Source organism: Rhizobium sp. 3T7 (genome assembly GCF_020166565.1).
Taxonomy (GTDB): Bacteria; Pseudomonadota; Alphaproteobacteria; order Rhizobiales; family Rhizobiaceae; genus Rhizobium.
Window position 1 is genome coordinate 1 of record NZ_JAIQXS010000007.1, and the last position, 111,668, is coordinate 111,668.

The following is a 111,668-nucleotide window of genomic DNA, read 5'->3' on the forward strand; positions in this document are numbered from 1 at the left end:
CATGTCGGCGTGAAGGCTTTTGTCGACTGGTATCTGGAAGCACGTAGCGAACTCGATCGCCAAGTGGAGGTCGTCCGATGAACTATCGCGCAGAGATTGACGGGTTAAGAGCAATTGCCGTTGTTCCGGTTCTCTTCTTTCATGCCGCGATCTATCCCTTTAGCGGGGGTTATGTCGGTGTTGACATCTTCTTCGTGATCAGCGGATACCTCATCACCGGTATTTTGCTGAAGGAGATCGAGCAAGGCAGCCTTTCGGTCGTCGGCTTCTATAATCGTCGCATTCGACGCATTTATCCCGCACTTTTTGCCACTATCATCGTCTCGGCGATCGCCGCTGCGTTTGTCCTTTACGCTGACGACCTTAAGGACTTCGGACAAAGTGTCATTGCAACGCTCACCTTCATGTCGAACGTCTTGTTCTGGCATGAGACCAATTACTTTGCGCCAAATGCAGAATTCAAACCGCTGCTGCACACCTGGTCGCTCGCGGTGGAAGAGCAGTTCTACGTCCTCTTTCCTCTGCTTCTGGCTGTTCTTGCCAAGCGGGGCCGACGAAGCCAGTTTGCCGTCATCGCCTTTTTGACCGCCGCAAGCTTTGCGGCAGCCGAGATTGCTTCCTTGCGTTTTCCAGCAAGCGCCTTCTTCCTTCTGCCCTTTCGAGCATGGGAACTGTCAGCAGGTGCGCTCCTTGCGCTTTATGAAACAGGACGCGCGCGCCCGGCCGGACGTGTTGCGTCGACAGGCGCGGCCGTTGGTCTTTTGCTGATTGCTTATGCCATCGTCGGTCTCGATCTCGAGACTCCGTTTCCGGGGCGATGGGCATTGCTTCCGGTTTGCGGGGCCGTTCTGGTCATTCGTTTCGCACAGCCCTCTCATTTGATCGGCAGGGTCCTCGGCTCGCCGGTTGCGGTCGCGGTCGGCCTGATCAGCTACAGTCTCTATCTGGTCCACCAGCCCATATTTGCTCTGTACAGATATGCCCGCGTCGTTGAGCCATCTCGCCTCGAGATGGTGGGACTGATCGCGCTGAGCTTTGTGTTGGCAGCAATTTCCTGGAAGCTTGTCGAGCAACCATTCCGAAGAGCCCGCTATCGGGCACGCACGGTCTTTGCTTCAGCCGCATGTGGCAGTCTTATTCTGATATCATTTGGCGCAGTGGCGCACCTGAACGCAGGCTTCCCGTCATGGACGCTTGCACGGCTTTCGCCTCAGCAGGCGATGGTCTATCGAAATCTGCTGGAGGAACGCGGTCGCATCGATAAGGTCGCCGACAGCAACAAGTTCACTGAATGCGTGTTTCGCACGGGTAAGCTTGACGAGATCTTCCGTCGCCAATTTGCCGATTGTGCCGAAGAGCATGGCACCGCAACCATAATTGTCGGTGATTCGCATGCCGGCAACCTGTTCGACGCAATCGCGCCGCTATCAGGTCGGCCGTTTGTCATAGGGATAAACAAAGGCTTTTGCCGAGCGGTCGAATCCAATCCCCAATGCTTCTATGGTGAATTGTTGGACTTCGTCACAACCAACGCTGACTCGATAGATAGAGTCATTTACATGCAGGCAGGTTTTTATCTTCTCGATGCCCCGGACGGTGCCATCGGCAGTCGGGACATGTTCCAACGCTACACCGACCGACAGTTCCCCGTCAGCCAATCTCGTATCGATCTGACGCTGACTTATCTTGGCAAGCTTGCGCGTCACGTGAATGTCGTTTGGTCAGGTCCGTGGATAGATCCGCACGTCACACATAACCAGCTTGTTGCAAACGGCTGCGACGGCTCGACTGATCTGCCCAATTCCTTTGTGATCCCGTCCTATACGCGCCTTGACCAAACAGTCCACGAGTTGGCCCGCGAAAGGCAAATATCCTACGTGTCGACGATCAACGCGCTGAATTTCAACGCGCGACTGGATCTTGTCGACTGCCAGAATGTCTACTTCATCGATGCCGACCACTGGAGCGTCGCAGGCGAACAGAGGTTTGGGCCGAAGGTCCTGGGGGCACTGAACATGACGATGTGAAGGGGCTGCTGCTAGGCAGGGCTCCTTGATCAAAGGCAAGCTTTCGGCGTGTGATCCATCAGGGGGATTTGTTATGACAACGAAAACACCGCGATATCATGCCCTCGACGGTGCACGCGGCGTTGCCGCCTTTGTGGTAGTGCTGTGCCACGGCCTGTCCAGGGCATATCGCCACTATGACCTGTCGCCTCTGCAGTTGAACGCGTTGAAGGCTTTCCTTACGCTCGGTCACCTAAGCGTCATCTTCTTTTTTGTCCTCAGTGGGTTTGCTCTCGGCATTCGCTACACCCTGGGAAAGAACAATTCATACTGGCGGTTTCAGCTGGGCCGGCTGGTGCGTCTCGTGCCGTGCGTGGCAGCCGTCGTCGCCACCGCAACCGTGCTTCGCGTGGTGACGCCGGACCTGCCCGTCGAGATGCTCTCCGGCGCGTTTGTCGACTTATGGAAGCTTCCGATCAACGTCGAACTGTTGGCGCGACACATCTTGCTCATCGGCGTCAGTCGAACGGACACGGACCTGGATCCTCCATTGTGGAGCCTCGTATACGAAATGCGGGCCGGGCTCTTCATCCCCTTGTTCATGTATTCGCTCAAGCGATATTCGCTTCACAGCAATATCATCCTGATTTTTCTGCTCTACGCTTTTTCGTCGATCTCACTGTCCCTGTTCGGGCTACCAAACCCAGTTTTCTATGGGGAGACGCCGCTTGGTTCGCTACTGGCGACACTCCACTATCTGGGGTCGTTTCTTTTCGGGTGCGTGATCTGCCATTGCCTGCATCAAAGCGAAGGGAGTTGGTCGGTAAACGGAGCTCGGCGCTTCACATCATTCATTGTGTTAGCCCTCCTCGCGTTCTGGCTTGGAGGCATTCTTACCCATAGCGACCTGCTCCTAAGTCTGGCGGCGGGTTGCGCGATCTACTGCATTTTGCGCATCGAGCCGTTGAAGCAAGGGCTAGAGTTGGCACCGATCCAGTTTCTGGGAAAAATATCCTATTCACTGTATCTCGTTCACATGCCTGTTTCGCTGGCGGTATTGCGACTGGCGGGAGGCGAAATAGGCGACGGCTACTTCCTTATCATTGCCCCGACGCTCAGTCTCATTGCCGCAACGATCTTATTCGTGATCGTCGAACGTCCGTCGATAGCTCTTTCGAGAATAGTCGGGCGACAAAGCACGACGAGGCCGGGCGGCCAAAGCGGACATGACGAGGAACGTCCAGCCGGGACGAAAAAAGCGTCGGTTGGAGAGCCTGAAGACCTGCAAGTTCAATCCCTGCGATCATGAAGGAGAAAATTGATGAATACCAATGACCTAGACTGCCCCAAGAGTGTCGATGAAATGGCGCTGTTCGCTGCTTTGATCCTGAGCTCGGCCACGTCGTCATCGGTTGAAATCTCCAGTGCAAGGAGTGTTCTGGTCGAAGTTAAGCGCGCATCGTACCGCCTTGCCACCGACGAGGACGTTAAAGCCCAATACCAGCGACTTGCGCTGGCATGTGCTGCCCGTGGCCAGACGTCAGGGCGCTGAAAACAGCGAAGTGCTCTTCGCCGGACATCAGATCGTGCTCGTGAAAACTCAAATCCATTAGGTGGCAGTTGGGAAAGTTAGATAGGAACGCCATTACGATCCTCATCGTGGACGACGAGTTGTCGGTGCGCATGGCACTGCGCGCGGAACTTGAGGATGCCGCGATGACTGTGATCGAAGCGCGTAACGCTACCGAGGCGCTGCGGGAGCTCGAAGCAAATATGAACATCGAAGCCGTATTGAGCGATATTCGAATGCCTGGAGGATTTGATGGGGTCGCTCTTGCAAGACTGGTGGAACGTCGATGGCCGTTTGTGAGAATTCTGCTAACGTCGGGAGAGCATGCGGTTTCGGACAGGGACCTGCCTTCGGGCACGCGCTATATCGCCAAACCGTACGAAAGCCGACAAGTGGTGGCAACCATTCGCGGGATGGTGCGAGGTTACGCCTGATCACGATCCAGCACCGACAATGCGAGCACTGGCAATCTCGATCAGGTTTTGATTGGAGCACCACTTCTAGAGACTGACGAAATCATCGATAACCAGCTGAGATATACATCGTTTCATGTTTGTCTGTTTTAGTGGTGTCGAATACGCTTTGTGTCGGAGTTGTCCTCCTGTTAGCCACCTGCTCCCTGGCCCGCCTTGTAACCGTCCGGCGAAGGCCACAGGTTAGGCAGCCTGAATTTGGCGGCGACTTCGATGACTGCCAGTGCTAGTTCAAATTAAACGGTTACAACGCCCTCGATACACGTCGTCACGTCGCCGCCGATCCAAACCTGGTTCTCGGCCTGCTTCACATGAACACGTCCTTTCCTTCCAAGGACGGTACCCTGGCTGGCAATGTACGACGAGGGCGCGATGCCATTTCCTATCAACCATTGCGCAATGCCAGCGTTTAGGCTGCCGGTTACAGGATCTTCAAAACCGGCCGCGGTAAAGGCGCGCACCTCGAAATCCGCATCCCGCCCATCCTTGATAGGGTCCCAGGGAGCAACAACACCGACCCGCAATCCAGACAGCACGGCAAAATCCGGGCGCAGTGCCAAGACGTCGGCCCTGGAGCGTAGCAGGACAGCAAGCCAACCTGGGCCATTGTCCACCCAGTTGGCGTCGACGATAACATCAGAGGTTAATCGCAGACCTTCGATGGCTCGCGTTAGCGTGTCGAGTTCCACCGGGCCTGAGCGGCGTAGCTCGGGGGCTTCGAAAGAAAGCCGCTCATTGTCACGCCGAATGCGGATAAGTCCTACTTCGCACTCTTGGATAATGTCACCACTCTTTGGCCGCCCACCGGAAGACAGCCAGACGTGACAACTCCCTAAGGTAGGGTGGCCCGCGAAGGGCAATTCAGCAACAGGCGTAAAGATGCGAACGCGGTAGTCAGCATCCGCCGACTTCGGCTGTAAAAGGAAGGTCGTTTCGCTGAGGTTCGTCCAACTCGCGAAGGCAGCCATCTCAGACGCGGTCAAGGAATCTGCTCCGATGACAACCGCCAACGGATTGCCTAGCAAAGCTCGGGAAGAGAAAACATCAACCTGCTGGAATGAAAATTTTGTTGTTCCGTGTCTCACTATGACATCCTGACGTTCTGAATTTATGCGGCCTTTCCGCATTTGACGCAACTTTGGGTGACGGCCAATTCCACGGAAGCAACTCCTCAAGCCGTGTGACAGGCATGTTAGCGATGCGAGCGAGGACATTGGCAAGCCACGCCTGCGGATCGACGCCATTGAGCTTGGCGCTCATAATTAGCGTCGCCATGAAGGCGTCGCGATCGGCACCACGATCGGAACCGGCGAAGAGCCAGGACCGCCTGCCGAGGGCAAAGCCACGCAGCGCCCGTTCGGCGGCATTGTTGGTCAGGCAGATCCGTCCGTCACCGAGGAAGGAGGTGAATCCGTCCCAGCGCTTCAGCATGTAGTCGATCGGCTCGGCAACCGGAGAGCTGCGCGACAGCCTAGCCCACTCGGTGCGCAGCCATTCCTCGAGCGCATCGACGATCGATTGGCTTTCCTGTCGGCGGCGCTGCAGCCGCTCATCGGCGGCAAGTCCGTTGACCTCGCGCTCGATGTCGAACAGAGCATCGATGCGCTTGACCGCCTCGAGCGCGACAGGCGTGGCGTTCTTTCCGCGCTGGGCATTGGTGGCGATGTCGGCAAGCACAAAGAACTTGCGGCGCGAATGTGCCCAGCACAGCGCCTGCGTCAACGGACCGGGATCGCGATCCGCCTTGAACGGTGGGTTATAGCCGCCATAGGCGTCCGCCTGCAGAGTGCCGGCGAAGCTCTTCAAATGACGCTCGGGATGCTCCTGCCGCCGATCGCGCGAGGCATAATAGAGCGCCTCCGGCGGCGATTGCCCGCCAAACGGCCGGTCATCTCTGACGTAGGTCCAGATGCGACCGGTATCGGTCTTGCCCTTCGCCAGAATGGGGACGGTGGTGTCATCGCCATGCAGCCGCTCGGCGGCAAGGACATGCGCCTCGATCAGTCCATGCAACGGCTTCAGCGCCGCGGAGCAGGCCCCGACCTGGTCGGCCAGTGTCGACAGGCTGAGGTCGATGCCCTCGCGGGCACAGCGTTCGCTCTGCCGGTTCAGCGGCTGATGCTGACCGAACTTCTCGAACAGGATCATCGCCAAGAGATTCGGTCCGGCGAAGCCGCGCGGCGTCACATGGAAGGGCGCGGGCGGCTGGGTGATCTTCTCGCATTCGCGGTAGGAGAACTTCTCGCGCACCGTCTGGATCACCTTCCACTGACGCGGAATCACCTCCAACGTCTCGGTGATGTCCTCGCCAAGCTTTGCTAGCTTGCCAGAACCGCAACAGGGGCAGCTCGCCGGCGCGGCGATGACGACGCGCTCGCACGGCAGATGCTCGGGAAACGGCTTCCTGGACGGACGCTTGCGCTTAAACGCCCTGACCGCCGGGGACCGTGCCGCCATCTCCGCCGACAGCTCGTCTTCGCTGGCGTCGGCTTCCAGTTCTTCGAGCTGCAATTCCATCTGTTCGAGCAGGCGCGCCTTGCGCTCGGAACGGCTGCCGTGGATATCGCGCTTGAGCTTCTCAATCTTCAGTCTCAGCCGCGCGATCAGCGCATCGGAATGCGAGTTTACCGCCTGAGCTCGGGCGGCAATGGCCTCAGCTTCACGACGCGCCGCACGCTCGGCGAGGATCATCGCATGCGCACTGGCAAGGTCGTCGGGAAGCTGATCGGCCGTATCGGTCATGGCCAGATGGAATCATATTCGCTCCCGCCTTTCCAGCCATTTCCGCTGTCCCGCGGAGCTTGGACGCCAGGTTTTTTGCGGCATTCGCCAGTCGATGCCTTCGAGCAAATAGCCGAGCTGCGAGGGCGTGATAACCACCGTCCCGTCGGCCGCCGATGGCCAGATAAAACGGCCGCGCTCGAGCTTCTTCGAACTACTCCTAGTGTTTGCACTAGGACTTGCAGCCTTCAGCCTGCCTCAGCAAGGCGGCCGTCACCGGAGGGTACCGCGCCTTTCGAGCGGGCCATTTTTTATCGTCGCTTACGTCACTGGCCTTGACGAGTGTCGGACCTCGGCCCGCGGTTAACGTTACAGCCGGTGGAGCGACATTGCACACTTTGAGATCCCGTGATGAAGGCGCAGGAACGCCGGGCTCCAAAACGCCGGCGCTAAGCGACAATCCCATTGCCTCTTTGCGTCAACGCCTGAAGCGTGCCTTTAACCTGCTATCGGCATGAGGATCGAAATAGTGGTAGAGAGCCGTTGCGCGCACGGTGTCGGGATCGCATGGTTCGTTTGCGTGGATGCTTCGGTAGCCCCAGAACAGATAGAGATTTCCTGGAACCATTTTGATCCTCGTGAATGACGCGGGATCGTTCAGGGCTCGGGTTCTCAATGACTTTTGCCGGATCTTGTCCACTATTATTTTGTCGACAAGATTTCCCGCATAGGTTTCGCGGACGGGTCTGGTATTCGGCACGAGGAGGAGATCGCCGGCCCGACCGGTCGTGGGGATAACAATGGGAATCAATGCGGTGACGAGGTAGGAATCATAGTGGAAGTTGAGAGAATGCTGCATCATTCCCTTGCCGGTCAGGCATCTCAGCAACTGATAGAATTCGACAGCAGGAGCCGGTTTGTTGCGGCTTGCTACATAAAGCCGCGAAAAGATCGACTGGAACCGCGTGGATTGTGCCAGTTCATCAAGTCCGGATCCCTTTACGGCTTCGCTGCCTCTAAAAGCCACATACTCGTTCTGGGAACCGCGCACGGATGATGCGACAAACTCCTGCATCGTCATCAAACTGGCAGGTGTTAGGAAATCCGGTACGCAGCAATACCCATCCCGCTCCATAGCGGAGAAAAGCGATTGCAGCCGGTCGTCGGAGATTTCGGGTGTGGTTGCATCAAGCGCATTTACGGTATCCATGGCGGACCTCGAAGCGTTTGAACCTCCCGACCAAACAATAGGAGTCGTATCCAGGGTTGTCTACACGAAAGATCGAAGCAACGAGGCGTCACACGGTATTGAGTGGACATCGGAGGTGTTCGGCGGCCGTGCCTGCGCCGAGCTATCGCAACTCATAAGCAGGGATTACAGGACGGCAAGTGTATTCTCCAGGCAAGCGACATCTCACCCGACATAGGGTAGGGGGAGTAACCGCTATAGCAGGCGACATCGCACCAGCAAGTAAGACGAGTACCCTGCCAAACGTCACGTGATACACGGGGTCACTCGGTGCGATCGTTTCATGTCCATGTCCGGCTGCTGCCGGGGCGCGACATGCCTGCCGCACAAGCCTGGATGACGAACTGCTTGGAACGGATCGAAGCTTGAGTTTCTGCGGCTGTTACGCATCTGATTGCCGACCGTGAGGGATTGACCGCCGATGTGATGAACTGGTGAACGATAAAGAACGCAAGATCACGTATCAGCGAACGCAATGAACGATGTAGCGCGCTTAAAACTCTATGTTTGACCAACGTTCATCGTTCTAGGCACAAACCCGACCGCGAATCCAAATAACCTGCCAATCTTTTCCAAGGTCTCAAGCGTGGGGTTTGCCGTACCTGTTTCTATTTCCGCAATCTGGCGCCTTGTGAGCGCTAGTGTCTTGGCAAATTCCTCCTGTGTCATACCAAAGCCTTTGCGGATCTCTGCTACAGCGCCAGGCAGCCTTAGATCGCCGTTTCGAGCACGCTCCGCCAGATCGCGTCGGTTTTGCAGGATTTCTTCTCTGGTCGGCTTTTTCCAGCGGGGCATCAGCGGTCTCTATTCTGCGTCAGGTTAGCGACGCCAAAACGCTCTCGGCAATTTCCGCGCAGCGCCCCATGCCTCGCTCTATGATCTCGCGTGGGGCGCTCATATCCTCCGCAATCTGGGGAGCCTGACGCAGGCGTTCCGCAAATGCGGAAAGCTTACCTGCAAGACTTTTTTGCATATCGGGTTCAGGGAAGAGCTCGCCGCAAATCTGCTTCCAATCGGGGAAATGATCGCGGCCGGCATCCCGCATCATACTCCACCGCGTGGAACGGACAATTCCTTCCTTGGCGAGCCGCATCGGGGCGAAGTCGAAGAGTGGAGATAGGCGAATTGTGCCATCTTGATGTTTGCTTAGAGCCGAGTTTCGGCCGTGATTGTCGGGATTGCCAAGGGCCAGGTTTGCGATGTCGCGTTTCAGGTATTCGACGATGTCCGCGAAGGGATCAGCCGAAAATTGCCGCAAGATATCGATGTAAGCTTCATGCGTGCCGACATGCCCGAAATCAGCAACGCCGATCGCAGAGACCAGGCTTTCTTGCCCAAGACGTATTGCTTCGCCGCGTTCTCCCTTCTTTCTGTCGAAGCGGGGGATGATGAGCACGCCTTCAGCATAGATTGATGGTTCGCTGACGTTCAGCCCGATATCATGAGCTATGCGAGAGTAGAGGGCTTCACCTTCGAGAATGAGGCGATCCACGGGCTCGGTGCTGCGAACCAGCTTGACGATGACATGGCGTAGCGCCTCATCATCGGTGACGAAGCTGTCGGGATAATATTGCCCGTCGCCCGCTTGGGTCATGGACACCTTCGGCCATTCACCTTGCAGGGCACTTGAGCCAGAGGCGAGCATTCCGAAGCGATCGGCAACTTCCATGAAGCGATCCGACCGCTCAAGGATCTCCGCTTCGGTCACGCCTTTGCGCTGCACACCGTGCAGCCGTTCAATTTCGGCGTCAGCGGCTTCCTTGATACGGATATTACCTATACCGCCGGTGGCTGATCGGAGTAGCAGCGGGAGATCGGAGGTGCGCTGTCCTTCAGCAAGCCCGAGATGTTCGGCAAGCTTCCGCCTTGCGTGTCCTTGGGGCATCAGATCCAATAGGAACGGTGGCCAACTGCGGCTATATCGGTTCTCCAGGTCAACGGGATAACCTACGGACAAGGCGCGATTGTCGTGGACCGTTTTTCCCGCCGCGAATTCTGCTGACGCCACGGTGACGAAATAGTTGAGATCATAGTCGACGATTGACGCGCCACGGAAGCCGGCCGCTTCGTCCTTTATCTCCAAGGTAGCGGCGGGATGCCACTCGCAGTTAAAATGGGTTTGAAGCGTAAGTCGCATTAATTGACCCTTTCAATGGGTTGTTTAATGCATTTGTCCTAATTATTCAACCCATCAAGATGGGTCAAATATCGGGGTTAGGCCGGCTGTGTGCTCGTTGATGAATGCAATGAATGGGGTGTTGACGAGCATCTATTCCGGCGAGGTGTTCCCCACCGAGGTCCCGGGCGTCGGCACCGGCTTTGCCACCAGAGACAGATGACGCAAGTGCATGTCGGATGGTTGACTTGCGAAGCGGGTAGACGACTTCCTCTTCGCATTTTCCTCATGGCATTACTGGCAGCGATGAGTGGCAGTAGTTGAAGTGTAGCAAGGCCCATCCTCCTCATTGTTCGCATGCTTCGCTGTCAACGGTCCGCAACTCTTCTGTAGTTTCATAAATGGGGTGCGCAGCAGAACCTTCATCAACCGCTCGGCGAGCGCTCGAAGTCGAAAATTCTCTGCGTCGCAAGCGCGGCAGCGCACCGTGCCCATGAACTTGGACCCAATCGGTGACGAGTTCATCGTGAGCGGGCCGCGACTTGCGTCCCCGTTCCCTGGGTAGGAACGGCTCGACTACGCGCCATTCCTCGTTGCTCAAATCGCCTCGCGCTAATACTGCCTCCTAAAAAGCAGTCTTGAATCACGCTTCAGCCGACTTGGGAATCCACTTTGTCAACAGAGCCTAGCCATCGGTTGCCCGAGCGATCCTATAGATCGATCAATCGCTGAGCGGTGAACTTGTCGGTCACCAGCATACCGATGACCCCAAGTCGCAGCGCGCCGGCGATAGCGGCCGTCTTTTTCGAGCCGCCAGCCAATGCGATGACACGATCCACTCGCGCAAGATCCTCAAGGGGGATCCCGATAACGCGGTCATCCAAGGGCGTCTTCACCGCTTTGCCGTTTTTGTCAAAGAAGCGAAGCGAGATGTCGCCGACTGCACCTGCATCCGCGAGATCAGCAAGCTCCCGCGACGAAAAGATGTTCCCCGACCGCGCGAGAAGTTCTGAGGGTTCGACCGCTCCGATGCCTACAATTGCAAGCGTGATGCTGCCGAATAGGTCCATCGTCTCGCGGACAAATGGATCGGACTGCATGAGGAGCTTGGCCTCTCGCGAGGTGGTCACTCCCTGCACAGGAAGAAGTTTGGGCTCTGCACCGGTCAGCCGCGCAAGTCGTGTCGTAAGTTGGGTCGCGTGGGTCTGCACCGATGGATCGCCCATGCCGCCGAGGGTCTGAACGACGTATTTCGCCTGCGCGCTCTTCTGAGGGTGGATGTTTTCCACCATCTTGAAGATGGTTTGACTCCAACTCGAAACCCCGATGATCTCTCCGGGGGCAAGTGTGACCTCCAGGAGATGAGCTGCCGCTTCGCCGATCCGGGCCATGATGGCTCCGTCGCGGTCTTCCGTACACTCCACGACAACTGCCTCGGGCAGGTCGTACCTCTCACGCAGGCCCGCCTCGAGTTCGCTATAGGTCCCAACAGGAGGGATGACGCTCGTTCGGACGATATCCTCCGCCTCAGCGCGCTTCAGCATCCGGGAGACGGTTGCCTGCGACAGCCGAAGATGCTGTGCGATCTCCGCCTGTCGCCGCCCCTCGATGTGATACATCTGGGCGACTCTTGAAATGAGGCGGAGTTCGTTTAGGCGAGACATCGCTGATCCCGGTGTGAATTTTTATTCACCTTTAGCCGGTGTTTGGCGCGACGTCGAGCGGGCGAGAGCATCATTCCAGGTATTCAGGAGCACTTCCCGATCCACGCGTTGCGGGGCAATGACCTGCTTGCTTCGAGGCAGTCCCGCGATGACCCCGAGATCGCTCCACAGGCCGAGTGACAGTCCCGCCAGATATGCGGCGCCGAGCGCCGAGGCCTCGGGGGCCTCGCATTGGATGACGGCATGTTCGACAAGGTTCGAGACGCACTGCATCAGGAAGCGGTTCTGGCTTGGTCCACCGTCGACATAAAGGGCGCCGAGTTCGCCGCTGCTCTGTGCGCGCATGGCAGCGATCACGTCGTGGACCTGGAAGGCGATCGAGTCCGTCACTGAGCGCGCCATTTGAGCACGCGTCGTGCTGAAGTTGATCTGCGAGAAGAGGGCGCGTGCGTCGGAGTTCCAGTAGGGTGCGCCCAGTCCTACGAAGGCGGGCACGAAGCCTGGTCCTCCTGGCTCAGCGGTCGCCGCCAGATCGACCAAGGCGGCCACATCAGGGAGGCCGAGAATGCCCGCCATCCAGGGGAGGCTTGCGGCGGAAACGAGAATATTGCCTTCGAAGGCGAAAGTCGGCTTTCCACCGATGCGCCATGCGACAGTGGTCGTGATGCCGTTGGACGGGGCGATGAACCGAGGAAGTGTCGTCATCACCGAGGAGCCCGTTCCGAAGGTTATCTTGCCATCGCCCGGTTTGAATGCTCCATGACCGAACAGGGCGGCATGGCTATCGCCGATCGCGGCCCTGATAGGTGTGCCGTCCGGTACGCCTGGAAGCCCCTCAGTCGCGCCGAAATCCGCAGCGCTGTCGAGCACCTCCGGGAGGAGTGCGGTATCGACGCCGAAAATCTCTCCGAGTTCCTCACTCCATCTCTGCTCCTGGAGGTCGAACAACTGGCTTCTGGCGGCGTTCGAGGCATCGCAGACGTGCCGGCCCCCGCCGGTCAGGCAGTGCACGAGCCAGCTGTCGATCGTTCCAAGTCGGACCGATCGGCCTGTCGGCACACGGTCGAGCAGCCATCGGAATTTTAAACCGGGGAACATCGGGTCCAAGGGAAGGCCGGTGAGAGCCTGCACACGGTCAAGACGACCTTCGGCGACTAGACGCTCGCAATCTCGCGCCGTGCGTCGGCACTGCCAGCTCAGCACCGGGCCTAATGCTTGTCCCGTGTCGGAGTCCCAGGCGGTGACCGACTCGCGTTGATTGGAAATCGCCACCGCTTCGATGGTCACATCGGCGACGGCCTTCAGGCAGGCGTCGATTGCTTCGCAGACAGAGGCGTAGAGCCGGCGTGGATCTTGTTCGACCCAGCCGGGCCTCGGATAGGAGATGCCGACAGGAGCCGAGCCTCTGGCGACGACTTCTCCCTTTTCGCAAACGAGAACTGCCTTGGAATTGGTCGTGCCCTGGTCGATCGCCAGAATAGCCCGCATCGTATCCTCCCAGATCATACGGCCGGGGCGGTGCAGTGCCCCCCGGCTTGATTAGGTGCTACCAGTTTACTTGCGCTTGATCAGCGACTGCGCGGCGTCGGCGATTGCCGACGGTGCCATGCCGAACTCGTCGAGCAAGAACTCCGCCGATCCGGTCGGAGCGTAGATGCCGGGAACACCCAGACGCTTCATCGGGACTGGAGCATTGTCGACCACGACTTCAGCTACCGCAGAGCCAAGCCCGCCAAAGATCGAGTGCTCTTCGGCCGTGACGATCGCGCCGGTTTCCTTCGCCGCGGCGATAATGGCTTCCTCGTCGATCGGGCGAACCGTTGCAAGGTTGAGCACCCTGGCGCTGATGCCATGTTTTGCAAGGATTTCGGCTGCTTTCACCATGCGATGGGTCAGAGTGCCGTTGGCAATGAGCGTGACGTGCGAACCGTCGCGCAGGAGATTTGCCTTGCCAAGCTCGAACCTGTGACCTTGTGGAAGAAGGTCGGGCACACCCACGCGCGAAAGGCGCAGGAAGCATGGCCCGTGGTAGGTCGCCGCCCACTCGACGGCTGCGGCAGTCTCGATGCGGTCGCATGGCGCAATCACAGGAAGATTGGGCAGGACGCGCGTCCAGGCGAAGTCTTCGATCGAATGGTGGGTCGGCCCCAGCTCGCCATAGGCCATTCCAGAGGAAATGCCCACGAGCTTGACGTTGGCATTCGAGTAGGAAATGTCGGCCTTGATCTGCTCCAGCGATCGCCCCGTTAGAAAGGGCGAGGCGCCGCAGACGTATGGAAGGTGCCCGCCGTTGGCGAGGCCTGCTCCAACGCCGACCATGTTCTGTTCGGCGATGCCGACATTGACCAGGCGCTCGGGAAACTTCGACTTGAAGCCGCCGAGCTTGGAGGAGCCTACGGAGTCATTGCAGACCGCGACGATCGTTTCGTTCTCGGCTGCCAGGCGCTCGAGCGTTGCTGCGAACGCGTCGCGGCAATCGTGGAGCTTGGGTGGGTTTACTGGCGCGTTCATCACAGTGCCTCCGACAGTTCTGCCAATGCGATTTCGTACTGTTCCTTGCTCGGGACCTTGTGGTGCCAGTCGACGCGGTCCTGCATGAACGAGATTCCATGACCCTTGTTGGTGTGGGCCACGATGCAATGCGGCCGCGATCCCCGGTGTTCGAGGGCCGGCACGACCTCGCTCATATTGTTTCCGTTGATCTCGGTGACTTCCCAGTCGAAGGCTTCGAGCTTCGGGCGGAGCGGGGCGAGATCGTTGGTGTCGGCCAGAGCGGCACCCTGCTGGAACCTGTTGTGGTCAATGACCAGCGTCAGGTTATCCAGCTTGAATTGGGCCGCGGCCATGATCGCCTCCCAGTTGGAACCCTCCTGCATCTCTCCGTCGCCGGTGACGACGTATGTATGATACTTTGCCCCGGAGAGCTTGGCGGCCTTCGCCATACCTACCGAAACGGGCAGACCATGGCCAAGCGGCCCGGTGTTCGTCTCGACACCCGGAACCTTATTACAGTTGGGATGCCCGTTCAGTCGCGAGTGCGGCTGCAGGAAGGTGGAAATCTCCTCTTCCGGAATGAAGCCGCGCTTTGCAAGGGTCACGTATAGGGCACACGCCGTATGGCCCTTCGAAAGAACGAACCTGTCGCGAGCGGGGTGCTTTGGTTGGTCCGGCCAAACGTTCAGCACGCGGAAATAAAGGGCCGTCAGGATATCGATGACCGACATCTCCCCGCCGATATGGCCGGCACCTGCTTCGAAGACTGCCTGAAGATCGCGCAATCGGATCTCGCGAGCGAGGCGCTCGAGTTCTGTCGTATCCATGGATTCCTCTTGTGCATAAATATTCACTAGGCAATATTTTTGCACACGAACACGTTTAGTCAACCCCCTCAGACAAACATCCTGCCGGGATGGCGCGGACAAATCCTGTTGACAGCCCTAAAGCAACTTGTTAATGAATTTTCCAGCAGGTGTGAATAAATATTCTGCATTGAACAGATATTGACTACCTACGAGATCTAGGGAGGAACGATGGTGGCGCTCGACATCAATGAACAGAGGCTCTCGTCCGGCGCCTGGCTTACCAAGCTCAAGGGTGCCACCGGCCCACTCGTGGGGCTGCTTGCGCTTTGCGTCTTTCTAAGCTTCAGCACCGACGCGTTTCTGTCCGTTCGAAACGGCCTCAACATCCTCGATCAGATCACCGTCCTTGGCATCATGGCGGTCGGAATGACCTTCGTCATCCTGATCGGCGGCATCGACCTCTCGGTTGGTTCGGTGCTTGCCCTTGCTATGATGGTCATGGGCTGGACGGCCAACGTTGCCGGCCTTCCGCTGCCGGTCGGGATCGCCTTCGGGCTGGTCGCATCCGCCGTCTCCGGTTTGATTGTCGGACTCCTGGTGACGCAATTCCGAGTGCCGGCGTTCATCGCCACTTTGGCCATGATGTCCGCAGCTCGTGGCGTCGCAAACATGATCACGGATGGCCAGCAGATTGTTGGATTCCCCGACTGGTTCATGATGCTCGCGATCGATCGCCATTTCGGGGTGCTGACTGCCACCGTATTTCTCATGCTTGCCGTCGTGCTTGCAGCCTGGCTCTTCCTGCGCTTCCGGTCCGAAGGCCGCATGCTTTACGCTGTCGGCGGAAACCCGGAAGTCGCTCGCTTGGCCGGTATCAACGTCCAGCTGGTGACGATCGGTGTCTATGTCGTGAGTGCGGTCCTCGCCGGACTGGCCGGCATCGTACTCGCCGCCCGCCTGGACTCTGTCCAGCCTTCCAGCGGCCTGGGCTATGAGCTGGATACCATTGCTGCGGTCGTCATCGGCGGGACGTCGCTTTCCGGCGGCGCCGGAGGGATCGGTGGAACGCTGATCGGCGTTCTTATCATCGGCGTCCTTCGCAACGGTCTCAACCTACTCAATGTTTCGCCGTTCCTTCAGCAAGTGATCATCGGGATCGTCATCGTACTTGCGGTTGGCGCGGAGACTATTCGTCGGCGTCGCGCCTGACGAGTGGGTCCGCCGCGTCGGCGGGCTCCTGGAATTCCGCCCCAAGTCTTGGAGCGGATCAATACCCCGAGGGGGAGGAAATACCCGAGGGTTCCATCAAACAACGGAGGAAAATACAATGAAAATTGCGCGCACCATGCTCGCGTCTGCCGCACTGCTCGGTCTCACGCTCGGACCCGTACACGCAGCGGAGCTGAAGAAGCTCGGTCTGGCCGTTGCCAATCTTCAGGCCAACTTCTTCAACCAGATCAAGCAGTCGGTCGAGGCGGAAGCTAAAAAGCACGGCATCGAAGTTGTCACCGTCGACGCGAAAGGTGACGGACCGACGCAGGTCAACCAGATCCAGGACCTTCTGACCCAGAACATCGACGCGCTGATCTACATTCCGGCAGGTGCGGCCGCTGCGACCGTTCCGGTCAAACTTGCCAAGAGCGCCGGCATTCCGGTGGTAAACGTCGACCGCAATGCCGACGGCGCACCCGGCGACACCTTCCTTGCGACGGACTCCGTCGCATCCGCAAAGTCCGTGTGCGACTTCATTTTGAAGCAGGCCGGCGGCAAGGGCAAAATGGTCATCATCCATGGCCAGAAGGGTACGACGCCCGAAGTTGACCGTTCCAAGGGCTGCGCTGAATCTCTCAAGGCAAACCCGGACGTCAAGGTCGTGGCCGAGCAGTACTCGAACATCTGGAGCCAGGATGAAGGATTCCAGATCATGCAGAACATGCTCCAGGCAAATCCGGACGTGTCGATTGTCTTCGCCCAGGCAGACGCACTCGCACTTGGTGCTGCACAGGCGATCAAGGTTGCCAATCCTTCTCAGAAGATCGTGGTTGGCGGCTTTGACGGTGACACCGCCGCCCTCGAAGCGCTCAGCAAGGGTGTCTTCGACGTGACTGCAACGCAGCAGACGCAGAAGATGGGCCGCGACGCGGTCGAAAACGCCGCCAAGCTTGTCGCCGGCAAGAAGGTGCCGCCGGTACAACTCCTGGACGCCACGCTGACGACCAAGGAAAACGTCGCAGGCTTCATCGCCAACCATCCGTAATGAAGTCGAGGTCTTGAGGAGGTGTGCCGTGACTGATCCGGTTCTTTCGCTGAGGGGCATATCGAAGCGGTATGGACCGCTCCAGGTTCTGAAGAATGTCAGCTTGGACGTCCATCCGGGCGAAGTGGTCGCACTTCTCGGTGAAAACGGAGCGGGCAAGTCGACGCTTTCCGGCATTATCGCCGGGTCACGCACGCCATCCGAAGGTTCCATGACATGGCTGGGGCAGCCTTATGCCCCAGCCACCCCAAGAGAGGCGATCGACAAGGGCGTCGTCCTGATCCATCAGGAGCTGCAGCTTCTGCCGCAGCTCTCGATCGCGGAGAACGTCTTCATCGGTCGCTGGCCTATGAAGAACGGCGTGGTCGACCGTCAGCAGATGGTTCGTCGCGCCCAGGAGCAGCTCGCGAGACTGAACCTGCACATACCAGCGATGCGGAAGGTCGCCGGCCTTTCGACCGCAAATCAGCAGCTCATCGAGATCGCGAAGGCGCTGGCTTTGAACGCCAAGCTCCTCATCCTCGACGAGCCGACCGCGGCCCTCGGTGGCGCGGAGACGGAAGCACTCTTCGAACAGGTCCGGAAGCTTCGTTCCGAAGGGGTCGGCATCATCTACATCTCTCACCGCATGGAAGAGATCAAGCAGATCACCGACCGGATCGTCGTGCTTCGCGACGGCGAGCGCGTGCAGGAATTCACGGACAGCTCGACGCCCGTGCGCACGATCGTCGAGAGCATGGTCGGACGCTCGCTCGACCGCATGTTCCCGACACTGCCCGATCCGACGGATCGCCCCGTACTTCAGGTGTCCGGTCTCAGCTCTTTGGACAACTCGTTCCGTGACGTCACCTTCGACGTCAAGGCAGGCGAGATCCTCGGAATTGCCGGACTGGTCGGTGCCGGTCGCACAGAGCTTGTCCGGGCGATTTCGGGCGCCGATCCGATCAGCGCGGGCTCGATCAAGCTGGAAGGCGAGGAGCTTCGACTGCGCGATCCTGCCGACGCGATCGCCAAGGGCATCGTAATGGTCCCCGAAGACCGCAAGGAGCAAGGCCTGATCGTCGGGCACCTTATTGGGGAAAACATCATCTATGCCAACCTCGACAAGCTGGGCGGGCGCTGGATCACACCGCGCGTCAAGCGCTCATTCGCGGAGAAGGCGGTGGCCAAGTTCGGCGTCAAGGGTCGTGCGGAGCAGTATGCCTCCGATTTGTCCGGCGGCAACCAGCAGAAGGTCGTGATCGCCAAGTGGCTGATGCGCGATCCCAAGGTGGTTGTGCTCGACGAACCCACCCGCGGCATCGACGTCGGCGCCCGCGCCGGCATCTACGACATCATCGTCAACCTTGCCAAGCAGGGCGTTGCGGTCATCGTCGTAAGCTCCGACCTCGAGGAAGTTCTCGGCGTCTCAAATCGCATTCTCGTTCTTGCCCAGGGCAAGCAGGCAGGCATTCTCAATCGTGACGAGGCAAACGACGTCTCTGTCATGGAGCTAGCTACGATCTAAACAGACAGAGAAAGGAAGAGCGGTGTCCGACATCACTCTCAACGCCCCGAAGCTTTTCGATCTCAGCGGCCAGGTTGCCATCGTGACCGGCGCTGGGAGCGGGATTGGGCAGCGTATTGCCATCGGCCTAGCACAGTGCGGCGCCGACGTCGCACTGCTCGACCGTCGCACCGACGACGGATTGGCCACAACCGCCAAGCACATCCAGGCCGCCGGCCGTCGTTCTATCGAGATCGCAGCTGACGTCACCAGCAAGTCTTCCCTGGGAGACGCGGTGGCTCGCACGGAGGCCAAGCTAGGCGCGCTGACACTTGCCGTTAACGCCGCGGGCATTGCCAACGCCAACCCGGCAGAGGAGATGGAGGAGGACCAGTATCAGGCGTTGATGGACATCAACCTGAAAGGAGTCTTCCTTTCCTGCCAGGCCGAGGCTCGCGCTATGTTGAAAAACGGGCGCGGCTCCATCGTCAACATCGCTTCCATGTCCGGCGTGATCGTCAATCGGGGACTGAGCCAGGCGCATTACAACGCCTCCAAGGCCGGCGTGATCCACATGTCGAAATCCTTGGCGATGGAATGGGTCGACCGCGGCATCCGCGTCAACACTATCTCGCCCGGATACACCGCGACGCCGATGAACACGCGTCCGGAGATGATCCATCAGACCAAGCTCTTCGAAGAGCAGACGCCAATGCAGCGCATGGCAACGGTCGACGAAATGGTCGGTCCGGCCGTGTTCCTGCTGTCGAATGCGGCAAGCTTTGTGACGGGCGTTGATCTGCTTGTCGACGGCGGTTTCTGCTGCTGGTGATGCGATGAGAAAGCTGATTGCCGGCAACTGGAAAATGAACGGTCTCGCTTCCTCCCTGGCTGAGATCGAGGCGCTGAAGGGGCTAACGGGCGAGGCGACGTGCGATATCGTCGTCTGCCCGCCCTTCACGCTGTTAGAAAAGGCCGCCGAACGCGCAAAGGATTCTGTCGTCATTATTGGCGCCCAGGACTGCCATCCGCAGATATCAGGCGCCTACACCGGAGACGTATCAGCGCAAATGCTCGTCGAGGCGGGTGCGCGCTTCGTCATTCTCGGTCATTCCGAACGTCGCGTATTCCATAACGAGAGCGATGCCGTCGTTTCGACCAAGGTCGCCGCCGCTCATGAGGCGGGACTGACCGCAATCATTTGCGTGGGCGAGACCCGCGCTGAACGCGATGACGGCAAGGTGATCGAAGTCGTCGGTGGACAGCTACGCGGTTCAATTCCAGCGGGTGCCACCAGTTCGAACGTGGCCATCGCATACGAACCGGTCTGGGCTATCGGAACTGGTCTGGTCCCGACCATAGATCAGATCGAGGAGATCCATTCTTCGATAAGACAAACGCTCGAAGAACGGCTTGGCGAAGACGGGCGCAGGGTGAGGATTCTTTACGGTGGCTCCGTGAAGGCCTCGAATGCCGCCGACATCTTCGGGGCGACAAATGTGGATGGAGCCTTGGTTGGAGGCGCATCGCTGAAGGCGGTAGAGTTCGCCGGGATCATTTCTGCAGCCGCTTGAAAAGGGGCACGACGCGCTTGGGTTGCTTTGCGGCCGCCCGATATCAGGCACCGTGAAAGGAAGAAACTATGAAACGCTTCGAAAACAAGACCGTCGTCATCACCGGAGGCAGCCGCGGCATCGGCGCGGGGATCGCCAAGCGCTTCGCAAGGGAAGGGGCCAACCTAGTGGTCTGCGCCAATGAAGAGACGGTCCATGCAGTCGCCGAGCAGATCAAGGTGGAGGGCGGCAATGCCATTTCCTTCGTTGGCGACGTCACTGACAAGACCAGCGTAAAGGCACTCTATGATGCGGCGGAGAAGGCTTTCGGTACCGTCGACGTGTCGATCCAGAACGCCGGGGTCATCACCATCGCCCGCATCGAGGACATGACGGAAGGCGAGTGGGACAAAGTCATGGCGGTCAACACAAAGGGCGTATTCTTGTGCGCACAAGAAGCAATTCTGCGTATGCGCAAGCATGGACGCGGCGGCCGCATCATCAACACCGCCTCCGGTCAAGCGCGCGACGGCTTCATCTATACGCCACACTACGCCGCATCGAAGATGGGCGTCGTCGGTATTACCCAGAGCCTTGCAAAGGAAGTCGCGACCGAAAGTATCACCGTCAACGCGTTCTGCCCTGGCATCATCGAGACTGACATGTGGGCCTATAACGACCAGGCGTGGGGCAAGCTCCTGGGCAACTATGGCCCTGGGGAGCTGATGAAGGAGTGGGTCGAAGGTATTCCGATGAAGCGGGCCGGATCCGGCGAGGACGTCGCCGGTCTGGTCACCTTCCTTGCTAGCGACGACGCCGCCTACATCACCGGCCAAACCATCAATGTCGATGGCGGTTTGATCATGTCGTAACGTCATTCGACAATGGGGAACGGTGCGTTCACCAGGAGAACCGGTTCCCGATGGTTGAACTGCTGGAAGCCTCTTGCAGAACCAGGCATCGATTGCTTATGTTAAAAACGTTCTCAGGGCGGGGCGAAAATCCCCACCGGCGGTATCGAGGCAACTCGGAGCCCGCGAGCGCCTTCGCTGAAGCGAAGGGTCAGCAGATCCGGTGAGATGCCGGAGCCGACGGTCATAGTCCGGATGGAAGAGAGCAACGCAGCGGAACCGCGTGATGAGCGGCGTTTCCGATGCTTGTTCGCCCAAGGGAAAAACGGTGGCTCTAACAGGCCATGCTCGCCGCCAAAAGCGGCTAACCCTTGAAAGGCAAGAAGAAGATGGCAATTTCCAAGATCGACGAAGCGGTGGCCGCAATTGCACGTGGCGAGATCGTGGTCGTCGTCGATGATCGCGACCGGGAAAATGAAGGCGATTTGGTGATCGCTTCGCAAGCAGTTACGCCGGAATCGATCGCGTTCATGATGAACTACGCCCGCGGCCTTATCTGCGTCGCGATGGAAGGCGAGAGACTCGATGCACTCGACATTCCATTGATGGTGCCGCGCAATACCGAAGTTCTCAAGACCGCATTCACCGTCTCGGTGGACTACATCCCTGAAACGACGACAGGCATATCCGCTGCCGATCGAGCTGCAACCGTGCGAGCTCTTGTCACGGACGGCTCACGTCCAGAGGATTTTGCACGGCCGGGGCATATCTTCCCGCTTAGAGCCCATCCGCATGGCGTACTTTCCCGCCCTGGGCACACGGAAGCGGCCGTTGACCTTGCAAGGCTTGCTGGGCTGTTTCCATCAGGTGTGATTTGCGAGGTTGCCAACGACGACGGAACAATGGCTCGGTTGCCAGAGCTTGAAGCGTTTGCCGAACGGCACGGTCTTCATCTGATTACGATCGAAGACCTCATCGCATACAGGGCGGAGAGCCTACCCGTCAAGGCAGCCTGATCGACCCTGCTCGGAGTGCCAGCTGGTACTCGTGGCCTCAGCATGGTGGCGCCCCGGAGGGCGGTCGTTTTTCTAGCGCCACCAACACAACGTTCGCGGTCGAGTAAGCTTGTTTCCGGTCTGGCAATATAGCCTGACGCAAACGTGAAGGATGTCGCGAACGTCCTAAGGCCAAGACCAGCGATTTCGGTAGGGCAGCACATAAAGATTCTATCTGCAAACTTTTGCAGTTGCTTATCGATCTTCGCCCGTTGAGCGTCGGATCGTCCGGTTTTTCACGTCCTTCTATGCCATATCCTTGCGCAGCCGCAACCGGCCCTCTATGCGGATGCCTATCCGGCCGCGGCCGAGGCGAACCAGCCGTATCGGAAGCTGCTTTTCGTCCAATCGGCGACGCAGAAGAAGCAGCCTCGTTTCCAGGTTGTCCTTGAACTCCGGCAGCTTCAGTGCCGCATCGAGCCGGATCTCGCGGTTGGTGAATTCGAGCGTGCCGTTTGCCAGATGCTGTTCGAGCATGGAGACAAGAAGCCGGCCCGCGATTCCCTTGATAACATAGTCGCCGTCGACGAAAACGCTGTCGTCAAAGCTGTGATGAACGACCCGAATGATCTGTTCCGAAGCCGAGTGTTCGGCCGGAGCGACTCGGTGAGAGCCGGTCTCCAGTGAGAGCTTTTCGCCCAGCGCCAGAGCCACCGCCGCTTGTCTGGCGACGATGGAAAGCGCGACCTCGTCCTCGGCGGTGAAAGCCCGCCGTTCCCGGCTTTCGAGAAAGAGAACGCCGCGAACCGTGCCTCCGGCGACAAGCGGCACGGCAATCTGGCTCATCGCATCCGGCATGCCTGGGAGCGGGATCGAGCGGGTGCGGTTCTCGCTGAGAGCGGAATCGCGTATGGCCGCCCCGAAGCGGCGGACGCGGCTCATGTCGCTCACCTTCACCAGCCGCCCGCTTGCGGCAGCCGCGCCGATCACGCCCTCGCCAAGCGGTACATCCGAGCCGATGCCTGACGGTTGAAAGCCAAGGCTGCCAATGGTGACGAGCTGGTTGCGCTCTTCATAAAACTGCAGGATCAGCGCGTGTTCGAAACAGAATTCTGTCCGGATGCTCTCCAGCATGACATCGACAATGCGGTCCGCCTCGGTCTCCGCGGCGATCGCGTCGACGATCCTGGCGACGCCGGGGAGCCGGTCGTGTTTCGGTGCCAATGATTCCGTCGTCTCCACCGGGGAGCGGATCGGTTCGATTTTCGTTACGCGGAAAACATCGAGATTGCGCAGTTTCATGATCCCAGTCATGCCGACCTGGGCGCTGCTCGCGTCAAGCTGCAACGAGGTATGCTCGAAGAGCGGCCCGTCTTCCAGCGCGTAGGCGAAGACCAGCGCCAGCCGGAACTGCAAGCCATTCCTTCCGTCTACCAGAAGCAGGGTCGCTTGCGGGTTGAGCCGGATATTCGCCGCCGTCTTAGCAAAGAACTGGTTGGAGAGTGCCACATGGCGGTCGTCGACCATCACCACATGCGAAAGATAGGAGATGTTCGGAATGCCGTCCGCATCCGCCGTCGAAATGATCGAGGGGACGACGCCTTCGAAACAGGCCTCCAGGTCGGTGAGCTCGAGCGTCATTGTGCGGCGTTCCAGATGCGCGTGCCGGCGGTGGGGCCTGGCGTCTGCACGAAAATCGATGAGGGCTCGATGCTCACCAGCATTGCCTCCCGCTTCGACAACCACGGCGTAATCATCTCGGGCATTAGGCCGAGCCGCATCAAGGTCGAGACGATCGCGACCATGTACCGCGACGAACGCTCGATCTCGGCAGCCACCGCCTCGCGCACGGTCGCCATGCCTTTGATTTGGTAGGAGACGTAGTCGGTCGGCCGCGCGAAGGTGACGGCGACTTGAGCATTGTCGCGAAGATTGGCGACGGTCTGCGGCCATTGCCAGGCGGACACGACGACATGGACTGTCTTCAGGTCGTCGCACCAGGCACCGGCGCCCCGACCGATCTCCGGTTTCAGGGAAAGGCCGCTCGTGCCGATGATCTGCATCACCGGGCTTTCGATGAAAGCCGCAAGATTTTTGTCCAATCGCCACCTCGTTTCGGCATCTTCCGCATTTCATAGCGCACTTAGGGAGATTTTAGGATTCCGCTGGCTCAACTTAGTGAGCTTTTAGGAAACGAGTTCGGCAAATATCGCTAGAGCGTTCTTCATCGAACAAGGAGCACGCCGATGTCACCTCAAACTCATACAAAACTGCCTGAAAACAAGGTTGCCGTGATAGGCGCCGGCCCCGCGGGACTTGTCGCCGCCCGCTGGCTTATCGGCCGTGGGCTGGAGCCAGTGATCTTCGAAGGCTCATTTCGTCTCGGTGGCCAATGGAATTCGGCATCCGCCACCAGCGCCACGTGGCCAGGCATGCGCACCAACACCAGCCGCATCATGACCGCCTTTTCCGACCTTGATCACACTCAGGGTACCGCCACGTATCCGACGCAGGAGGAGATGCTCGACTATCTCGAGCGGTATGCCTTTGCATTCGGCCTCCTGCCACACCTGAGGTTGAAGACCGAGGTCGAGCGGTTGGAGCGCGCCCCGGACGGCTGGCTGATTCTTTCGACATCGGACAGTGAACACCGGGCGGAAACCTTCTCGCGTGTCATCGTTGCGACCGGCCGGCAGAATCGGCCAGACGTGCCGGAGATTCCCGGCCTGGCAAGCTTTGCGGGCTCGCTTGGGGTTGCTCATACGGCGCAGTACAACGGGCCGGAGCGCTATCGGGGCCGTAAAGTTCTCGTCGCCGGCTGCTCGATCAGTGCGCTGGAAATTGCCTCCGACATCGCGCACGGCGCAGCGCAGGTGATTTCAACACACCGCCGCCAGCGCTACATCCTGCCGAAGCTGATCGCCGGTGTGCCGACGGACCATGTGATGTTCAATCGCGCAGCGGCGCTTGTCGAGGGTGTATTGCCGCCGGATATTGTGGCGGAAGGATTGACGGCTAAAGTGCTGAAGGTTGCCGGTTCGCCCGACCAATTCGGTGCCCGCAAACCCATCGGCAACGCTTTTGCAGCCGGTATTTCCCAATCGCAGGGTTTCCTGCCGGCAGTTGCCGAAGGCCGTATCGACGTAAGGCCATGGATCGAACGCGTGGATGGTTCCACTGTCTGGTTCCGCGACGGGACCAGCGCGAATGTGGACGCAATCCTCCTCGGCACCGGCTATCGGTTATCGTTGCCGTGGCTTTCGGAAGACATCGCTCGCACGATCCGGCTCGATAGCTACGGCGCCGATCTCCACGACCACACCTTCCATCCGGACCTGCCGGGACTGGCATTCCTCGGCCTGTTCGATCTGGTCGGTCCGGTCTTGCCCGTATTGGAGCTGCAGGCGCGCTGGATTTCGCACTGCTTCGGCGGTGTACAGCCGCTTCCAAGCCGGGCGGCGATGCTCGCCGGTGTCGAACGCAGCCAAGCGATACGGTCGGGGCCGATCAGCCTTCCCATGCATGTCGCGGCACTCACCTTTGCTCGCAATGCCGGGGTGGAACCGGACCTGACGATCTGGCCGGACCTCGAGCGGGCGCTGCTGTTCGGGCCGCTCTCGCCAATCTCCTTCCGGCTGCAGGGGCCGGACGCGCTGCCGCATGCCGCAAAAAAGGTAGCGAAATTCGCCGCGGCGTTCGGAGCGATCTCGACGGAGGACTTCACGCCGGAAGAGGAAGGCGTTCGCCAACTCCTCAAACTGCACCCTGTTCAAAGCGCGGCGTGATCATTCCACCGTCCTCGCACTCGGTCTCCTCGTGGGCTACCCCTTCCGTGGCGGCGTGCAATGCGCCGCTACGAGCGCTGCAAAAGTCCGTTAAGAGCAAGGTCGATTGTGCCTCGATGAAGGCAGCCCATGAATTGGTTTGTCCCACAGCCTCAGACGCCGGCATCGTCCAGGCGTTCGGTCCGTGACAGGGGTGAAGTCGCCGGTCCAAGAAGCTCGCAGGCAGTGTTTGCAGCGGCGAGCTCGGCGACGAACCAGTCGAGCACTTTGATAAGCGCCGGAAGGCCATCGCTTCGGCTATCCGCGCAACGGGTTAAGTCGTTTAACAGAGTCTGTCGGAATATGTTAAATTATTACATTAAGATAGCGCCATAAGTTGCCACGCAACATCAAATTCATGCGGCCATCTTCAATTTCTTTTGGAGAGCATCGCACGGCACGAGCTTTGCCTATTGTGTCGGAGCCACCGCCAATTGGCGTACGCAAGGGTTTCCGCGATTTTCTGGCTGCGCTTCTGGCTACTTGGTTCGTTTTGTGCGCCACAGACGATTAAGGTCGCAGCTTTCCGCGAAATGCTTTTTGACCAAGTCGAACCAGTCTTCGGGCAATGCGCCGAGCACACACGTGTCTTCTACAATAGGTCGCTGAGATATCCACTTTGCCCAACGTAGGTCGGGGCCTGGCGGCCGAACGCCGTTCAGTCAGGCGCCACGCTGCGACCGTCGCGGATTTCATTCTCAATGGATGGTCTGTGCGATGACCTGGTCATCAAGCAAAGCATGGTATGTCCTGATGAGACGAACCGTGCCCGCGATAATCTCGTCGGAGTATACCGCATCTGCTTGAGAAATTTCATCCGTCAAATCGCGGAGAACTTCGTTTATTTCCAGCATCAGCGGCACACGTTCCAAATATCCGTCAGCCGCAAGCCCATGCGCAAGGTTTGCAATCACCGCCCTAAGATGATCGATGAGAGCACGCCTTTCAGCTACCGTTAATGCTGAGGGCTTCATCAGTGTCGCTTCACCGCTGAACTGCATGATGAGCACCTCCTATCCCTCAAGATGAGGTGGTCTGCGGCCTTATCATCGTTAACAATAACATACCAAATGAATAGGAATTCCAATTATTATTGTGTTCTTTCTAATGCGTTGATTTTGAATAATACTATTTGTTTTCTGATTAGTAGGAGAGGGTGTCGCGACGTTATTTTGTTTCCTCAGGTTATAATATTCGGCGCGCCAAATCAAAATGACAGCTGACCCACTGCAAGTGAGGTGTCTTCTAAACTTCCTTTCGGGAGGCCGGCATGCCTGCTTTGCCATCCTAATCGCGCCTCAATCAGGGCGTAATGATAATCGGTCGTCGTTTGGCCGTTATGGCTTTCCGCGGTGTCAGAGACCCTTGACCCGCCATCCTCCCGAATTCCGATGGGCAACGCCCGGTGCTGCTGGCCGGATGAAGCGGTTAACCTGCTTTCCGTCAACCAGCGGTGAGACCGCCTCCATTCGGAGATTATCGCCATGTCAACGCGCACAACGGATACCATCATTCACGTCTCTGCACCTTTTGAACTGCCGGATATCGATGGAATCCATCCGGCAGGTGATTACAAGATTGTACAGGATGAGGAGCTGATCGAAGGGCTTTCACGACTGGCCTATCAGCGTGTCGCAACGTTCATTCACCTGCCGTCGATTTCTGCCGGCAGCCGGATGCGGCGATTCGTCAAAATAGATCCTGTTCTTCTCGAGCATTTGTTGAGCGCGACGCCGTCACACCAGGAGCACGCATCATGAACGCGTTGGACAAGAACTCATTGGAAAAGCGGGAAAGAGCGCTGGAGGAAAAGTACTTCCTGGATGCCGAAATGGCGTTCAAGGCGAAATCTCGTCGTGACCGGCTTCTGGCCCAATGGGTGTCCGAAATGATCGGCATTACCGATATCGAAGCCTATGTCGCCGAAATCATCGACATTCGCTTCACAGGAGCGGGAGACGAGGGCGTGGTAGCAAAAATCCTCGCGGATGTCAGATCTGGAGGTAAGGTTTTGGACGAGAAGGAGCTTCGAGGCCGTATCGACAAGCTGATGGCGAGTGCAATAGAAGCAAGCGCCGTTCGCCCTTGAGATGCCTGGTTCCTAAGCCGCTGATGCGTGCGTGCTAGCTGCGCGGCTTGAGCAATCGTGCGCGAACCTGCCGCAGGGGGCAACTTCAAGATCCGTATGGCGCGCGGGCCTTGTTTAAAACCCATTGCGGGCGCATGGTGTCGTATCGGCAGCATTTGAAGCGGGCGCTGCCGCAAAAGGGTTTTGCCCTTCGCCCCAATCTAAAGGAGGACGTGATGTCTTCCATTTTCACTCATCTTCGCGACTACGGCCACGACACCGCGATCAGAACCTTGGTCGTGCTAAGCTTCGCCGTCGTTCTATATGTGATCCTGGAGGGCTGGTTGTGGTGACGATCCCCCCGGTTGGTGTGGCGCGCACCACAAGCAGCAATCGCCCGACACTTCGGCGCGTTCTCAAGCGCGCCGATTATGCCACATCCAAGATGCAGGCCGCAGAGGGGCCAGATCAGGACGAGGAAATGATGATCATTCGCCGCATCAAGGCAGGCACGATCTCGTTGAATGACTACCCCGACTCGCGATCGCACCAGAAACGGGCCGATCGGGACGCACTTGCATCCTGGGAGAATGAGGGGGGAGCAACAGGTTCGGCTGGGAAAGTTCCAAAAACGACGGAGAGCCACAATGATTGGCGTAGCGACCTTGCCCGCACGGATCAATTCTACAGAAGCGCCTCCGATCCAGACCAGACCACTATTCGCTCCAAGGCCATCACCGAGGAAGAGAAATCTGATCGGACCGAAAAGACGTCCCGGCTTCGCCGCGAACGATTGTTGTGTCAAGGTTCGGTATTGCCGAGCCGGCCATGAGAACCATTGATCGGGCCTCGTTGAGATAATCCATTTTGAAGTAAGCTCTGGCCCATTGGCGAATACGCAGCACGGCCCGCCGGCTTCACGCTCCCGCTTCCTGGCGATACGCCCTCTTCTGAGGCCGGCCCGCCCATTTGGTATCCAACGGCAAGGGCTCAGTCTGACGTCATCGCTGAAGCCGGTTCCTTCGCTCCAACAGGAGCTCGTGCTCGACCAGCCGCTTACCTGCGGCACTGAGGCCTGTTTCGCCGACCATCTCCTCGGTTATGCCGAGCTCCTTGAATCTCCGGCCCTGATCGGTCGCAAGGGCAGCGTGCTCGCGCCTGTAAAGCCGCAAGAGGCTGCTCCATTCGGCGTAAGTGAAGTCTCTCCGGGCGATCATGATAAGTGCCTCTCTGTCCAGATCAACGATAGCACGATTTCTCTTTTGAAGGCAGTGCACAGCCTGTCATCGAATAGGTGCTCAATTACTGCCCTCTAGGCAACGGTCGCGGCAAACCGAGGGCGATGGCGCAGTTCATGCAGTTGCAGCTGTCGAAGAGGACGACCTGACCGCATGGTCGCAGCGAAGAGCTGCGGGGTAGGATCCTCAAACAAAGCGCCGTCGTCAAGAGGCGGCAAAGCACTCGAACGAGTACGACGTAAAACGGCACAATTCGATCGTTTTGGTGGCATGGCAGTGGAATGTCGCAGGGCGACACTCGGCGAGGGCGGCATTGCCGTCGCTCATTCTGGCGATCTGGGAAAGCTAAGGGAGGCCAGCGAGTTCTATTGAGCTTTGATCCGCGCCTCGATTAATCTCAATTCGAAGCGGTGATAGCGTTGCCGCGCAAAATATCCGTTCAACTCCTGCAGAGCCAGCGACGTGGGTTCGCCTCGAAGCGATGCACCTGAAATCCGCGCTTCTTGAGCCGCGATTTCGATATCATCGTGTTTCAGGTACTTTCGCGTTTGCACCAAGTCGGCTTGTAATTGATCATTCTCTGAAGAGACAGTCTCCTGGGACGCCACAGCTTGCGAGGCGGAGCCTGCGTATGTCTCGTTTGCAGCAGGAATTCTGGTCACTTGAATACCCTGAATAGCTTGGCGATTTTTGTTGATGGGTTTGTACAGCACCGTTTCCACCGGAACATGGCCGAAGTGCTTTCTAAGTTCGCCGGTCAGAACACCACGGTCCGTGATGCCTTGCCTGACCAACTTCACCAACAGTTGCGCGGCCGGGTCGAGCTGGTGACCGTCCGTGGGTGTGACCTGTCCGGTGTATCCGGCTTCTTCCAACACGCTTTGAACAAGCGTTTTCTCTTCGTTTGTTTGGCCGGATATCTTTTGATCGTAAGGCATGCTGCCTCCTGTTCCGCGGGTCCGATATGCCGCTGCGTTGAGTCGACTTATTTTCTCGAGCTTGGCTGCCTGCTGACCTGAAAGGCGGCGAGGGCCGATATGGCTCGATGGACGATCTGAGCCAAGTCGATCGCGTTATTGCCAGCAACATGGCTGCAATGCGCCTGTACGACACGCTCGATTTCATCCAATCTCAGTCGCATGATGCTATCGCCAGCCGCGGCGGATTTCTTCGACCCAAATCTCAGGTCCGACGACAGTTGTTGAAGGACTGCAATGCGCTCGTCTACATTCATCTCAGTAATTTTGGGTAGATCATCCATCGTATTGTCTCCAGCTTCGGAAGGGAGATGTCCGATGGGCGATCCAGATGAAATGTTTTGAATTATCCGTCGGGTACAGACCTATCTTAATAAATGGCGTTGATCCAGCAGCAATACAATAGAGGTGCCAGAAATATGCCGCCGGGCCGGGGCCAACTATTGCAAAATTCACCGGCGCAAGACCCCTTACGCTCGGGTGCGGGCGACTCTACTTGCAGAGATCCAGTAGTATCACCGCCTCGGCGTATGACGGAAAAGGGTTACGTTTCCCAGCAGAGGCTTCGGCGATAAGGAAATACTCAGTCTGGGCCTGAGGGCGAGTTTGAATTTGCCGGTAAGAAGTGCAGCCGAACGGGCGAGGCCAGATAAAGGACATATCGCTCGGCAGCATCCGCCAGCGCCAGCGCTGCCTCCCCCTCCCGCCATCCTGCATTTATTGCTGAAATCACGATGGTCCGGGCGATCTTATCAAATAAACGACAGCACTCTGCCTCGCGGCGCAAATCATCTACAGTGAAATGAGGTGATGTAATCTTTTGCATATTTTGTCTCCGAGCGTCAGGAGCGGTATTGCAGCGCCACGCCGCAAATAGCGACCGGGCCTATCATGACCGCCAGATAAACCTTGACCAATATTTTGCGGCTATGTTTGAGGATAGAAGTCGGAAGACATGGTGTCCTCCTTTCGATCGGGGCAATGGTGGGGACCCTAAACAGCAGAGCCCTGATCTGCCGAGGTCGAGAAGATGCGCCTTCGAAGGAAGTGAAGCAAGTTTATTAATGCGAGTTGTCTCATATGCCCTTGAACGTTCGATTCGCCGAAGCGCATTCTTTTTGATTGCCCTAGAGTATGGGCGCACAGGCCTAACTTCATGAAGCTGCTGGTGTACGCGGTATGCGAGTGAATCCCGAAGGGTAAAGCATAAGTACCCGTCGCTCTGAAACTGCCAGCGCGGAAGGCTTCCTAAGTGCTGATCCAGTGGTGAACGCCATAGCCCAGGCTCCTGTTACACCTCCAATGGGCTCTGGGGTCGTCTCATCAACCCGTGATGCCCGAATGAGGTTGCGATGGGCTTGCAAAGAGCGCATGGTTAGTGATTGGTTGGCGCGATACCGACAAAGCCATAGAGGATTAAAATCCTAGTCCCAACAAGGAGGACCCGATGTCTTCCGAACCTAATCAATTCTTCGACGTCGCAAATCTGAGGATGCCGGATCGTTTCTTGACGAAAGCTGGCTTTCAAGGTGAGCAAATCTATGCTGTCGCCGACAAAGAAATCAGCGCGACAAGCTTGCTGGCCCAATGTTTCCAGAGAGGCGTCGTTGATGAAGCCACGCTGAAATCCGCGCTTAGAATGTATCTCGCAACAACAAATCCGATTGAGCGACCTCTATTGGAGGGCGACGGTTCGCTGGCGCGGTGGCTGGACGACGGCGACGCTCCGGTGAGAATTCACACGCACACGCGGTTATGGCTGCAAGCCGAACCAGCTCGCCACGGCGACCCGGTCGCTGTCGCTTTCCTGGCCGGTCGCAAACCTGGTGCGGGCCGCCGTGTTGCCAAGTATGCTGGAGGTCGATGGACGCCATGGAAAACGATCACTGGATCGTCGACGATTTCGGAATGCATTGCGAAATGCGCGACGGAACGTTCGAAATTGAAGCGCACAGACTTGCCGAACTGACGTCTGTTGATGACCGCGATATTCTTTACTGGCCCGTCTATGTCGCCAGCGAAACTCGGTTCGACATAGAGCGCTTTCTCGAAGCTTATGAGGAGGCGCTTGCAAAACACGCAGGCAGATACGCAGCGGTCATGAATCCGTCCCTTCTGGCCGAGAGCGCGGAGGCGGCTCGCGGTATCTGGGGAGAACGTCCGGTTTGCGGGTAGGCGCGACCATGACCATCTTCACCGTTCGTCACGTCACCTCCTATCGCTATTTCCGCGAAGTTGCTTTCGGCGAGCACCGGGTGATGTTTCGGCCCCGCGACAGCTTTGATCAACGGCTTATCGACACATCCCTGGCGACCGACCCGGAGCCGCATCGTGTGCGATGGATTCATGATGCTTTCGGCAACTGTGTCGCGCTGGTCGATATTGCATCTTCGGCCCGCGAGCTGCGTTTCGAAACCCGGATCACGCTCGATCACACGCCTCAACTCGCACTCGATTTCCAGATCGATCGTGCCGCCTTGACCTACCCGTTTTCGTACGATGCGGACGAGGTTCCCGATCTTACGCCGGCAATCCAGCGTCACTACCGCGATTCTAGCGACGAGATCGGACGTTGGGCCCGCCAGTTTGTCCGTTGCGGCCAGCCGACCGAAACCGGCCATCTGCTGATGACACTGTGTTACGCCATCAGCGAGAGCTTTTCCTATCGCCGGCGCCTTGAACACGGAACACAGACGCCGGTTCAGACCCTCTCGCTGCGTTCAGGATCCTGTCGCGATTTTTCATTGCTGATGATGGAGGCGGTCCGCTCGCTGGGACTCGCCGCGCGCTTCGTCACCGGCTACATCTACGTCGCCGACCGCGATGGCAGCCTAACGCTTGGAGGAGGCTCCACACATGCGTGGTGCCAGGTTTATCTTCCCGGCGCAGGCTGGACCGAGTTCGATCCGACGAACGGCATCGTGGGCAATCGCGACCTTATTCGCGTGGCAGTCGCACGTGACCCCCGCCAGGCGGTTCCGTTGAGCGGCAGCTATGATGGCAGCCGTGCCGACTTCGACGGCATGACGGTGCAGGTCAACGTTACGACCCAATGAACTGAAAGGGCAAACTCGCGGGAACTGCGCAGTACCGTCGAACGTTCCGCAATTGCGTTCCGTGCATGACCGATCTCTCCAATAAGGAATGTAGGATGAAAATACGTGCCGGATTTCATATAGGCTACGAGTGTACACAGCCGACCCCGATGCTTATGGCGCTGAACATTCATCCCTCCCGCCGTGTCGATCTTCTCAGCGATCAGATACTGACCTTCGACAGGCAAATCGAGGCCTGGAACTATACCGATGTGTTCGGCAATGCCTGCAGTCGCATTGTCGCGCCACCGGGCCTGACGACGATTTCCACGGAGTTTCAGATTTATGACAGCGGGCAGCCGGATATCATCCCGGAAGGTGCGGTTCAGCATGCGATCAACGACTTGCCGAACGAGGTGCTGATCTTCCTGCTCGGCAGCCGCTATTGCGAAACCGACAGGCTCGCCGATTTCGCCTGGGCACGGTTCTCGTCGACGCCACTCGGATGGCCGCGCGTGCAGGCCATCTGCGACTTCGTCCATAATCACATCACCTTCAATTACCTGGAGGCCGATCCACTACGAACGGCATATGGCGGCTTTACCCACAAGACTGGCGTTTGCCGGGATTTTGCGCATCTTGCCATTACGCTGTGCCGTTGCATGAATATCCCGGCGCGATATTGTACAGGCTATCTCGGAGATATCGGCGTGCCGGCCGATCCCAATCCTATGGACTTCAGCGCCTGGTTCCAGGTCTATCTCGGCGGTCACTGGCAGACGGTGGACGCCCGGCATAATACGCCGCGCATCGGGCGAATTCTGATGGCAACCGGTCGCGACGCGACGGATGTTGCCCTGTCGACAGCGTTCGGGCCCGCAACGCTTTCCCGTTTCGAAGTGATAACCGAGGAAATGCAGCAAGGCTGAACTGCTGACCGGCGCAAACGCAGGAGACGCACATCACACTTCCGATGAGTCGTCACCGAGTTCGTCACGGCGACGAATCGTTTGACTGGGCAGTTTGCCGGCGATCCAGCGAAGGGCCAGCGGCAAGTCGTAATGCGATGCGCGATGAAGGCAGCATACGGAAACTGGCGTTTCCGATATTTTGACCAATGTGCTGGCAGGTGAAAGACACAACCCGGCTCGAAAGTCGACCGTGAGCGATTTCGCTCGCACTCTATCGAAGCGCCGTTCAAGGACGGCGCGCGTCGGCGTCTGCTCCATTGGTCATCAGCGTCGCCATGTAGGCTCGAAGCTCCATCTCGCAAAGGACCCGATCCGCTCTCGAACGTCTGCGAGGATCTTTGCTATAACGCCCTCATCGCCCGCTGCTGTCGTCCGAACATCGATGATCTCTGCAACATAGGCTTGGACATCGGTAGCGCCGACCGGCTCCGCGACCCATTGAGCCAAAACCCGGTCTCGTCGGGACTGCACCGTGAAGGCTATTTCGGATGCGCCGCAGCCATGTGGCCAACCGCCTGGCTCACGCTACGTTCAAATTAAGTGATAACGAGGGCGAAATGACACAAAAGAAAATATAAAGCTAGAATCCATAGCAAATAATCAAAATATGATATGAATAGGTTCAAATAGAATAAAATAATAAAAAATATAAAATCCGTACGTTGTTTATTGTGTTATTATCCTGTTGCGCAATATTGCGTGCTTTCACTCAGATTGGATATGGACATGCAAGACATGACCTGGCTTCGCCCCGGCCTATGGGGAGCAGTATGCGGCGCGGCCGCGCTTGCGATCGTCGGCTTCACATGGGGCGGGTGGATGACCAATGGCAGTGCTCAAAAAGCAGCCGGGATCGAGCGAACCTCGGCCATCGCGGCTGCGCTCACGCCCTATTGCCTCGAGAGGGCCAAAACGGATCCGGCTTCGGCAGAGATCATGGCCGCACTCAAAGCAGCCGGCACATACGGGCGTAGCGACGTTATCAAGAAGGCAGGCTGGGCGACGCCGCTTGGCAGCAGCGAGCCAAATGCAGACCTTGCGCAGGCATGCCAGATTGCGCTTGGAAGCGCGGGCTAATTTCATGGCCTTGGATGGATCGCGGAGCCTGAATGGAACGAGCCATGCCATGAGCGCAAAACTATCCGATAGCGATCAGTCTAACAGAGATCGATGGATGAGCGATGCTCAAGGATAAAATCACCAAACCGGCCTCTCTCGCCAGAAGCAGGAATGGCAGCGCTAACGAAAACCGCCCGATAGCGAGCCCATCGGCTGAGGAATTGATCGTTCAGGCTTCAGACGCTCGCGCCACGCTGTGCAGCGGACACGGCGATCCACCAGGAAATGTCGCTGCAGAGGTTCAATTGCCAACCGAAGAGCTTGGAGGTTTCAAGGTGGCAAGCAAGACCTCGTTTTTCGAAAAGCTCCCCACGATGAAAGAGCTTGAACTGGCGCGGGATCGTCATAACAGAAAGGTTGCCCCCAAGGACGCCGATCGGCGATAATTCAACGCCGCGTTCAGCTTGGAACCCTAACTATGGACCCGCGCAGGCCCACCGCGTCGAGCGCCCTCCGATAGGTCTTTCCGCGGATCGGCGCAATGAATGCAGCCTCGCGTGGCCCCCGGTTGCCACAGCCAGGTGCGAGCGCGTCGCGCCTCATGGCGTGCCGATTCGAAACAGCCATCGACCTGCACGATCGCACCTCACGACGAAATCATGTAGCGGCCATCACCTGGCATCGAATGTCCGTGAGTTCAGCAGATCTACCGACAGGGATACGGCTAAGCATTACCGAAGCCTTCTTGGGATCGCTCCATGCCTTCACCGCCCGGATCACTTCTCCTGACGTGATGGTCTCGATCGTTCAGAACACGGACAACGACTGTCCTTCAGGCTTGGCCGTGCGCAATTCGTGACGGGCGAGCTTGCGTCGCATGGGGAGGGGTAGGCTGCCAACGCTTGTCCCCATACGGTGTATCGCCCAGACGAACCATGCAAGTTCCAGAAAATAACGCTCTGCCAGTGGATGTCGTCAGGACGCCGCGGGTTCGATTCTTGTCAAGGCGGCTATCTTGGATATTGCTCCACAGCCAATAATATCATAAATGTAGGTATGTTCCTACATGGAGGCATTCCATGAGCATCACAAGTTTGTCTAGCCGGGAGTTGAACCACGACGTCAGTCGGGCAAAGAAGGCTGCCAAAAAAGGACCTGTAGTTATTACAGATCGCGGGACGCCGTCCCATGTGTTGATGACGTACAGCGAATTCGTCCGCCTGACCGGCAAGCGCCGGACTCTCGTCGATGCGCTTTCAATGCCTGGTTTGTCGACGATCGAATTGGAGCCACTGAGAGCCGAAATTGCACCTCGCGAGGTCGATCTGTCTTGAAGTACCTGCTGGATACAAACGTCGTCTCCGAGCTGCGCAAAGTTGGAGACGGTAAAGCAGATGCCAATGTGACGAAGTGGGTCGGCGCGCAAGATTCCAATGACTTGTTCATTTCCGCGATTACGATCCTGGAAATTGAGCGCTGGATATTAACCATCCAGCGTCGCGACGCCGCCCAGAGTTCTCGCTTGCGGGGATGGATGGATAGCCGTGTTCGCCCTGAATTCGCCGAGCGGGTTCTGCCAATCGATGACGCGATAGCGACGCGTTGTGCCCACTTACGTATTCCAGACCGCCGCAACGAGGCCGATGCTTTGATCGCCGCTACCGCGCTGGTTCACGGTTTAACTGTAGTCACGCGTAATGTTCAGGATTTCGGTGATACCGGCGTGATCGTAATCGACCCGTGGCAAGGCTGAAATCGGGCGCGGGCACCCGCTAGGGATGTCCTTTTTGCAAAATTACTCAGATCAACCCAGAACCCTTTTTGGGATCGTAGGGTCGCGGTTGGTATCCGTTCAAGAGCCTTGTGTGCCGCGATCGCGCCTTGCTCAACGAGCCTCCTCTTTGGATGATCGATGGCCTCCGGTTTGTCCGAAGAGGGCGGCTACGACGGCCGCAGGTTCCCCCAGAGGGCCGCCCAACGTCTTACTGCTGATTTACGGTTCGACATCCAGCGACGCCGACTGTCCCAGCCAAGAAATACCTGGTCGCCGGTTCGATCCCCATCACCTGCGCCGCACGCCGGTGTGTCTGAATGCGGACGTTCCGTCGGCGCGGGATCATCCTCGAAGAGACCGGTCGAAGTCGCGGACTGGCAACTCCACTCGGCTGAACAACAGCAGCAGATGAATGACGGCCTCGCGCGCCTCAACGCAGAAGGTAAGGACGTCATCATAACCTGACACGATCGAGGCCGCCGGCGATTGCCGGCGGCCTCATATCCAGAGCGCCAAGAGCGCTACTCGGCCGCGGCATGCGCCGCCCAGCTGGTGCCTTACAGATGCACCACCATCGTCAGTCCGATTGGGCCTGGTTGCTCAACCCGGCAGCGAAGATCAGCTGTGCGGTTGCGTCAGCGCCAAAGCGACGGTCGATGCTGCCAGGGCGGAGGTAAGGGTCAAGGGCCCAACGGCGCCGTAATGATCGACGACATAGCCGCCGAAAACCGCGCCGATACTAATGGCAACCTGAAAAGAGACGACCATCAGGCTCCCCGCTGCCTCCAGAGCGTCGGGTGCCCCGCGGGAAAGATTGGTAGGCAGCACCACCGGCGCCATGCCGAAGGCGAAGCCCCAAAGCGTAACGAATCCGAAGGCAGCGCCGATGTGGACGCCCCAAAGCACCAGCGCGAGCGCCGCAAATGCCATCAATCCTGCCGTCATAGCGAGTGCCATGCGGATATTGACGTCGGCCACTCGGCCGCCCGCAATATTTCCCATCACCGCGGCGATACCAAACCCGAGCAGCGCCATGGCAATCGGCCCGGTTTCCAGGAGCGTCACTTTTTCGAGGAAGGGACGCACATAAACAGAACCAGCAAAATGCCCCGTCATAAGCAATAGGATGGCAAGCATTCCGAGTTGAACGCCACGCCGCCCGGTCAGCCGAAAAACATCGGCAAGGCTGTTGCCTGTGCTTGCGGGCAGCGTCGGCAAGCTGAGTACCTGCAGCAGCATGGCAAGCGCCGCAAGCCCTGCTGTCATAGCCATGGCGCTACGCCAGCCCAGCCAGTCGCTGATCAAAGCGCCCACCGACGGTGCAGCTATGGTGGCGAGCGAGACCCCGAGGGTGACGATAGCCATCCCTCGACCCGTCGCATTCGCACCCACCAGCCTCGCCACGACGGCAACCGAAAGCGCCCAGAACCCGCTAAGCGCGATGCCTAATCCGGCTCGACCCAACAACAATAACCAAAAATCAGTCGCTAGCGCCGCAAGTATGTTAGAGCCAATTGCCAATGCACTGAGACCAACGAGTACGGTCTTGCGGTTCATTTTGCCGATGAGAACATTGCTCAACAAGGCGGTCACCGCGCCGATGGCAGCGGTCGCGGTCACGACCTGCCCGGCTGTTCCCTCACTAATGCCGAGATCGCGCGCCATTGGCGTCAACAGGCCTGCCGGCAAAAACTCAGCTGACACCAGCGCAAAGCTGGTGGCCGCCATCGAAAGAACGGCGAACCAAGTAGCCACGCTCCACGCGGCTGGCTCGGCGATATGAAAGTCTATCGCGGCGTCGTCTAGTTGTGATCTCGTGTCCGTCATTGAGTCATCTCCTACGTTCGGAGATTTCATAGACGAACTTGTTGGGATGATATGTGTCTTAAGATCCGAAATCCATGTCTATTCGTCCGGAACTTGTGCGGCGCACAACGCCGGGCGAGACACTGGTGATGCGCTTGAAGGCGCGCGCGAAGGATGCCTCGGATTCGTAACCTAACCGGGAGGCAACTTCGGCAACCGACATGCCGCTTTGACCCAGCAATTCGCGGGCAAGCTGCATGCGCAGACGGGCAAGATAGTGTGCCGCGCCCTCTCCTAAGATAGCGCTGAAGCGCTCGGCAAAGATCGAGCGCGACTGGCCTGCCACACTGGCGAGGCTTTCTAGGGTCCAGTTATGGCCTGGGTCTCGGTGCATAGCTGCCAACACACGACCGAGGTGGGGGTCGCGGATGGCGGCGAGCCAGCCGGTGGTCGAGGCTCCGCTGCAATTAACCCAGCAGCGGATAAGCCGCGCTGCGAGCAAGTCCGCCATGCGGGACAGGACAGTGGCGCTGCCCATCTGAGGCTGTGAAGCCTCTGCCGTCATGGCCGCCAGTAGCGGACCAACGATCGGGTCATTGCCGGCTACATCGCAGCCCTTGATGATTGGCGGCATCAAGGCGATCAAAGGGTTGAGGGCATATGCGCTCAAAGCCATGGAGCCGCAGAAGAGCGTGCTGGTCGTACCCGTTCCTTCCCGCAACACTTCGCAAACGTTGCTGCCCAACCTTGTTATGTGACAGCTTTCGAGCGAGTCGCCCTCAACATCTGGCGCGCTGGACAATCGATGTGCGATACCTTGCGGCAGTAGCACCAGATCACCATCGTTCAACTCCTGCCATCCTTGGGCTTCGGTATGGATCCAGCACGGACCTTTGCTAACGAAGTGAAAGCGAAGCAGTTGTTGGTGCGAAAAGGCGATGCTCCATGGATGTTGGAGTTCGCACCGCCCATAGTTGACTCCATTCAAGCGAAAGTCTTGTAGGACTTCGCTTAGCGCATCCATTGGGATATTTGACGGCGACAGATGTCGAGACGAATGATCAAGCATTTCGTCAATTTAGGTCTCGAGCGTCTGGCACGCAAGCACGATGGTGTCGCGAGGCGATTCCCTTCTGCAGCACTATTGTTTTCGCGAATTGGAGCGCGATCTCTGCCAGCAATGGTCTCTGTCATGCCTGTCAGCCGATGGATGAAGTCAAGTCCGAAAGGCATGGGGTGCGCCGATTCGATTCCCATCAAGGCGAGGGGATAGGAGTCGATATTCAGGACTGGGCGGTATGTTGCCGACGTCCGATCGTCTCTCTATTGAACCTCGCCTTGCCGCCATTGATCTGAACGTGCAGGCAACCGACAAAACGGGTTTCGCCAAGGCGGTCGCAAATGGCGTTTTTGGGGCCGACAGCCGACCGTCCGCCAGGGGCACACTAACACTAAGAAGCGGACATAAAGAGCTCTGGCCACCATGGTCAGGGCGGCAGCCAAGCCTGAGGTTTTCGCAAGCCGCCAGCGCTTGTTCCGGCGGGGGTTCGATGTCAACATAGCCCTGGCTCGTGGCTACGAAAGCCCGCATCCGCGGCTTTTATCGATGGGGTTCATATGACAACAGAAGCCGCCCAGATTAGTGCAACCCTGCTGTTGTTTGCCGCCATGATCGTGCCGTGGATCACGCGAAGATGGCCGCTCTGGGCGAGAGCCGCGTGGCGGGTGGCTGTGTTCATCGCTCTCACATATACGGTGCTGCAAATGGGAGGCTCGCCGCTTGCGCCGCAATTTGATACCGCCCAGCCTGGTGACCGAGTGTGGCAGCAACTCATTGAGATCGGATGGTGGCTCGCTGCCGCCCAATGCGCGATCGGCATTGTCCGGTTGTTGGTGGTCTTCGAGACTAAGCCGCGAGAAACTCGGATCGTTTCCGATTTGATGGCTGGTGTCATCCATCTTCTGACGCTCTTCGCCGTTATCAATTTCGTCTTTGCCGTGCCGGTAGGTGGCCTTCTTGCCACCTCCGGCGTCATCGCGATCGTCTTGGGCCTGGCACTTCAGAGCAGCTTGTCGGACGTATTCTCCGGGATCGCCGTTGGGATAGAGCGCCCGTATAGTCCCGGCGATCTGGTCTGGGTGGAAGGCGGGATCGAAGGCCGCGTCGTGCAGGTAAACTGGCGTTCCACACATATTGCCACGCTGAACGGGGACGTAGCGATCGTCCCTAATAGCGTGATGGCGAAGGCCCGTCTGGTAAACCACAGTTTGCCGACGAAAGTTCGCCGCGTGTCGATAACAGTGAAGGTCGCAGCAAACGAACGGCCCGATCGTTGCATGGCGGTTCTGAACGCGGCAGTCAAAACCTGCGTGTTGCTATCGGCGACGCCGCCTCCAAGCGTCGCCCGCAGCGAGCTTCAGGGCGACGGCGTTGCCTACGACATCAGCTTTACGATTCCCAGCATCGAAGTGTTCGTCGAGGCCCGCACCGAACTGCTAGGCCACATCCAATCCCATCTTCGCCACGCAGGCATTGCGCTCGCCGTTCCGGGCGTCCCGATCCAAGGGCGCTTGCAAGTTCCAACCGCAGTAACCCTCCTCGAGGAGTCAGATTGGTTCGGAGTCCTCGCCGATGCTGATCGAAGTCTCTTAGCGGACCAACTGGTCGAAGTGTGGTTCGCCGCTGGGGACCAGCTTATGAAGCGGGGTGACGATCCGAAAGTGCTCTTCATCGTGGCATCGGGCACCGTCGAGATCACCGATGGTCTGCCCGGTTCGACCGAAGTAATCTTCCGACTGGGTCCTGGCGGCAGCCTCGGGGCAATCGGCATGATCACAGGTACACCCTACGCAGCAACGGCTACTGCATTGACGCCCGTGACCGCTTACCGCCTCGACAGAAAGGGGGTAGGGGACGCTATTGCGGCGCGCCCGGATCTGGTCAAGAGCCTAGAAGTATTGGCTCGCAGAGGGCAGGAACTGAACCGCAGGGACGTGGTTGCGCGCCAGGCAGACTATGCTGAACCGCCCGAGATGTTTTTGTCGAAGCTTCGTAGTTTTCTGCGAAAAATTTCTGAGAGCCCGCGCGACGAAGACCAACGGCGACACCGCTCGTAACCTCGCCAGAGCATCCTCAGCGCCGTCCCGACCTTGGTGGTGGGTCGATACCCGAAATTCGAGCTCGCTATGTCGCCCGCCACCCGGAACGCGTCGCGAAGGCGGTACTGGTCGCTTCCCTGACGCCGAACATGTACCGGAGCGAGGAAAACCCGTCCGGTCAGCCGCCGGAGTGGTTCGAAGCGATCCGCGCGGGCGTGCTGGGCAACCGGTCGCAGTTCTTCCGGTTCGTCCCTGAGAACCCGTTCTACGGTTACAACCTCGACGGGGCCGAGCCTTCGGAGGCGATCATTGCGAACTGGTGGCGCCAGGGCATGGCCGGTGGTGCCCTGGCTCACTAGGCGACTGTCGACCCTTGGCTGGAAGATTATACCGAAGACCTCAAGAAGATCACCGTGCCGGTGCTGGTGATGCATGGCGAGGCCGACCAAGTCGTCCCCTTTGCAAGTTCCGTGCCGCGTGCGGTCGACCTGCTCAAGAACGGGTCGCTGAAGACCTATCCGGGCTACCCCCATGGCATGCTGACCACACATGCAGATGTCCTCAACCCCGACCTGCTCTCGTTCATCAGGTCTTGATGCCATCGACCGGACCGCGGCCTTCACCCAACGTCGGCCGGACGATCTGTCACCCGGCAGTGCCGGGTGACACCTGTTGGTGCTGGTACGTGGAGCGTTCCCGGAGGGTGCTTCCGACAGGGGCAATTTGTTTGGTGCGGAGTGAAAGATGCAACTTGTCGCGCTTAAATTTTTCGTTGCGGTGGCCGATTACTCCACCGGCCGAAATGGCTCGGCGTCTCGGCTTCAACATCTAGGAATTAAGAGCGGCGGGATGTCCGTCGATTTAATGTCGGAAGCACCACCAGCTTCCGAAGTGCTCACTATAGGCTCGTTTTTCGGCTTCCGGCCTTTAGGTAAATTCAGGCTGGCGTTGCTGTCGTCTTTGAGTTTTATGGCGCTCAGCTCGACGGCAGCTTTTGGGACACTGACCATAGTGTCTGAACGGCTGAAATGGAGGCGCGAAGCTGCCGTTTCAGCGTTGAGTCAGAATGCCGAAACGACCATCAGGAAACATTGCGGACTTAAGAGGACTGGCACAGGCTGCAGATCTTCAAAGAGCATATATTCGAGCGGCTCGGATATCGTCGTGACCTGACCTTGAGCGGGCTTCTGCAACGACAGCGTCGATCGGCCGGGAGCCTGAAGAGCAGTCATTGCGTAGGGCTACAACGTCGGCTGCGTCCAGCTCGATCGCAACCGAGAGCGCTCTGAGCAGCGGCTGAAAGTTCTTTCTTGCCCCCTGTCTCCCTGATATCCTGAAAGTGAGGAGACGGCGCCATGAGCGAGATCCGAAAGCTGGCTGCAATCCTGGCTGCGGACGTGGTTGGGTACAGCCGGCTTGCCGGCGCCGACGAGGAACGCATCCTGGCGAGGCTACGGGCACTGCGCAGCGATCTCATCGATCCGACGATCGCCGTTCACCATGGCAGGGTGGTGAAGCGAACTGGCGATGGTGCGCTGGTCGAGTTCCGCAGCGTGGTGGACGCCGTGCGTTGCGCCATTGAGGTGCAGAACGGTATGGTTGAACGCAATGACGGCGTGCCGCAGGACCGTCGCATCGAGTTCCGGATCGGTATCCATTTGGGCGATGTCGTCGAGGAAAGCGACGGCGATCTGATGGGCGACGGCGTCAACATCGCCTCGCGATTGGAGGGCGTCGCCGCGGCGGGCGCGATCTGCCTATCCGAGGATGCCTATCGCCAAGTCAAGGCGAGGCTGGACCTCTCGGTCAGCGATCTCGGCAACACGCAACTCAAGAACATCGCCGAACCAATCCGGGTCTATTTGCTGCAAGTCGGCAGCGCCGGGACCAAGGCAGCCGCGGCCTCGGAAACCGTGACGAGCCAACCGGCGACGGCAACGTCGCCAAAGCTGTCGATCGCCGTCCTGCCCTTCGCCAACATGAGTGGTGACGCCGAACAGGACTACTTCGCCGACGGCATCTCGGAAGACATCATCACGGCGCTATCGAAGTTGAGGCAGCTCTTCGTCATCGCCCGCCATTCGTCGTTTACCTTCAAGGGCAAGAACGTCCATGTGCAGGAGGTGGGCACGAATCTCGGCGTGCGGTATGTTCTTGAGGGCAGTGTACGCAAATCGGGGAACAGGGTACGCATTACGGCGCAGCTTATCGACGCGACCACCGGCGGGCATCTATGGGCGGAGCGGTTCGATCGCGACCTGACCGACATATTCGCTGTTCAGGACGATGTAACGCAGCAGATCGTCGACGCGCTGGCGGTCAACCTGACAGAGGGCGACCGGAAAAGGCTGGTGCCGGGGCAGACCGGGCATCCCGAGGCGTATGACTGCTTCCTGCGCGGCCGGGAGCTGTGGCATCGCCTGACCAAGCAAACGAACAGCGACGCCCGCGACCTTTTGCAACATGCCGTCGAACTGGACCCGAACTTCGCCTCGGCGCACGCCTTTCTCGCCCTGACCCACGGGCTCGACTATTTGAACCGGTGGAGCGCGTCGCCGCAGCGCTCGATTCAGCAGGCCGAAGAGGCTGCGACGCTGGCGGTGGCACGGGATGATAGCGATCCCGTGGCCCACTGGGCACTGAGTGTGGTCAGGCTTTACTCACGACAGCACGATAGAGCTATCAGCGAGGCCGAGCGTGCAATAAGTCTCAATCCGAACTTCGCCGAAGGGCAGGTCAGCCTCGGGGAGGCACTTCTCTATTCAGGCAGATCCGAGGAGGCACTCGCCTGTTTCGATCGGGCCAGGATCTTGAACCCGTACTTTCCGGATGTCGTTCTCCACTTTCAGGCCTGGGCCTGGTTTCAACTGAGAAGGTACGAAGAGGCCGTTAAATTGTTGGTGCAGCGCGTGAGTCGCAATCCCGTCACCGACGTCTCGCGCGCGCTTCTGGCCGCCTGTTACGGACACCTCGGCCGTTTCGAAGAGGCTCGGGCGACGTGGCAAGAGGTGCTGCGCGTCAATCCCGACTACTCCTTGGAATACCGCCGCAAAGTCTTGCCCTTCAAGAACCCCGCCGATTTCGAGCTCGTCATGGAAGGGCTACGCAAGGCGGGTGTCGTATAATGATGGGTGATAAATGTCCGATCTTGAACCTGTTCGCCATTTCCACAGAAGATGAGCAATAGCCGATGCCGGCTTAACCACCACCTCAAGCGTAATCGCTAGCAAGGTCTGCTTCGAGGAGTCTGCAAAGCCTCTCTTTACGGCCGGCATGAAGGCGCAAAGCGGCGCGGCAGCAATCTCCAAGAAGAGCACACCTAAGTTGACACGTGCGGCCCCGCTGTGCGCGAGGCCGCACACTCTCAGATCTCAGTATGTTCCGCTAGTTCCAACGCATCCTCAATGTCCACTCCTAGATACCTGACGGTATTTTCGATCTTAGTGTGGCCGAGGAGGATTTGGATCGCGCGAAGATTTCCTGTTGCCTTGTAAATCATTGCGGCTTTGGTGCGCCGAAGCGAGTGCGTGCCGTAGCCTTCGCGTCGTAGACCGATTGCGGTCACCCACTCATGCCCGAGACTGGTGAACGGCAGCTTTGGGGCCGGCATCAGCCTTAACGGAGATGTTGACGTCGCTACGCCCATCGATCCGACCCTGCCTCTACCTATGCGCTTGAATCCTTAAGTCCTTGGTGATATCTGGCCGACAGGGTCCGCAGTTCACCCAGGCATCGCCGTTCCTCGGAACAAGCTAAACCTGCTCATATCGAGATATGGACACCCATCCCGTGCCATGTCGGAAGGGCGATCACCGATGTTCCGTTTGGAACGGCGCGACCGAAGGATAGGTCATGTCCAGAATTCTTATACCGCTCCAGGTGAGCGATACATCTACATTTGCGAAATCCCTCCGAGCGCTGTTGGCCGCGCAACAGGGGCTGCCTACTCATCTTGAGATGCTCAACATCGTCGCGAAAGCTGCAGGGCATGGAAACTTCCAGGCATTACGTGCTGCGACGGATCCTTCATCAAATGTCAGCCGCGTAGACGAGGAAAAGGCGCCACCTCCTTTTTCAGAGAACGTTGAAGAGAAACTCGTCGATCGGGTTGTCCGTTGCTTCGATGTAGACCGAATCTTGCTTCGCTGGCCATCAAAACGCTCCGACCAGATACTGGCTCTCTGGATCCTCTGGTCGCAGATCCCCGCGTCGATGGATTTGTCCGAGCGTGACGTCAACGACCTACTTCATCGAAAGCACCTTTTCGGAGACCACGCACTTCTCCGACGCGAGCTGATTGATCTCGGTTTGATGACCCGAACGCGTGACGGGCGGGTGTACCGACGCGTCGAGCAACCAGTTCCCGTGAACTTCGAACCGGCTATCCGCCGGCTCGCCGCGCGCTAACCCGAACACATCGAATGCATCTCAGGAGCGGCCGGACGATCCCGGCTGTGAGCAGCATGTCTAAAATCAAAACAGGAAAATTCCTAGACCGCGTTCCCTTCGCCCGAGTTGGAGAAGGCGTCGAAGCGATCCTCATCATCAACGGTGGCCAGGGATTCATGATGCGTCCCGAGACGTCGCGTCTCCGCAGGGACGCAAGCCGTCTGGGGCGGATTCTACCCGATGGAAGAAGCTTCGTCCTTCTCGGTTACGATCCCAAGCCAGGCGATGTTTCCGTCTCTTCCATCGCGGACGATATCGCGGACATCATCGACAACGAGTTTGGCGGGCGGTGCCAACTGGTTGGCGTTTCATACGGAGCCGTCGTCGCCGCGAACGTCGCCTCACGGTTCCAGCATCGGGTTTCGAGACTAGCCCTCGTTGCCGGGGGATATGACTTCTCACCAGAAGGAAGACATCGGTTGCGTCGGCAAGCCGAACTTGCACGCTCGGGTCAATCTGCACGGTTGCTGCAAGAGTTCTCGTCTGTCTTTCGACGCCCTTGGTTCAACTTTCTGCTGAAACTGCGTATCCGCCTCAATGCTCGGAAAATCACAGATCGGCTTTCATCGCCCGCGACCGTCTGTCGCTATCTAGACGCCATGCTGGCGTACCGGGCTGGGGATCATCAGCCTGAAGCTGAGGGACTGGATGTATTGGTGGTCCTCGGAAGTCGGGACCAGTTCTTTTCCCGCCCGTCAGTCCTGTATCCCCGTGTGAAAATAGCGGTTCTCGAAGGAGAAACGCACATGGCCCCGGTCGAGCGGCCGGCCGACGTCAAGGCAATCCTCTCGTCATTTCTGGATAGCCGACCATAACGCTTATCCTCGACGAGCCCTTTCATCTGTTCCCTGCGCCAAAAGAAGGGCCGCTTCCAAATCTGGCGCTGCTTCAGGGGCTTCTTTACGCCGACCTTCGGGCCGGCGTTCCATGCCGGTCGACCGAGTGCAGCAGGATCGTATTGCGCGGTACCCATTTGAGTTCTCCTTCGGCCACCATTGGCCGTCGGAAAAACGTGCGAACGCAAGGAGCGACGGGGCCGTAGCCGGCGGACTGCTTTCCGGGAACAGGCGCTGAAAGCTGACATTCGTTCATTAGCGGCTCGAAGGTCCAGTTGACCCGCAGCAGACGATTTTGCTGCCCGCCGCGGTGCATGACCTCGGATGACCGTTCTACGGCATGGAAAGTTCGGAACGCTTGCGCTTCCTGCGCGAGTAGGTTATACACTGAACTAGATGGTTCAGTATGCAAGTCCTCCCCTCGATCTCTCGTTTGCGGCGCTGTCCGATGCGACCCGCCGCGGGATCATCGATCAGCTTGGGCGAGGGGATGCGTCGATCACCAGTCTCGCGGATAAGTTCCAGATGACGCTCACTGGCATGAAGAAGCACGTCCAGGTTCTCGAGCGTGCGGGGCTCGTCGTCACGCAGAAGGTCGGACGGGTGAGGACCTGCAAGCTTGGGAAACGCGGCCTCAAGGCGGAGGCCGAGTGGATCGAGGCGCATCGCAAGCTCTTCGAGGCTCGCTTCGAAGCATTGGATGAAATCATCAGCGAAATGAAACAGGAGGGAAGCGATGACTCGGCAAGTTAACAGTGCAGGTGGCGCGCAGAACCGCACGTCAGTCGAGCGCAGAGGGGATCGCGAACTCGTCGTAACGCGGACGTTCAATGCGCCGCCGAGCACGGTTTACAGGGCGTGGAGCCAGCCCGAGCTGTTCCAGCGCTGGTGGGTGCCAAAATCGGCAACCGGCGTTTCGCTCGTATCGTGCGATATGGACGTCCGTACCGGCGGCAAATATCGGCTGGAATTCGCCGCCGCCGGTTCGGACACCATGGCCTTCTATGGCAAGTATCTCGAGGTGGTGCCGAACGAGCGCATCGTCTGGACCAACGACGAGGGCGAAGAGGGCGCGATCACGACCGTGACCTTCGAGGCCCAAGGCGGGAGGACACTAGTGAATTTCCACGAAGTCTATCCGTCCAAGGAGGCGCTTGAGGAAGCACTGCAGGGCTCGGCGGCCGCATTGCCGGAGCAGTTGGATCAGCTCGACGAGTTGCTTTCCAGCATAGGCGACTAGCGCGGGTCGGGAAACTCGCCTCGAGGGGACGTCTGCTCTTGGGAAGTGACCCCACCGGCCTTTCTGGCCGGAGCGAGGCGCATTACGGTCTGGCAGTTTCAGGGGCGCATACCTGACTGGCGATTCGGGCGGCCGATTCCGGAACGTCCAGTTCCGGGAAGTGCATGTGGTGAAGCTGCCGTTGCCGCCAGTTGACCGCTGCCGACGACCATGCAGCCCGCGGAAGTCACGCGTATTCCGATCGCTAGCTAGAGCACCCCGATACAGCGGAGCAGCGATGCGCCCCTCCCGGTCAAGGAAGAAGCGTATTGCCCAAATCTGGCGCTGCTTCAGCTGCTTCTTGACGCCGACCTTCCGGCGGCGTTCCATACGGGACGGCCCAGTGCAGTTGGATCGTTTTGAATTCTCCTTCGGTCAAGGATTGGCCGCTTGGAAAACGTATGTGAGCAGTGAGAGGGGCCGTCATTCGTTGGCGAAGCGTTCCACAGCTAGAGTGTCTTCTCACCGGATCGAAGGCCATGATAAGCGGCGCCTATGGGAATCAAGAACTATCTGATCGAAGGCGGTTCCGGCACTGGGAAAACGTCTGTCGCTACCGAACTGGAGCGGCGGGGCTACCATGTCGTCCATGGTGACCGGGTCTTGGCCTATGTCGGCGACCCCGAGACGGGCCAGGCACTCGCAGGACCACCCGAAGGCGCGGACCGCGTCGTTTGGGGATACGCGCACTGGATCTGGCCTGTCGACAAGGTCCACGCTATTGCTGCCGACACTACCCATCCTGCCACCTTCTTCTGTGGTGGCTCGCGCAATTTCCACAAATTCCTGGACCTATTCGACAAGGTTTTCGTACTCGACATCGACGTAAAGACGTTGAACCGACGATTAGATGGGCGGCCGAATGAGCCGGGCTTCGAGCCGGCCGAGCGGGCGCTGGTACTCCGCTACCATCATACCCGGGAATATCTTCCCGTCGGCATCAATATCGACACGGCGGGTACCGTCCCAAGTGTCGTCGACGATATCCTCGCTCAACTCACCTGAAACCTTGAAAGTGTTGTGAATGGGATGGGAAGCACTCGATTATTGCGGGAAAGACGCTAGCCGCCTGAACAGCTCACTGGCGGCATTGTCGCTTTCGTAGCCGACCGGCAGCTCTCAGAACGACAAACCGGGTGTCTTAACGACCGTCTTGGGGGCGCAAAGCAGTCTGACCCGTTGCGACCCAATGCGGACCTTCGTCGAGGCAAGCCCAAGCGCAAGTCATGAGCCCAAAGGGACAATCGACTGGCGGGATCACCCCATGTAGCCTGCTGGCGGTCGAACCTCGAAGTCCCTGATAGACTTTTGAAATAGTCATCATACAATCCGATCTCTGCGTTCTACGAAGGCAATGTGAAATGTCCGAAGAACGGGCCCAGCGCCGTCTTGCCGCCATATTGGCTGCCGACGTGGTGGGCTACAGTCGACTTCTGGACCAGGACGAGCAAGGAACATTGGCCGCGTTAAGGGGGCGGCCCAATCTGCCTTGGCGAGTGGCCGCTCTCCACCCCAGATCGGATGTTGAGACGGCCGGAGCCCAACGTCTGCTTTCGGGGATTCGGCATAGCCGCCAACGGCTGACTAGAGGAGCGCACAGCGGTCGTTCATGAACCGTGGCTCGAAGGTCGTTTTCTGCGCGGAGGGAGCCGTTCTTCACGAGGCCCGTGCACTGGCTTGTTGCGAGGATGTTCACTTTCTGGGCTGAAAAGATCGCATAATGTATCGGCTGGAATGTGCCGTACCGGGGCGGCGTCCGGCTATGCTGCTCTATCGATTTCCGGGATCAACTCCAGTTCGCCATGAAGCGCTATTTCCTCTGTCTTAAGGTTGAAGCTGGTTTGCATGTTCATCCAAAATTCCGGCGTTGTGCGGAAATACTTGGCGAGGCGCAGAGCGGTATCCGTGGTTATCGGTGTTTGCTCCGCCGCTATACGTTCGATACGGGTGCGAGGAACATTGAGCTTTTTCGCCAGTGCACCGGCGCTCATGTTCAGAGGAAGTAGGTACTCCTCGCGGAGGATTTCGCCCGGATGGACCGGCGGAAGGATATGGGTCATCTCAAGCTCCCTGTGTGCCACGACTGGCCTTCAATGGTAGTCAACTATTTCGACGTCTTCGATACCGGCATCTGTCCATACGAAGCATATGCGCCACTGGCCATTGATCCGGATCGAATGTTGGCCTTCTCTATCGCCCTTAAGGGCTTCAAGTCGATTTCCCGGAGGGGAACGCAAGTCGTCGAGAGCAGTAGCGCTGTTCAGGATTGTCAATTTACGGACGGCCGACCTCACGATGTCTGAAGGAAAGCCTTTCGGGGCTTTGCCGCGCGAACCAATATGTATTATCGTACGATACAGATTCGCAATCGCGATCCCGTTTACGCATCCGAAGGTGGCCGACCCTCGGTTCGATTCCCCTCAAGACCTACGCTTCTAAGTCGGACCATGACCGCGGCGCTTTTGCTCGCCGCAGTCAGAAGCAAAGCCCATCAAGGATAGGCCGTTGCGCCATCAGGTTTGCGGGTGATCCTCCGCTCCCAGTGAATATAGTCTTCGGTCTGAAGCGCTTTCTCGTCAATTTCCAGACCCCAGCCGGGCCGGTCAGGGCGCAGCTCCATATGGCCGTCGACAGGCATGTAGGGATCGGCCGCCCAAGGCGCGTGAACGTGCGGCTTGAATTCCAGCACCTTGAAATTCGGCTGCACTGCACAGAAGTGGATGTTGACCGCGGTTGCGAGCGGCCCCATCGGGTTGTGCGGCGCGACCGTCACATAGTGTGCCTCGGCGATGGCTGCGATGCGTCGCATTTCGCTGATGCCACCGACGACGCAGATGTCCGGCTGGATGATATCGGCGCCGCGGGCAGACAGGAGCGACAGGAATTCGAAGCGCGAATAGAGCGATTCACCGGTTGCCAGCGGAACGGTGACCTTCGACTTCAACTCCGCCCAGGCCGGGATGTGTTCCGGCCGGATCGGCTCCTCGTAGAACAACGGATCGTTCGGCGCGATGGCGGCGGCGAGCTGGACGGCTTGGTAAGGTTCGAAGATCTTCGCATGCGCGTCGAAGGCATAGTCGAAATGCGATGGCGTGATCTCGCGGATCTTGCCGAACCAGTCGCCCGTCTCCTTGACAAGTTCGCCCCAGCGGCCGGTATGAAGATCACGCCGATAAGGGCTAAGCTTGAAGGCGGTGTAGCCGTATTTCTCGTTGAGTTCGAGCGATTGGTCGCGCGCGGCTTCCGGATCCGGTGCGGTATAGACGCCGCAATAGACCTTGACCCGATCACGCACATTTCCGCCGAGCAGCATATAGACGGGCAGACCGGCAGCTTTACCGGCGATGTCCCAGAGCGCGTGATCGATTGCCGAGATGGCCGCAAGGCCTAGCGCGCCCGGCGGAAAGCGGCATTGCTGGTTGAGTTTGAGCACGAGGAATTCGACACGGCGCGGGTCTTCGCCCTCGATCTGATGAAAGAGGTAGTCGAAGAGTGGCGGCAGCGCCCAGTCGGGGCCGTGATTGTAGCATTCACCCCAACCGGAAATGCCTTCACTGGTTTCGATTTTCAGAAGCAGGCGCGGCCGGTCGTCCACGCGCTGCATGTAGGTCTTGAAGCCTGTGATATGCATGGGAATCTTCCTTAAGCTGCGCGGCTCTTTTCGGCGACGTTGTCGACGATCGCACGCAGATCGGCGCGTTCGGCTTCGGTCAGGCTTTCAACCCCGGGCACGCGCACTGGGCCTACATCGGTTCCAAGCATGCCGAGCGCTTCCTTGACGACAGTGACATTGGCGCCATTCAGGTATTTGGTGCGCAGTGCCTCGAACCCCGCGATGTCATCGATAAGCGCGCGGGCCGCGGCGTAATCACCCTTTTCCAGAGCCTGATGGATGGCGTGGGAGCGTTCCGGGAAGACATTGACGAGACCGGAAGTGAAACCGTGAGCGCCCATGGCGTAGAAGGCGGGTGCCCAGCCCTCGGCAAGACCACAAACCCAGATCGCCGGCGCATCCCTGGTTGCGCGGATCACCTCGGCGAGCAGCATCAGGTTGCCGGAGGCAAACTTGATGCCGGCGATATTGGGATGCAGCGCGAGCTTGCGGAAGTCGGCCACGGAGAAGGTGTCGCTGCGCACATAGGCGATAACAGGGACGGTGCTGGCTTCCGCAAGCTCCAGGAAATACCTTGCCTGGAAGCTGGGGCCAGCAAAGGGATCCATCGGGTGATGACCCATGATCGCATCGGCGCCTTCGGCTATGGCATCGCGGGCGAGCGCCTTGGCTTCCGTCAGCGAGCGGCCGACGGCTGCGCTGACCAGCGCCTTGCCGGCGGCGGCCTTGATCGTCGCGGCATGGACGGCGCGCACTTCGTCCATGGTCAAGGTAAAGAACTCGCCGGTATTGCCGGCGGCCATCAGATTGTGAACCCGCGCATTGGCGAGGCGGGTGATCAGAGCCGAGAGTTTTGCTGTATCGACGCTGCCATCCGCTTTGTAAGGGGTCACAGGCACGCCCGATATGCCCGTCAGGGCCTTGCGGATCTTTTCCATTGCCTCGGTCACGTCAGATATCCTCTTTCTTCTTGAACACGATGTTGAGGTAAGTTTTGCCGGAACGGACGACGTGGTCGCGCATCACGCGTTCGGCCTTGTCGCTGTCGTTGGATATGATCGCGGCGGCGATCGCGGCATGCTCGGCCAGCGCCTTGCCGCGCTCGAGTGGATCGGAATGGATGACGCGGCGGATGCTGCCGTCGTAAAACTGCTGCCGCTCAATCATGCGCGAGAGATATTGGCACCGCGAAGCGATGTGAATCTGCTCGTGAAACGTCTCGTTCAGCGAAATCAGATCGTCGGCCACGCCATCTTCCGTCGCCTTGCGCATCAGAGCGACGATGTCTTCCAGCTTGCCGGCCTCGGCCTTTTCGATGCGCTTGGCGGCCAGGTGCGCGATCATCGATTCCAATGCGGCGCGCGCCAAAATCATCTCCTCGGCCCAGCCCGCATTGAAACGGATAAGCACTCCGCGGCGTGGCAAAGTCTCCACCAGCCCCTCCGTCTCAAGCTGCCGCAAGGCTTCCTTGATGGGCGTGGTGCTGACGCCAAGCTGCTCGGCGAGCTGACGTTCGTTTACCCGCTCGTCCGGCGCAAAGCGACCAGAAAGGATCGCCGTTCGCAGCGCCTTGTGCACATGGTCGCGCAGGGTCGTCAAAAACCGCGGGTCGATTTTTTCGATGCGGTCTGCGTTGAGCTCTGTCGATGCCTCTTTTTGCATGTCCCGAAAATTCCCCCGTTGACGGCAAAATCGTTTTGTGAGATCTGATATACCAGATTTCAGATCGATGTCGATATGAAAATTCGCGCTTGGGGCGAGGTCCGGCGCACCAGGGAGGAGAATAGAACTATGAAAAGATGTAGTTTTCTAATTGCGTCGGCTATGGCGGCAGCGACCCTTGCCATGCCAATTGCTGCGCAGGCGGCAACGCCTAAGGACCAGCTGGTGATCGCCACCAACATGTCGTCGATGCGCGGTTTGGATCCCAATGAACTGAACCAGTTGGAATCGGCCGAAATCGTCGCCAACCTCTATGAGAGGCTGATCGTCCTTTCCGCCGAAGACATCACCAAGCCGCAGCCGGGCATCGCCGAAAGCTGGACGGTGTCGGATGACGGCAAGACCTTCACGTTCAAGATTCGTTCCGGCGTCACGTTCCATTCCGGCAATAAGCTGACTGCCAAGGATGTCGAGTGGTCGCTGCGCCGTCTGGTGAAGCTCGGCCTCGCGCCCTCAGTCGACCTTCGCCAGTGGGGCATCACCGACAAGAATGCCGACGACCTGATCAAGGCGACGGACGATGCGACCGTCGTGCTGCAGACGCCCGAGGTCTGGAACCCGAACCTGATTTTATTCTCGATCGCTAGCTTCTCGACCTCGATCCTGGACAGCAAGCTTCTCGCCGAAAATGAGAAGAGCGGGGATATGGGCCGCGAATACCTTCAGACCAATGATGCCGGATCCGGCCCCTATTCACTCAAAACCTGGCGTGTCAACGACCTGCTGATTTCAGACGCCTTCAAGGATTACTGGCAAGGCGCGCCTAAGATGCGCCGCGTCATCCTTCGCCATATGCCGGAGTCTTCGGGCCAGCGTCTCCAGCTGGAAGCCGGCGACGTCGATGTTGCGACGCGCCTTTCCTCAACCGACCTGGCCGCAATCGAAGCCGGTGGCAAGGCGGACATCCAGAAGACGCCGGGCTTTGGCTTCTACTATCTGGCGCTCAACCAGAGGGACGAGATTCTCTCCAATCCCAAGGTTCGCGAGGCCTTCCGCTATCTCATCGACTACGACGGTCTCGCCAATACCGTGATGAAATATTACGGTATCAAGCAGCAGACGATTATCCCCGGTGGCCTGCCGGGCGCCAGCACCGACAACCCCTACAAGCTCGATATCGACAAAGCCAAACAGCTGCTGACGGAAGCCGGCTATCCGAACGGCTTCTCCAAGGTCTATTACGCAACGCCCGTCACGCCGGAATATGAAGTGGCACAGTCGCTGCAGGCTAATGCAGTCAAGGCCGGCATCAAACTTGATCTGCAGGGCGGCGACCATATCGGCAAGTTCCGCAACCGCGAATTCGAGATCTTTTCGGCGCGCACCGGCGAACGTTTGCCCGATCCGCATGCCGTTCTGGCATCCTATGCCACGAACCCGAACAATGCCGACGATGCCAAGCTTTCAGGCCTTATTGCCTGGCGCTCCGCCTGGAACGTTCCGAAGGACATCCAGGACATGGTCGCGGCGGCCGCGCATGAAACCGACCAGCAGAAGCGCGCCGATCTCTACGCCAAGATCAACAAGGCCTATCTGGACGCTTCGCCGGCTCTCATCACCTCCTTCCAGCGTACGGATGCGAAGGCGGTGCGTAAGGAAGTCAAGGGCTATGTCGGTCATTCGACCTGGCTCACCCGTTGGGACACCGTCTCGAAGGGCGAATAAGCCCTTCCTGTCGAGGAGAATGACGTGAGTATCTCACAGACATCCGGAAACGCGCCGGCAAGCGGCATTGCAGCGCTGCTTGGCGCACTGCGCAAGGTGACGGCATCCTTTGCCGTCATCCTGACGACGCTGCTCGGCCTGCTCGTGATCACCTTCGTCGTCGGCCGCATGGTGCCGGCGGATCCTGTTATCGCCGTCATCGGCGATCAGGCCGATCACGAGACCTATGAGCGCGTCTACAAAGAGATGGGGCTCGATCAGCCGCTCTATGTGCAGTTCGCCACCTATCTCGGCAATGTTGCGCATCTGGATTTCGGTCAGTCGCATGTGACGAAGAATCCCGTCGCCAGCGATCTCGCCCGCGTCTTTCCGGCGACGCTGGAGCTCGCCACGCTGGCGACGATCATCGGCGGCGGCCTCGGTATTCCTCTCGGCATCATATCCGCTGTTCGAAAGGGCAAATGGGTCGATCATCTCGCCCGCATCGTTGGCCTGCTCGGCCATTCGACGCCGATCTTCTGGCTGGGCACGATCGTCATTCTCGTCTTCTACGCCAAGTTTGGCCTCATTCCCGGCAGCGGTCGTCTCGATGTCTATAACGAGGGATTGGTCGAAGGGCCGACGAACTCCATCCTCGTCGACGCGGTCCTCGCCGGCGAGTGGGGGGTCTTCTGGGACGCGCTGCTGCATGTCGCAGCTCCGGCACTGATCCTCGGCTATGCCGCGATGGCCTATCTCAGCCGCATGAGCCGCAGCTTCATGCTCGAGCAGCTGCGCCAGGAATATGTACTGACCGCCAAGGCCAAGGGCCTCGGGCAGCGGGCGATCGTCTGGCGCCACGCCTTTCGCAACATCCGCGTGCAGCTCCTGACAATCGTGGCGCTGGCCTATTGTGGCCTCCTCGACGGCACTGTGTTGATCGAGACGGTTTTCGCATGGCCGGGCCTTGGCCAATACCTCACCTCGGCGCTGTTCTTCGCCGATATGAACGCGGTGCTCGGCAGCGTGCTCCTCATTGGCATTATCTCAATTGCTATCAACCTTCTGTCGGACCTGACCTATCGGTTCCTCGATCCGCGTACCCGGTGACATTATGGCGACACGTTATTTCAACGATCTGCATAATTGGCTGATCAACGAGGAATTCTCCTCGACGCGTCAGGCGCATCTCCACAAGGCCTATGTCCTGTGGCTGAACCTGCTCTCCAATCCATTGGCCTTTGCGGGCTTCCTCGTCGTGCTGGCGCTGGTTCTGATCGCGATCTTCGCGCCGTTGCTCGCCAACCACCACGATCCGATCCTGCAGGATCTCACCATGGCGCTAAAACCGCCGTCGTCGGTCAATTGGTTCGGCACTGACGAATTCGGCCGTGACGTCTATTCACGCCTCGTCTACGGCGCCCGCACGACGCTTTACATCAGCGTCCTGGTCACGGTCATCGTTGCGCCGATCGGCTTTGCCATCGGTGCGAGCGCTGGTTATCTCGGCGGCTGGGTCGATGTTGTGCTGATGCGCATTACCGATATTTTCCTGTCGTTTCCGAGTCTGGTGCTGGCGCTTGCCTTTTCCGCTGCCCTCGGTCCGGGGATCGAAAATGCGGTCATTGCCATTGCGCTTACCGTCTGGCCGCCGATCGCGCGCCTGGCCCGCGCCGAAACGCTGACTTTCCGCGCTGCCGATTTCGTTGTCGCCGCCGAGCTGCAGGGGGCGGGGATGGGACGCATTCTCTTTCGCCATATCGTGCCGCTTTGCGCGCCGTCGATCATCATCCGCCTGACGCTCAACATGTCGAGCGTCATCCTGACGGCTGCCGGCCTCGGCTTCCTCGGACTCGGCGCGCAGCCACCGATGCCCGAATGGGGCGCCATGGCCGCCTCCGGCCGGCAATATCTCCTCGATGCCTGGTGGCTGACGACGGTTCCCGGCATCGCCATTCTTCTGGTCAGTCTCGCCTTCAACCTGCTCGGCGACGGACTGCGCGACATCATGGATCCCCGCAATGCCTGAACAGTCAAAACCGATCCTTTCGGTCAAGAACATGTCGGTGCAGTTTCCTACGCTGTCCGGCGTGGTCAACGCCGTCAAGAATGTCAGCTTCGATGTCGGCCGCGAAAAAGTGGGCATCATTGGCGAATCCGGCTCCGGCAAAAGCACGACGGGACGCGCGATCATGCGGCTGCAGCCGGACACCGCTCGCGTCGTTGCCGATGAGATGCGCTTCGAAGATGTCGATCTCCTGGCTGCCAGCGAGGCCGATATGCGCGTGATCCGTGGCAGCCGGATTTCGATGATCCTGCAGGATCCGAAATATTCGCTAAACCCGGTTATGACCGTCGGCGAGCAGATCGCCGAGACCGTCAACCTGCATGAGCGGCTTGGAAAGAAGGCGGCGCGAGAGCGCACGCTCGCCATGCTGGAGAGAGTGAATATTCGCGATCCGCAGCGCGTCTTCAATCTGTACCCGCACGAAGTTTCCGGCGGCATGGGCCAGCGCATCATGATCTCCATGATGCTGATTTCTTCACCGTCGCTGATCATCGCCGACGAGCCGACTTCGGCACTCGATGTGACCGTGCGCCAGCAGGTGCTGTCAATCCTCGATGGCTTGATCACCGAGCGCAACATCGGCCTGATCTTCATCTCCCACGATCTCAACCTCGTGAAGAGCTTCTGCGACCGTGTCATCATCATGTATGCGGGTCGGATCGTGGAAACGCTCGAAGCCGCAAAGCTTGGGGACGCCACGCATCCCTATACCCGTGGCCTTCTGGAGGCGTTGCCCAGTCTCGATCATCCGCGAGAGCGTCTCGAAGTACTGAAACGTCAGGCAAGCTGGGCGGAGGCGTGACATGTCCATTATATCGGTAAACGATCTCGCCGTCTCTTTCGGCAGTGGCAATGACTTTAAGCAGGTCGTCAAGTGCGTCGCCTTCGAGGTCGGGCCTGGCGAGACCTTCGGGCTAGTTGGCGAAAGCGGTTGTGGCAAGTCGACGGTGCTCGGCGCGCTTGCCGGCCGCATCAAGGGATGGAGCGGTTCCGTTTCGATCGACGGGGAGGTGGTTGGCCCGAAGCGGTCCCGCGCGCAGCTCGCCAAGCAGCAGATGGTGTTTCAGGACCCGTTCGGCTCCCTGCATCCACGTCATACTATCGGGCGCACGCTGCTGGAGCCTCTTGAAATCCATGGCCTCGATAACCGGCAGGAGCGTGTCGAGCAGGTTCTGCGCGACGTCGGTCTGCCGCCCGGCTTCAGACATCGTTTTCCGCACCAGCTATCCGGGGGACAGCGACAGCGCGTCGCCATCGCGCGAGCACTGATCCTGAAACCGCGCATCTTGCTGCTGGACGAGCCGACCTCGGCGCTCGACGTCTCGATCCAGGCCGAAATCCTGAACCTGCTGAAGGATCTCCGCGAACGCGAGAAGCTGACCTATATCCTCGTCAGCCACGATATGGCTGTCATCGCGCATCTTTGTAATCGCGTCGCGGTGATGCAGGACGGCATTTTCGTGGAGATTGCGACGCAGGATCAACTGCTGTCGAACAATGTCCGCCACTCGTATACGCAGATGCTGCTCGACGGGAGCCGCGGATATATTGCTCCGATCCGCACGCGCAATGTCGAGCCGCATGTCGCCGCGAGCGGAACCTAGATCTTCACGTACGTCTCCCATGCGGATTTGAAGCTGAGGTTTCTCTGCGAGCGCGGGCGTCAAGTCGCAGGGCCGGCCGGTAGGAGTTTCTTCCGGTTGAAGTCAGTCTCTTTGGACTAAAACTTGCTATTTTCATTGCGTTTCGCTCTTCAGCGAACAGAGTGCGGGTTCGATTCCTTTCAAGGCGAGCATCATCACCTTACGGCATCTGAGAGCCCGTCACGGCGACGTAAAGTGAATAGAGCGAGCGGGTTGCCGCGATGAACAGCCGGTTGCGTTTGGACCCGCCGAAGGTGAGGTTCGCGACGGTTTGCGGTACGCGGATCTTGCCGATCAGTTTGCCCGTCGGGTCGAAGCAATGCACGCCATCGCCGGCGCTCGACCAGAGGTTCCCGTTCACGTCTGTGCGGATGCCGTCCGGAATGCCGGTGTCGATGAGGCAGAAGATGCGGCAGTTTGCGAGCCGCCTGCCATCGACCACGTCGAAAGCGCGGATGTGACGCGGCAGGGTTTCGTCATGGCTTGCTGCTGAATCCGCCACATAGAGGATTGTCTCGTCGGGCGAGAAGGCGAGGCCGTTCGGCTGGTTGAAATCCGTGACGACCGCCGTAAGCTCGCCGGTCGTCGGATCGAGCCGGTAGACATTGCGGGTCAGCTGCTCCGGCTCCGCGCGATAGCCTTCGTAGTCCGACATGATGCCGTAGGTGGGATCTGTGAACCAGATCGTACCATCGGACTTTACCACCACGTCGTTCGGCGAATTGAGCCGCGCGCCCTCGAACCGGTCGGCGAGCACGGTGATCGAGCCGTCGATCTCGGTGCGCGTGAGGCGGCGCGTACCATGCTCGCAGGAGATGAGCCGTCCCTGCCTGTCGCGCGTATGGCCGTTGGTGAAGTTGGACGGTTGCCGATAGACCGAGACGCCGCCCTCGGGCGTCCATCGCAGCATCCGCTGGTTGGGAATGTCGCTCCACAGGAGTTGGTTCGCGTCGTTGAACCAGACCGGACCCTCGGCCCATCGGCAGCCGGAATAGAGTTCGTCGAGGCCGGCGCTCGTCACGATCATCTGCCGGAAGCGCGGGTCGTGGATTTCGTAGATGCTGGCCTCGGCCATGGCGGTCTTTCCGTTTATCGCATGCCGGCCCGGCGACCGCCGGCGAGCATGATGACGCTGATGATGATAAGGCCGGTCATGATGAGACGGATGCCCGCACCGAGCCCGTAGGTGTTGAGCATGGATACGACCAGGAACATGAAGAGCGATGCGCCCCAGATGCCCGGCACGTTGGAATCGCCGCCGGCGACCGCCGTGCCGCCGATCACGACGACGGCAATCGACATCAGGAGATATTCCGAGCCCATGTTGAGCGCCGCACCGCCAGAGAAGCAGGCAAGCAGATAGCCTGCGACCGACGCGAGCACGGCGCAAAAGAGGTAGGTGACGAAGCGCGTGCCGTCGACCGGTATGCCCGCCATACGCGCGGCCGGCATGCTCTGGCCGATCGCCGAGATCCAGCGCCCGTAGATCGTCTTTTCGAGCAAGAACCAGGCAAGGATCGAAATGAGGAGCGCGACGATCGCCACGTTCGGCGCGCCAAGCGTGTTCGACGTCGTGAACTCGGCAAGCATGCTCGGAGGCTTGATGCGCAATCCCCTGTTCGTCCAGATCGCGGCAGACTGTACGATAAAGCTCATGGAAAGCGTTGCGATGATCGGCGGAATGCGCAGCGCCTTGATGAGCGCATAGTTGCAGACGCCGACGACAAGGCCGATGACGATGACGACAAGAAGGCCGGGCAGGATCATGCCGTTTTCGACATTCATCAGCTTCAGCGCCACCGTGCCGGCAAGCGTCATGGTGGCGGGAACCGAGAGATCGATGTTGCCGGGACCGAGCGTGATGACGAACATCTGGCCGATGCCGACGACGACCGAGAAGGCCGCGAAGGTGAGAGCGGCCTGCGACAGGCCGAGCGTGCTGGCGCCGAGCGTCACCATGATCGTCAGGAACCAGACGACAAAGGCGGCAAGCCATGACCAGATCCAGGGTTTGCCGAAAAGGCGCAGGAGTGGGGTCATCGGCGTTTCTCCCGCTTCTCGAGGCGGTTCAGCATCAGGCGGAGCGCGAGCACGATGATCAAGATGGCGCCCTGAGCCCCGATCTGCCAGTCCGGCGATATGCGTAGGAAGGACAGGAAAGAGCCGGCGAGCGTCAGCGTCAGCGCGCCGATGACGGCACCAATAGGTGAGACGCGGCCGCCGATGAACTCGCCGCCGCCGAGGATCACGCCGGCAATCGACAGCAGCGTGTAGCGCAGCGCGATATTGGCGTCGGCTGAGGTGGTCAGGCCGACGAGGGCGATGCCAGCCAGCACCGCGAAGAAGCCGGCAAGGCCATAGGCGGCAGCGCGCGCTCCGACAATCGACCAGCCGGCGCGCTCGACCGAGCGCTGGTTACCGCCGATGCCCCGGATCAGCACGCCGAGCGAGGACCGCATGACGACGAGATGGGCGCCGGCGGCGATGACGATGCTGGCGACGATCGCCATCGGCGCCAACGGCGGCTTGACGGTCATCAGCCAGCGCACCCAGTCCGGCGCCTGTCCGCCGGGTGCCGGCAGCAGCAATACGGCAAGGCCGCCCCATACGAAACTCATGCCGAGGGTCACGACAATGGACGGCAGGTTGCGCAGATGGATGACAACACCGAGCGCCGCATAGGTCGCGATCGCGCCGGCAAGGATCAGGATGCCGGTCACGGGGGCATCCCGCAGAAAGGTCGCGGTCACGCAGGCGATGAAGCTGACGAAGGTCCCCATCGAGAGATCGAGATCGTTCACCGCCATCACGAGCATCTGGGCGATCGTCGCAAGCGCGATGGGCACAGCCAGGTTAAACAGCAGGTTGAGCCCGACATAGCTCATGGCGCGCGGCTGCAGCCAGAAGACGGCGGCGAGCAGCAGCGTCAGCGACAGGGCGGGAATGGCAAGACGCATGGCGTCGGACGAGAGCCGGAACGTCATGCGGCGACCCCCTCGAAGGAGGCGGCGATGATGTTTTTCTCATTGACGGCGTCGCCGACGAGTTCGGCAGTGATCCTGCCTTCGCGGAACACGTAGACGCGGTCGCAGAGGCGGACCTCGTCCATTTCCGTCGAGTACCAGATGAAGGTGCGGCCGCGCGCCGCTTCCTCGCGGATGATCGCGTAGACTTCCTGCTTGGTCCCGACGTCGACGCCGCGCATCGGATCGTCCATCAGGACGAGCGGTGCGCGCGTTGCAAGAGCGCGTGCGAAGAGCACCTTCTGCTGGTTGCCGCCGGAAAGCGACAGGATGCGGTTGTCCATATCGGGCGTGCGAATCTCGATCCGCCGCTTCCAGTCGGCGGCTCTTGTCTCCTCTTCGCTCACGAGAATGACGCCGCGCCGGGACAGGTCGCCGAGCGAGGCGATGGAGAAGTTGCGCAGGATGCTCCACAGTTCGAAGATGCCGTTGAGACGGCGGTCGCCGGCGACGAAGGTGACCTGCGGATCGCGCTCAGGCAGCCAGTTGCCGGACTGGCCGGCATGCAGGGCGAGCAGCAGCTCGGTCTGCCCGTGGCCCGCCAGACCCGTCAGTCCAACGATCTCACCCTTGCGCGCCGCGAACGAAAGGCCTGCGGCCTGATGGGACAGGATAAGCGCAGCGGTGGACTGTTCGCGCGCCGAAGGCTGCCCGGTCTCCTCTTTCGCAACGGTGCCCATGGCTTCCACGAGGCCGTGATGATCGAAGCCGGGCGCGGGACGTTCGGCGACGACGCGGCCGTCCTTCATGACGACGATGCGGTCGGAGGTTTCGAGGATTTCGTGCAGGATATGCGATATGAAGATGACGGACCCGCCCGCAGCGATGAAGCGGCGGACATGGTCGAGCATCTGGCGGGCAAGGCTGGCATCAAGCGACGAGGTCGGCTCGTCGAGGATCACCAGCCGCGGTGCAATGCCGGCATCGGAAAAGGCCATGGCGATCTCGACCATCTGCCGCTCGGCGATGGAAAGATCTCCCACGGCCCGACTGCTGTCGATGCCGTGGTTGGGAAACACGGTATCGAGGCTCGTCTCGATGATTTTTGCGGCGCGCCTGCGCCAGCCGAAACCGCCGAGATGGCGATGCATGATGCGCGTGTTCTCGACGATGGAGAGGTTGGCGCAGAGCGAAAGCTCCTGGAAGACGCAGCGCACGCCGCGGGCTCGCGCCGCGTTGATGCCGTAGCGCTCCAGCCGCTCGCCGTCGCTCACGATGCTTCCTTCATGCGGTGTGAGGCCGCCGTTGATCACGCTGACGATCGTGGACTTGCCAGCTCCGTTGTGTCCAACGAGCCCGACGCATTCGCCCGGCATGACGCGGAGCGTAACGCCGTCGAGTGCCCTGACCGCGCCGAAGCTCACCTTGGCGCCATCGACTGCGATCACCGCCTTCAAAACGTCATTCATGCTGCCCGCCACATCTGCTTGCAAAGAATGCCGCGCAGCCATTTGCGGCCACGCGGCAGTCGCCGGGAGATTTACTTTGCCGACTCGATGACCTTGATTGCGTCTGCCTGCGTGTATTCCACGTTGGCGACGCCGCCGGCCTGGGTATTGGCGAGGTTCGTTTCGAGGTTGTCCTGGTCGATGCGCAGGAAGGGCACGACGAGGTCCTTCTTGACCTGCTTGCCGTCAAGGATCTGCTGGGCGACCCAGAAGGCGAGCGTGGAGACACCAGGCGCGATGGACACGGACATGGTCTCATAGCCCTTGGCGTCCTTCTGCTCCTTCCACCACTTCAACTCATCTTCGCGGTTGCCCATGACAATGATCGGCATCTTCCGGTCTGTCGCGGCAATCGCCTGTGCGGCACCATAACCGTCGCCGCCCTGTGTCACCACGCCGACGATGTCGGGCAGGCTCGGCAGGATGCCGGCAACCGCCTTTTGCGCCACGTCTTGCGCCCAGTCTCCGTGAACGGAGCCGACAACCTTGAACTGCGGGAACTGCTTGGCGCCCTCGTGGATGCCCGCCGAGATCTCGTCGTCGACGAAGACACCAGCAAGGCCGCGGATCTCGAGCAAGTTGCCGCCGTCCGGGAGTTTTTTCGATAAGTATTCCACCTGGCTGCGGCCCATTTCCTTGAAGTCGACGGCGATGCGCCAGGCGCAGGGTTCGGTCACGATGCCATCGAAGGAAACGACGATGATGCCAGCGTCGCAGGCTTCCTTGACCGCGCCGTTTAGCGCCGTCGGCGAGGCGGCGTTCAGCACGATCGCGTCATAGCCCTGCAGGATCATGTTCTGGATCTGCGCGGCCTGTTCCGTCGCCTGGTTCTCGGCAGTGGTGAAAGGATCTGCGCTGGCAACGACACCGCTCTTGACGGCTTCACCCGTCACCTTGCCCCAGCTCGTCAGCATGGCCTGGCGCCACGAGTTGCCGGCATAGTTGTTGGAAAGGGCGATCTTCTTGGCCGACGTATCGGCAAAGGCAGAAACGGGCATCGCGGCGCAAGCGATAGCGGCCGATGCCAGAAGCATCTTACGGATTGTCATGTCTTCCTCCCTCATGATCGCGCTGGTCGGCGGATCGCTTCACTCCTGCCCGGCCCAATCGGGTTCGAGTGAAAATTGTTCTTGCACTGAGCATCCTCCTCTCAGTAAGGGCAGGATGCGGGAGATCGATCGGCCTGTACAGGGGCAGGGCGGCAAGTCGTTTGCGGGTTTTGCGTAACAAGCTGCGGGTTTACGCAAGACGGCGGCGCTTCCGCTGGCGCTTACTGCGAAGCGATCGCGGCGGGTTGAGGAGCCTGCCGTCTCGGGGAGGAACTGACGATGCTGCATCTCGCACCCGCAGCCATGTTCGACCACTATCTCGGCATTTCCCGGCTGCTCGCGGGTCAGCTGGACTTCCGCTCGGCCATCCGTTCGGTCGCGGCCGAGGTCGCCCACATCATCCCGCACGACCATCTCGACGTCTGCGTGCTCCTTGAGGATGGTAACTACCACACGGCCTACGAGACGGGCATCGAGACTGCCTGGGGCGAGATTGCCGGCGCGCCGGTGGTCAATAGCCCCATCCGCTCGCTGCTCCGGGGCGAGGTGGACTTTCTCCTGGCGGACGACGCCATGACGGACCCGCGGTTCCACTTCGAGGGCGCGTTCAAGCGGCCGATCGTCGAACAGTCGCTGAGGAGCCGCTTGCATGTACCGATGAAGGTGCAGGGGACGATCATCGCGGCGCTCTCCTGTTCGTCGCAAAGGGCAGGCGTCTATACAATGGAGGATATCGAACGCGCCCGCATCATCGCCGATCTGCTGACGCCCTATTTCTTCGCGCTGCAGGCGGCTGAGCAGGCCCAACGGTCGGCCATCGTGGAGGCGGAGGCCCGCGCCCGCGAGGAGGGGTTGCGGCAAGGCGCGCTGAAGCTTACCGAAGCACTGGAGCAGGAACGCCAGCGGATCGGCATGGACCTGCACGACCAGACGCTCGCCGACCTGACACGGCTCGCCCGCCGGATCGATCGGCTGTCGCGCAACGGCGAGGTGGCGCCCGAGGCGCTGGAGCCCGTGTCCCGTTCTCTCCAGCATTGCATGCAGGATCTGCGGCAGATCATCGAGCAGGCAAAACCCTCCGTGCTCCAGCTCTTCGGCCTTTCCCAAGCGATCGAGCATCATCTGGACCGATCGACCCGCGACACGGGATCGGGCATCGAATGGGGCCTCGTCGACGAGACGAATGGCGCGCTGGAGCGACTGGAACCGACCGTTAGCATTGCCTTATTCCGGATCGCGCAGGAGGCGATCAACAATGCGGTGCGTCATGCCGCCCCCCTGGCGATCATGGTGCGGCTCGGGGCCGACGACGAACGGCTGTCGATCGAAGTCTCCGATGACGGGACCGGGCTCGCCAAGACGCGGGGACGCATCGGCGGCGGCATCGACAACATGAAGACCCGTGCGCGGCTGATCTCGGCGCGCTTCACGACCGGGTCAGGCCACAACAATCGCGGGACCGTGGTGCGGGTCGTGCTGCCGCTCGTGCCGCGCGACCCGGCAAGCGAGGCGAACTGAGGAGAAGGGCATGATGAAGGTTCTCATCGTCGAGGACGACCCGCTGCACCGGTCCTATCTGCATGAGGCGGTCAACGCGGCTCTGCCAGAATGCGACACGGTGATCGAGGCGGAGAACGGAACGGTCGGCGAGAAGCTTGCCCGCGACCACAAGTCGGCGCATATCGTCATGGACCTGCAGATGGCCAGCCGCAACGGCATCGAGGCGGCGCGCACGATCTGGAAGGAGCGGCCGGAGACCCGCATCCTGTTCTGGTCGAATTACTCGGACGAGGCCTATGTGCGCGGCGTCTCCCGCATCGTGCCGGACGGCGCCGCCTATGGCTACGTGCTCAAATCCGCGTCCGACGAGCGGCTGAAGCTTGCGCTACGCTCGATCTTCATCGAGAGCCAGTGCGTCATCGACCGGGAGGTGCGGGGCCTGCAGCAAAAGAGCCTCGGCCAGACGAACGGCTTTACCGATTCCGAATACGAGATCCTCGTTGATATCGCGCTGGGCCTCACGGACCGGGCCATCGCCAAACGTCGGGGCCTCTCGCTGCGCAGCGTGCAAAACCGCTTGCAGCAACTCTACGACAAGCTCGACGTCTACCAGAGCGCCGGCGACGACCATGAGGATGGCCGCTTCAATCTCCGCGCCCGCGCCGTCACGGTCGCTTTCCTGCGCAAACTCCTGAACTACAGCGCTCTGGAGCGGGCTGAGGCAGAGCTGCAGGAGTGGCTTGATGGAAAGTAGTCTCCGAAGCTGCTTTCACGCGCAACTTGGGGTCGTGGCGCCGTTGCATAGAATGACTGCTCGGATCGGGCCCGGCAGCACGCCCGGGAGGCAGGCTGCTCTCGCATGCACGTAAAATGGTACTGACCACTACTACGTGAGCCTTTTCGTACGCTGGCAGATCCGACTGCCGCTTAGCAGATCTGCTAAGCGGCAGTCGGGGGAGCCGAAGGATTGCGGCAGTCTTCGCGCTCGCTTCCCGCGACGCGCGTCGGTCCTTGATACTAATTTACCGCAACCCGCCGAGCGAGTGCCATGACGTAGTCATCGGCGATATCAGCCAAAGTCAGGGCGACCTCCGGTTCATTCCACCCCGCCGCGAGGGTCCTTTGCACGAAATCGCGAAACGCCGACGCGAGGACCTCCTCGCGATCAAGAGCTCGGCAGGGATCATTCGCGGCTTGCATTATCAGACGGATAGCTTTCATTGATGCGCCCCTCACGGTTTGCCTTGTTGCACCACAAGTGCATTCGTCATGCACTCTGCCTCTTGCCATGCGCTATTATGCTTCTTTTCTAATGCCTTACGCGCTGCGTGTCGTTAGCTTCCGATCCCAAAACTTGCAGCGGCGTCCATTTCTGCGGCTGGCGGAAGTGGCAGTGGTCGATCATCCCCTTCGCTCAGGAACGATTGGAATGACAACGGTTCGAAAGACTGATGATCTGTTTGCCGAATTGACAGTCGTTTCCCGTGATGGAGCCTGTCGTGCAACTCATGTCGCAAGAACGCATCGCCAGGCGGGTTCGGTTTTCGCTCCGATAAAGATCTAAGGCGGGTAGCCAGCTGAAGCTGTAGGCGCCTTGATCGCGCTTGGCGTCAGGGCCTCGGGAACAGAGAGGCAAGCCAGCGGCGCGAGTTCTTAAATTCCTGACCCGTCGAGCTGCAGGGTGTCGTCGCTTTCCCAGGGTGCGGGCATCGAGGTGCGATTGAGATTGGCCGAGGGCATCGGCATCCAGCACTTCAATTCCGGCTCGGCGTATCCGATGATGCGGCCGGGCGATGAATCAGAGGCGCGCCAGCCTTCTGGACCGAACTGATCGCCATTCGACCAATACGCGAGGTCAACGGCCGCCGGCCCCTGTTCGGACGGGTGGATCGTGACGAGGATCCGACTACCGTCTTTCGGCGCGCTTGCCATGTGGCGCCAGCGGTCTGGCTCGTCCATCATTTTTCCTCCTGCTTTGCTGCAGGTTGCAAGTGTCGCCTCGCCATCGAAAACGGTCAACTCAAACTTTGCGCAACCCATCCTGTGTCGATTGACTGTCCGATCAAGAGATCGGGTGGAGTTTCTTGAACATCGGCAAAACGACGCTACAGTCCACGACGCATAGCGCTGCCGAGGAGAGAAGAGCGCTAGCTACCAACAGACAATCTTCGCTGTAGGCTGGTGCTCGTTCAGTCGGCGACCTGCTCCTTGAAATGGTTCCCAAGCGCTTCAGCGATATCCGCTGCTTCCTTCCCGGCGCGGCTCATGGCCCGGCGCTTGCGACCAAACGCAGTGTCCAACCGGCTCGTGGTGGGGAAACCCCAACCGCTGCTGCTCTCCTGTCTGCTTCCTGAGATGCCAGCGCCTTTGCCGTTCCTTGGTTCGCGGCCCATACCGTAACCCGCATTTTCCCCACCATGAAGGTAAAGCGGCGAACCTTCTTCCTACGACCGGCCGCAAACCCGGCCTTGAAGCCTCGCTGCAGGTCGCCCTTGTCATGGCTTCCCTTGAATTCCTTGGACTGCGCTGCCCACCAATCGTTGAAAGCTGTCTCTGCATCCGTGGTCCGCTTTGGAAGACGCATCAGCATAAGTAGGACCTCCATGTTGCGCGACGGCGCTCTCCACCGGACACAGGTCCAGCTGCGAGCCATCAATTCGAGATGTTCCTATTTTGTTCTATTTTGCGAAGCAGTCAAGCTCTCGGTCAGCTAATTGCACTGGACAAAACGGATCGCTCGGCAATTTACTAATTTATAAGATTGCCAAGCGAGATTGGGGGCGTGGCTGGCGAGGTCCCCGTTTATATCAGCCCGATAGATGTCGAATTTGAAGGCAACACCGGCCGCTATCGACACGTTGATACAGTCGGAGATCTCGCCGCCATGCTCCTGAGCCAGCAATGGAGTTGGTCGAATGCGCCGTCGTTCCATCGTGCAATTGTGACCTCGATGGAAGCTCTTGAATTTGACGTGGAGGCAGCCGATGCCCGGGCAGCCTTTGTCATAGTTGCCCATGAGTTCGCGTCTCGCCGGATGATATTGCCGAGTTGCGAGGAGCGATCAAAAAAAGAGCCCCACCAGGGCGGGGCCCAAATTGATGAGCAGTGCCCTAGAGCGGGCAACGCGCGGACAATACGCCTCACGATCGAGGCTCTCAAGCAAAACAACTCTCGTTTACATTTCGTGACGATAATACATGGCCACACCTTCGCGCTCCAAACCGTTGCCAAGCGAAGATGCGCCCATTCGTTTGCGCCCGTGCAGACCTTGTGATCCAGGGCAACCGAAGCTTCCGCATCGACCCGATGCCATCACGTATCGAGCCGCGCCTTGCGCTCAATCAGCCTCGACCTCCACTTGGTCAGGATTGGATCCACGAGGTCAAATGGGATGGCTACCGGATTGCGGTTCACCTTGACAATCGAAGCGCTCGAATCCTGACGCGTGGTCACCACGATAGGACGCATTGCTTTCCGGTGATCGAAGAAGCGGTCAAGACCTTGGGAGTCTTGACAGCAATCATCGACGCCGAGACCGTCGTGCTCGTGCCGCAGAATTCGCTCAGTGGACGAGGGAGTAAGCCGCCCTCCGGCCAGGCAATGATGATGGCGTTTGACCTGATTTACTGACGCCAACGACATCCGCAACCTGGAACTGACCGCACGCCGCTACCTTTTTGCAGTCGCTGCTTTGCAGCGATCAGGGTGCCATTCGGTTGTCCGAAGCCATCGACGGCGATGGCCGGGAGATTTTTGCCGCTGTGTCCACCATCGCCCGTCGCGCGGGGAGGGATCGGCTGTCTGCTTTTGGCCGCTCGCAAAGGAGCTGATTGGGCTTATGTCGGCACCGGCTTTAACAAAACCAGCGCCGCGTCGCTGCCGAGGATGTTGGATCGAATCGTCAGGAAGCGTCCGCCCGCAGCCCGCTTAAACGAGGCATGCCAAAGCTATCCCTCTTGCGTCCAGGCTCGATAGTCGATTTCAGCGATCCAGGGTGGGCGATCAATGCCAAGCAATTGTGCGATCCAGTTGGACGAAAGATTGTGCGTCGCGAAATCCCCAATGCGGCTTCAACTGCGCCTCTTCGAGCTTTGGCGTCGATCTTGCTTGTTTTAGCTGTTCAGTCGGTATGGTAGGATATTGGCTGAGGGACCTGGCTATGCCAATTGACCGATTCACGACCGCGACAATTTCCCAACTCGGCCTTTCCATCATCTTCTCTCTCGCGATGATCTTGTTCTGGACGCTCGTGCCGTCGTCGAACACGTTTGCCCGCGAGGGGACTTGTAGCTCAAGTTTCACCTCAAAGCATAACGATGTGGACAGTGGTGGTCCTATGCTGAGGGATTTAGGCATTCCAGACTCATCGAATGCTGTCGCGAACGCCATTAATAGCATCGCCGCCGCTCTCAATGAGCTGCAAGCCGATGTTCTGACTGGGCCAATGCTGGAAAAAGCTATTGTGGGGAGCCGCGCCAACGCGATCAGCGGATCAATGCCGATCCCTCCCTATATTCGACAGCAGCTGACCGGCTACGCGACTGAAGACTCGATGAACCGTGTCCGGTACAAGATCGGCAACGGCGGCGCTCTAAACCTTGCTCTCCTGCTAGAGGGAGGCTTTGCAGACGCGGTCACGCTGATCGACGTAGTTGTGTTTCGCGAAGCCAAGGCGGCCGCTAACGTCTCCGCTTGGGCGCATGAACTCACACATGTCGACCAGTTCCGAGACTGGGGGGTACATGGTTTTGCAGTTCGATATGCACGGAATTGGCGAGCCGTCGAAAATCCCGCGTATGCCAAAGGCGATAGCTTTTGCAATTGGCTAAAATCCCGCAAGGCCAATGCAATTCTCGGAAATATTCGCCGAGCGCAGCGCCTCACCATCCCGACCGAATGTACCTCAGGCTCCAGAGATGACTGAGGAAAATTGCGGATCTCCCAGGTCGCGTTAAGGACTGCCCTGGGGCATCGTTAGCATCGAATTGTCTTCGGAATCTACCGCGGTCCGCGACCTCATTCACCGTCCAACGGGTCGCAAGCTCTCCGGTCATAGCCGCGGCCTGGTCCGCCAGGTGCTCGGAGGTCAACGAAACGATGTCTTTCGACACAGGGAAAGCGCTTTGGAGCCCTATCTCGAACGGCACGACGCGCAATGGGCTTTCATGGTTCGCGCCGGTCGCGAGTGAATGGGCCACATGGCGGAAGCGGGCCGACAAGGCGGATGCGGAATTGTTGACCCGCATTCCCTCCGCCCGAACGTTTGCCCGCCTTTGATAACCAGCAGAGGAACCTCGTGTAGTGTCGTTTTCGCTTTTAGTTGGGAAGATTGGCCGGTAGGTACAGAGAAACGCCCGCCTTTTCGGCCGCTGCCCGCAGGCGCTTGTCTCTGGTCCATAGTGCCGCTCGCTGGTCAAGGAGGACGGATGCCAGCAAGTGAGCATCCGTGTAGCCAATACCCATGCTGAAAATGCCGTGGCGATCGATCATGGTCATGACTTCGTCGTGCGTGGCGACGACCGCTCCGCGCTGCGCCGCCAGAAAAGCCATCACGCTGCCGCGATCCCGCAGACTGCCGAGCGCCAGCTCACCGATCACGGCCGGGTGGCAAAGTAGGCAGTCGTCTTCAATAACCCTGCGTAGCTCGGCATCGGCACGGCGAAAATGATCAATCCAGATCGACGTGTCGGCTAGTATCACTTGGCCGCTGCGCTCCGGCGGCGCGGGGCTGCCTCGGCATCGGGCATGGTTCCTCCGAGCGCGATGAGACGCTTTCCGGATTCCACACGGACAAGCGTTTCCAATGCTTGTCGCACGAGCGCCGCGGTTTCCTTGGTACCGGTTAAGGACCTGGCCTTTTCCATAAGGGTGTCGTCGAGGTTAATGGTCGATCGCATGATCTGTTTCCTTACTAAGGCACGAAAAATAGCACCATTTGGTGAATAAATCTACGCCGGTTACCGCTACCGCATTCCCGCGCAATGCGATCCTTGAAGTAGCATGGCAAATTTCTGGGCCAGCGGGAGGGGCGTCCGATGCTGTCGTGCTATTGGCCATCCAAATGCGTAACCGGTCCACCCGACAAGCAGTGGGCTCAAGGTTCGCTTCCCATCGAGACCGCCACTCGATGAATGCCACTGCACTCCGAAGTGAACGCTCTGAAATCTGAAATAGACGAATGCGTAATCCGATTTGGACGACCATGAACGCGCAGACGCCTAGCCCATTCGACATGAAGGATCACCTGAAGGTACGAGGCTATCGCTGGTCGGATAGCAGCGACGCCGTCCACTGACATCCAGGCAATGGTCCGGGTGTGTCAGCCTTTTCAATTGCATATATAGCATAGTGCGGAGCCACTTGGGCCATGAAACGATTTACCTTCTCAGACATGAACCGTGCTTCGGGAGAAATCCTCGAAGCCGCTTTGGTCGAACCTGTCACCCTGACGAAGCGCGGGAAGGACAAACTCGTCATTCTGACCGCCGGGCAATATCGCAAGCTCATCGGATGACTACCAGCACGTTCGCCTCACGGGTGATCGTCAGCTCGTCTGGCCAAGCCCACCACCACCGTGGCGACGCGCTACGCATCCAAACCGCCGGCGACGTGAAATAGCCATATCAATTCAGACTGGTTAGCACTCGGCAGGCTAGAGTGCTAAAAAATTTCAGCTCCCCTCTTGAAACTCCAAAAATCGTAAACCAGATCGATCTGAACGCGATGGCGAAAGGATTCCGAGCCCCGCGTCGGCTTCGCTGCGATATGCGGCGCGGAAGGAAAATCTGTTTGTCCCTGAGGAGAGCAACATGACGTTCCGTCCCTTGCATGACCGAATCCTGGTTCGCCGCATCTTGGCGGAGGAGAAAACGGCCGGCGGCATCATCATCCCAGACACGGCGAAGGAAAAGCCACAGGAAGGTGAGGTCGTTGCCGCCGGCCCCGGTGCGCGCGACGACAATGGGCAATTGCGATCCCTCGATGTGAAGGTGGGCGATCGCATCCTGTTCGGCAAATGGTCGGGCACCGAGATCAAGCTCAATGGCGAGGATCTCCTGATCATGCAGGAAACTGACGTGATGGGCGTGATCGAGGTCGACGCCGCTGCGAGAAATGCGGCGTAGGGTCGATACCGCCCCCTGCTAACAAGGAATGCTGCCTGAGGAGGAGTAGAAAAATGGCTGCCAAGGAAGTGAAGTTCCATTCCGACGCCCGCGAAAAGATGCTGGCGGGTGTCGATATCCTCGCCAATGCGGTCAAGGTTACGCTCGGCCCCAAGGGGCGCAACGTTGTTATCGACAAGTCGTACGGCGCGCCCCGGATCACCAAGGACGGCGTCACTGTTGCCAAGGAAGTCGAGCTGGAGGACAAGTTCGAGAACATGGGCGCACAGATGGTGCGGGAAGTTGCCTCGAAGACCAGCGACATTGCCGGTGACGGCACCACCACCGCGACAATTCTCGCCCAGGCGATCGTCAAGGAAGGCGCGAAGGCCGTGGCGTCAGGCATGAACCCGATGGACCTGAAGCGCGGTATCGACAAAGCAGTCGAAGCCGTGGTCGAGGAACTGCGGAAGAACGCCCGTAAAGTTACCAGGAACGATGAGATCGCCCAGGTGGGCACCATCTCCGCCAACGGCGACACCGAGATTGGCCGCTTCCTTGCAGAAGCAATGGCAAAGGTCGGCAACGAAGGCGTCATCACCGTCGAGGAAGCCAAGACTGCCGTGACAGAGTTGGAAGTCGTCGAGGGCATGCAGTTCGACCGTGGTTATCTCTCGCCGTATTTTGTCACCAACCCAGAGAAGATGCGGGTTGAGCTCGAGGAACCCTACCTCCTGATCCACGAAAAGAAGCTTTCGAACCTGCAGGCGTTGCTTCCGGTCCTCGAGGCCGTGGTTCAGTCCGGGAAGCCCTTGCTTATCATTGCCGAGGACGTCGAAGGCGAGGCGCTGGCCACGCTCGTCGTCAACAAACTGCGCGGCGGCCTGAAGGTGGCTGCCGTCAAGGCTCCAGGCTTTGGCGACCGGCGCAAGGCGATGCTGGAGGACATAGCGATCCTAACAGGCGGGACCGCAGTCTCTGAGGACCTCGGCATCAAGCTCGAGAATGTGACCCTCAATATGCTTGGCGGCGCCAAGAAGGTCGTCGTCGAGAAGGAAAACACGACGATCGTCGACGGCGCAGGTTCGAAGACGGAGATTCATGGCCGCGTCGCGCAGATCAAGGCGCAGATCGAGGAAACAACGTCGGACTACGATCGCGAAAAGCTTCAGGAGCGGCTGGCCAAGCTTGCCGGCGGCGTGGCCGTCATCCGGGTCGGCGGCTCGACCGAGGTCGAGGTGAAGGAACGCAAGGACCGCGTCGACGACGCCATGCATGCCACGCGCGCGGCCGTCGAGGAAGGCGTGCTGCCCGGCGGTGGTGTCGCGTTGTTGAGGGCCGTCAAAGCACTGGACGGCGTTCAGACCGAGAATGCCGACCAGAGACACGGCATCCAGATCGTCCGCCGTGCACTCGAGGCGCCGGTGCGCCAGATCGCCGAGAATGCAGGTGCCGAGGGCTCGATCATCGTCGGCAAGCTGCGTGAGAAGACCGATTTTGGCTACGGCTGGAACGCCCAGACCAACGAGTTCGGTGATCTCTACGATCAGGGCGTGATCGACCCGGTCAAGGTCGTTCGCACCGCGCTGCAGGACGCCGCCTCGATCGCTGGCCTACTGATTACCACCGAGGCAATGGTCGCCGAGAAGCCGAAGAAGGATGTACCGCTGTCGCCGATGTCGGCAGGCGGCATGGACTACTAGGTGGATCAGCCAGGCCCGGCCCGTCGGGCGGGCCGCTCCCGGAGTGAGAGATCCGACGTCTTTGCCAACAAAGGAGGAGACGTGCTTGTGCGCGAGCGGCGCCAAGAAAATCTCCAAGACAACGGGAATTTCCAAGGATCCGGCCGCTATCAGAAACAGCTCCCTTTTGGATCTCCAGAGATGGACGATATCGCTTCCGGTCGACGGCGGCCTCGCCATCTCTTGATGCCCAAGAGCCCGATCCAGCCTCTGAAAGCCTAAGCTCGGGCCTCCTCACGGGCAGGCGACGCGCTGATCGTTGTGCTACCGCCTTCGAGCAGCCGATCCACGATCATGCGGCCGATCGGGATGGCCGAGGTCGCTGCGGGAGAGGGCGCGTTGCAGACGTGCAGCATTCGGTCCGTCTGCTTGAAGAGGAAGTCATGCACCAGGCTTCCGTCGGCCATGACCGCCTGTGCGCGAATGCCAGCCTGTGGCTTTTGCAGGTCATCAATTGTCAGCGACGGGCAATATTTCCGGCACTCCTTGAGGTAGCGTGCCCGCGATGCGGAATTGGCAAATTCGGAAATCGCCGAACGCCAGTTTTTCCGCGCCATTTTCCAGAAGCCGGCAAATGCAGCCATGCTGCCAACGTCCTTGAGCGCAAAGCTGCCCTTGACATAGCCTTCGCGCGCGAAGCCAAGCACGGCGTTCGGTCCAACCGTCATGCCGCCGTCAATCGTTCGCGTCAGGTGGATTCCGAGGAACGGCAAGTCTGGATCGGGGATCGGGTAGATCAGGCGCTGCGTCACCTTCGCCTTGGATGCGGGCAATGCGTAGTATTCGCCGCGGAACGGCACGATCCGATGATCGATCTTCACGCCGGCCATCAAAGCAATGCGGTCGGACTGGAGGCCAGCGCAGGCAATCAGCCTGCGGGCTTCGATAGTTCCGGACGCGCTTTCGATGCGTACCCCTTTTTCGTGTTCGTGAATCGCCCTGATCGCCACGCCGCGCCTGATTTCACCGCCTTGTTCCTCGATCTTTCGTGCCATGGCATGGCACACAATCGCGTAGTCGACGATGCCCGTGGAGTGAACGAGAAGGGCGCCGAGACCGGCGATATTCGGCTCGTCGGCTCTCAGCTTTGCGGTCGACAATCTGGTATAGTCGATGCCGTTGTGTCGCGCCCTGTCCTCGAGCGCCTCCATCCGCTGCATCTCCGCATCATTGGTCGCAACCAGCAACTTCCCGCAGGTTTCGAAGGGGATCCGATTCTCATCGCAAAAGCGCTTTGTCGCCTCCGCACCTTCACGGCAGAGTTTCGCCTTCAGTGAGCTTGGAGCATAATAGATCCCGGCATGGATAACGCCACTGTTGTGACCCGTCTGGTGCTTGGCAAGTTCGGCCTCTTTCTCCAAGACGACGATGCTGGCGCCAGGTGTTCTTTCCCGCAGCGCCATGGCGACCGCTAAGCCGACGATGCCACCTCCAATAATGCAATGGTCATACATGCTGCTATCCAAATCCGACTGGTCCGGCATAAAGCTAGCATTCACGCGCTTCGCCGTCTTGCGATCCTTATGGCGTAAGTCGCTCCAAGAGACCTTGCGAGAGACCGCTCCGCATCGGGCCCTCAGCATCTATTTCTGACGCGCCGACAGCACATTGCGGATGGAGAAACTGGAATTGATACGCAGCACACCCGGCAGGACGGAGAGGATCTCCTTGTGGATCCTTTCGAAGGCACCGGCGCTCTCGACGTCGACACGCAAGAGATAATCTGAGCCGCCCGTCATCAGGAAACATTCGCGAATTTCCGGATATTTGCGGACAGCCGCTTCAAAGCGGTTCAGATATTCCTCTGTCTGGCGCTCCAGAGTGATCTGGATGATCACGGCAATGGCTTCCTCACCAAGTACATCAACAAGCGCCGTATAACCCGTGATGATTCCTGCCTTTTCCATGAGGGCAATACGGCGCAGGCAAGCCGAGGCGGACAGGCCGACCTCCTTGCCAAGATCGACATTGGATATACGGGAGTTCAGGCGCAACTGCCGGATGATTTTCCGGTCGATGGCATCAATCTCATACATTACCACCTCATCTATTCGCGCAGCGCCGTCGCCTCACTCAGGGCCGATTGCATCGGCCATCCATCGCATAGGATGTTCGCCCCGAATAGAAGAGAATCGCTTCGTCTGGCAACGGCACGAGAAACCGGAGACCATTGCCTCCCGTTCGCCCTGCAATTGCCCCGACCAGGAAAGGTCAAATGTGCGCCTACTGAGAGCCTGGTGCCGCTGCTGATGGCCGAACAAACCGGCCATACCGCAGCACCCGGTCGCCGCAACTTCAACCGACGCGCCGAGTGCGGCAAAAAGCTTCTTCCAGGCCGTTGCTGCGGCGCCGACGCTTTCACTGCAATGAAGGAGCAATTTACCCGGCAGCCTTGCCGTGGCGAGTTTTGGCAGAACACGTCCGCGGGCGATCTCCTCGTTCAGGAACTCCTGGACCAACAGCAGCGGTTTGCCTGTCAGGCCAGCTTTTAGATATTCCTGGCGGACCATCATGATGAAGGCCGGGTCGACCCCTACCATCGCTCGACCACATGCCGCAACCACGTCGATCGCGGATCGCAGCTTGCGCGCCTGCCTGAAAAAGCGGGTTCTGTCGCCGAGCACGTGGGCCGCCTTTCCACCCGGGGACATGGAGACGAAGACAGGGCGATAGCCGAAGCCACGAAGGCCGTCCGCAAGTGCCATCGCGGCCTGGCTGTCGAAGAGGGCCGTAAACGGATCCTGCCAGACGAAGACCGTATCCTCATGCCATTGGCGCTGCGCGATCACCTCGGCGGAAAACGTCTGATACCCGCCGATGCCCACATCATTAAAGGCAATGAGCGGAAGGTCACGCAGACCCGTGACCTTCTCCATCAGCGGGTTGAATACCTTTGTAAAAACCGCCGCCAGCTTCCTGTGCCGAGCCAAAATCGGCGAGTATTCCTCCAGCAACAGCGCTACCCTATCGGCCAGCGATCGCCGGCGTTTCCGATAAAGCCGCTCGAGGAAGTGCGATTTCATCTCCGGTATGTCGACCTGCACCGGACAGCTCGTGGCGCAGGCCTTGCAGCCAAGGCATCCGTCGAGTGCGGCCAGGACATCGCTCTCCAGCTCTTTGGTCGCATGACCTTGCTGATGCGCCTGGTGCCAATGCCTTAGAGCGTCGGCGCGGCCCTTCGGAGAGTGGCGCAGGTCCCGCGTCGCCTTGAACGAGGGGCACATGACATTGCTGCGCTGATAGCTCAAACACTGAGCATTGCCATTGCACTTGAAGGCAAGGCTGAGAGGATCGTTCTCCTCGGTGTTGACGCTGCGAAACGGGGTTGTCCCAATGCCCATAAGGGATCCCGGATCACCGACGAGCTTTCCCGGATTGAAGCGATGCCTCGGATCAAACGCCCGTTTGACACGGCCAAACGCCTCATATGCGGCAGCGCCGACAAACTCCGCCAAGTAGGCGCCACGCACGCCCTTGCCGTGCTCTCCCCAGAAAATACCGCCATGCCGGCGCGTCAATTCGAAGACGCCATCCGAGATCGCCTTCATGATGACCCGGTCTTCCTCGCGATCGATATCGAGCGCGGGACGGATATGCAGACAGCCGACGTCAACGTGCCCGTACATGCCATAGTTCAAGCCGTGTCTGCTCAGCAGTGCTGTGAAGTCCTTTACAAAGGCGGCAAGGTTTTCGACAGGCACCACGCAGTCCTCGACAAAGGCAATCGGTCGGCGGGTGCCAGTGACCTTACCGAGCAAGCCAACGCTTGCCGCCCTGACCTGCCAGAGTGCTGCCATTTCGATATCGTCAACCGCTACATGACTTGCGATTGCGCCGGCAAGTGTCAGCGCGCGCTCCCGCAGGGCTTCGACCCGCCGCATCAGATCTGCTTCGTCGTCCCCGACGAACTCGACGAAATTGTAGGCGATCGGCTGACCGTCGCGAGCCCGCAGGCTGGCAGGCAGTGCTTGCAGAATTCCGGCCTTGTCGGCCAGACCCTGTACCCATTCGTCCATGACTTCAATTGCCAACGGATCATGCGCGAGGAGGGCGCTACCAGCATCCAGTGCCGCAGCGAATGTCTTAAAGCCAATGACAACCAATCGCTTGAATTTTGGCTTGCGCAACAGGCGCAAGCGCACCCGTGTGACGAGGCCGAGCGTGCCCTCCGCACCGATCGGCAAGCGCCACCATTCGAGGTCGCCTTCAGGCGGCTTCGCCCGTTCGAGATCATAGCCCGTAAACCTGCGCGAAAGTGCCGGGACCCGGCCAAGCAGAGCATCGCGACCCGACTGACATGCCGCTTCGATCTCCAAGAGCATTGGTTTGGCCCAATCAGGTGTCGGCGCATCACTATCCAGTGTTCGACCGCCATCGAGGACGATCTCCATTCCAAGCACGTTGTCGCTGGTCTTGCCGTAGCGCCTCGACCCTTTTCCGGATGCATCCGTGCTCACCATGCCGCCGATCGTACAGCGGCTTGCCGTCGAGGTCGTGGGCGCGAAGAACAGACCAGTTCCCACCAACTGGGCGTTCAACTCGTCGAGAACGATCCCCGGTTCAACCTCCACCCACTGCTCGTCAACGTTCACGTTAAGGAGGCGGTTCATGTACTTTTGAAAATCGACGATGATGCCGGCGTTCAGGCTCTGGCCGTTGGTGCCGGTGCCTCCTCCGCGTGCTGTCACCGGAACATCACACAGATCCTCGGCTTCAAGGACGCGCATCAACCGTCGAACATCCTCGGCATCGCGCGGAGCAACGACGATATCCGGCGTGATGGTGTAAATGCTGTTGTCCGTGGACATGGCCGCGAGCTGCGCGGCATCGGCCGCGGTGTCGCCCCGAAATCCTGCATCAGAAAGCAAGGCAGGAAGCCGTTGAAGAGCAATATGATAGGACATTTTCCTTATAGGCTTGTTCAGCATCGCTGTCGGTCCGGAGAAATCGAGGGATCCTGCATTGAACCACAAACAGGCAATTCGTATAATTAGAAAGATATGAAAGTTTTTTCGGAAAATACGAATATAGGCCTTCGCCATCTTCGCGCGGCACTAACGGTGATGGAGGAGGGATCCTTCAGCCGGGCAGCGCAACGGCTTGGCGTCGTGCCCTCCGCCCTGACCGAGACAATCCGAATGCTTGAGCTGGAGTGCGGGACGGCGATCTTCGACCGAAAGACGCGCCCTGTGAGAGCAACAGAAGCTGGCCAAGCGTTCCTCGAGGGCGCGCGCGATCTTCTCGATCGTTTCGAGCTTTCGCTGACCAACCTCAGACAGGTCGGCGGTCTCAAACGTGGCCGTGTAGCAATTGGCGCTGCACCGTCGGCCGTCCTGACCCCACTATCGCAGGCGATTACGAAGTTTCGCATCGACCATCCGGGAATTGACATTGTCGTCCATGATGACGTGGCCGAACGGCTGGCCGGCATGGTGGTGAACAGAACGCTTGATTTCGCGCTGGCTGGACCGGGATATGAATCGGCCGAATTGGAGAAAAGAAAGATCAGCGAGGACCCGTTTGGTCTCGTCTGCCACAGAGATCATCAGCTTGCACGGTCGTCGCGTCCAGTTATCTTGGCCGATATCAATCCGGAAGATGTGATCGCGCTCGACGGACAGGCCGGTATTGCAAGGATGCTTGCCGATTGCCCCGAATTGCCGCCGAGCCTGACGATCGGCCGTATCAAAACGTTCAGCACCATTGCGCAGTTGACCTTGATCAGCCGCAACGCCGGCGTGGCGCTGTTGCCACAGCACGCAGCGAAGGTCATCCAGAGCGATGAAATTGTCTTTCGCGCGATTGCCGATTTTCGGCTCGTCCGCTCGCTTTATCTGTTGACCCGCAGCCGCTCTAGTCTGCCGCCAGCCGCAGAGCGTTTCATCAGCTATCTCCCTGTAATCGATCCCCGCACGAAACGTTCAATGGCTTGAAGAAAATTGCAAGAACGCAGCCGCAATTGTTTGTTTCCGTGAAGAATTGAGCGAAAAATTCGTTCATTGGCCGATATCCTTGCCGCGTGCAATTTTGGGCCGGTTCATGAACAGCAGCACCGTCAATGTTACGCCCGCGACCGACGACAGATGCGGCGTTCTTTCAATCGACCTTGGGCCGTCGAGAGGGGCTGTTGCCGAGCATGGGACGCCCTGTCGATGGACAGCATAGCGATCGGCATAAATGTGCTGCCGCAAAAGGCAGACTGTTCTCAGTACACCGGTGGTACTTGGCAAATATCAAAGTTTGGAGATGATGGCTGAAGACACCGATACCATCTCCTTCAAAAACTCCCACCCGTTTGGGCCATCGTTACATCTGATCAGACTTTTCTGGGGTTCACTATGAAGATCACCGTGCTTGGTGCCGGCGTCATCGGCGTTACCACTGCCTACTATCTGGCGAAATCGGGACACGAGGTAACAGTGCTGGAGCGCCAGGGCGGACCGGCTCTGGAAACCAGCTACGCCAATGCCGGTGAGATCTCGCCCGGTTATGCATCGCCCTGGGCAGCGCCCGGAATTCCTCAAAAGGCCGTCAAATGGCTTTTCATGAAGCATGCGCCGTTGATCATACGTCCAACATTCGACCCAGCCACCTGGGCCTGGGTGACGGCAATGCTGCGCAACTGCACTTCAGCGCGCTACGCCATCAACAAGAGCCGTATGGTCCGTCTTGCCGAATACAGTCGCGATTGCCTGATTGAGCTCCGTGGCGAGACAGGCATCCCCTACGACGAGCGGACACAAGGGACCCTACAGCTCTTTCGCACGCAAAAGCAGCTCGATTCGATCACCAAGGACATCGAGGTTCTCGCAAAAGATGGCGTGCCGTTCCAAGTACTGGATCCGGCAGGATGCGTCGCCGCCGAGCCGGGACTGGCGCCGGTGAAGCATAAGATCGTCGGCGGTTTGCGCCTGCCCAACGACGAAACGGGCGACTGTTTCAAATTTACAAATGAACTCGCAAAGCGTGCGGAGGTATTGGGCGTGCGCTTCATCTATGGCGCAGACGTCCACAGGCTGCGCATCGAGAACAACCGGGTCAGGGCCGTCGAAACCTCGCACGGCGCGTTTGACAGTGACGTCTTCGTGGCCGCCTTTGGCAGTTTCACGCCAATCTTGTTGAAGCCGCTCGGACTGAAGGTTCCAATATACCCGGTGAAGGGATACTCAATCACAGTTCCGATCGTCGACGAGAGCCGGGCGCCTGTCTCGACGATCATGGACGAAACCTTCAAGATTGCCATCACCCGTCTCGGTGATCGGATCCGTGTAGGAGGCATGGCCGAAATCGCCCGTTTCAACAAGGACTTGCCGCCGACTCGTAAGGAAACACTTGCACATTCAGTTGAGGATCTGTTCGGTGGAGCAGGGGACCAGAGCAAGGCGCAGTTCTGGTGCGGCCTGCGCCCGATGACACCCGATGGGACGCCAATCATCGGCAAAACGGTCTACGACAACCTCTACCTGAATTCCGGGCATGGGACGCTTGGCTGGACGATGGCCTGCGGCTCGGGCCGCGTGCTGACGGATCTTATCAACAGGGCAAAACCGCAAATATCGACCGAGGGACTGGATCTTAGTCGCTATGGCTGACGTATGCCGCGGAATTCGTACGCAATCTTGATAAAATGCCGGCGCTACGGAATATGGCGCCGGCATTTTTATGAACTGGCGGCTCAGCGTGCTGCCCAGTTCGCACCGCGTCGGAAAATCGTCTTCATCTCAGGCACCGAGAATTCCTTGGCCTGATGGCCAAGCGAGGAATAAAAGACACGTCCCTTGCCGTATTTGCGCTTCCAGGCGACGGGCATCACCACCCCGTCAATCCAGTAGGCGTGGTCGCCGGTGAACCGCGTCGTCGCCAGCACCTCGTTGGAAGGATCGACATGCATGTAGTACTGCTCGGAGGTGTAGGGGAAGTCGCTGATGCCCTCCATGACAGGATCGTCGGGCCGGGTGATGTTGACCGTGTAGTCGATGATATTGCCGGGATGTGCGACCCACTGGCCGCCGACGATGAACTGGTATTCGACGCATTCACGGAAGCTGTCGCCAGCGCCGCCATGGTAGCCGGCAATACCGACACCACCCTCGATCGCGGCCGCAAGGTTCTTGATCTCTTCCTTTTCGATCTTCGACATCGTCACGATCGGTACGACAAGGCTGAGATCATGGACAGAGGGGTCTGCAAAGGCCTCGGTCGTGTGCTCGACGTAGACCTTGAACCCGTCCTCCTCCAGCATGTCCTTGATGATTGCGGCGCATTCCTGCGGCTCGTGGCCACTCCATCCGCCCCAGACGATCAGTGCTTCACGCATACTCTTCCTCCTGATGATTACTTGGCCAAGCGTCCGTCGACAAGCGACTGGGACAGCGGCATGGGCCGCTCGGTTTGAGTGGTGATGGCGACCGTGCGTCCGCTCTTAGAGGCCGTGTGGAAGGCTTCCATCACCTCCAGGACATGCAGAGCCAGATCGCCGTTGGCACGATGCGGCCGGTTCGAGCGGATGGCATGGGCCAGATCCGCGACACCGATCGAGCGATAGTTGCCGTCGCCATATGGTGCTGTCAGGGGCTGCTGCTCAAATGCCCCGCCCTTCTTCAGCAGTTCCACATCGCCGCCGAAGTGGTTGGGATCAGGGACAATCAGCGTGCCTTCGGTCCCGTAAATTTCGAGCGGCACGTGCTTGTGGCCGGCGACGTCGAAGCTCATGCCGATCTGTACGACCGCGCCATTGGCGAAAGCCATGAGACCGGCGACATGGGTGGGAACATGCACCGGAATATGCTCGCCATTTCTCGGTTCGCTGGTGATGACGCGCTCTTTGCGCGGCGTGACGGCAAAGCCGGCCACCTGTGCGACAGGTCCGAAAAGATTGACGAGATCTGTGATGTAATAGGGCCCCATGTCGAGCATCGGTCCGCCGCCGACCTCGTAATAGAAGGCCGGACTTGGATGCCAGCGCTCGTGGCCCGGGCACATGAAGGTCGCCGTTCCGCCGACCGGTTGGCCAATGACGCCTTGATCGATGAGCGTGCGCGCGCTCTGGTGCCCGCCACCCAGAAAGGTGTCGGGCGCAGCACCGATGCGCAAGCCCTTGGCTTTTGCGGCCTCCGCAAGTCGTTTGCCTTCCGCGAAGTTGATTCCAAGCGGCTTTTCCGAATAAGCGTGCTTACCAGCCTCAAGCGCCTGCAGACCAACCGCGACATGTGCCTTGGGGACCGTCAGATTGACGATGATCTCGACCTTCGGGTCGGCAAACAGTTCATCGATCTTTTTTGCGGGCACGCAGAACTCGGCGGCCTTTGCCACAGCCATATCGTGGTTGAGGTCAGCCACGCCGCGGACGTCAAGGATAGGAAAGGACGCCATCGCCTTCAGATAGGCGCCGGAGATGTTGCCGCACCCAATGATGCCGATACCGACTCGTTCCATGATTTCCTCCCGTTGGATGTCGTGATTTTGCTACCTAGAGCGCCGGACCGGTGGTGTTCCACGGCGACTCGTAGAGTTCGTAAAGCGCCACAGCGGCTGCCCCTTGCGCCCAGAAGTCGTCGGTCGAATCGTCGAAGACGAGTTCGGCAACACCCTTCAAGGACGGCGGGACGGCGAGGGCATAGGCGTTTCGCAGGCTGTCGAGAAACGGCTCCCCGAGTGCGAGGCTGGAGCCGACGAGGATAACCCGCGGCGGCGCAAACAAGGTAACGATATTGGCGATTGCCACACCGACGGCTTCGCCAGCGCGGATTGCGGCGTTGATCAAGGTGTTGTCTTCGGCCTTGATAAGCGCCTGGGCATGTGTCATTCCCCGTCCAAGCCGGATGGCCTCGGCGAAGCGGCCGCTGGCCGGTTGCTCACCTAGAATCTCGCTTTCGCCGGCCTGGCTCGACAGTCGCACGATGCCGCGCGGCCCCATGCCGAGCACCAAATCGCCAAGATTGTGGCTGAGGCCGCCGGCGCCACGAAAAAGCTGATTGTCGTGGAGCACGCCCAGTCCGAGTGTTTGCTCCAGGGAGATCAGTACCATGTCCTCCAGATCGCGCGCCTTGCCAAACCAGTGGTGGGCAAGCGTGATCGCATGCGCATCGCTTTCCACGATGGTCGAGGTATTGAGCCGGGCAGTCATTTCGCTGGCAAAGTCGACATTCATGTCGCGAAAGATCGGGCTACTGCGGATATGGCCGGTGCGGTGCTCGATCACACCGGGAAGACCAAGGCAAACAGTATCGACATCCTCGAGTGATAGCCCGGCATCGACCACGCAGCGGCGCACACCATCCTCGACGAGGTCGGCGATGACCCCGATCGGCTGACGATCGATGCGAATGGGAAGAGTGAGTTTCGACAGCACGTCTCCGCGAAAATCAGTCACGACGAAAACGAGGCGGTTGGCCGCAATCTTCGCGCCAACCACTCTTGCTGCATCCGGATTGAGTTCGAGCATGACGCGCGGTCTGCCGCGGGCCGCCTCGTTGCGAATATCCCCCTCGTGGCGCGGCAGGATGAGACCGTCATCGAGCAGCGAGGCGGTGATCGCTGACACCGTCGTCGTTGACAACTGGGTTCGCTCGCTGATCTCGACACGCGATATCGGCCCGTGACGGCGGATCGTATCCAGCACGTTCAAGCGGTTGATCGCGCGCATCAATTCGGGATCTGCGGTCTTCATGTGGTCTTGCCGGCTCTTCAATATCCCGCAAGGCGCGGGGCTTTTATTTTCAACGGTATACGAATTAAATAGCGCGCCGGCGACCCCACCTGTCAAGGCAAATCTGCCAATTTCGGCCAGGGGAGTTGACATTCGCCAAAACCTCCCGATGATTTAATCCGCATAAGGGAAAAATTGAAGAGGACGATTTTTGCCCTTCCTGGAGGAGAAATCATGTTTGACCATATGAAGGCAAAGGCCTTGCTCCGCAGCCGTTTCATTGCCCGCTCGGCGGCCACTGGGCTGGCGCTCCTGATTGCTGCGGGAAGTGCCGCAGCCGACACGACCGTCAAGTGGCTGCATCTTGAAATCGACCCGAACTATCTGGCGGTTTGGAAGAAGATCGCTGAAAAATACGAGGCTGAGCATCCTGGCGTAAAGATTGAGATGCAGTTTCTGGAAAACGAAGCCTTCAAGGCGAAGCTTCCGACACTGCTGCAATCGAGCGACGCCCCGGATCTATTTTTCAGTTGGGGCGGTGGCGTGCTGAAGCAGCAGCTTGCCACCGGTACACTGATGGACTTGACCGAAGCCATGAAGGCCAAGGATGGCGCCTGGCTGAAGAGCTATAATCCGGCATCGATCAACGGCCTGAGCTTCGACGGCAAGATCGGTGCAGTTCCCTACAAGATGGGCACGGTTTCCTTCTTCTATAACAAGCAGATGTTTGCAAAGGCGGGCGTCGACGCAGCGTCCATCAAGTCGTGGGACGATTATCTTGCTGCCGTCAAAAAGCTCAAGGATGCCGGCATCGTGCCGATTGCAGGTGGCGGCGGCGAAAAATGGCCGATCCATTTCTACTGGAGCTACCTGGTCATGCGCGACGGCGGCCAGAAGGTCTTCGATGCGGCCAAGAACGGGCAGGGCGAAGGCTTCAACGATCCGGCCATCATCAAGGCTGGCGAACAACTTGCTGAACTCGGCAAGCTCGAGCCGTTCCAGCCAGGCTACCTCGGTGCGACCTGGCCGCAGGCGCTTGGCGTCTTCGGTGACGGCAAGGCGGCGATGATCCTTGGTTTTGAAAACACCGCTGCCAACCAACGCACCAATTCCGGCGACGCAAAGGGCCTCGATCCCGACAATATCGGCCGCTTCGCGTTCCCTGCCGTCTCCGGCGGTGCTGGTGCCATAACCGACACGCTCGGCGGCTTGAATGGTTGGGCCGTAACAAAGAAGGCTCCACCCGAAACGCTCGATTTCCTTGCCTATCTGACAAACGCCGAAAACGAGCGCGAAATGGCCAAGGCCGGCATGCTCATCCCGGTCGCGGTCGGCGCGGAAGATGGGGTGACCAATCCGTTGATGCATCAAGCCGCCGAACAGCTCGCACATTCGACGTGGCACCAGAACTTCTTCGATCAGGATCTCGGCCCGTCTGTTGGCCGTGTGGTCAACGATGTCTCCGTTGCCATTGTTTCCGGCCAGATGAGCCCTGCCGATGGCGCTCAGCAGATCCAGGAAGCCTTCGAGCAGGATCAACTCTGATCACGACTATCTCGGCGCGGAGCAAGTATCCGCGCCGCCCTCAATCTGAATCAAGGGGATCGGCCTCCATGACCACCATCAGCGCGACAAGCCTCGTCCGTGCGCGCCCGACTGTCAGATCGTCGGTGCGCAGCAAGGATCCCAGCCTGGCGCGGCGCCTGCCGGTCCTGCTTCTGTTCCTGCCGCCAGCACTGCTGCTGTTTACGATCTTCGTCATCCTGCCGATGGGGGAGGCGGCCTGGTACAGCCTCTACAAGTGGGATGGTTACGGTCTGCCGACGCAGTTCGTCGGAATGCGAAATTTCGAGGTGCTGTTCAAGAACAGCGCCTTCCTGACGGCGTTGAAGAACAATGCCCTGATCATCGTCATTTCGATCCTGATCCAGATACCGCTCGCCATCTGGCTGGCGATGATGCTGGCCCACCGGATCGCCGGCGTGGTTGTCTTCCGCTTGATCTTCTTCCTGCCCTACGTCCTGGCCGAGGTGGCAGCGGGCCTCATCTGGCGCTTCGTCTATGACGGCGACTATGGCTTGTTTGCCTCGGCTGCCCACCTCATCGGCGTCGAGACCCCCTATGTTCTGGCCGACAAGGACCTGGCGATTTATGCGGTGCTGGCGGTCGTCGTCTGGAAGTATTTCGGCTTCCACATGATGCTCTTCATCGCAGGGCTGCAGTCGCTCGACAAGAGCGTGCTGGAGGCTGCCGAAATCGACGGCGCGAGCGGCTGGCAGCGGTTCCGCTATATCACACTGCCGCTTCTCGGCTCGACGGTCCGCCTGTCCGTCTTCTTCGCAGTCGTTGGCTCGCTGCAGCTCTTCGACCTCATCATGCCGCTGACGGGTGGCGGGCCGTTCAATGCAACGCAGACCATGGTCACCTTCCTGTTCAACTTCGGCGTCACGCGCATGCAGGTCGGCCTCGGCAGTGCCGTCGGCGTCGTCCTGTTCGTGATCTGCGTGACGCTTGCCTTCGGTTATAAACGGATATTCATGCGCAATGACTGACATGGCCTCGACCGCCCGGATTGCGACCGGCACGAAGATCTACCTCTATGTCTCGCTGACGATCATCGCCGCGATCGTCTTGGTGCCTCTGCTGACAACAGCGCTTGGCGGCTTCAAGGATCTCGGCGACCTGCGCACCAACCCCTTCGGGCTGCCGGTCGCATGGCATCCGGAGAACTACACCGACATTCTCTTCGGGGATCGCTACTGGCGGCAGATGATGAATTCGCTGATCATCGCGACGTTGACTGTCTGTCTGACCGTTTCGGTCTCAGCCATGGCCGCCTTCACCTTCGCGCACGTAAAGTTCTTCGGCGCCGGCTTCCTGCTCAACTATTTCCTGATTGGCCTGATGTTCCCGGCTGCGACTGCCATCCTGCCCCTCTTCATCCGAATCCGTGACCTTGGCTTGTTGAATTCATACTGGGGGGTTGTCTTGCCGCAGGTCTCCTTCGGCCTCGGCATGAGCATTCTCCTGTTCCGGAATTATTTTCGCAACCTTCCGGAAGAATTGTTCCAGGCCGCCATCGTCGACGGATGTGGCTACATCCGGTTTTTCTGGCACATCTCGCTGCCCCTCTCGCGGCCGATCATCGCAACCGTCAGCATCATCTCCTTCGTCGGCAGCTGGAACAGCTACATCCTGCCGCTGATCATGCTGAACTCGGAAACGATGTATCCTTGGCCGCTCGGCATTATGGTGTATCGCGGCGAGTTTGGCACCGCCTGGCAGTTGGTGCTCGCCTTCATCACCTTGACGATCATGCCGACCATCATCGTCTTCTTCCTGGCGCAGAAGCATATCATCGCCGGCTTGACCGCGGGCGCGGTCAAGTCCTGATCCGAACCCTTCAAACTGGACCGTTTTTGGTTAGAGTTTTCCGGTTATTTTTCCTGGCCGGGAAACGAACGGAAGACGCGATCGAAGTACATCAATCGAGGTCCGAGGGTAGTCCTTGCTGCGATCAAGGTGCATCAAGCATGATCTTTTGCCGTGGATGATCATGCGTCGGAGACAGATCCTGCTTGCCTCCGGTCGAGTCTTGGCGCGCAACCACCCCTAGCCAGGCAGCGACATCACGCGCCTTTGAGAAGTGTGCTGCAGGTGTTGGCGGTTGGCGTCAGATCTTGACGAGCATGGCGGTCACATACATGAACGCCAGTCCGGCCGCGATGCCGCCGAATGCTGTAGGGCTGAGGACCTGCGCGTAGTCCCCACGGTTGCCGTTCCTTGCGAGCAACGCCGTGACTTCGACGATAACCTGCGCGATAGCGCCGGCGCCAATCGCCAGGGCGATCGCGGTCCAGTGCGGGGCGACGGCCAAGCTGCCGAGCCAGATGCCGAGAACAGCAGGACCGCCGGCCAGCAGCGTCAGGCCCACAAAGTGAACGAGCTTTGGCCGGATCTTCAGGATAGGAACGGCGATGCCGATTCCCTCGGTGATATTGTGGAGGGCGAAACCGAGCACCAGGAACGTTCCGAGTCCCGCCGCGCCGGCCGCGAAAGCCGCGCCAATGGCGAGACCTTCGCCGAAATTGTGCAGTCCGATACCGAGGGCGATATAAGCCGCGAGCGCGAGGCCCGTCGGAGAGCCATGGCGGCGTCCGACCGCGACCAGCGCCAGGAAACTTGCTGCCGCAACCAGGACGACCATGACGCTTCCCTGGAAGATCGCAGCCGACCGGTTTGCAAATTCCAGCGCCTCGATCATCGTGTCGACAAGCAGGAAGGCGAGCAGCCCGACCGTCATGGCCAGCAGAAAGGTCATCGTGCCACGGCCGGCGCCACGAAGCGCCGGGTAGCAAAGCAATCCGATCGCGACGGGCAGGATGCCGACGAAGGCACCAAGGACGGCTTGAGACACCAACGCGCCTTGGCTGGCCTTGGGCGTCGGGACGGCAACCGGGATTTCATGATCGAAGGTGGCGCCCGTGTTGGTGACGAACGTGACCTTGTGCGCTTCGCCGAGAACCCAAGGGAAGGGGAGCGCCACCCAGGCTGTGTCGCCGCGGGAGATCGTTCCGGCAGGTTCCTGCTTGAACTGCCAGTAGGCGGCGTCGACCTGTACCTGCGCGATCGTCATCGGCTCCGATCCGCCGGCGCGGACGAGCATCCGCAAGCCGTCCTGATCGAGCACGGTGCGCTCGACGCTCAGGTTTTCGACCGGCGGTGCGCCGTTGCTGAAGCCTCGCAGCGGGTCGCTCTGCAACAGCCATAGCACTGCGGCGGCCAACACGAGCAACGGTAAAAGAAGCCACAGAAGATGCTGGCGGCTCGGCGCGACCGTGGAGACGGGCAGGAAGTTACGCGGGTTCTCATTCATGACAACGTCTCCACAACATCGAACATGCCCATCCAGCCGAGCTCGGTGAATTCGGATTGGTGGGCGTGGAACATGTAAAGCCCGGCTTCATGCTCCTTGAAGGTGAACTCCAGGAGGCCGCGCTGGGCCTGGCATTGCGTGATGAGGTCGACCGTCCGCAGCGTCGGCGTCAGCGTCGTTCCCGTATCGTAGTAGTCGAAGAAGTTCCCATGGAGATGGAACGAGTTGATCGGGTCGAACTCCGTGATGTTCACCAGATAGATGCGCACCGGCCGGCCTTTTTCGATCCTGATCGGCTCCTTGGCGTAGCAATGGGCGATGGTGTTGCAGGCATAGAACTCGTTCTCGCCGTCGAAATTGGTGTCGAAGGCGTTCATGACCATCGCCAGTTCCTGCCATTCGGCATTTTCCGGCGAGCCATGCAGGCGGGACTTCGCCACCTCGGCGTTGTCGGAGTGGAGCGCCGGATCGGGATCGATCACGAAGAGGCCGTACATGCCCTTGTGGATGTGCCGGGCAAGCGGCAGGGCGTGGCAGTGATAGAGGTGACAGCCGAAGGGCTTGGCGTCGAACTCGTAGACGAACTCCTCGCCAGGGCCGATGACGCCGGCACCAGGGACGCCGTCCATGCGTGACGAGTGGATGCCGTGAAAATGCAAGGAATGAGGATGCGAGCCGTTATTGATGAGCTTGATGCTCAGGCGCTCCCCCTCGGTCGCCCGAAGGGCGGGACCGGGGACGCGGCCGTTATAGGTCCAGGCGGGAAACATGACGCCGGGTGCAATTTCGATTTCCTTTTCTTCGACGGTGATTTCGAAGCGGCGCAGCTTGCGCCCATCGGGCAGATCGCTCAATTCGCCCGTATACCAGTCGGTAAGTATGCTCGTCGGATCGAACCCGTTGCGTGCATTGTCGACATTTCCAACGGTGATCATCGCGCCGTGCGCGGAATGGTGGGCAGGAGCAATGTCGCCACTCTTCATGGCGGACGCCGCGGCACCATGATCGCCGGAATGGGCCTGTTGAGCCGCCGTGTTGACGGTGCAGATGCTCGTGGCACCGAGTGTTGCGATCCCGCCTCCGAGGAGGCTTCTCCTGCTCAAGGCCGTCTGTGCCCACTTCAACATTTTAGAGAAAGCTCCAATTAGCAATTTAAATGAAATAAAGCATTATAACAGGATTATAGCAAGAGCTATATTTCTGGCTCATAGGCAAATGAAGATTGGAAATATAGCCGTTGCTATGTTAGCGTAACGCTGGAGAAAAATTATGAGCAGGCGGAATTGAATTGAACGAGAAGCTTGGTCAGTCAATCGAAATTGAGAGTGCGCTTGTCGCAGCCGACGCCCAGATGGAAAGCTTCCGGCAGGCGCGCAACAACCGCCGCAGCGAACTCGTGGAAGATTACGTCGAACTCATCGCCGACCTTCTCGCCGACCGCGGCGAGGCGCGGCAGGTGGATATTGCCCAGCGCCTGGGCGTTGCGCAGCCGACGGTCGCCAAGATGCTGAAGCGGCTGATTGCGGAAGGCTATATCCAGCAACGCCCGTATCGGGGTGTTTTCCTGACAGGTACCGGCAAGGAATTGGCGCGCGTCAGTCGCGAGAGGCATCAGATCGTGGAATTGTTTCTCTGCTCTCTCGGCGTCAGCATCGAGACGGCGCGGATGGATGCGGAGGGTATCGAGCATCACGTCAGTCCTGAAACTTTGGAGGCCATGAAGCGGTTCACGCCCAAGCGACACCTGTAAAGAGGTCCGTCAGATGATCGCCGTTTAATGTCCGAGGTCTCTGCGCCCAGCATATTCACAGCAAGCAAGGAGGAAAACGGGAGCCTTGGTTGCACGGGCGCGGCTGGTGGCCGTTAAAGTATTGACTGCGTCGATCATTGCGGACCCCAACGCAAAGCATCTCATGGACTTCGTGGTGTGAGAATGGACGATGTGTGGCTAGCCGAACTCGAGAACCGATGCCAGCAGGGCGGACTGCCAGTGACCGCGAACTTACGCGAAATCCTCGAAGCGTTGATCACCGGACCGAGAGGTTGCGGTCAGCCTTCCGGCGGCGACGCAAACCGGTTGGCATCGAACTGGTCTGCGGCGGTGACAGGAATGATTGCCCCATCGGATGCCGCGGCATCCGGGTGATGCTGAACCGTGCGGCGGGAAACGCGCGGCGCTCTCATTCCAATCACCTCGCCAGGAGTATGCAGCGCCCATTGCATCAGCGCCGCGCCTGAGGTCGATCCGAACGAACCTGTGTCTTCCCAGGAAGCAGTCATTGGCAGGGAAGCGATCACGTCCGCCCCCTTCTGCAAGGCCTCGCGCGCGGCAGCGAAAGGTTCGAAGCCGGAATAGGTCGGCAATGCAGATGTCCGTCTATCCGGAAGCGCGTCGATCGGGCCGATCGATGCAGTCTCCAGCTTGGCATCGATACCCGTGTCGTTGCCCCAAGCGGCCGGCCGCATCGCCGGTATCGGAATTGGTAATGATGAAAGATCCACGGGGGGCCGTTCGTCATCCCTCGCGAGCGCGTCGGTCTGTAGGTCTAGCGCACTCAATGCGCGGCTTCGGGGCGTGGGCAGGAGCGCCGTCACGAGGCTCGTGTCCGCGCGGTCGCGGCTCGACGTTGCTGGCGCGCCTGCGTCATCGTCTTCTCCAGCGGTGCTGGCGATCTGGATGGAGGAGGGACCCACGCGCTTCCTGTAGTTCGCAACTGCCTGGTTATATCCCGGCAGCGGCCGACCATCGGCTGGAAGATGCATCGTCTGCCCGTTGGGGAATATTCGAGCGAGTTCTTGCCGAGACATGCGGGGCCAAGCCCGGACGTTGCCGACGTCGAGATGCACGAAGGGCGATCCCGAGGTTGGATAATATCCGACACCGCCGACCTGCATCTGCATTGCAAGGGCACGCAGCGTCGAAAGCTTCACGCCGGGAACGTAAAAGTCCATCGCCTTGCCAAGCATGTGCTGGCTCTTCTTGGCGACACCGGTCGTGCGGGAGCGGTTGCGGAGCATGTTGTTGGTCGCCGGAGAACGGTAGGCGGAGACGATGTGGATGTAGTTCTTCGCGCCGCTGCGCTTGTACACCTCCCAGACCAGGTCGAGCAGCCGCGGATCCATCCTGGTCGGTTCGTTCCTTCGCCAGTCACGCAGGAACCGATTTATCTGGGAGAGGCCCTTTGGGTCGAACCTTCCGTCGCGCTTGTAGATAATCGTGGCCTTCTCGCCCGTATGGGTAAAGAACAGCTTCAACGCACGATCTTCGGCGGAGGCTAATGATGTAGAGCCGGCTAGCGCAGGCAGCGCGAACAGAGCCGGCAGGATGGTCTGCGCGACGAGCCGTTCTACACGCGACAGCAGCGCCGCAACCCCGTCGCCCAAGTTTCCACCCAAGTATCCTTTCACTGGATATTTCGACACGACCAATCCCGTCCCACATAAAACACTCGACGACGTGCGGGAACGTCCGCATCCATCGCGCTTAGTAAAGCCACGTTATGGTCAACGAACTCTTAATAGTCGGATGCTCCGCGGCGAATTGAGGATTGCGCGGGCCATCCGAGGAAGGCCAGGCTGACAGCAACCGGCTCCGGCCGCCTATCTTAAAGCAGCAGCCCGGCGATGTTTTCGCATTCTTGATTTAAATCAAAGAAGCACGCGACTGGCAGGCTCATTGTTCGCTTGTCAAGGTGGCTGCATATGCAGCCGGCGGAGGGTCGTTCAATGGCGAACACAATCTTGCATGTCCAGTCCGAGAGATCTCCGGCGGTGCCGGTGCATGTCTCCGTTTCGGTGCTAGGCGCGACGCTCGCCGCCTTCGCCGCCATTTCGTTCCTGCTGTGCATGCTGCTCGGCTTCGTCGCGCCCGAATGGGGTCTTCACAGGCCATGGCTGCAGTTCTATCTCGCCCTGACGGGCTTCGATCTTCGAAGCCTGGCGCTGGGCCTCCTTCAAAGCGTTATCTTCGGCGCCTATGCAGGAGCATCGATCGCTGCGATCTTCAATTTCATCAGCCGGCGTTTCGGCTGAGCAGGGGAGCGGAGCCGCGCACATGGCCGCCGACCGCCGCAGGTTCGCATGGGTGAACGCAGGGCTGGCCTTCCTGGTCGCACTCGCGCTTCTGCTTGCGCCCGCGGCAGGCCGCGTCGTCGCGATGGCCGGCGACGGGGTCAAGGACGCCCCGTTCTTCGCCTTCATCTACAACGCGGCGGGCGTGCTCTATCCGGCGCTCGGGCTGCTGCTCTCGCCGATCATCGCGGCCGCCGCCATGGCGCTGTCCTCCGTCAGCGTCATTGCTGTCCTCCGTCAGCGTCATTGCCAACTCCCTGCGCCTGCGCCGCTCGTCGTTGGACTAGGCCGGGACCCTCGGGAGCACGATCTGTGAGTGCCTGTCCTGCGCAGGATGGAGGACACAGGTGGAAGAGACCACGCAAGAGGAGAACGGACATGACGATGACAAGATTGCCAAAGGCGGCCGTGCTGGCCGCGCTGATCGCGGCCGGCGGAACTGGTCTCGCGCTTGCGCAGACGAGCGATGCCGACCCGCATCATCCTGCGACGCCGGCACAGGCAACCCCACCGTCCGACGCCGACGATGGAACGACGGGGCAGGGCCCGGGAGCCATGCCCGGCGGAACTGGCATCATGCCGTCCGGCATGATGGGCGGCAGGCCGATGATGGCGATGCACGGACACATGATGAAGATTATGTTCGCGGTCGCCGACGCCGACGGGGACGGCGCGCTGTCCTTCGAGGAGGTGACGGCGATCCATAAGCGGATATTCGACAGCGTAGACGCGAACAAGGACGGCAAGGTCACGACCGAGGAAATTCACGCGTTCATGCGGCCTTAGCTGAGCCGGCGGATCCGTCTTCGGAGGTTCTGTGAATAGTCGCGGAGCCTCCGCTGATATGATAGGATCGAAGTGCATTATCCACGGGAGGGGGAGATGCGTCGAATCCTTCTGTCCCTGATCCTTTGCGCACAGTCCGCATCGATGTCGGCGGCGTCCGGGCTCGCCGTCTTCCACACCGCTTCTCTCGGCGGCAGCCGGTCGGTCAGCCTCAGTCTGGCGGAGGGTGGTCCCTCCCGCGATCCGGCCTTCGATTTCGACGTCGTCATCACGTTGTCGGAATTCGACGGTGGCGGGGCTGTACTCTATCGGGACGGAGGAAGGCACAAGGCGAGCGTGCGCTGCGTTTCGCCCGCCATGGTACGGATCAATTCCGCCGACTATGCGATCGACGTTTCGGCGCGGCCGGGAACCGACTGGAAGCATGATCTTTGGGCTGCGCTCTGCACCGCTCAGGTGTCCTGAGCGGCCGTACGGCATGGTTTGATCGATAAAGGCGTCAGCCCTTTCGGGGGCGGACCTCCATGAACACGTATGGCGCTCCGGTCCCTGACGGAATCGCATAGACGTCATAGGACGCCTGCGGGTCGTCGCCCATTCCCAACGAACCAGGCGGCATACCGGGTACGGCCAGCCCTCGGACTGGCGGCCGCTCCCGCAGCAGCCGCTGGACGGCCTCGAGCGGCACATGTCCCTCGAGGTAGTATTCCTCGACAACGGCGGTGTGGCAGCCCTCCAAGTCGGCAGGCACGCCCAGCCGCGCCTTGACCGCGGCAAGGTTGTCGGTGTCGCGGGCATCGACAGAGAATCTTGCCGCGGCCATTGCCTTCGACCATTCATGGCAGCAGCCGCAGTTCGGATCCTTGTAGACCGTCATCTTCGCCGGCGCGGCGGCGAGGGCCCCTCCACCAAGGAACGTCAACGCGGATGCCGCCATTGCGATGAAGCTTCTCCTGTGCATCGTCTCAACTCCTCGATGTCCTGCCGCCCGGTCGGATCCGGGCGGCAGGAGTCTCGCTATTTTACTTCGGTGACGGTCAGCTTGCCATTCACGCGTTCGGCAACGAACTCGATGCTCGAGCCTTCCTTCAGCTTTTCGAGCACAGCCGGGTCCTCGACGCGGAAGACCATCGTCATCGCAGGCATGTCGAGGTTCTTCAGGTCTTCATGCTTGATGGTGACCTTCTTCGCCTTGGTGTCGACCTTGTTTACGACACCCTTGGTGAATTCCTGGGCGAAAGCGCCAAATGCTGCGCTGAGCGAGAGCAAGGCAGCGACGCCGATTTTGATCATTGCAGTTTTCATCTCTGTGTTTCCTTGGTTTCAATTACTTCCCGGCGACAGTGACGTCGCCATGCATGCCCGCTTCGTAGTGACCGGGGATCAGGCAGGCGAACTTGAACTCGCCGTCGGTTGTGAATTTCCAGATGATCTCGCCGGATTGACCGGCCGTCAGGCGGATCGAGTTCGGGTCGGCATGTTCCATCTCCGGGAACTTCTCCATTACCTTCTTGTGCTCCAGGATTTTGTCTTCCTGGTCGAGGACAAACTCGTGATCGCTTTCGCCCGCGTTTTTGATGGAGATTTTCACGGTCTGGTCCTTGCGAACTTTGATCACGGCAGGCTGGAACAGCATCTTGCCGTCTTCGGTCTCCTTCATCGTGACGCGGATCGTCTGGGTGACCTTCGACTTATCGCCAGGTTCGCCAACCGCCATCGTTTCACCGTGTCCCCCAGCGTGATTGCCGGAGGCCAGGGCAGGGCTAGTGATGGCCGCAATAGCCAGTGCAAGAGCGTAGATTTTCATATCAGGTCCTTTTAGTTGCTGAGGATTTGCGTCAGCCATGTTTCATTGGCTTCGGCGTGATGGTGGTGTTTGCGTCTTTGGCTTTGGTCGCGTCCGGCAGTTCGCCAGTCCACTCCCAGGCCTGCGTTCCGGGCGGGTTTTCGTACCAACCCGGATCGGAGTAGTCGTCCGCCGAAATGCCTTCGCGGACTTTCACGACGGAGAACATGCCGCCCATTTCGATGGGGCCATGAGGACCCCAACCGGTCATCATGGGAACGGTGTTCTCAGGGATGGGCATTTCCATTTCGCCCATATCGGCCATGCCTTTGGTTCCCATCGGCATGTAATCAGGTTGAAGCTTGCGGATTTTTTCGGCGACCTTTGACTTGTCCGCGCCGATGAAGGTCGGGATGTCATGGCCCATCGCATTCATTGTGTGGTGTGACTTGTGGCAATGGATCGCCCAATCGCCGAGGTACTTGGCATCGAATTCGTAGGCCCGCATCGCGCCAACGGGAATGTCGATGCTGACTTCGGGCCACCGCGCTTCGGGCCGCACCCATCCGCCATCGGTGCAGGTGACCTCAAAGTCATAGCCGTGCATGTGGATTGGGTGGTTGGTCATGGTGAGATTGCCGACCCGGACCCGGACTCGGTCATTCTTCGAGACCACCAGAGGGCTGATGTCGGGGAAGATACGACTGTTCCAGCACCACATATTGAAGTCCGTCATCTCCATGATTTTGGGCACGTAGGTACCGGGATCGATGTCATAGGCGTTGAGCAGGAACACAAAGTCCCGGTCGACGCGCATGAACTTCGGGTCCTTGGGATGGATGACGAAGAAACCCATCATGCCCATCGCCATCTGGACCATCTCGTCCGAGTGCGGGTGGTACATAAAGGTGCCGGACTTCACGAGATCAAACTCGTAGACAAATGTCTTGCCGACGGGGATGTGTGGCTGCGTCAGGCCACCAACACCGTCCATGCCGGATGGCAGGATCATACCGTGCCAATGGATGGTCGTATGTTCCGGAAGCTTGTTGGTGACAAAGATGCGAACCCGGTCGCCTTCAACAGCTTCAATGGTCGGACCTGGGGACTGCCCGTTATAACCCCAGAGGTAGGCCGTCATGCCGTCGGCCATCTCGCGCTCGACGGGCTCTGCGACCAGATGAAACTCCTTGACCCCGTTGTTCATTCGATGAGGAAGCGTCCAACCGTTAAGGGTGACCACCGGTTGGTAGTCCGGTCCGGAGGTTGGATGGAGCGGGGGCTGCATGTCAGCCGATTCCATGGCCGGAGCGTCCGGCAGTCCCATTGCCGATGTCTTGGTCCAGGCTCCAGCTGCCATCAGAGCAGCACCAGCGCCGAAAAGTTGTCGTCTGTTGAACATGTCCATGTCCTTTCTCAATGACCGCCGCCGCTGCTTTCGGATGACGAGGCGACCTCGGTCTCGGCAGGTGCCGTAGAGGAACCGCCGCCATAAACGGCAGGCGCGAGGTTCGCGTCGGCGAGCCAGAAGTCTCGCTTCGCGCTGACGGAAAGCAGGATGGAGTTGATCTTGTCGCGCGTGTCGGTCAGCAACTCGAACGTGTTGGTGATCATTCCGTTGTAAGTGAGGAGAGACTCCTCTTCGACCTTGCTGCGCAGGGGCACGACGTTGTTTCGGTAGTGCCGGGCAATGTCGTAGTTGGAGCGATAAGCTTCGTAGGCCGAACGTGCTTCGGACCGAACGTTTACTGCCTTTTCCGCCAGTTGGTTTGCTGCACGCATGTAGGCAACTTCTGCCTTTCGCATCCGCGCCTTGCCGGTGTCGAAAATCGGGATCGCGAACTCCAGCTCGCCAGCTGCGGTCGTTTCCCATTTCTTCTTTCCGTCCTCCTCGACCTCGCGCTCGGATTCGAAGCCAGTCAGGATTTCCAGGTCGGTGACATAGCGCGTAGCCTCGGTCAGGCCGTAGGATCGAGCCGTGGCTTCCAGCTCAAGTCTCGCAACCTGCAGATCGATGCGGTCACGCAGTGCCTCGGCTTCGATTGCATCTCGTTTCGCTATAGCCTTGGGAAGCGGGGGGAGACTGTTGGGAACCTGGAATTCAGCGTCCGAACCCCAAAGGCCCATGAGCCTTGTCAGCTCTTCCTTGGCGAGCCGGGCAGTCAATCGAGCCTTTGCCGTTTCACCTGCTAGCTCGGCAACAAAGACATGCTCGCGAGCCTGTGAGCCCTTGGTCATAGCACCGGTCTCACCCAGCTTCTCTGCCAGTTCGGAAGCGGCATCGGCTGCGGCCTGGGCCTGTTGCAACTGGCCAACGTTTTCCCAGGCAGCGACTGAGTTGATCCAAGCGCGGCGCGTGTCCGCCGCGACCTGCAAAGTGCGGACAGCGGCAGTCAATTGAGCTTGACGGAAGCGCGTATCAGCGATCTCGATGTCGCGCTTCTTCGTTAGCAGGGCGAGAATGTTTGTTGTGATTGCGCCTTCAATCGTTCTGAAGGCTTCCAGCTCAGCGGTTCCGATGCCTGAGAAGCCAACCGACACTGTCGGATTAAGCAACATGGTTGACTGCCAGGCATCAGCTGCGCTGTCTCCCAGCTCGGCGTAGGCTGCCTGCAGCCCTTTGTTGTTCAGGAGTGCAATCTGAACGGCCGTTTCCACGTCGAGTGATTTTTTCCGCGCGAGGAGCGACTTCACTTGCGCGGAGGTCGCCTGCGCCTGCTGCTGGTTTTGAACCCAGATCGTCTGTTTCGACGTGGCCGCCGAGGTTCTTGCGGAGACGGCGGTGAACCCAGCGTCCTTCTTTGCGTATTCAGCGGTACTAACACAACCGCCAAGGAACAGTGGAAGAGCCAGGAGAGCCGCGAGCTTCTTGCCAGTCATGAGGCGTCTCCATTCTTTGGAGACAGCTTGTCGTTTTGCTGTCGCCAAGGCCTGGGATCGACGGGCTGACGGGCAACAAAGCCTGAAATAGGCGAGCGATATTGGATCGGACGCACGGAGTACGTCTGTTCAACATCTGACGACGCAATGACATCGGGAGGAAATGTGGATGCGCAGCCACCCGCGATCAGGGGCAGTCCCACCACCAATATGGAAGGTTTCATTTTGAAAAATCCGAATAGTAGAAATCGACAGCAGGCGCGGTGAGGTCACCACGGCATGCCTTCCGAACCCGTCAAAGCGGGCAACTCGCTATTCAGATATTCGGCGGACGATGGAGAGGCGGCAGTTCGCCCAGAATGCTTTGATCATTGACGAACTCTCGGATCGACGACAACACGGGTCCGCCAACATCGGGAGCTTCACACACGATACCAAAGCCGCCACAGAAATCCTTGCAGCATTCCTGCTTGGCTATACCGCTGTCATCTGCGTTTGACTGATCGTCATGATGGTCAGAGGCGGTGTCAGATGCCTGATGATCATGGGCCAACATCGAATGATTGTCGTGGGTCCCGATCTCAACAGAGGTTTGCAATTCAGGAAAAGCCGAACCATGCATCGCGGCGTTCGCGTTGGAAAAGGTGTACCCTGCCAGCGATACGATGATCACCAGCCGCACAAAAAAGAGCATATTGCTCAGTGCGAATCGATACATTCTGCCCATTCCCCAAGGAGCTACGAGAATCGTAGTTCGGATGCAATGCTTGCGCTGTGTTACAAAGATTCGCGTCGTTTATGTGGCGCGAGCCGTGGTCAGGGGCTCTAAAGGTTCCAACGGTGACAAGGTCAAGGCTCGAAATTCAATATCTATCTATACGCTGTCACCCCAATCATTGGCCGCCAGCTGCGGACTTGCCTGTCATTGGCGTACCTTTGACAAGAACTTCATGATGCTCCAGCTCTCAGCCTATCTCGGCCTTTTCTGGATCTGCCTCGGCGCAGCCAGCGTCCTTCCCTTGCAGTCGGAACCCGTCTTGGTGGGAATGATCCTGAGCAACAAGTTCTCGCTGCCCGTTCTCCTGGCGATTGCCAGCATCGGCAACACGCTTGGTAGCGTCACGAACTGGTTCCTGGGCCGTGGGATCGAACGGTTTAAGGGGCGAAAATGGTTCCCGGCCAGCGAGAAGGCCCTTGAGCGAGCATCGATTTGGTATCGCCGCTATGGGAAGTGGTCGCTGCTTTTGTCCTGGATGCCGCTGTTCGGAGACGCCCTGACCGTCGTAGCAGGCGTATTGCGCGAGCCGATTATGACATTCACGATCCTGGTATTCATTGCCAAGACAGGGCGCTACGTCGTCCTGACATTCGCCACTCTGAAGTTGATGTCGTAAATTCAAGAAGCTGTTCGTCTGGGAAAGATCATCCGGTCGACAGTTTCGTCGCGCCAAACAAACGTGTGCCACGCAGCCGCAGCGATATGCAGCGCCAATAGCGCCAGGATAACGCGCGAGCCCAGGACATGAACTGGCGCGATCCCGAACCAGAAGTAGCTCGCAACGAAGCCCATGGCCGCTTGAGCGATAACCGCAGCGTAAAATGCAAAGTGCATCGCTCGTGCAAGCCGATCCATCGGGCTTTTCGCTGGATGCCTCAAAGCGTTGCGATGAATGACCCGCAGACTAGACCGGGCAACCATGAGCGCCCCGATAGTAATCCCGGCGTAGTTGTGAATGTGATGCAGGATCACGTCCCATGGGGCTGGGGACAGGCCCATGTGAACCGCGTGATGCGTCCGCTCGATGCTTGCGCCTGTCCAATACTGGATGGGTATCAGCACGGCCACAGCCCAATGGAGCACAATCTGCGAAAGCGAGTAGCGCGGCATCATCCCAATCCCCCGACACCGCCCGTCGTAGCGCACGTCCATTGAACTTTGGTTAAGGCATTCCCGGGCTGTTGCCTTCTTGCTCGACTGATCCAATTCAGAGGGTACCGGAAGATCTTTCTACCGCGAGAGTTCTCAGGCGAAAGGGAATCTCGACGCATGGTCAGCTGGAGCAAAATCAGCCGTCTAGCCGTCATACTGCTTGTGGCGTTGACTTTGGTGAACATGCCGGGCCGCCTCGCCAATGCAGGCGATGAGGGCTGCATTTCTCTTCGTATGCCTGCGGGTTACTCCCAAAGTCACCAGCTGGATCGTCTACCGCGACCGTGCTGTGTGAGCATGCACTGTTGTCCGATCATGCCCACACTTCCAACCGCCGCGCAGCCTCTTTCGGAGCCGCTCGTCGTTCGCCCGTCGGTTGCCACCTCCAGTCCTCTTCTCCTGATCAGGCCGATTGACCCGCCGCCGAAGATGACCCGCGTCTGAGGGCTTCAATCATCACCTGATCTCAAGAGGAGAAATCCGATGAACGTTTTCGTGAAAACTTCGCTCGCCATGATCGGCGCAACTGCTCTGCTGTCGCTGGCTCCGCTTGCGGCATCAGCCCAGGAGATGACCTATCCCGAAAAGTGCAAAACCGCAGGCATGGACATGTCGAAAATGGGCATGTCTTCGGGTGGAGACATGAAGATGGGTGACATGCCCATGGGCGACTATCAGGAGGCCACGATGGAAGGCATGAAGTCGATGCATGACAACATGGTGCAGGGGATGATGCAGAAGGACCCCGATGTCGCTTTCGTTTGCGGGATGATCGCCCACCACATGGGCGCGATCACCATGTCCGAAGCCGAGCTGAAGTACGGCGATGACAAAGCGGCGAAGGATATGGCGAAGAAGGTCATCGCGGCGCAAAAGAAGGAAATCGCCTATATGACCAAGTGGGTCGACAAGGAAGCCAAGTAGGAGACCGTCATGCACCACCAATCGGAAGAGATGAAGCGCTGCGTCGAGAACTGTCTGGCCTGTTACCAGGAGTGCCTCTCGATGGCGATGACCCACTGCTTGGAGACGGGCGGGGAACATACGAAGCCCGACCACTTCCGACTGATGATGGCCTGCGCCGAGATGTGCCGCACGTCGGCCCACTTCATGCTGATCGACACCAGCCATCACAAGCATACCTGCCGCGAATGCGCGGAAATCTGCCGCGAATGCGCTGCCGACTGCGAGCGCGTCGGAGACATGGAAAGCTGCGTTGAGGCGTGCCGTCGTTGCGCAGAGAGCTGTGAGAAGATGGCGGCCTGACACAAAGTGGGGCGCACTTGCCAAGCCGACAACCAAAATGTGAAATGCTTATCCTCGCAAAAGTCGGTCGCAGACCTCCGACTTTTGCGACTGAATTTTGCGGATTATGCCAGTCGAAACTGGCAGGTTCAGGTCATCTGTTCGGAGAGAGAACTCTATCCCGAAGAAGGAGGAAAGTCCTCTCTATGCAAAACCAGAGCACAACTGCCACAGCGAAGCTGGTGACCAGATAGACCGCGAAGCCCAACCCGCCCTTGAGGTTCTCTTCGCCAAAGACAAGCCTATCGACATGGAAGGCTGATTTGTGGGTCAGATAAAGGCTGTACGACAAGGTCGCGACGACCGCAGCGCCCGGAATCGGCCACCGTCTCATGAGCTGCTCCAAGTCGAGCATCGCCCCAAGAATGAGTGCGATACCGATTGAAATGAGCGGGAACCCGGCCACCGAACCAAGCTGTGCCTGAAACACGAGAAAGAGGTTTGTTCCGGTAAGCGGCCCGCGAACCGAAAACAGCACAACAGCGGTCATGACGAGAGCGACGCCCACCGGCAAGGCAATACGCGGAGGCGTGTAACGTTTGCAGAGTTCTGGTTTGAGAAACCTCGCCGCAGCAAGGATCACACCGAACATCAGGCCATCGAGGCGAGTGTATGTCGGGTAGTATACGTCCCTGAGATACACCGCGAAGGCATCCCTTAACTTGTTGGCGTCAACGAGAACGCCGACCTGGCTTTCCCAGATCGTGTATCGAAGGATCATTCCTGCGATCACCATTGCCGCAGCGATGAGAAGCGTCCAACCCATGCCGATCCGACGATGCAGGAGCAAGACGAGCAGCGGCAAAACCAGATAGAAATGCTCCTCCACACAAAGCGACCATGCCTGCGTGAAGGCCCGGCCTATGCGCGGGTCGAAGTCGAAGTTCACCGTGAAGGTCGCGAAGCTCCAGATCGATTGCATCGTCGGGGCGTCCCGGAGAATGGGGAAAATTGCGTAGAGGCCGAGAACAACGAAAAACGCCGGAAAGATACGGAAGGCGCGGCGGAGATAGAAGGACTTCAGATCTACGCCTCCTGTCCGCGAAACCTCCTTGACGAGTTGGGTTCCGATCAGAAACCCGCTGAGTACAAAGAATATATCGACGCCCACCCATGCATAGTTTCGGACGCCGACCAGCATGGACGGTGTCGCCTCGACAGGGAGATGCACGAGCATGACGAGGAGGATCGCCAGAGATCGCAGGACATCAGGACCAACCGCCCGGGATTGCACCTTCTCTGTGGTTTGAGATGAGAGACTTCGTGGGGGTGGAAAATATGCAGAATCGGAATTGGCGATAGTATTCATTGCGACGATCCGTGACTGTCTCTGAAAAAATTGGGACACGCCATCGGACGTGTTTGTGCAACCTTAGCTTTCTTTATCGGGATCGAAACAAGCAGTTTTAGATCGATAAAATTAATCTAAATTTCTCGTTAATTCTGAAATCTCGCCAAATCCCGACCAACGCTTCGGAATGAATCGAAAGCAAACTCCAGCAGACGCGAACTGTGGCCACAAGGCTGTATGGCGGTCGTCAGGCAGAGTCTTTTGAAAATCTGGTCTGAGCGCCTATGGCCATTTGCCGGACGCACCAGCGTGCGTAGGTTCGACCTAGAAACCATCCGGCAACCCGGCCAAGCGCCGAGCTGGGATAGTTGAAATCAATGAACACGCGCAGGCGGCAGAGGCGGCCATCAGTCTTGGTTTCGAAGCCCATTCTGTAGCTTCCGATAACGAGCAGGTGGGGTTCCCCTCGCGTTTCCCAGGCCTTTTGAAACGGCGGTTGCCGCTGAATGACGACTTCCTCCACCTGCAAGTTCAAGCCAGCGATTTTTCCGGTCATCCTGATCACGGAGCCCACGGTGCGACCGCGAGCTTCGTCAAACTCGTACGCCATGCTGCTGCCCAACATCATCATCGACGATTTCTGCATATGCGTTCCAAGATTTTCTTGGTCGTCCAGATAATCGAATAGCTGTTGAGGAGGTGCGGTGACCACGACTTCCATCTCGGTCGATTGCGCGTAGGTCAACTTGGTCCGTCCCTATGGTTGTGATGGTCGCGCGGCGATGTTTGATGGCTTCCATGGCCATGAAAAAGATGCATCAGGGGGCAGGCGAGAAGCAGGAGGTAGGGCAAGAGGCCGAGTGCGTGTGCCCAGTGTTCCCGCAGGAAAAAGAATGCGACGATCACGCCGAATGAAGCCACGAGTAGTGTCCATCTGCGATCCCATTTCATATCCGTGCACTCCTTAACCTGAGGGCATTTCCGATTACGCTGACGGATGACAGCGCCATCGCGGCAGCAGCTATGATCGGCGACAACAAAAGTCCGAGGGATGGATAGAGCACTCCTGCGGCCACCGGCACACCAGCTGCGTTGTAGACGAAGGCAAAGAATAGGTTTTGCCGGATGTTTCTCATTGTCGCGCGGCTAACCTGGCGAGCCCGCACGATCCCCTTCAAGTCACCCTTCAAGAGAGTGACGCCAGCGCTCTCGATGGCGACGTCGGTTCCCGTCCCCATCGCGATCCCGACGTCAGCCGCTGCAAGGGCAGGGGCATCGTTCACTCCGTCGCCAGCCATCGCCACGATCCGGCCTTCTTGGCGAAGGCGAGCGACGATGCTGCTTTTGTCTTCTGGAAGAACCTCGGCCTTTACCTCGGTGATGCCGAGCCTGCGAGCTACCGCCTCTGCGGTCGTCTTGTTGTCGCCCGTCAGCATCACAACTCGTACGCCGGAATCGACCAGGGCTTTGACGGCCTCGGGCGTTGTATCCTTCATCGGGTCCGATATTGCGAACAATCCTCCGACTTTGCCGTCGATGGCGATGAAGATCACAGTTGCTCCGTCGTTGCGCAGGACTTCAGCCTTCTCGGTCAACTCTGAGACATCAATTCCGGAGTCCTCCATGATGCGGTGGCTGCCGATAATCAGCGACTTGCCTTCGACGGTGCCGGTCACGCCTTTTCCAACCGGACTGTCGAAGTCCTGGGCATCTGCGAGCGCAAGTTGCCGCTCCTTGGCTGCGGCAACAATTGCTTCAGCCAACGGATGCTCGCTGGCACGTTCGAGCGAGGCTGCGAGCCTGAGGGCCGCGATCTCATCAAAACCATTGGCTGTCGACATTGATGTAACCTTCGGCCTGCCCTCGGTGAGCGTGCCCGTCTTATCGACAACCAATGTGTCGACCTTCTCGAAGCGCTCAAGCGCTTCAGCGTTCTTGATCAGGACGCCGAGAGTCGCACCTCGGCCTACACCGACCATAATCGACATCGGCGTCGCTAATCCAAGGGCGCAAGGGCACGCGATGATCAAGACTGCGACCGCCGCTACAAGGCCGTGGGCAAAACGCGGCTCAGGACCGATGATCATCCAGGTCGCGAATGCAATTATGGCAATCACAATGACGACGGGTACAAACCATCCTGAAACTTCGTCTGCCAGGCGTTGAATTGGAGCCCGCGACCGCTGTGCCTCAGCTACCATTTTGACGATCTGCGAGAGCATCGTGTCACGACCAACCTTGTCCGCCGCCATGACAAAGCCGCCTGTGCGGTTCATTGTCCCGCCGATCACGTTCGAACCGACGTCCTTGCCGACCGGCATGGATTCCCCGGTGATCATCGACTCGTCGAGCGAGCTTCGACCCTCGACCAGATGACCATCGACTGGGACCTTTTCGCCCGGTCGAACGCGCAGGCGGTCTCCCACGCTGATGCTTTCAAGCAAGACGTCCTCGTCAGTTCCATCCGCTTTGATTCTGCGGGCAGATTTTGGCGCGAGGTTCAAGAGCGCTCGAATGGCGCCGCCTGTCTGTTCGCGTGCCCGCAGCTCCAGGACCTGGCCCAACAGCACCAGCACTGTGATGACGGCCGCTGCCTCGAAATAGACGGCGACCGACCCGCCGTCGGCACGAAATGTCTCGGGAAATAGATTGGGCGCGAGCGTGGCAACAACGCTGTAAACCCACGCGACGCCTGTGCCCATCGCAATGAGCGTGAACATATTCAGGTGGCGTGTAACCAGTGATTGCCATCCACGCTCAAAGAACGGTTTTCCAGCCCAGAGGACAACCGGCGTGGCGAACACCAGCTGAATCCAATTCGCAAGCTGCGACCCGATCAGCATATGGAGCTCAGTCAGGTGACCACCCATTTCCAACACAAGGACAGGCACGGAAAGGACGAGTCCGACCCAAAAGCGCCGACGCATATCGATGTATTCGGCGCTGGGGCCCGTTTCGGCCGACGCGACCTCAGGTTCAAGCGTCATTCCGCATATCGGGCAATTACCAGGTCCGGGCTGCCGGATTTGCGGATGCATGGGGCAGGTATAGATGACTGGTCCGCTGCCCGATGGCTGGGGTGGGGCTTTCGCTCCGTAATGGTGTGAATGATCGTGTGCAGTATTCACGGGAGACTCCGCGTTCGTCAGAGGCGCGTTCGTTTACAGCATCGGTTCGAGGCTGCGATGAAAACTAGCTTCACGCGAAGGGGCGAGGCGGTCCGACTGCAGGCGCAGAGACGAAGCCGATAAGGCTTACTATCCGCTCGGGATAGGAAAGTTTGATGAAGGCCGATGGTTCACGAATTTCTCGGCTTGGAGACTGTTCGGCGACACAGAAGAGACATGGCACGCCGCAGCATGCGCCTTGAGTGTGATGAAGCTCGGTGTCATCGCAGTGTGCATCGGTTGGAACCGCCGCGACGACCGTTGACGTCACGCCAATGGAGGGACGCAGCAAGGAGTATCCTGACGTTGCAGGGGAAACGAAAAACAGGACTGCGATCAGTATCGCGACCATATCGTTACAATCTCGTGGCTATGGCGCGGCTGAATTTCGCCGCTGTTGCTCAATAGCTGAGTGAAAAACTAAGACATTGATCCTGATCAAACGCAAGCCGTTAGCAAAGGGCCCGGTTGGCCCAGCACTGGGTGCTTTGGAAACGAAATGAAGAGCTTGAAATGAAGCCTGGCGTTCTATTCTGTGCGGTCATCTGTTGCTTTGCGCTTGCGTCGGCGGTCGTTGCTGCTGGCGATATCGTTGCACTGAGGCAGGCGGATATGAAAGCGATTGCGGTCGCCGCCAAGGCAATCGCCGGAATGTTTAAGGAACCAGCGACGTACTCCCCAGCCGAGTTCAAGTGGGCCGCCGACACCATTCGGGACAAATCCGGGGAGGTGCTGATGGGCCATTTTGCGGCTGAAGCCGCCGATCCAAAGTCGAAGGCAAAGCCAAATATCATTGAAGAGCGGGAGCGGTTTGATCGTCTGGCGAACGATCTGCAGGCCTACGCGACCGCATTAGACGCAGCCGCTGCCAAAAATCCTGCAGCGATGACGGAGAGCATGCGCATGAAACCCGGTGAACCGATGGGTGGTGGACCGCTCGGAACGCACGTCAAGAACGAGGCGCAGTTGTCCTCCATACCGGCCGAGCACGCCTTTCACCTTATGCTGCAAACCTGTACGACCTGCCATTCTCGATTCAGGATGGACTGACGGTAACGGCAGCCGACCTAACCTTTCATACAGCGCGACAACGGCGAGCCATATTAAACGTTCTGCCGACAACCTTTAATATGGAGCGTCGTCAGGGCGAGGACTGCTCTGTCCTCAAGCCATTCACGCCAAATCGAGCCTTGATGGCAGGCAGATCATCATCCTTTTGGCCTGAGTTCGCGAATTCCTCGATGATCGGGCAGTCTGGCCTGTCATCTCCGTGGCAATGATTTGCAAGGTGTTTAAGCGTTTCGGTCATTGCCTGGATCGCGGCAGCTTTATGCTCCAGCTCAGCAATATGCTCAAGAGCGATGCTCTTTACGTCTGCGCTCGCGCGTGACCGGTCTCGCCACAGCGCGAGCAAGGTCTTCATCTGTTCAACCGAGAACCCGAGATCGCGTGCTCGGCGAACGAAGCGGAGCGTATGAATGTCGTTGTCAGTGTAGGTCCGGTAACTCGATTCTGTACGATGCGCAGGCGTGATCAGCTTGATCTGTTCGTAGTACCGGATCATTTTCGCCGAGACGCCGCTGGCTTTCGCTGCTTGTCCAATGTTCATCTCAAAGTCTCCTCAAGGCGCACCGGGATCGGGTGCGCGTGTTGTCAGTTTGCGCGGAAACGGCGCAGGCGAAGCGCGTTCCCAAGCACGAAGACACTCGACATCGCCATCGCACCGGCCGCAAAGATCGGTGAGAGCAGGGTGCCGTTGATTGGGTACAGGGCACCGGCTGCCACGGGCACCAGGCTGACGTTGTAGGCGAAGGCCCAGAACAAGTTTTGTTTAATGTTCCTGAGCGTCGCCCGGCTGAGTGCAATGGCACGAGCCACACCTGTCAAATCGCCGGACATCAGCACAACATCCGCACTTTCGATGGCGATGTCGGTACCCGTACCGACTGCCAGGCCGACATCGGCTTCAGAGAGAGCCGGGGCATCGTTGATGCCATCGCCGATGAATGCAACCTTCCGGCCGTCTTTGCGAAGATGTTTAACGGCCTCGACTTTGCCGCCCGGAAGAACCTCCGCGACAACGTGATCAATACCCAATTGCGCGGCAATTGCCTCTGCCGTGCGGCGATTGTCACCGGTAATCATCGCAATCTTCAGGCCTTGGGCGTGCAGTGCTTGGATTGCGGCTGGCGTCGTTTCTTTTATCGGATCGGACACCGCAATGATGGCTGCCAGCTGTCCGTCGACAGCTGCATAAAGGGGCGACTTTCCTTCGCGACCGAGATCGCTCGCGAGGCTGGCGAAGGCTATGACGTCAATGCCTTCGCGGGCCAGTGCTCGGTCAGCGCCGACGAGAATTTTACGCCCGGCAACGCTACCGCTCACGCCGAAGCCCGGCGATGCCTGGAAACCAGAGACTTCCAGGCTCGGAAGCGCACTAGCCTTTCCTGCGGCAACAATCGCTTCCGCAATCGGGTGCTCCGAGAGGGTTTCAAGGCTGGCGACCCAAGAGAGGACATCATCACGGCTATAGCCTGACGACACCTGGAAGTCGGTGAGTTCGGGCTTGCCCTTGGTCAGTGTGCCGGTCTTGTCGACCGCGATGATCTGTGTATCCCGAAGACTCTGCAAAGCTTCGCCCTTGCGGAACAGGATACCAAGCTCTGCGGCTCGCCCGGTACCGACCATGATCGAGGTTGGCGTTGCGAGGCCCATGGCGCAGGGGCAGGCAATGATCAGGACCGCGACTGCATTGACCAGCGCAAAGCTCAAAGCCGGTGAAGGGCCAAAGAGCATCCAAGCGCCGAAGGTCAGGAGAGCCGCAACGATCACAGCAGGTACAAACCAGCCGGTGACCTTGTCAACCAGGGCCTGGATCGGCAGTTTTGAGCCTTGCGCTGTCTCGACCATCTTGATGATCTGCGCGAGCAGAGTGTTGCTACCGACTTTCGTTGCGCGGAACGTAAAGGAACCGGTCTTGTTGATGGTGCCGCCGACAATTTCGCTGTCGACCGACTTAAGGACCGCTACTGGCTCACCCGTGATCATGGCTTCGTCGACGTAGGACTTGCCTGACACCAGGGTGCCATCGACCGGTACTTTTTCGCCCGGACGAATTCGAATGACGTCGCCGACGACCACGTCGCTGATCTGTATTTCCACGAATTCACCGCCATGATCAACAAAGGCAGTCTTGGCCTGAAGACCGAGTAACCTCTTAATTGCCTGGCTGGTTTTGCCTTTCGCCCGAGCCTCAAGGTACCGACCCAGGAGGATCAGCGTGATGATGACAGCTGCTGCCTCATAATAGACATTGACGGTACCGGTGGGCAGGGCGCTCGGAAGAAAGGTGGCGACGACCGAATAGGACCACGCCGCCGTTGTCCCGAGAACCACGAGAGAATTCATATCAGGTGTCCAACGCAGTAGGTTTGGTACACCTTTGCGGAAGAAACGAAGCCCCGGGCCAAAGAGGACAATGGTTGCCAGCGCGAACTGGGCGTAAAGGCTCTCGCGCATTCCGACTGTATCCATGATGAATTCATGGACCCCGGGAATGAAGTGCGACCCCATTTCGGCGACGAACAACGGCAGCGTTAAAGCAGCGGCGAGAAGGACCTGTGTGCCGAGCGACCGAATTTCGGCTTCCCGTCGATCTTCTTGGTCGTCGGTTGCAACGTTGACGGCGGCTTTAGCCTGATAGCCTGCGATTTGG

Annotated in this window: 113 protein-coding genes, 4 pseudogenes and 1 riboswitch (1 of these 118 running past the window's edge); of the genes and pseudogenes, 57 read left to right on the top strand and 60 right to left on the bottom strand. The window is 59.0% G+C overall.

What is annotated here, in order from left to right; all coding sequences use genetic code 11:
* Positions 1-77 precede the first annotated feature (77 nt).
* The 4 genes from K9B32_RS12105 (at position 78) to K9B32_RS12120 (ending at position 4,010) form a co-directional block, all read left to right on the top strand.
* Positions 78-2,027: an acyltransferase family protein gene (locus tag K9B32_RS12105; protein WP_224562282.1), complete on the top strand. Its 1,950-nt coding sequence runs from the start codon at positions 78-80 to the stop codon at positions 2,025-2,027.
* A 73-nt stretch (positions 2,028-2,100) separates the two neighbouring features.
* A complete protein-coding gene (locus K9B32_RS12110) occupies positions 2,101-3,315 on the top strand; it encodes an acyltransferase family protein (RefSeq protein ID WP_224562283.1) in 1,215 nt (404 codons plus the stop codon).
* 12 nt (positions 3,316-3,327) lie between these two features.
* On the top strand, positions 3,328-3,558 hold the full coding sequence (locus tag K9B32_RS12115; RefSeq protein WP_224562284.1) for a hypothetical protein: 231 nt from the start codon (positions 3,328-3,330) through the stop codon (positions 3,556-3,558).
* A gap of 107 nt (positions 3,559-3,665) precedes the next feature.
* The gene (locus K9B32_RS12120; RefSeq protein WP_224562285.1) at positions 3,666-4,010 is read left to right on the top strand and encodes a response regulator; all 345 of its coding nucleotides are present in this window, start codon (positions 3,666-3,668) and stop codon (positions 4,008-4,010) included.
* A gap of 275 nt (positions 4,011-4,285) precedes the next feature.
* Here K9B32_RS12120 and K9B32_RS12125 read toward each other — a convergent pair whose 3' ends face one another.
* The 10 genes from K9B32_RS12125 to K9B32_RS12170 form a co-directional block, all read right to left on the bottom strand.
* Positions 4,286-5,134: a PhzF family phenazine biosynthesis protein gene (locus K9B32_RS12125; RefSeq protein WP_224562286.1), complete on the bottom strand. Its 849-nt coding sequence runs from the start codon at positions 5,132-5,134 to the stop codon at positions 4,286-4,288.
* The gene (gene tnpC / locus K9B32_RS12130; protein ID WP_411969703.1) at positions 5,094-6,791 is read right to left on the bottom strand and encodes an IS66 family transposase; all 1,698 of its coding nucleotides are present in this window, start codon (positions 6,789-6,791) and stop codon (positions 5,094-5,096) included. The genes K9B32_RS12125 and tnpC overlap by 41 nt, the downstream gene beginning before the upstream one ends.
* A gap of 12 nt (positions 6,792-6,803) precedes the next feature.
* Positions 6,804-7,022, bottom strand: a complete 219-nt coding sequence (tnpB, locus tag K9B32_RS12135) for a transposase (RefSeq protein ID WP_224562817.1) — start codon at positions 7,020-7,022, stop codon at positions 6,804-6,806.
* A 226-nt stretch (positions 7,023-7,248) separates the two neighbouring features.
* A complete protein-coding gene (locus tag K9B32_RS12140) occupies positions 7,249-7,980 on the bottom strand; it encodes a hypothetical protein (RefSeq protein ID WP_224562287.1) in 732 nt (243 codons plus the stop codon).
* 540 nt (positions 7,981-8,520) lie between these two features.
* Positions 8,521-8,814: a helix-turn-helix transcriptional regulator gene (locus K9B32_RS12145; protein WP_224562288.1), complete on the bottom strand. Its 294-nt coding sequence runs from the start codon at positions 8,812-8,814 to the stop codon at positions 8,521-8,523.
* Between the two features lie 19 nt (positions 8,815-8,833).
* On the bottom strand, positions 8,834-10,156 hold the full coding sequence (locus K9B32_RS12150) for a type II toxin-antitoxin system HipA family toxin (RefSeq protein WP_224562290.1): 1,323 nt from the start codon (positions 10,154-10,156) through the stop codon (positions 8,834-8,836).
* Positions 10,157-10,845: 689 nt separating this feature from the next.
* Positions 10,846-11,799: a sugar-binding transcriptional regulator gene (locus tag K9B32_RS12155; RefSeq protein WP_224562292.1), complete on the bottom strand. Its 954-nt coding sequence runs from the start codon at positions 11,797-11,799 to the stop codon at positions 10,846-10,848.
* A gap of 21 nt (positions 11,800-11,820) precedes the next feature.
* Positions 11,821-13,287: an FGGY family carbohydrate kinase gene (locus K9B32_RS12160; RefSeq protein ID WP_224562294.1), complete on the bottom strand. Its 1,467-nt coding sequence runs from the start codon at positions 13,285-13,287 to the stop codon at positions 11,821-11,823.
* 66 nt (positions 13,288-13,353) lie between these two features.
* Positions 13,354-14,310: a transketolase family protein gene (locus K9B32_RS12165; protein ID WP_224562296.1), complete on the bottom strand. Its 957-nt coding sequence runs from the start codon at positions 14,308-14,310 to the stop codon at positions 13,354-13,356.
* Complete coding sequence (locus tag K9B32_RS12170; protein ID WP_224562298.1) at positions 14,310-15,119, bottom strand: transketolase; 810 nt, start codon at positions 15,117-15,119, stop codon at positions 14,310-14,312. The genes K9B32_RS12165 and K9B32_RS12170 overlap by 1 nt, the downstream gene beginning before the upstream one ends.
* A gap of 210 nt (positions 15,120-15,329) precedes the next feature.
* On the opposite strand from K9B32_RS12170, the gene K9B32_RS12175 reads away from it, so the two are divergent.
* From K9B32_RS12175 to ribB, 7 genes are all read left to right on the top strand, one after another.
* Positions 15,330-16,310, top strand: a complete 981-nt coding sequence (locus K9B32_RS12175; RefSeq protein ID WP_224562307.1) for an ABC transporter permease — start codon at positions 15,330-15,332, stop codon at positions 16,308-16,310.
* A gap of 118 nt (positions 16,311-16,428) precedes the next feature.
* Positions 16,429-17,358 (top strand): sugar ABC transporter substrate-binding protein, encoded by a 930-nt coding sequence (locus K9B32_RS12180; protein WP_224562308.1) that lies wholly within the window; start codon positions 16,429-16,431, stop codon positions 17,356-17,358.
* Between the two features lie 28 nt (positions 17,359-17,386).
* Positions 17,387-18,865: a sugar ABC transporter ATP-binding protein gene (locus tag K9B32_RS12185; RefSeq protein ID WP_224562309.1), complete on the top strand. Its 1,479-nt coding sequence runs from the start codon at positions 17,387-17,389 to the stop codon at positions 18,863-18,865.
* Between the two features lie 22 nt (positions 18,866-18,887).
* On the top strand, positions 18,888-19,676 hold the full coding sequence (locus K9B32_RS12190) for an SDR family oxidoreductase (protein WP_224562310.1): 789 nt from the start codon (positions 18,888-18,890) through the stop codon (positions 19,674-19,676).
* A gap of 4 nt (positions 19,677-19,680) precedes the next feature.
* Positions 19,681-20,418 carry a triose-phosphate isomerase gene (gene tpiA / locus K9B32_RS12195; RefSeq protein ID WP_224562311.1) on the top strand — a complete coding sequence of 246 codons (738 nt, stop codon included), beginning with the start codon at positions 19,681-19,683 and terminating at the stop codon, positions 20,416-20,418.
* 68 nt (positions 20,419-20,486) lie between these two features.
* Positions 20,487-21,269 carry a glucose 1-dehydrogenase gene (locus tag K9B32_RS12200; RefSeq protein ID WP_224562312.1) on the top strand — a complete coding sequence of 261 codons (783 nt, stop codon included), beginning with the start codon at positions 20,487-20,489 and terminating at the stop codon, positions 21,267-21,269.
* A gap of 105 nt (positions 21,270-21,374) precedes the next feature.
* Positions 21,375-21,519: riboswitch (FMN riboswitch) on the top strand.
* Between the two features lie 118 nt (positions 21,520-21,637).
* Positions 21,638-22,264 carry a 3,4-dihydroxy-2-butanone-4-phosphate synthase gene (gene ribB, locus K9B32_RS12205; protein WP_224562313.1) on the top strand — a complete coding sequence of 209 codons (627 nt, stop codon included), beginning with the start codon at positions 21,638-21,640 and terminating at the stop codon, positions 22,262-22,264.
* 285 nt (positions 22,265-22,549) lie between these two features.
* Here the strand turns inward: ribB and K9B32_RS12210 are convergent, their stop codons facing one another.
* Together K9B32_RS12210 and K9B32_RS12215 are read right to left on the bottom strand one after the other, a co-directional pair.
* A complete protein-coding gene (locus tag K9B32_RS12210) occupies positions 22,550-23,884 on the bottom strand; it encodes a GAF domain-containing protein (protein WP_224562315.1) in 1,335 nt (444 codons plus the stop codon).
* Positions 23,881-24,345 carry a hypothetical protein gene (locus K9B32_RS12215; protein WP_224562316.1) on the bottom strand — a complete coding sequence of 155 codons (465 nt, stop codon included), beginning with the start codon at positions 24,343-24,345 and terminating at the stop codon, positions 23,881-23,883. Before K9B32_RS12215 ends, K9B32_RS12210 begins: the two co-directional genes overlap by 4 nt.
* Before the next feature lie 144 nt (positions 24,346-24,489).
* Between K9B32_RS12215 and K9B32_RS12220 the strand changes: the two genes are divergently transcribed.
* Positions 24,490-26,028, top strand: coding sequence for a flavin-containing monooxygenase (locus K9B32_RS12220; RefSeq protein WP_224562318.1), 1,539 nt, complete (start codon positions 24,490-24,492; stop codon positions 26,026-26,028).
* A gap of 737 nt (positions 26,029-26,765) precedes the next feature.
* Here K9B32_RS12220 and K9B32_RS12225 read toward each other — a convergent pair.
* Positions 26,766-27,068 (bottom strand): hypothetical protein, encoded by a 303-nt coding sequence (locus K9B32_RS12225; RefSeq protein WP_224562320.1) that lies wholly within the window; start codon positions 27,066-27,068, stop codon positions 26,766-26,768.
* Positions 27,069-27,551: 483 nt separating this feature from the next.
* Between K9B32_RS12225 and K9B32_RS12230 the strand changes: the two genes are divergently transcribed.
* From K9B32_RS12230 to K9B32_RS12240, 3 genes are all read left to right on the top strand, one after another.
* A complete protein-coding gene (locus K9B32_RS12230; RefSeq protein WP_224562322.1) occupies positions 27,552-27,827 on the top strand; it encodes a hypothetical protein in 276 nt (91 codons plus the stop codon).
* Positions 27,824-28,156, top strand: coding sequence for a DUF1476 domain-containing protein (locus tag K9B32_RS12235; RefSeq protein ID WP_224562324.1), 333 nt, complete (start codon positions 27,824-27,826; stop codon positions 28,154-28,156). The genes K9B32_RS12230 and K9B32_RS12235 overlap by 4 nt, the downstream gene beginning before the upstream one ends.
* Positions 28,157-28,481: 325 nt before the next feature.
* Complete coding sequence (locus K9B32_RS12240; RefSeq protein ID WP_224562326.1) at positions 28,482-28,967, top strand: hypothetical protein; 486 nt, start codon at positions 28,482-28,484, stop codon at positions 28,965-28,967.
* Between the two features lie 169 nt (positions 28,968-29,136).
* On the opposite strand, the gene K9B32_RS12245 is transcribed toward K9B32_RS12240, so the two are convergent.
* The 4 genes from K9B32_RS12245 to K9B32_RS12260 form a co-directional block, all read right to left on the bottom strand.
* Positions 29,137-29,352, bottom strand: a complete 216-nt coding sequence (locus tag K9B32_RS12245) for a hypothetical protein (protein ID WP_224562327.1) — start codon at positions 29,350-29,352, stop codon at positions 29,137-29,139.
* 386 nt (positions 29,353-29,738) lie between these two features.
* A complete protein-coding gene (locus K9B32_RS12250) occupies positions 29,739-30,311 on the bottom strand; it encodes a hypothetical protein (protein WP_224562328.1) in 573 nt (190 codons plus the stop codon).
* Positions 30,312-30,358: 47 nt separating this feature from the next.
* Positions 30,359-30,634 carry a hypothetical protein gene (locus K9B32_RS12255; protein WP_224562329.1) on the bottom strand — a complete coding sequence of 92 codons (276 nt, stop codon included), beginning with the start codon at positions 30,632-30,634 and terminating at the stop codon, positions 30,359-30,361.
* Between the two features lie 299 nt (positions 30,635-30,933).
* Entirely contained in the window at positions 30,934-31,176 is a 243-nt protein-coding gene (locus K9B32_RS12260; protein ID WP_224562330.1) for a hypothetical protein, read from the bottom strand.
* Positions 31,177-32,213: 1,037 nt separating this feature from the next.
* Here K9B32_RS12260 and K9B32_RS12265 point away from each other — a divergent pair.
* The 3 genes from K9B32_RS12265 to K9B32_RS12275 all read left to right on the top strand — a co-directional run bounded on the left by K9B32_RS12265 (position 32,214) and on the right by K9B32_RS12275 (position 34,314).
* On the top strand, positions 32,214-32,525 hold the full coding sequence (locus K9B32_RS12265; protein WP_224562331.1) for a hypothetical protein: 312 nt from the start codon (positions 32,214-32,216) through the stop codon (positions 32,523-32,525).
* An 8-nt stretch (positions 32,526-32,533) separates the two neighbouring features.
* Complete coding sequence (locus tag K9B32_RS12270; protein ID WP_224562332.1) at positions 32,534-33,406, top strand: transglutaminase N-terminal domain-containing protein; 873 nt, start codon at positions 32,534-32,536, stop codon at positions 33,404-33,406.
* A 95-nt stretch (positions 33,407-33,501) separates the two neighbouring features.
* Positions 33,502-34,314 carry a transglutaminase-like domain-containing protein gene (locus tag K9B32_RS12275; protein ID WP_224562333.1) on the top strand — a complete coding sequence of 271 codons (813 nt, stop codon included), beginning with the start codon at positions 33,502-33,504 and terminating at the stop codon, positions 34,312-34,314.
* Between the two features lie 306 nt (positions 34,315-34,620).
* On the opposite strand, the gene K9B32_RS12280 is transcribed toward K9B32_RS12275, so the two are convergent.
* Positions 34,621-34,827: an ATPase inhibitor subunit zeta gene (locus K9B32_RS12280; RefSeq protein ID WP_318013327.1), complete on the bottom strand. Its 207-nt coding sequence runs from the start codon at positions 34,825-34,827 to the stop codon at positions 34,621-34,623.
* A 255-nt stretch (positions 34,828-35,082) separates the two neighbouring features.
* Between K9B32_RS12280 and K9B32_RS12285 the strand changes: the two genes are divergently transcribed.
* The 3 genes from K9B32_RS12285 to K9B32_RS12295 all read left to right on the top strand — a co-directional run bounded on the left by K9B32_RS12285 (position 35,083) and on the right by K9B32_RS12295 (position 37,168).
* On the top strand, positions 35,083-35,433 hold the full coding sequence (locus K9B32_RS12285) for a hypothetical protein (protein WP_007800090.1): 351 nt from the start codon (positions 35,083-35,085) through the stop codon (positions 35,431-35,433).
* A 1,061-nt stretch (positions 35,434-36,494) separates the two neighbouring features.
* Positions 36,495-36,749, top strand: coding sequence for a type II toxin-antitoxin system prevent-host-death family antitoxin (locus tag K9B32_RS12290; RefSeq protein WP_224562342.1), 255 nt, complete (start codon positions 36,495-36,497; stop codon positions 36,747-36,749).
* Positions 36,746-37,168 carry a type II toxin-antitoxin system VapC family toxin gene (locus K9B32_RS12295; RefSeq protein WP_224562344.1) on the top strand — a complete coding sequence of 141 codons (423 nt, stop codon included), beginning with the start codon at positions 36,746-36,748 and terminating at the stop codon, positions 37,166-37,168. Before K9B32_RS12290 ends, K9B32_RS12295 begins: the two co-directional genes overlap by 4 nt.
* Before the next feature lie 639 nt (positions 37,169-37,807).
* Here K9B32_RS12295 and K9B32_RS12300 read toward each other — a convergent pair.
* On the bottom strand, positions 37,808-39,016 hold the full coding sequence (locus tag K9B32_RS12300) for an MFS transporter (RefSeq protein ID WP_224562346.1): 1,209 nt from the start codon (positions 39,014-39,016) through the stop codon (positions 37,808-37,810).
* Between the two features lie 58 nt (positions 39,017-39,074).
* Positions 39,075-40,064 (bottom strand): AraC family transcriptional regulator, encoded by a 990-nt coding sequence (locus K9B32_RS12305; protein WP_224562349.1) that lies wholly within the window; start codon positions 40,062-40,064, stop codon positions 39,075-39,077.
* A 548-nt stretch (positions 40,065-40,612) separates the two neighbouring features.
* On the opposite strand from K9B32_RS12305, the gene K9B32_RS12310 reads away from it, so the two are divergent.
* The 4 genes and pseudogenes from K9B32_RS12310 to K9B32_RS12325 all read left to right on the top strand — a co-directional run bounded on the left by K9B32_RS12310 (position 40,613) and on the right by K9B32_RS12325 (position 45,219).
* On the top strand, positions 40,613-42,112 hold the full coding sequence (locus K9B32_RS12310) for a mechanosensitive ion channel family protein (protein ID WP_224562351.1): 1,500 nt from the start codon (positions 40,613-40,615) through the stop codon (positions 42,110-42,112).
* 62 nt (positions 42,113-42,174) lie between these two features.
* Positions 42,175-42,690, top strand: a pseudogene (locus K9B32_RS12315) (alpha/beta fold hydrolase); the annotation flags it as partial.
* A 148-nt stretch (positions 42,691-42,838) separates the two neighbouring features.
* Positions 42,839-43,267, top strand: a complete 429-nt coding sequence (locus K9B32_RS12320; RefSeq protein ID WP_224562353.1) for a hypothetical protein — start codon at positions 42,839-42,841, stop codon at positions 43,265-43,267.
* A 182-nt stretch (positions 43,268-43,449) separates the two neighbouring features.
* Positions 43,450-45,219, top strand: coding sequence for an adenylate/guanylate cyclase domain-containing protein (locus K9B32_RS12325; RefSeq protein WP_224562361.1), 1,770 nt, complete (start codon positions 43,450-43,452; stop codon positions 45,217-45,219).
* Positions 45,220-45,458: 239 nt separating this feature from the next.
* Here the strand turns inward: K9B32_RS12325 and K9B32_RS12330 are convergent.
* Positions 45,459-45,674: pseudogene (locus K9B32_RS12330) on the bottom strand (tyrosine-type recombinase/integrase); the annotation flags it as partial.
* Between the two features lie 272 nt (positions 45,675-45,946).
* On the opposite strand from K9B32_RS12330, the gene K9B32_RS12335 reads away from it, so the two are divergent.
* The 5 genes from K9B32_RS12335 to K9B32_RS12355 all read left to right on the top strand — a co-directional run bounded on the left by K9B32_RS12335 (position 45,947) and on the right by K9B32_RS12355 (position 49,663).
* Complete coding sequence (locus K9B32_RS12335) at positions 45,947-46,501, top strand: DUF2087 domain-containing protein (RefSeq protein WP_224562363.1); 555 nt, start codon at positions 45,947-45,949, stop codon at positions 46,499-46,501.
* 56 nt (positions 46,502-46,557) lie between these two features.
* Positions 46,558-47,358 carry an alpha/beta fold hydrolase gene (locus tag K9B32_RS12340; protein WP_224562365.1) on the top strand — a complete coding sequence of 267 codons (801 nt, stop codon included), beginning with the start codon at positions 46,558-46,560 and terminating at the stop codon, positions 47,356-47,358.
* A 417-nt stretch (positions 47,359-47,775) separates the two neighbouring features.
* On the top strand, positions 47,776-48,132 hold the full coding sequence (locus K9B32_RS12345) for an ArsR/SmtB family transcription factor (RefSeq protein WP_224562367.1): 357 nt from the start codon (positions 47,776-47,778) through the stop codon (positions 48,130-48,132).
* Positions 48,116-48,619, top strand: a complete 504-nt coding sequence (locus K9B32_RS12350; protein WP_224562369.1) for an SRPBCC family protein — start codon at positions 48,116-48,118, stop codon at positions 48,617-48,619. The genes K9B32_RS12345 and K9B32_RS12350 overlap by 17 nt, the downstream gene beginning before the upstream one ends.
* Before the next feature lie 534 nt (positions 48,620-49,153).
* On the top strand, positions 49,154-49,663 hold the full coding sequence (locus tag K9B32_RS12355) for an AAA family ATPase (RefSeq protein ID WP_224562371.1): 510 nt from the start codon (positions 49,154-49,156) through the stop codon (positions 49,661-49,663).
* 755 nt (positions 49,664-50,418) lie between these two features.
* Here K9B32_RS12355 and K9B32_RS12360 read toward each other — a convergent pair.
* The 5 genes from K9B32_RS12360 to K9B32_RS12380 form a co-directional block, all read right to left on the bottom strand.
* Complete coding sequence (locus K9B32_RS12360) at positions 50,419-50,718, bottom strand: HigA family addiction module antitoxin (protein ID WP_058328813.1); 300 nt, start codon at positions 50,716-50,718, stop codon at positions 50,419-50,421.
* A 30-nt stretch (positions 50,719-50,748) separates the two neighbouring features.
* Entirely contained in the window at positions 50,749-51,027 is a 279-nt protein-coding gene (locus tag K9B32_RS12365; RefSeq protein ID WP_224562823.1) for a type II toxin-antitoxin system RelE/ParE family toxin, read from the bottom strand.
* 122 nt (positions 51,028-51,149) lie between these two features.
* On the bottom strand, positions 51,150-52,289 hold the full coding sequence (locus K9B32_RS12370) for a mandelate racemase/muconate lactonizing enzyme family protein (RefSeq protein ID WP_224562373.1): 1,140 nt from the start codon (positions 52,287-52,289) through the stop codon (positions 51,150-51,152).
* A gap of 11 nt (positions 52,290-52,300) precedes the next feature.
* Positions 52,301-53,209: a dihydrodipicolinate synthase family protein gene (locus tag K9B32_RS12375; protein ID WP_224562826.1), complete on the bottom strand. Its 909-nt coding sequence runs from the start codon at positions 53,207-53,209 to the stop codon at positions 52,301-52,303.
* A 13-nt stretch (positions 53,210-53,222) separates the two neighbouring features.
* Positions 53,223-53,933 carry a GntR family transcriptional regulator gene (locus K9B32_RS12380; protein ID WP_224562376.1) on the bottom strand — a complete coding sequence of 237 codons (711 nt, stop codon included), beginning with the start codon at positions 53,931-53,933 and terminating at the stop codon, positions 53,223-53,225.
* Positions 53,934-54,062: 129 nt separating this feature from the next.
* Between K9B32_RS12380 and K9B32_RS12385 the strand changes: the two genes are divergently transcribed.
* The 5 genes from K9B32_RS12385 to K9B32_RS12405 are packed head-to-tail and all read left to right on the top strand — an operon-like array spanning position 54,063 to position 59,309.
* Positions 54,063-55,658: an ABC transporter substrate-binding protein gene (locus K9B32_RS12385; RefSeq protein ID WP_224562378.1), complete on the top strand. Its 1,596-nt coding sequence runs from the start codon at positions 54,063-54,065 to the stop codon at positions 55,656-55,658.
* 24 nt (positions 55,659-55,682) lie between these two features.
* Positions 55,683-56,747 (top strand): ABC transporter permease, encoded by a 1,065-nt coding sequence (locus K9B32_RS12390; protein ID WP_224562380.1) that lies wholly within the window; start codon positions 55,683-55,685, stop codon positions 56,745-56,747.
* Between the two features lie 4 nt (positions 56,748-56,751).
* Positions 56,752-57,666 (top strand): ABC transporter permease, encoded by a 915-nt coding sequence (locus K9B32_RS12395; RefSeq protein ID WP_224562382.1) that lies wholly within the window; start codon positions 56,752-56,754, stop codon positions 57,664-57,666.
* On the top strand, positions 57,659-58,507 hold the full coding sequence (locus K9B32_RS12400) for an ABC transporter ATP-binding protein (RefSeq protein WP_224562383.1): 849 nt from the start codon (positions 57,659-57,661) through the stop codon (positions 58,505-58,507). Before K9B32_RS12395 ends, K9B32_RS12400 begins: the two co-directional genes overlap by 8 nt.
* A 1-nt stretch (position 58,508) precedes the next feature.
* Positions 58,509-59,309, top strand: a complete 801-nt coding sequence (locus K9B32_RS12405; RefSeq protein ID WP_224562385.1) for an ABC transporter ATP-binding protein — start codon at positions 58,509-58,511, stop codon at positions 59,307-59,309.
* A gap of 199 nt (positions 59,310-59,508) precedes the next feature.
* Here K9B32_RS12405 and K9B32_RS12410 read toward each other — a convergent pair whose 3' ends face one another.
* The 5 genes from K9B32_RS12410 to K9B32_RS12430 all read right to left on the bottom strand — a co-directional run bounded on the left by K9B32_RS12410 (position 59,509) and on the right by K9B32_RS12430 (position 64,868).
* A complete protein-coding gene (locus tag K9B32_RS12410) occupies positions 59,509-60,423 on the bottom strand; it encodes an SMP-30/gluconolactonase/LRE family protein (RefSeq protein WP_224562387.1) in 915 nt (304 codons plus the stop codon).
* A gap of 14 nt (positions 60,424-60,437) precedes the next feature.
* Entirely contained in the window at positions 60,438-61,388 is a 951-nt protein-coding gene (locus K9B32_RS12415) for an ABC transporter permease (RefSeq protein ID WP_224562389.1), read from the bottom strand.
* Positions 61,385-62,332: an ABC transporter permease gene (locus K9B32_RS12420; protein ID WP_224562391.1), complete on the bottom strand. Its 948-nt coding sequence runs from the start codon at positions 62,330-62,332 to the stop codon at positions 61,385-61,387. Before K9B32_RS12420 ends, K9B32_RS12415 begins: the two co-directional genes overlap by 4 nt.
* Positions 62,329-63,780, bottom strand: a complete 1,452-nt coding sequence (locus K9B32_RS12425) for a sugar ABC transporter ATP-binding protein (RefSeq protein WP_224562394.1) — start codon at positions 63,778-63,780, stop codon at positions 62,329-62,331. The genes K9B32_RS12420 and K9B32_RS12425 overlap by 4 nt, the downstream gene beginning before the upstream one ends.
* Positions 63,781-63,851: 71 nt before the next feature.
* Positions 63,852-64,868 (bottom strand): ABC transporter substrate-binding protein, encoded by a 1,017-nt coding sequence (locus K9B32_RS12430; RefSeq protein WP_224562396.1) that lies wholly within the window; start codon positions 64,866-64,868, stop codon positions 63,852-63,854.
* Between the two features lie 279 nt (positions 64,869-65,147).
* Here K9B32_RS12430 and K9B32_RS12435 point away from each other — a divergent pair, with 279 nt between their 5' ends.
* Together K9B32_RS12435 and K9B32_RS12440 are read left to right on the top strand one after the other, a co-directional pair.
* Entirely contained in the window at positions 65,148-66,386 is a 1,239-nt protein-coding gene (locus K9B32_RS12435) for a sensor histidine kinase (protein WP_224562398.1), read from the top strand.
* Between the two features lie 13 nt (positions 66,387-66,399).
* Complete coding sequence (locus tag K9B32_RS12440) at positions 66,400-67,122, top strand: response regulator transcription factor (RefSeq protein WP_003594707.1); 723 nt, start codon at positions 66,400-66,402, stop codon at positions 67,120-67,122.
* A gap of 263 nt (positions 67,123-67,385) precedes the next feature.
* Here the strand turns inward: K9B32_RS12440 and K9B32_RS12445 are convergent, their stop codons facing one another.
* The 3 genes from K9B32_RS12445 to K9B32_RS12455 all read right to left on the bottom strand — a co-directional run bounded on the left by K9B32_RS12445 (position 67,386) and on the right by K9B32_RS12455 (position 68,958).
* Entirely contained in the window at positions 67,386-67,589 is a 204-nt protein-coding gene (locus tag K9B32_RS12445) for a hypothetical protein (protein ID WP_224562400.1), read from the bottom strand.
* Between the two features lie 432 nt (positions 67,590-68,021).
* Positions 68,022-68,327, bottom strand: a complete 306-nt coding sequence (locus tag K9B32_RS12450; protein ID WP_224562829.1) for a hypothetical protein — start codon at positions 68,325-68,327, stop codon at positions 68,022-68,024.
* Between the two features lie 304 nt (positions 68,328-68,631).
* Complete coding sequence (locus K9B32_RS12455; protein ID WP_224562402.1) at positions 68,632-68,958, bottom strand: hypothetical protein; 327 nt, start codon at positions 68,956-68,958, stop codon at positions 68,632-68,634.
* 192 nt (positions 68,959-69,150) lie between these two features.
* Between K9B32_RS12455 and K9B32_RS12460 the strand changes: the two genes are divergently transcribed.
* From K9B32_RS12460 to K9B32_RS12475, 3 genes are all read left to right on the top strand, one after another.
* On the top strand, positions 69,151-69,642 hold the full coding sequence (locus tag K9B32_RS12460; RefSeq protein ID WP_224562404.1) for a DUF982 domain-containing protein: 492 nt from the start codon (positions 69,151-69,153) through the stop codon (positions 69,640-69,642).
* A gap of 32 nt (positions 69,643-69,674) precedes the next feature.
* A complete protein-coding gene (locus tag K9B32_RS29100) occupies positions 69,675-69,998 on the top strand; it encodes a hypothetical protein (RefSeq protein WP_224562406.1) in 324 nt (107 codons plus the stop codon).
* A gap of 529 nt (positions 69,999-70,527) precedes the next feature.
* Positions 70,528-71,292 (top strand): DUF4157 domain-containing protein, encoded by a 765-nt coding sequence (locus tag K9B32_RS12475; protein ID WP_224562408.1) that lies wholly within the window; start codon positions 70,528-70,530, stop codon positions 71,290-71,292.
* Between the two features lie 392 nt (positions 71,293-71,684).
* On the opposite strand, the gene K9B32_RS12480 is transcribed toward K9B32_RS12475, so the two are convergent.
* Together K9B32_RS12480 and K9B32_RS12485 are read right to left on the bottom strand one after the other, a co-directional pair.
* Entirely contained in the window at positions 71,685-72,068 is a 384-nt protein-coding gene (locus K9B32_RS12480) for a type II toxin-antitoxin system VapC family toxin (protein ID WP_224562410.1), read from the bottom strand.
* Positions 72,065-72,265, bottom strand: a complete 201-nt coding sequence (locus K9B32_RS12485; protein WP_116680580.1) for a type II toxin-antitoxin system VapB family antitoxin — start codon at positions 72,263-72,265, stop codon at positions 72,065-72,067. Before K9B32_RS12485 ends, K9B32_RS12480 begins: the two co-directional genes overlap by 4 nt.
* Before the next feature lie 470 nt (positions 72,266-72,735).
* Here K9B32_RS12485 and K9B32_RS12490 point away from each other — a divergent pair, with 470 nt between their 5' ends.
* From K9B32_RS12490 to groL, 3 genes are all read left to right on the top strand, one after another.
* Positions 72,736-72,882, top strand: coding sequence for a type II toxin-antitoxin system prevent-host-death family antitoxin (locus K9B32_RS12490; RefSeq protein WP_224562412.1), 147 nt, complete (start codon positions 72,736-72,738; stop codon positions 72,880-72,882).
* Between the two features lie 295 nt (positions 72,883-73,177).
* The gene (locus tag K9B32_RS12495; protein ID WP_224562414.1) at positions 73,178-73,492 is read left to right on the top strand and encodes a co-chaperone GroES; all 315 of its coding nucleotides are present in this window, start codon (positions 73,178-73,180) and stop codon (positions 73,490-73,492) included.
* 53 nt (positions 73,493-73,545) lie between these two features.
* Positions 73,546-75,174, top strand: a complete 1,629-nt coding sequence (gene groL, locus K9B32_RS12500; RefSeq protein ID WP_224562415.1) for a chaperonin GroEL — start codon at positions 73,546-73,548, stop codon at positions 75,172-75,174.
* Positions 75,175-75,431: 257 nt separating this feature from the next.
* Here groL and lhgO read toward each other — a convergent pair whose 3' ends face one another.
* From lhgO to K9B32_RS12515, 3 genes are all read right to left on the bottom strand, one after another.
* Complete coding sequence (lhgO, locus tag K9B32_RS12505) at positions 75,432-76,667, bottom strand: L-2-hydroxyglutarate oxidase (protein ID WP_224562416.1); 1,236 nt, start codon at positions 76,665-76,667, stop codon at positions 75,432-75,434.
* Between the two features lie 129 nt (positions 76,668-76,796).
* Positions 76,797-77,249, bottom strand: coding sequence for an Lrp/AsnC family transcriptional regulator (locus K9B32_RS12510; RefSeq protein ID WP_224562417.1), 453 nt, complete (start codon positions 77,247-77,249; stop codon positions 76,797-76,799).
* 33 nt (positions 77,250-77,282) lie between these two features.
* Positions 77,283-80,117 (bottom strand): FAD-binding and (Fe-S)-binding domain-containing protein, encoded by a 2,835-nt coding sequence (locus tag K9B32_RS12515; RefSeq protein WP_224562418.1) that lies wholly within the window; start codon positions 80,115-80,117, stop codon positions 77,283-77,285.
* 96 nt (positions 80,118-80,213) lie between these two features.
* Between K9B32_RS12515 and K9B32_RS12520 the strand changes: the two genes are divergently transcribed.
* Positions 80,214-81,146, top strand: coding sequence for a LysR family transcriptional regulator (locus tag K9B32_RS12520; protein ID WP_224562419.1), 933 nt, complete (start codon positions 80,214-80,216; stop codon positions 81,144-81,146).
* A gap of 405 nt (positions 81,147-81,551) precedes the next feature.
* Positions 81,552-82,805 carry a D-amino acid dehydrogenase gene (locus tag K9B32_RS12525; RefSeq protein WP_224562420.1) on the top strand — a complete coding sequence of 418 codons (1,254 nt, stop codon included), beginning with the start codon at positions 81,552-81,554 and terminating at the stop codon, positions 82,803-82,805.
* An 83-nt stretch (positions 82,806-82,888) separates the two neighbouring features.
* Here the strand turns inward: K9B32_RS12525 and K9B32_RS12530 are convergent, their stop codons facing one another.
* The 3 genes from K9B32_RS12530 to K9B32_RS12540 are packed head-to-tail and all read right to left on the bottom strand — an operon-like array spanning position 82,889 to position 85,882.
* Positions 82,889-83,530 (bottom strand): ThuA domain-containing protein, encoded by a 642-nt coding sequence (locus tag K9B32_RS12530; protein ID WP_224562421.1) that lies wholly within the window; start codon positions 83,528-83,530, stop codon positions 82,889-82,891.
* 17 nt (positions 83,531-83,547) lie between these two features.
* Entirely contained in the window at positions 83,548-84,648 is a 1,101-nt protein-coding gene (locus K9B32_RS12535; protein ID WP_224562431.1) for a Gfo/Idh/MocA family protein, read from the bottom strand.
* 34 nt (positions 84,649-84,682) lie between these two features.
* A complete protein-coding gene (locus K9B32_RS12540) occupies positions 84,683-85,882 on the bottom strand; it encodes an ROK family transcriptional regulator (protein ID WP_224562433.1) in 1,200 nt (399 codons plus the stop codon).
* Positions 85,883-86,095: 213 nt separating this feature from the next.
* Here K9B32_RS12540 and K9B32_RS12545 point away from each other — a divergent pair, with 213 nt between their 5' ends.
* The 3 genes from K9B32_RS12545 (at position 86,096) to K9B32_RS12555 (ending at position 89,254) form a co-directional block, all read left to right on the top strand.
* Positions 86,096-87,406 (top strand): ABC transporter substrate-binding protein, encoded by a 1,311-nt coding sequence (locus K9B32_RS12545; protein ID WP_224562435.1) that lies wholly within the window; start codon positions 86,096-86,098, stop codon positions 87,404-87,406.
* A gap of 68 nt (positions 87,407-87,474) precedes the next feature.
* Positions 87,475-88,413 carry a carbohydrate ABC transporter permease gene (locus K9B32_RS12550; RefSeq protein ID WP_224562437.1) on the top strand — a complete coding sequence of 313 codons (939 nt, stop codon included), beginning with the start codon at positions 87,475-87,477 and terminating at the stop codon, positions 88,411-88,413.
* Positions 88,406-89,254 carry a carbohydrate ABC transporter permease gene (locus tag K9B32_RS12555; RefSeq protein WP_007787961.1) on the top strand — a complete coding sequence of 283 codons (849 nt, stop codon included), beginning with the start codon at positions 88,406-88,408 and terminating at the stop codon, positions 89,252-89,254. The genes K9B32_RS12550 and K9B32_RS12555 overlap by 8 nt, the downstream gene beginning before the upstream one ends.
* 124 nt (positions 89,255-89,378) lie before the next feature.
* Here K9B32_RS12555 and K9B32_RS12560 read toward each other — a convergent pair.
* The 3 genes and pseudogenes from K9B32_RS12560 to K9B32_RS12570 form a co-directional block, all read right to left on the bottom strand.
* Positions 89,379-89,474: pseudogene (locus K9B32_RS12560) on the bottom strand (hypothetical protein); the annotation flags it as partial.
* 60 nt (positions 89,475-89,534) lie between these two features.
* Positions 89,535-90,737 carry a ZIP family metal transporter gene (locus K9B32_RS12565; protein WP_224562439.1) on the bottom strand — a complete coding sequence of 401 codons (1,203 nt, stop codon included), beginning with the start codon at positions 90,735-90,737 and terminating at the stop codon, positions 89,535-89,537.
* A complete protein-coding gene (locus K9B32_RS12570; protein ID WP_224562441.1) occupies positions 90,734-91,864 on the bottom strand; it encodes a multicopper oxidase domain-containing protein in 1,131 nt (376 codons plus the stop codon). The genes K9B32_RS12565 and K9B32_RS12570 overlap by 4 nt, the downstream gene beginning before the upstream one ends.
* A gap of 161 nt (positions 91,865-92,025) precedes the next feature.
* Here K9B32_RS12570 and mntR point away from each other — a divergent pair, with 161 nt between their 5' ends.
* Positions 92,026-92,487: a manganese-binding transcriptional regulator MntR gene (mntR, locus tag K9B32_RS12575; protein ID WP_224562443.1), complete on the top strand. Its 462-nt coding sequence runs from the start codon at positions 92,026-92,028 to the stop codon at positions 92,485-92,487.
* Between the two features lie 299 nt (positions 92,488-92,786).
* Here mntR and K9B32_RS12580 read toward each other — a convergent pair whose 3' ends face one another.
* Complete coding sequence (locus tag K9B32_RS12580; protein WP_224562446.1) at positions 92,787-94,166, bottom strand: DUF882 domain-containing protein; 1,380 nt, start codon at positions 94,164-94,166, stop codon at positions 92,787-92,789.
* Positions 94,167-94,463: 297 nt separating this feature from the next.
* Between K9B32_RS12580 and K9B32_RS12585 the strand changes: the two genes are divergently transcribed.
* The 4 genes and pseudogenes from K9B32_RS12585 to K9B32_RS12600 all read left to right on the top strand — a co-directional run bounded on the left by K9B32_RS12585 (position 94,464) and on the right by K9B32_RS12600 (position 96,059).
* Positions 94,464-94,769, top strand: coding sequence for a hypothetical protein (locus K9B32_RS12585; protein ID WP_224562449.1), 306 nt, complete (start codon positions 94,464-94,466; stop codon positions 94,767-94,769).
* A gap of 103 nt (positions 94,770-94,872) precedes the next feature.
* A pseudogene (locus K9B32_RS12590) lies at positions 94,873-95,124 on the top strand (hypothetical protein); the annotation flags it as partial.
* Between the two features lie 62 nt (positions 95,125-95,186).
* On the top strand, positions 95,187-95,594 hold the full coding sequence (locus K9B32_RS12595; RefSeq protein WP_224562451.1) for an EF-hand domain-containing protein: 408 nt from the start codon (positions 95,187-95,189) through the stop codon (positions 95,592-95,594).
* Between the two features lie 96 nt (positions 95,595-95,690).
* Positions 95,691-96,059 (top strand): hypothetical protein, encoded by a 369-nt coding sequence (locus K9B32_RS12600; protein WP_224562453.1) that lies wholly within the window; start codon positions 95,691-95,693, stop codon positions 96,057-96,059.
* 34 nt (positions 96,060-96,093) lie between these two features.
* Here K9B32_RS12600 and K9B32_RS12605 read toward each other — a convergent pair whose 3' ends face one another.
* From K9B32_RS12605 to K9B32_RS12635, 7 genes are all read right to left on the bottom strand, one after another.
* Entirely contained in the window at positions 96,094-96,555 is a 462-nt protein-coding gene (locus K9B32_RS12605; protein WP_224562455.1) for a DUF411 domain-containing protein, read from the bottom strand.
* A gap of 56 nt (positions 96,556-96,611) precedes the next feature.
* Positions 96,612-96,899: a copper-binding protein gene (locus K9B32_RS12610; RefSeq protein ID WP_224562457.1), complete on the bottom strand. Its 288-nt coding sequence runs from the start codon at positions 96,897-96,899 to the stop codon at positions 96,612-96,614.
* 22 nt (positions 96,900-96,921) lie between these two features.
* A complete protein-coding gene (locus K9B32_RS12615) occupies positions 96,922-97,401 on the bottom strand; it encodes a plastocyanin/azurin family copper-binding protein (protein ID WP_224562458.1) in 480 nt (159 codons plus the stop codon).
* A gap of 31 nt (positions 97,402-97,432) precedes the next feature.
* Positions 97,433-98,782, bottom strand: coding sequence for a multicopper oxidase family protein (locus K9B32_RS12620; RefSeq protein WP_224562459.1), 1,350 nt, complete (start codon positions 98,780-98,782; stop codon positions 97,433-97,435).
* Between the two features lie 14 nt (positions 98,783-98,796).
* Positions 98,797-100,260: a TolC family protein gene (locus tag K9B32_RS12625; RefSeq protein WP_224562460.1), complete on the bottom strand. Its 1,464-nt coding sequence runs from the start codon at positions 100,258-100,260 to the stop codon at positions 98,797-98,799.
* On the bottom strand, positions 100,257-100,484 hold the full coding sequence (locus K9B32_RS12630; RefSeq protein ID WP_224562461.1) for a hypothetical protein: 228 nt from the start codon (positions 100,482-100,484) through the stop codon (positions 100,257-100,259). Before K9B32_RS12630 ends, K9B32_RS12625 begins: the two co-directional genes overlap by 4 nt.
* Positions 100,485-100,576: 92 nt before the next feature.
* A complete protein-coding gene (locus K9B32_RS12635) occupies positions 100,577-100,978 on the bottom strand; it encodes a hypothetical protein (RefSeq protein ID WP_224562462.1) in 402 nt (133 codons plus the stop codon).
* 235 nt (positions 100,979-101,213) lie between these two features.
* Between K9B32_RS12635 and K9B32_RS12640 the strand changes: the two genes are divergently transcribed.
* Positions 101,214-101,654 carry a YqaA family protein gene (locus K9B32_RS12640; protein WP_224562831.1) on the top strand — a complete coding sequence of 147 codons (441 nt, stop codon included), beginning with the start codon at positions 101,214-101,216 and terminating at the stop codon, positions 101,652-101,654.
* Positions 101,655-101,656: 2 nt separating this feature from the next.
* Here the strand turns inward: K9B32_RS12640 and K9B32_RS12645 are convergent, their stop codons facing one another.
* Entirely contained in the window at positions 101,657-102,151 is a 495-nt protein-coding gene (locus K9B32_RS12645) for a cytochrome b (protein WP_224562463.1), read from the bottom strand.
* A 522-nt stretch (positions 102,152-102,673) separates the two neighbouring features.
* On the opposite strand from K9B32_RS12645, the gene K9B32_RS12650 reads away from it, so the two are divergent.
* Both K9B32_RS12650 and K9B32_RS12655 read left to right on the top strand, forming a co-directional pair.
* Positions 102,674-103,114 carry a DUF305 domain-containing protein gene (locus K9B32_RS12650; RefSeq protein WP_224562464.1) on the top strand — a complete coding sequence of 147 codons (441 nt, stop codon included), beginning with the start codon at positions 102,674-102,676 and terminating at the stop codon, positions 103,112-103,114.
* Between the two features lie 9 nt (positions 103,115-103,123).
* Positions 103,124-103,456 (top strand): four-helix bundle copper-binding protein, encoded by a 333-nt coding sequence (locus tag K9B32_RS12655; RefSeq protein WP_224562478.1) that lies wholly within the window; start codon positions 103,124-103,126, stop codon positions 103,454-103,456.
* A gap of 133 nt (positions 103,457-103,589) precedes the next feature.
* Here the strand turns inward: K9B32_RS12655 and K9B32_RS12660 are convergent, their stop codons facing one another.
* The 4 genes from K9B32_RS12660 to K9B32_RS12675 form a co-directional block, all read right to left on the bottom strand.
* Positions 103,590-104,672, bottom strand: a complete 1,083-nt coding sequence (locus K9B32_RS12660; protein ID WP_263490807.1) for an acyltransferase family protein — start codon at positions 104,670-104,672, stop codon at positions 103,590-103,592.
* A 361-nt stretch (positions 104,673-105,033) separates the two neighbouring features.
* Positions 105,034-105,531 carry an SRPBCC family protein gene (locus tag K9B32_RS12665; RefSeq protein WP_224562487.1) on the bottom strand — a complete coding sequence of 166 codons (498 nt, stop codon included), beginning with the start codon at positions 105,529-105,531 and terminating at the stop codon, positions 105,034-105,036.
* Positions 105,528-105,737: a DUF2933 domain-containing protein gene (locus K9B32_RS12670; protein ID WP_224562490.1), complete on the bottom strand. Its 210-nt coding sequence runs from the start codon at positions 105,735-105,737 to the stop codon at positions 105,528-105,530. The genes K9B32_RS12665 and K9B32_RS12670 overlap by 4 nt, the downstream gene beginning before the upstream one ends.
* Positions 105,734-107,824, bottom strand: coding sequence for a copper-transporting P-type ATPase (locus tag K9B32_RS12675; RefSeq protein ID WP_224562834.1), 2,091 nt, complete (start codon positions 107,822-107,824; stop codon positions 105,734-105,736). The genes K9B32_RS12670 and K9B32_RS12675 overlap by 4 nt, the downstream gene beginning before the upstream one ends.
* A 642-nt stretch (positions 107,825-108,466) precedes the next feature.
* Here K9B32_RS12675 and K9B32_RS12680 point away from each other — a divergent pair.
* Entirely contained in the window at positions 108,467-109,003 is a 537-nt protein-coding gene (locus tag K9B32_RS12680) for a cytochrome c (protein WP_224562493.1), read from the top strand.
* Positions 109,004-109,094: 91 nt separating this feature from the next.
* Here K9B32_RS12680 and cueR read toward each other — a convergent pair whose 3' ends face one another.
* A complete protein-coding gene (gene cueR / locus K9B32_RS12685; RefSeq protein ID WP_224562496.1) occupies positions 109,095-109,562 on the bottom strand; it encodes a Cu(I)-responsive transcriptional regulator in 468 nt (155 codons plus the stop codon).
* Positions 109,563-109,606: 44 nt separating this feature from the next.
* Positions 109,607-111,668, bottom strand: the 3' portion of a protein-coding gene (locus tag K9B32_RS12690; protein ID WP_224562498.1) for a heavy metal translocating P-type ATPase. The gene runs 419 nt beyond the window's last position; only the last 2,062 of its 2,481 coding nucleotides appear in the window; its start codon lies off the right edge, out of view; its stop codon occupies positions 109,607-109,609.

What these genes read in the sequence shown, in the direction of transcription:
- K9B32_RS12435 (WP_224562398.1), top strand. Translation starts at nt 65,148, where the DNA reads ATGCTGCATCTCGCACCCGCAGCCATGTTCGACCACTATCTCGGCATT.
- K9B32_RS12410 (WP_224562387.1), bottom strand. Translation starts at nt 60,423, where the DNA reads ATGGCCGAGGCCAGCATCTACGAAATCCACGACCCGCGCTTCCGGCAG.
- K9B32_RS12450 (WP_224562829.1), bottom strand. Translation starts at nt 68,327, where the DNA reads ATGGACGAGCCAGACCGCTGGCGCCACATGGCAAGCGCGCCGAAAGAC.
- K9B32_RS12520 (WP_224562419.1), top strand. Translation starts at nt 80,214, where the DNA reads ATGAAAGTTTTTTCGGAAAATACGAATATAGGCCTTCGCCATCTTCGC.
- tpiA (WP_224562311.1), top strand. Translation starts at nt 19,681, where the DNA reads ATGAGAAAGCTGATTGCCGGCAACTGGAAAATGAACGGTCTCGCTTCC.
- K9B32_RS12565 (WP_224562439.1), bottom strand. Translation starts at nt 90,737, where the DNA reads ATGAATGAGAACCCGCGTAACTTCCTGCCCGTCTCCACGGTCGCGCCG.
- K9B32_RS12285 (WP_007800090.1), top strand. Translation starts at nt 35,083, where the DNA reads ATGCAAGACATGACCTGGCTTCGCCCCGGCCTATGGGGAGCAGTATGC.
- K9B32_RS12625 (WP_224562460.1), bottom strand. Translation starts at nt 100,260, where the DNA reads ATGACTGGCAAGAAGCTCGCGGCTCTCCTGGCTCTTCCACTGTTCCTT.
- K9B32_RS12355 (WP_224562371.1), top strand. Translation starts at nt 49,154, where the DNA reads ATGGGAATCAAGAACTATCTGATCGAAGGCGGTTCCGGCACTGGGAAA.
- K9B32_RS12550 (WP_224562437.1), top strand. Translation starts at nt 87,475, where the DNA reads ATGACCACCATCAGCGCGACAAGCCTCGTCCGTGCGCGCCCGACTGTC.
- K9B32_RS12210 (WP_224562315.1), bottom strand. Translation starts at nt 23,884, where the DNA reads ATGACGCTCGAGCTCACCGACCTGGAGGCCTGTTTCGAAGGCGTCGTC.
- K9B32_RS12595 (WP_224562451.1), top strand. Translation starts at nt 95,187, where the DNA reads ATGACGATGACAAGATTGCCAAAGGCGGCCGTGCTGGCCGCGCTGATC.
- K9B32_RS12360 (WP_058328813.1), bottom strand. Translation starts at nt 50,718, where the DNA reads ATGACCCATATCCTTCCGCCGGTCCATCCGGGCGAAATCCTCCGCGAG.
- K9B32_RS12305 (WP_224562349.1), bottom strand. Translation starts at nt 40,064, where the DNA reads ATGCTTGATCATTCGTCTCGACATCTGTCGCCGTCAAATATCCCAATG.
- K9B32_RS12555 (WP_007787961.1), top strand. Translation starts at nt 88,406, where the DNA reads ATGACTGACATGGCCTCGACCGCCCGGATTGCGACCGGCACGAAGATC.
- K9B32_RS12250 (WP_224562328.1), bottom strand. Translation starts at nt 30,311, where the DNA reads ATGCCTTACGATCAAAAGATATCCGGCCAAACAAACGAAGAGAAAACG.
- K9B32_RS12635 (WP_224562462.1), bottom strand. Translation starts at nt 100,978, where the DNA reads ATGTATCGATTCGCACTGAGCAATATGCTCTTTTTTGTGCGGCTGGTG.
- K9B32_RS12150 (WP_224562290.1), bottom strand. Translation starts at nt 10,156, where the DNA reads ATGCGACTTACGCTTCAAACCCATTTTAACTGCGAGTGGCATCCCGCC.
- K9B32_RS12350 (WP_224562369.1), top strand. Translation starts at nt 48,116, where the DNA reads ATGACTCGGCAAGTTAACAGTGCAGGTGGCGCGCAGAACCGCACGTCA.
- K9B32_RS12615 (WP_224562458.1), bottom strand. Translation starts at nt 97,401, where the DNA reads ATGAAAATCTACGCTCTTGCACTGGCTATTGCGGCCATCACTAGCCCT.
- K9B32_RS12370 (WP_224562373.1), bottom strand. Translation starts at nt 52,289, where the DNA reads ATGCATATCACAGGCTTCAAGACCTACATGCAGCGCGTGGACGACCGG.
- K9B32_RS12380 (WP_224562376.1), bottom strand. Translation starts at nt 53,933, where the DNA reads ATGCAAAAAGAGGCATCGACAGAGCTCAACGCAGACCGCATCGAAAAA.
- K9B32_RS12270 (WP_224562332.1), top strand. Translation starts at nt 32,534, where the DNA reads ATGACCATCTTCACCGTTCGTCACGTCACCTCCTATCGCTATTTCCGC.
- K9B32_RS12320 (WP_224562353.1), top strand. Translation starts at nt 42,839, where the DNA reads ATGCAACTTGTCGCGCTTAAATTTTTCGTTGCGGTGGCCGATTACTCC.
- K9B32_RS12490 (WP_224562412.1), top strand. Translation starts at nt 72,736, where the DNA reads ATGAAACGATTTACCTTCTCAGACATGAACCGTGCTTCGGGAGAAATC.
- K9B32_RS12545 (WP_224562435.1), top strand. Translation starts at nt 86,096, where the DNA reads ATGTTTGACCATATGAAGGCAAAGGCCTTGCTCCGCAGCCGTTTCATT.
- K9B32_RS12425 (WP_224562394.1), bottom strand. Translation starts at nt 63,780, where the DNA reads ATGAATGACGTTTTGAAGGCGGTGATCGCAGTCGATGGCGCCAAGGTG.
- K9B32_RS12235 (WP_224562324.1), top strand. Translation starts at nt 27,824, where the DNA reads ATGAACGCGTTGGACAAGAACTCATTGGAAAAGCGGGAAAGAGCGCTG.
- K9B32_RS12335 (WP_224562363.1), top strand. Translation starts at nt 45,947, where the DNA reads ATGTCCAGAATTCTTATACCGCTCCAGGTGAGCGATACATCTACATTT.
- K9B32_RS12440 (WP_003594707.1), top strand. Translation starts at nt 66,400, where the DNA reads ATGAAGGTTCTCATCGTCGAGGACGACCCGCTGCACCGGTCCTATCTG.
- K9B32_RS12105 (WP_224562282.1), top strand. Translation starts at nt 78, where the DNA reads ATGAACTATCGCGCAGAGATTGACGGGTTAAGAGCAATTGCCGTTGTT.
- K9B32_RS12230 (WP_224562322.1), top strand. Translation starts at nt 27,552, where the DNA reads ATGTCAACGCGCACAACGGATACCATCATTCACGTCTCTGCACCTTTT.
- K9B32_RS12145 (WP_224562288.1), bottom strand. Translation starts at nt 8,814, where the DNA reads ATGCCCCGCTGGAAAAAGCCGACCAGAGAAGAAATCCTGCAAAACCGA.
- K9B32_RS12115 (WP_224562284.1), top strand. Translation starts at nt 3,328, where the DNA reads ATGAATACCAATGACCTAGACTGCCCCAAGAGTGTCGATGAAATGGCG.
- K9B32_RS12670 (WP_224562490.1), bottom strand. Translation starts at nt 105,737, where the DNA reads ATGAAATGGGATCGCAGATGGACACTACTCGTGGCTTCATTCGGCGTG.
- K9B32_RS12375 (WP_224562826.1), bottom strand. Translation starts at nt 53,209, where the DNA reads ATGGAAAAGATCCGCAAGGCCCTGACGGGCATATCGGGCGTGCCTGTG.
- tnpC (WP_411969703.1), bottom strand. Translation starts at nt 6,791, where the DNA reads ATGACCGATACGGCCGATCAGCTTCCCGACGACCTTGCCAGTGCGCAT.
- K9B32_RS12475 (WP_224562408.1), top strand. Translation starts at nt 70,528, where the DNA reads ATGCCAATTGACCGATTCACGACCGCGACAATTTCCCAACTCGGCCTT.
- K9B32_RS12160 (WP_224562294.1), bottom strand. Translation starts at nt 13,287, where the DNA reads ATGCGGGCTATTCTGGCGATCGACCAGGGCACGACCAATTCCAAGGCA.
- K9B32_RS12680 (WP_224562493.1), top strand. Translation starts at nt 108,467, where the DNA reads ATGAAGCCTGGCGTTCTATTCTGTGCGGTCATCTGTTGCTTTGCGCTT.
- K9B32_RS12495 (WP_224562414.1), top strand. Translation starts at nt 73,178, where the DNA reads ATGACGTTCCGTCCCTTGCATGACCGAATCCTGGTTCGCCGCATCTTG.
- K9B32_RS12600 (WP_224562453.1), top strand. Translation starts at nt 95,691, where the DNA reads ATGCGTCGAATCCTTCTGTCCCTGATCCTTTGCGCACAGTCCGCATCG.
- K9B32_RS12310 (WP_224562351.1), top strand. Translation starts at nt 40,613, where the DNA reads ATGACAACAGAAGCCGCCCAGATTAGTGCAACCCTGCTGTTGTTTGCC.
- K9B32_RS12245 (WP_224562327.1), bottom strand. Translation starts at nt 29,352, where the DNA reads ATGATCGCCCGGAGAGACTTCACTTACGCCGAATGGAGCAGCCTCTTG.
- ribB (WP_224562313.1), top strand. Translation starts at nt 21,638, where the DNA reads ATGGCAATTTCCAAGATCGACGAAGCGGTGGCCGCAATTGCACGTGGC.
- K9B32_RS12155 (WP_224562292.1), bottom strand. Translation starts at nt 11,799, where the DNA reads ATGTCTCGCCTAAACGAACTCCGCCTCATTTCAAGAGTCGCCCAGATG.
- K9B32_RS12640 (WP_224562831.1), top strand. Translation starts at nt 101,214, where the DNA reads ATGCTCCAGCTCTCAGCCTATCTCGGCCTTTTCTGGATCTGCCTCGGC.
- cueR (WP_224562496.1), bottom strand. Translation starts at nt 109,562, where the DNA reads ATGAACATTGGACAAGCAGCGAAAGCCAGCGGCGTCTCGGCGAAAATG.
- K9B32_RS12275 (WP_224562333.1), top strand. Translation starts at nt 33,502, where the DNA reads ATGAAAATACGTGCCGGATTTCATATAGGCTACGAGTGTACACAGCCG.
- K9B32_RS12175 (WP_224562307.1), top strand. Translation starts at nt 15,330, where the DNA reads ATGGTGGCGCTCGACATCAATGAACAGAGGCTCTCGTCCGGCGCCTGG.
- K9B32_RS12260 (WP_224562330.1), bottom strand. Translation starts at nt 31,176, where the DNA reads ATGCAAAAGATTACATCACCTCATTTCACTGTAGATGATTTGCGCCGC.
- K9B32_RS12650 (WP_224562464.1), top strand. Translation starts at nt 102,674, where the DNA reads ATGAACGTTTTCGTGAAAACTTCGCTCGCCATGATCGGCGCAACTGCT.
- K9B32_RS12290 (WP_224562342.1), top strand. Translation starts at nt 36,495, where the DNA reads ATGAGCATCACAAGTTTGTCTAGCCGGGAGTTGAACCACGACGTCAGT.
- K9B32_RS12265 (WP_224562331.1), top strand. Translation starts at nt 32,214, where the DNA reads ATGGACGCCATGGAAAACGATCACTGGATCGTCGACGATTTCGGAATG.
- K9B32_RS12485 (WP_116680580.1), bottom strand. Translation starts at nt 72,265, where the DNA reads ATGCGATCGACCATTAACCTCGACGACACCCTTATGGAAAAGGCCAGG.
- K9B32_RS12140 (WP_224562287.1), bottom strand. Translation starts at nt 7,980, where the DNA reads ATGGATACCGTAAATGCGCTTGATGCAACCACACCCGAAATCTCCGAC.
- K9B32_RS12515 (WP_224562418.1), bottom strand. Translation starts at nt 80,117, where the DNA reads ATGTCCTATCATATTGCTCTTCAACGGCTTCCTGCCTTGCTTTCTGAT.
- K9B32_RS12525 (WP_224562420.1), top strand. Translation starts at nt 81,552, where the DNA reads ATGAAGATCACCGTGCTTGGTGCCGGCGTCATCGGCGTTACCACTGCC.
- K9B32_RS12570 (WP_224562441.1), bottom strand. Translation starts at nt 91,864, where the DNA reads ATGTTGAAGTGGGCACAGACGGCCTTGAGCAGGAGAAGCCTCCTCGGA.
- K9B32_RS12610 (WP_224562457.1), bottom strand. Translation starts at nt 96,899, where the DNA reads ATGAAAACTGCAATGATCAAAATCGGCGTCGCTGCCTTGCTCTCGCTC.
- K9B32_RS12415 (WP_224562389.1), bottom strand. Translation starts at nt 61,388, where the DNA reads ATGACCCCACTCCTGCGCCTTTTCGGCAAACCCTGGATCTGGTCATGG.
- K9B32_RS12225 (WP_224562320.1), bottom strand. Translation starts at nt 27,068, where the DNA reads ATGCAGTTCAGCGGTGAAGCGACACTGATGAAGCCCTCAGCATTAACG.
- K9B32_RS12585 (WP_224562449.1), top strand. Translation starts at nt 94,464, where the DNA reads ATGGCGAACACAATCTTGCATGTCCAGTCCGAGAGATCTCCGGCGGTG.
- K9B32_RS12110 (WP_224562283.1), top strand. Translation starts at nt 2,101, where the DNA reads ATGACAACGAAAACACCGCGATATCATGCCCTCGACGGTGCACGCGGC.
- K9B32_RS12200 (WP_224562312.1), top strand. Translation starts at nt 20,487, where the DNA reads ATGAAACGCTTCGAAAACAAGACCGTCGTCATCACCGGAGGCAGCCGC.
- K9B32_RS12510 (WP_224562417.1), bottom strand. Translation starts at nt 77,249, where the DNA reads ATGTATGAGATTGATGCCATCGACCGGAAAATCATCCGGCAGTTGCGC.
- K9B32_RS12630 (WP_224562461.1), bottom strand. Translation starts at nt 100,484, where the DNA reads ATGAAACCTTCCATATTGGTGGTGGGACTGCCCCTGATCGCGGGTGGC.
- K9B32_RS12660 (WP_263490807.1), bottom strand. Translation starts at nt 104,672, where the DNA reads ATGCTCGTGCATCTCCCTGTCGAGGCGACACCGTCCATGCTGGTCGGC.
- K9B32_RS12655 (WP_224562478.1), top strand. Translation starts at nt 103,124, where the DNA reads ATGCACCACCAATCGGAAGAGATGAAGCGCTGCGTCGAGAACTGTCTG.
- K9B32_RS29100 (WP_224562406.1), top strand. Translation starts at nt 69,675, where the DNA reads ATGCCATCACGTATCGAGCCGCGCCTTGCGCTCAATCAGCCTCGACCT.
- K9B32_RS12325 (WP_224562361.1), top strand. Translation starts at nt 43,450, where the DNA reads ATGAGCGAGATCCGAAAGCTGGCTGCAATCCTGGCTGCGGACGTGGTT.
- K9B32_RS12400 (WP_224562383.1), top strand. Translation starts at nt 57,659, where the DNA reads ATGCCTGAACAGTCAAAACCGATCCTTTCGGTCAAGAACATGTCGGTG.
- K9B32_RS12445 (WP_224562400.1), bottom strand. Translation starts at nt 67,589, where the DNA reads ATGAAAGCTATCCGTCTGATAATGCAAGCCGCGAATGATCCCTGCCGA.
- K9B32_RS12340 (WP_224562365.1), top strand. Translation starts at nt 46,558, where the DNA reads ATGTCTAAAATCAAAACAGGAAAATTCCTAGACCGCGTTCCCTTCGCC.
- K9B32_RS12420 (WP_224562391.1), bottom strand. Translation starts at nt 62,332, where the DNA reads ATGACGTTCCGGCTCTCGTCCGACGCCATGCGTCTTGCCATTCCCGCC.
- K9B32_RS12675 (WP_224562834.1), bottom strand. Translation starts at nt 107,824, where the DNA reads ATGCATCCGCAAATCCGGCAGCCCGGACCTGGTAATTGCCCGATATGC.
- K9B32_RS12430 (WP_224562396.1), bottom strand. Translation starts at nt 64,868, where the DNA reads ATGACAATCCGTAAGATGCTTCTGGCATCGGCCGCTATCGCTTGCGCC.
- K9B32_RS12535 (WP_224562431.1), bottom strand. Translation starts at nt 84,648, where the DNA reads ATGGAACGAGTCGGTATCGGCATCATTGGGTGCGGCAACATCTCCGGC.
- K9B32_RS12455 (WP_224562402.1), bottom strand. Translation starts at nt 68,958, where the DNA reads ATGCTGATGCGTCTTCCAAAGCGGACCACGGATGCAGAGACAGCTTTC.
- K9B32_RS12165 (WP_224562296.1), bottom strand. Translation starts at nt 14,310, where the DNA reads ATGAACGCGCCAGTAAACCCACCCAAGCTCCACGATTGCCGCGACGCG.
- K9B32_RS12385 (WP_224562378.1), top strand. Translation starts at nt 54,063, where the DNA reads ATGAAAAGATGTAGTTTTCTAATTGCGTCGGCTATGGCGGCAGCGACC.
- K9B32_RS12530 (WP_224562421.1), bottom strand. Translation starts at nt 83,530, where the DNA reads ATGCGTGAAGCACTGATCGTCTGGGGCGGATGGAGTGGCCACGAGCCG.
- K9B32_RS12405 (WP_224562385.1), top strand. Translation starts at nt 58,509, where the DNA reads ATGTCCATTATATCGGTAAACGATCTCGCCGTCTCTTTCGGCAGTGGC.
- K9B32_RS12300 (WP_224562346.1), bottom strand. Translation starts at nt 39,016, where the DNA reads ATGACGGACACGAGATCACAACTAGACGACGCCGCGATAGACTTTCAT.
- K9B32_RS12645 (WP_224562463.1), bottom strand. Translation starts at nt 102,151, where the DNA reads ATGATGCCGCGCTACTCGCTTTCGCAGATTGTGCTCCATTGGGCTGTG.
- K9B32_RS12170 (WP_224562298.1), bottom strand. Translation starts at nt 15,119, where the DNA reads ATGGATACGACAGAACTCGAGCGCCTCGCTCGCGAGATCCGATTGCGC.
- K9B32_RS12255 (WP_224562329.1), bottom strand. Translation starts at nt 30,634, where the DNA reads ATGGATGATCTACCCAAAATTACTGAGATGAATGTAGACGAGCGCATT.
- K9B32_RS12345 (WP_224562367.1), top strand. Translation starts at nt 47,776, where the DNA reads ATGGTTCAGTATGCAAGTCCTCCCCTCGATCTCTCGTTTGCGGCGCTG.
- groL (WP_224562415.1), top strand. Translation starts at nt 73,546, where the DNA reads ATGGCTGCCAAGGAAGTGAAGTTCCATTCCGACGCCCGCGAAAAGATG.
- lhgO (WP_224562416.1), bottom strand. Translation starts at nt 76,667, where the DNA reads ATGTATGACCATTGCATTATTGGAGGTGGCATCGTCGGCTTAGCGGTC.
- K9B32_RS12620 (WP_224562459.1), bottom strand. Translation starts at nt 98,782, where the DNA reads ATGTTCAACAGACGACAACTTTTCGGCGCTGGTGCTGCTCTGATGGCA.
- K9B32_RS12220 (WP_224562318.1), top strand. Translation starts at nt 24,490, where the DNA reads ATGTCACCTCAAACTCATACAAAACTGCCTGAAAACAAGGTTGCCGTG.
- K9B32_RS12395 (WP_224562382.1), top strand. Translation starts at nt 56,752, where the DNA reads ATGGCGACACGTTATTTCAACGATCTGCATAATTGGCTGATCAACGAG.
- K9B32_RS12540 (WP_224562433.1), bottom strand. Translation starts at nt 85,882, where the DNA reads ATGAAGACCGCAGATCCCGAATTGATGCGCGCGATCAACCGCTTGAAC.
- K9B32_RS12605 (WP_224562455.1), bottom strand. Translation starts at nt 96,555, where the DNA reads ATGCACAGGAGAAGCTTCATCGCAATGGCGGCATCCGCGTTGACGTTC.
- K9B32_RS12180 (WP_224562308.1), top strand. Translation starts at nt 16,429, where the DNA reads ATGAAAATTGCGCGCACCATGCTCGCGTCTGCCGCACTGCTCGGTCTC.